Genomic DNA, 115,343 nt, shown 5'->3' with positions numbered 1-115,343 from the left:
TTTTAAATGGGTCTGCTTCCACAAAGGTAACGCCTTGGGAAGCCTAAAAAACGAAGGACGCCTCCTCACAGTTTCCTTTGAAGCTGAGTAGGATAAAAGAATCATGGTCACAATGAAGTCTTTACTAAGAGCCAAAACTATGGGCTTTTATTTTGTAATCCTTAATAATTTTGCTTTATCATTCAATTTGAGGCAACAGACTCTCCCATCTAGCTCCACTTTCCATACTTTAAGCTGCATAGTAAATTCAGGGTTATATACAATTAAAAAGCCCACTCTCTCCAGAGTGGGCTTCCCCTTAATTCTTTTGCGCTGAATGAAGGTTATTGTTGTTTAGTTATTATCGAACAACAAGGCAAATATAGATAAAAGTGTGACGCAAATCAACAAAATTATGCTTATTTTGATTAAATTTTAAAGATCAGCTACACAATAAGGCATTATAATGTATCACAACATCTTATCGACAAAAGCTTATTTCTTCTTGCTGAACTTGGCTATCAGCGCGAGAATATAAAATATAGCCAAAATGATAAAACAATGTTCATATAGAAATTTAAGCGATAAAACTGAAAAATCCCACCTTTCGATGAGTAGTTAATCGAACTGAACTCATTCTCCATCAGGAACAGACAATTTAAGCTGATTATTTTTTACTCTAAAGGCATATGAGTTTGCTGGGTAATTTTTTGTTGATAATCTCGATCTAAAATAACCCCTCGATTTCGGGTCTTCTGCAATGAATTTTACTGTTGTTCGTATTCGGATGCATTTAAAGCATATGTTTCATTGTTTTTTAGAAGAGATTGAGATCCTTCAAATGGGCTCATATTAGATGTATTTGACCGAGTTTCATACATATTCATTTATTATGTAATTGAACAAAATAAAACTCCTAACAGCATTTAAATTTCAATTTGTTAAAACTCATATGGCAGCAATGAATGGATAAATAAACCTTTAAAAAGAGAGAAATATCGTACAAACAAACCATATAATGCACAATAAAAATCATTATAATCAATTGTTTTATATGAAATTATAATAAAGTTCTTGATATATAAGGCTTTTCCATATTATAAGGATAAATTATGAAGTAAAATTACACTCGTACCATACAGTTTCATTGAAATTTCATTAATAAACCTTATATTGGTATATACGTAGCGATCAAGCGCCATATGAATCTACTTCATACAGCATTGATTTATACTTTTTTGATTAGAGGAACACCTCATGAATAAGTTAATGGTTGCGGTTTTTGCTGGCTTACTTACCCTAACAGGTTTTAGTGTACAAGCTGCAACACCAGAACAAGAATGTAAAAAGTTACAGGATGATTATAACCTGATCTATGCATCTAAAGGATTCTGTTTTAAAGACGCTGATGCTAAAGCGAAGTTTGGTAACGAAAATTGCCATACCACTAAGCCAAAGTTTTCTGATAAAGAACAACAACGTCTTGATGAAATCAAAGCTCGCCAAAAAGAGCTTAACTGCAAATAAGCAGCCATATATAGTGTTTCAAACACCCCACTTCACTCTCTCATCACAGAGAGTGACTTCTATTATTGAGATAGGCCTATCTAAAGGATGAATCATGGCATACGATGACCAAAATATTTTTGCACGAATCCTTCGTGGTGAATTACCTGCGATCAAAATCTATGAAGATGATCAGGTTCTCGCCTTTATGGATATCATGCCCCAAGCAGATGGTCATGCTTTAGTGATTCCAAAGACACCAGCAGTTACCTTGTTGGATCTCCCTGCTGATGCAGCTGCATATACGATCCAAATCGTACAGAAAATCGCAAAGGCAATGGAAACAGCATTGGATGCAAAAGGTATCGTCCTTATGCAGCTTTCAGGTGCAGCGGCGGGACAAACCGTCCCTCATGTGCATTTCCATCTGATCCCGAGTTCAGTGCATGAACTTGGTCGTCATGCGGCAAAAATGGGTGATCAAGAAAAAATTGCTGTGTTAGCTGAAAAAATCAAAGCTGCACTTTAAGTTCTGATTTTTATAAAAACGGAGTTATTACTCCGTTTTTTTATTTTCTAATTATATAAAAAATAAAAAGAAATATAATTATTACTAAATATGAATCGTCATCAAACTGTCATTTTTCTTTCACTTCTCTGTCACAAAGTTTACCGATACTGCATACAAGTCAGTGAGCTGTGTAACTTTATGTACACAAGCAAGCTTATAACAGTAACTAAGGCATCAGCCATTTACAAAAAGTGTTTTGGAGAAATCTCAATGAAAAAATTGCTTCTTGCTGCTACTGTAGCAACTTTAGCCATGAATGCAGCACAAGCAGCACCAACATTGTATGGTAAGCTCAATGTGACTTTAGATCAAATCGACAAAAATGGCTTTAAAGATGAAAGCGTAACAAAAGTAAACTCTAACGCTTCTCGTATTGGTGTGAAAGGCGAAGAAAAACTGACTGACAACCTTTCTGCAGTTTACTTGATTGAATGGCAAATTAGTGCAGATGGTGACGGTGATGTATTCAGTAACCGTAACCGTTACGTAGGTATTAAATCTGATGGTATCGGTACCTTAAAAGTTGGTCAATATGACTCTTACTTTAAAACTGCTGCGGGTAACAACCAAGATATTTTCAACGATCACAACGAACTGGATATGACCGCTGTTTTGGCTGGTGAAGATCGTTTAAAGAACGTGATCGGTTTTGAAACTGATAAAAAATTACTTGGTGGCCTAGCATTCAACATCATGTTCCAACAAGGTGAAGAATCATCTACTGTATCGAATAATGCAAAAGGTCAAAAAGGCAGCCGTGACAGTTTTGGTGACGGTGTTTCAACCTCTCTTACTTATGAAAATAAAGACTTCGGTTTAGCTGCTGCAGTTGCAGGTAACTTTGGTGTTGCATCTAAATATAATGCTTATAACAGCGAATTAGGTGGAAACATTTACTCTGATGCAATCCGCGTAACAGGTTCTTTAGACTTAACGCCTGCTGGTGTTGATGGCCTAGTATTTGGTGCATTATGGCAAACCACTCAACCAACAGATGATACTGTTGCAGTAACAAGTGGTACTCCTGCGGTTGTCACTTCTTATAAAGGCTTGCAAGAAGACGCGTATGGCGTAACAGCTGCATACGTAATCCCATCTACTCCAGTGAAGTTAAAAGCAGAATATATCTCTTCTACAACTGAAGTGAATGGTCGTGATGATCGTAAACAAGATCTTTATGGTGTAGGTGCTGATTATCAAATCAACAAACAAACACGTTTCTACGGTGTTGTAGGTCAACAAAAACGTGATTGGTTAGTGAAAGATGATAAGAAAACAACCATCGGTTTAGGTATGGAATATAACTTCTAATTTGAAGTTACCTCCCATCTTATAAGAAAAAGGGCGATCTTGATCTGCCCTTTTTCTTTTTGCATTGCACTCACAATACATCGATATTTCCTAACTCAGAAGCTCTCATCAAAAAAAGCCTTTAATAATCTTACGGAAACTCTGAATAACAGGATCTTTGGTTCTACCTCGCCTAAAAATAAGCGAAAATGGCGCGGCATAACCAAATGTTGCAGGAAGTAGTACTTTTAAGCGCTGTTGTTCTACCCAATATTGGGCAAAATGCTCAGGCAAATAACCAATGTATTGCCCAGATAAAATAAGTACCAATTGTGCTTCCATCGAATCGACCGTCGCAAAAGAATGTTTAAATCCCTGCTTTGCCAATTCTGTATGGCTCCAATAACCACGACTGACCATTCTTTCACGTCGAATGATTTCCGAGGTTAGACCTTGCTGCCCATATAAGGGATGCGTGTCACTACAAAATAACCACTGCTGTTTTTTGTGTAAAGCTTGATACATCACCCCATTCATTTTCAGAAAAAAAGATCCAATCGCAACATCAAAACGATTTTCCAAAATCCCCATCTGCAACTCATAGGGAGACTGTACCTGCAATTTAATATAAACATTTGGATTTTGTTCTGAAAACTGCTGAATGATTTGATCTAAAGGGATATTTCGATCTGTCACCATGGAATCCAACATCCCTATTTTAATGGTGCCCGTCAGTTCGCCTTTAATCTGAGCAGTATGTCTGGAAAAATTTTCTAACTCATTCAGTATGCGCTTGGCTTCCTGAAAAAACATTTCTCCTTTTTGAGTTAGAGAAAAACCACCACGTCCACGTTCACATAACTTAAAACCGACCATATGCTCTAATTGCGTCATATACGTACTGATGGCCGAAGTTGATAGATTGAGCTCTTGTTGAGCATTTGCAAAACCTTGATTCTTCACAATACTGACAAAAATTCGAACTAACTTGATATCCATATGTGTCATGGTTTTTATCTCAATCTTTCCTCTGACTCACTTCATCTTAAAACATTCTTGTAAATCTTAGTTTAGAAAAATCAAAACTAAGTTTTTTAAAAATAGGATTTAACCCTGTTCCAAGCTGATCAATAAATAAGAAAAAGGAGAAGCAAATGAACAAGCGTTTAAATCAACCACTTGGTGGCAATGAAATGCCTCGTTTTGGTGGTATTGCCTCAATGTTACGACTACCAGTTGTCGATAATGATGCAGGTTTGGCCGAATTGGATGCGGCTTTTATTGGGATTCCTTTAGACATTGGCACATCATTACGTTCAGGCACGCGTTTTGGCCCACGGCAAATTCGTGCCGAATCGGTCATGATTCGCCCATATAACATGGCAACTGGCGCGGCACCCTTTGATTCACTCAATGTGGCTGATATTGGTGATGTCCCGATCAACACCTTTAATTTGACAGAAGCAGTGCGCATTATCGAAGAACATTTTGATCGCGTACTGGCTCATCCGATTATTCCGCTCACGATTGGTGGTGATCACACGCTGACCCTTCCAATCCTGCGTGCGATCCATAAAAAACATGGGCCTGTTGGTTTGGTTCATATCGATGCACATGCAGACGTCAATGATGAAATGTTTGGTGAAAAAGTTGCACATGGCACTACCTTTCGACGTGCTGCTGAAGAAGGACTACTTGATTGTCAGCGCGTTGTACAAATTGGTTTACGGGCTCAAGGCTATAGTGCAGATGACTTCAATTGGAGTCGGCGACAAGGCTTTCGGGTCGTTCAAGCCGAAGAGTGCTGGCATAAATCACTCGCTCCCTTAATGGAGGAAGTAAGAGCACAAGTTGCTGGAGGGCCTGTGTATTTATCCTTTGATATCGATGGGATTGATCCTGCTTGGGCGCCAGGTACAGGAACACCAGAGATTGGCGGGTTGACCACTATTCAAGCCATGGAAATTGTGCGCGGTTGCCAAGGTCTAGATCTGATCGGCTGTGATTTGGTTGAAGTCTCACCGCCTTATGACACGACAGGCAATACCTCATTGCTTGGCGCGAATCTGCTATATGAAATGTTATGCGTCCTCCCTGGGGTAAAAATACGTAAATAACGTCCCACGATAAAACAAGAAAAACACATGGATAAAAATAGGTCGAGATGGAATGAAAAAAGATCAATCAAAACGGGCTGCTGCCGCAGCCTTTGTTGGAACAACAATCGAGTTTTATGACTTTTATGTTTATGCCACGGCTGCAGCTCTTGTTCTCGGCTTGGTATTTTTCCCTGAAACCGATCCTGTAACAGGGACATTAGCGGCATTTGCAACCTTCGCTGTCGGTTTTATTGCCAGACCGATTGCTGCCGTTATTTTCGGACATTTAGGCGATAAATTAGGTCGCAAAAAAATGCTGCTATTTACCATGCTGCTGATGGGACTGGCCACCACTGGAATTGGCTTGATTCCCAGCTATGCACATATCGGAATTTGGGCTCCTGTTCTACTGATTGTACTGCGCTTTTTGCAAGGCTTATCGGTCGGTGGTGAATGGGGTGGCGCAGTACTCATGGCCAGTGAACATGCTCCTGCCCATAAAAAAACTTTTTTCGCCTCTTTTGCCCAAATGGGCAGCCCAGCAGGTTTGATTCTGTGCCTTTTGGTATTTAAAGGTATTACGTCTTTGGATGAACAAGCCTTACTGAGTTGGGGCTGGCGTGTGCCCTTTTTACTTAGCTTTGTATTTATGCTCATTGGCCTAGCCATCCGTCTAGGAGTAGAAGAATCCCCTGAATTTAAACAGATGCAAGCCAAACAAGAAATAGCCAAATACCCTGTAAAAGAGTTGCTTAAAAACTATTGGCCCCAAGTGGTTTTTGCTGGACTGGCGATTACCATTGGAACAGCGGGTTTCTTTTTCACCAATACCTTCATGATTAGCTATGTCACTCAATATATGGGGATCAGCCGCCCCACGATTTTAGATGCTTTGTTTTGGGTCACCCTATTTGAATTTCTAGCCATGCCAATTGCAGCTTGGTATGCCAGTAAAGTGGGGACACATCGTTTTCTGTTCTGGGCTGCAATCCTCTGTATCGCCATTCCATATCCAATGTTTATGCTGGTGAGTACCCAAAATATCTATTACATCGTGTTGGGGATTACGCTTGCAGTCATTGCGCTGTCTTCTTTATATGCCGTTGTCGCTGGCTTTATGGCGGAAGCTTTTCCTGCACATGTCCGTTATTCAGGAATTTCCATTTCCTATCAAATGATTGCGGCAATCACCAGTGGAACCACACCCATCATTGGCACTTTGTTGGCTCAACATTATGCAGGCCAATGGCTACCTTTGGCGTTCTTATTTAGTTTTCTCTCGCTGCTGTCCCTCATTGGCATTTGTGGCATTACCCGATTAAGACAAAAGCAACTTTCTTAGGAACAGGCTGAACAAAAGCACGTCAGCCCCAAACAAGCCGCTTAATGGATAAGCAAACAAGCAAACCTGAATCTGATAAATGGATATTAAGAGTAGCGCATTATGCCTAGAGATCGTTCTAAACAGATTACAACAATCGAAAGTTATGGTATCGAAGAAATACCTGCACATGCCCGTACAGCAAGCCCTTTTGATCTATTTCGTTTAAGTTTTGGTGGCGCTAATACCTTTTCGACCTGTGTGTTAGGCAGCTTTCCGATCGTATTTGGCCTTTCTTTTCAAGCTGGATTCTGGGCAATCTTGTGTGGGGTTATCTTGGGGGCCTGTATCTTAGCGCCAATGGGAATTTTTGGTGCACGTACGGGAACCAACAACGCCGTGGCTTCTGGCGCACATTTTGGTGTGCATGGCAGAGTTGTCGGCTCATTTTTATCCTTACTTACCGCCATCGCATTTTTTTCGCTCTCCGTGTGGAGTTCTGGCGATGCACTGATTGGTGCAACCCAACGCCTATTTGACAGTTCTTATCAAAGTAACTGGCTATATGGATTGGTCTATAGTGGCTTTGCCTTATTGGTGCTTACAATTTGTATCTATGGCTTTCGCTTTATGCTACTGGTGAACCGAGTGGCAGTAATTGCATCAAGTCTATTATTCTTTTTAGGTCTGTTTGCTTTTTTCAAGCAATTTGATTCAACTTACGCAGGACAAATTCAACTCGGACAAGCTGGATTTTGGGCAGCTTTTACAGGTGCTGCCTTGATTGCATTCAGTAATCCAATTTCCTTTGGTACTTTCCTAGGTGGCTGGTCGCGCTATATTCCTAAAGAAACCGCCTCCCATAAAATCATGGCAGCCGTATTTGCTTCACAGCTTGCAACTTTAATTCCCTTTCTGTTTGGTCTAGTCACCGCCAGCATAGTTGCTCGTAGTGCTCCCGTGTTTATCGAACAAAATAATTACATCGCTGGACTGATTCAAATTGCGCCAGCTTGGTACTTTATTCCATTGTGTTTAATTGCACTGATTGGTGGTTTATCTACTGGAACTACAGCCTTGTACGGTACGGGTTTGGACATGTCGAGTCTTTTTCCAAAATCCCTCACACGTGTTAAAGCCACGATCTGGGTTGGCCTATTGTCCATCCTGTTTATTTTTCTAGGTCGTTTTGCAGCAAATCTAACTCAAAGCGTCATGACTTTTGCCACTCTCATAGTGGTGTGTACCAGTCCTTGGATCATCATTATGATTATCGGATTTATCACCCGCAAAGGTTACTATAAAAATGATGATTTACAGGTATTTGCAAATGGCCTAAAGGGTGGCGCTTACTGGTTTCATCATGGCTGGAATTGGCGTGGCATCATCGCATGGATACCCAGTGCAGTTATCGGTTTATGCTTTGTGCATTTACCAGATCAGTTTATTGGTATTTGGGGGCATTTATTCAATGGGCTTGATTTGAGTTTACCGATCAGTATCACACTCGCAGCACTGCTTTATATTTCACTGCTCAAATTGTTCCCTGAACCAAGTACTGTATACAAAGCAACATCTAGCGCGAAAAAGGCCAAGCAGCAATGTAATAGATCATTGCTATCAGAATAGCAATCATGCAGATATATAACTTAGAAAAAAGCCTGCTCAAGAGAACAGGCTTTTTCGCATCGGATTTTTTACTTTTTAAGGAAGCCACTCACCAAATTCAACACTTGCTGAATATCTTGGTTGGCTTCTTGTGGATTGGTACTACTGCCTTGCGGTGTTAAAGAATCAATCACTTGCGGTAAAACTGAAGCAATTGCACCATAAATGGCTTGTTTCGGTGCTTGAGTTTGTTGCGCAACTTGCTCTACATCTTGGTCATCAAATAAACTTTGAATATTTTGCTCTGGCACATCTTGTGCATTTTGTTGCTGTGGATCTACCCAGCTTTGCACTTGATTCGATAAACCCGCATTTTTTAGTTTATCCAATGCACCTTGTAAACCGCCTTGTTTTTGAATCCAAGCTAACACCAATGGTAAAACTGCAATCAATAAAGTTTGTGCGGTATTACCACCCGTTGCATTACTTTGGGTTGAAGTATTTCCACCACCCAATTGCCCTAAAACTGAACCCAAGATACCACCCAAGCCACCTTGCTGGCTTTGGGTATTTTGCTGTTGCCCACCAAGTTGACCTAAAACAGAACCTAAAATTCCACCCAAACCACCCGCTTGGCCTGATTGTTGCTGACCGCCTAAAGCTTGCTTTGCTAAAATTTCAACAATATTGGTTAAATCAGTCATGACTTAAACTTTCCTTTGGAATTATTTATGCAAAAAGCATACGCTGCTTTGAAAGCACAAAACAAAGTTAAATTGTTAAATTTTGCAAGAACTTGCAACTCTTTCCAGCCTGATTATTTTACCAGCGGAATTTATTCCAATTCTCCGGATTCGCCCAGAACTTAGAGTTAAACCAGTCAGGTACATGCTTATAAGTCAAAATATTAAATTGCCATAAAGCAAAATCACTGCCGTGTGAGGTTTTGTCAATCAATTGAGTAAAGCCAAGCGAACGCAATAATTTTTCATCGCCCAGTTTACTGATTACGACAATTCGTTTGGCCATCAGGTCACGTAACTTCACCAACAGCTGTGATTTTTGCGTTTCGGTGATATTTTGCATTTCTTCTGTATCAAATAATACAAAACCTAAATCATAACGCTGCGTAAATGGCAGACTTAAAAAGTCAGTTACGTTAAAATAATGCCATTGAATTGAAGCATTTTGGTCAATCTGCTGACCTATACAAAGTGCAGTATGAATGGGCTGTTCTTGAGATAAATCGTCTAGCATAGAAGTGATGACATTTTGTTCAGCCATAACTGCAACCCTTGATTGAAAAGATGAGAGTTTATTAATGGAACTACAAGGCATTTGTCATAAAATGCATGCAGCGCTTAAAACGCATAGTGTAACTGATCAATCAACAAGCAAGGCAAATGTTGAATATAAATTTATATTAGATCGTTCAGAAACTGACCTTCCCTTTGTTTTAGGTCAAGAAATTGAGATCGAATGGACTGGCAATATCTTTTGTACCTCTTGTGGCGCAAAAACACCGAAGTCTTATTCGCAGGGCCATTGTTTTAAATGTTTTAAAACTAAGGCCGAATGTGACCTGTGTATCATGAAACCTGAAACCTGCCATTATCACTTGGGAACCTGTCGTGAAGACCAGTTCGCACATGATGTTTGTTTCCAGCCACATATTGTGTATTTGGCCAATTCAAGTGCCTTAAAGATCGGGATTACCCGTATCGTCAATATGCCGACCCGTTGGTTAGATCAAGGGGCAACGCAAGCTTTACCCATTATGAAAGTCGGTTCACGTCGTTTGTCTGGGCATTTGGAAACGTTAATTGGTACACAAATCGCAGATAAAACCGACTGGCGCAAATTGCTGAAAGGTGAAGCTGAACCTTTAAATCTGCTTGAGCAACGTGATCAAATTCTTGAAGAATTCGCTCCGAAAATTCAAAGCATCCGTGAAGAATTCAATCAGAACCTTGAATTTAACGAAAGCTTGGAATTCTTGGAAGATGAAACGCCACGTGAATTTATCTATCCAGTTGAGCATTATCCTGAAAAGATTAAATCGCTGAATTTGGATAAAACACCAAAAATTCGTGGTGTGTTGCAAGGAATCAAAGGTCAATACTTATTATTTGATATTGGTGTGATCAATATCCGTAAATATACAGGTTATGAACTGATCCTTCGTGCCTGAAGCATATGCATAAAAAAGGTGGCTTAATCGCCACCTTTTTTATTTAGCCTGCATTTAAACAATTGAGAATCGCCTGAACTGGATCTTCGGTATTACCCGAAATCAACTGTTTATGCATGCTCAAATGTTGCATCATTTGGATATGCGCCGTTTCATGATCCATTAATTTTTCAATTTCAGTGGCTAAATGCTGAGGTGTTGCGTCGGCCTGAATCAGCTCCTCAATCACTTTTTTGCCGGCAATAATGTTGGGCAAAGAATAATAGGGAATCTTGACCAGGAATTTGGCAATGATATAGGTCAGCCAATTTAACTTATAAAAAGTCACCATTGGACGGTGCAATAGCATTGCTTCAAGTGTTGCCGTACCAGAAGCCAATGCCACGATATCACTGGCATTCATGACCATACGGCCAATCTTGGATTCTGCGTCGCTATTTTCCAGCACATGAATTTTAGCTTTCAGGCTCGCATCCAGATTTTGAATGCCCTGTTCAATCTGATGCTTGCGCGCATCATTAATTGCAGGAATTAAAAACTCGAGCTCAGGATGCTTCCGGTGCAGGATTTCCGCAGCACCCGTCAATAGCGGCAGTAATCGTTCAATCTCACCACGGCGGCTACCGGGTAATAATGCAATGTGGGTGCTATGTGCCGATAATCCCAGTTGATGTTTGGCTTCCGTAATTGGATTTTTTAACGGTAATTGTTTCGCCAAAGGATGCCCGACGAACGCAGCGGCAACCTCATAATTTTCATAAAAGGTTTTTTCAAATGGAAATAAACAAAGGACCAGATCAATACTGCGTTTAATGCCATGTACACGGCCTTGACGCCATGCCCATACCGATGGACTGACGTATTGCACGGTTTTTATCGGTAAATTCTTTTCTTTAATGGTTTTGGACAAACGTAAATTAAAATCTGGCGCATCAATACCAATAAATATATCAACCGGATGCTCGCTCCAGCGTTCGACCAGACCATCACGCACAGCAAATAATTTTTTCAGGTCTTTGAGAACTTCCACAATTCCCATGACCGACAGGATTTCCATGGGATAATAGCTATGGAAACCTTCCGCAATCATTTGTGGGCCGCCAATCCCTTCAAATTCAACATCAATGCCTTGTTCGCGAAAACTGCGCATGAGTTTCACGCCTAGAGTATCTCCAGAAACTTCCCCCACCACGATACCAATTTTTAGTTTTTGCTTTAACAAGACCCATGCCCCACAGAAATGTTTAAAAGATTCTAACAGAATGATTTTACATCGAATCACCCTAAACCATGCAAATTGTTCATGATTGGTGAAAATCAGTTCTGATCTAAGATGACATTTACTATTCAAAATACAATCTAGATTTACGATGAATGGAGAATTGATTGAAATTGAGTGAAGAATTAATATAAACAAGAATCATTTACATATGTGATTTATTTCTCTCTTTTGGCGTATCAAGACCCTTTATGGCTAAATCTGCATCTATTTCACTTAGTTATCGACTAAACATTTTCTATCGCTTTATGCTGAGCTTTGTTCTTGGCTACATGTGCATGATGTATTTAAGTCTCGATCTCGCTTTATGGTTTAATCATATATTAGACAAAGCAGAAGCAATCTATCTTGCAGCATTTATTTCAATTCTCTTTTATCTGACCTTCATCATTCTGTGTTTTTGCACAGATTCACTATGGAAACTTAGCTTAACCAGTCTGATTTTGACAGGCACATTGTTTGGCTTATCTGTGGGTTTAAATTAAAAATGCAAAATAAAGGCGTTCGCCAATCAATGGCATGGTTGCATGCGTGGACAGGTTTAATTTTTGGCTGGCTTTTATTTGCTATTTTCCTCATGGGAACAAGCTCTTACTATCGCCATCAAATTAATCTATGGATGCAACCTCAATTGGCTCAATATCAAGTCAATCAAGATACCGCTATTCGCACTGCAACAGGCTATTTAGCCAAGAATGCGGCTGATGCCAAATCTTGGTATCTCAAAATTGCCAATCATGAAGAACCCATTAATAAAATGTACTGGCAACAAGCCAGCGGTGGCTATGAAAGCCGTAGTTTAGATGCCAATACTGGTCAAGAGCTTAAACTCTCAGCGACCCAAGGTGGAGATTTCTTTTATAACTTTCATTTTCAGCTCTATGGTGTTCCCATCATGATCGGACGGCTGATTGCCTGTCTCGCTGCCTTTATTATGCTGATTGCTTTGGTCTCTGGGATTATTACGCATAAGAAGATCTTTACCGATTTTTTTACCCTCAGAACCTTTAAATCGCAACGCTCATGGCTGGACTTCCATAATATCTCCTCTGTACTGGCCTTGCCCTTTTTCCTGACCATTACTTTTACAGGATTGGCGATTTTCTTCTATCTGTACTTGCCTTGGGGCATGCAGAAACTCTATCCAGAGAATCCATTTCAATATTTTACTGAGATCAGAACCACTGAAAAAAGCATAACGCATCAAGCTGAACCTAAAAAAGCGGAAATGTTGCCGATTGGCAGCTTATTAGAAAAAGTAAAACAACAATGGGGAGATCAAGCCTTAGCATCGATTGAGGTTAAAAATCCCAATACAGACCAAGCTCTCATTACCTTTAAGCAATTAGAAGATCATTCGATTACCTTAAATCAGGCACAAATCTCCTTTGATGGACAAGGTCAGGTATTGGCTAATACCCGAAATGAAAGTGCTGTTGCGACTTTAAATGCGGGTGTTTACGGTCTACATATGGCGACTTTTGCACAGCCGATACTGCGCTTCGCTTTCTTTTGCTCAGGCATTCTGGGATGTTTGATGATTGCGTCTGGCCTCTTGCTCTGGAGCTTAAAACGTCAGATTCAAAATAAATCGAATCAATTTCATTTTGGCTATTATTTGGTAGATCGTTTAAATATTGCAGCCTTTGTCGGTCTCCCTATAGCTATGCTGGGCTATCTATTCGCTAATCGATTTGTATACATTACAGAAAATACCCCTAACTATGAAATTTATACCTTTTTCAGCGTATGGGGGCTGAGCTTTATTATCGCTTTATTGACAAAAAAACATTATTTATGGAAATCACAGGTCTGCATCTTCGGATTAATTGCTTTGGTTCTGCCTGTCTATAATTTGGTGTACTTGATTCAACATCAGTTAATCACTGATTTACACAGCTATTGGATATTCTTACGAATTGATTTGTTCCTGCTGGTCTGTGCTTTATTTGCGGTGTTTCTTTTTAAAAATATTCAGCCAATTCAAACAAAATCCGTTCAAAAAATCAAAACCAAGTTAGCGAAGCAACAAGAGGTCAATGCATGATTTTATTGAGCCTTATATTGACCTTAATCGGGATGCTACTACTATATAAATGTAGCGCCAAGCAAATCAGCAAAACTAAACAACAAGCTTTTATTCGCTATAAAACCCAACTGAGAGTCTTAGCTTATCTCTGCTTCTTAATTGCAGGTAGTTTGCTCTGCTTCACCTATGGCAGTTCAATAGGCTTTATCAGCTGGTGGATCTTCGCCACACCAGTGACCTTTTTATTGGTGTTATCTGTGAATGAGCTTAAACCGACTAAAAAACTAAAATGATGTTGATTCAACAGCTATCCTCGACTTCTGCCAAGGATAGCTTTATTACTTAGAAATTAATGCCCATGATGGCTATGGTCTTCCTGAGAAGCAGTTTTGTCTTTGTCATCACAACATTTCATCTTTTTTTCACAGCACTCTTTTTTATTGGTGGCCTCTTTTTCTTTACAGCAATCACTTGCAGCAAAAGCCGGTACAGTTGTAGCCAATAAAAGTGTTGAAAGCAAAATGGTTTTAATATTAAACATAATCATGTCCTTGAAATAAAAATAAGAAATTTGAATTTATAAAAACGGGACATGATTTGGAGGACGATAAGGTAACTGATAAATGCCTATAGTCAGTTGATCTATATAAGTTGAACTTGCTGTTTCAAGCGATTGTATACTTCGTTCAATCGAATGATGGCGATGTTCAAAAGTTGCTGCGACACAGCACAGACTTTTTTGACAATGCGATGTATCTATTTTGCCACTCTCCATACGGTCATGCTTAGTCATCATAGACATCCCACAATCAGATATAGAAGCATGATTTGTCATGACTTGCGCTACAGCAGGTTGACTCAATTCATTCATAGACACAGTCATTGCATAGCTATTGGTGATAAAACACATAGCAATCAGCAATGAAATAAGGCTTCGAATGAAAATAGACATAAGGCGAAATGATCAAACATACAATCCGTGTATAAATCTCAAAATAAACCAATCACAGTTCATAAAGCAAGCCAACCTGAATAAAAGTTGATCTAAAAAGCGGTAAATTCGCCTTTCTTTAGCTTTTTTTTGCATAAGCAAATCATTATTCATCACAACGAGTTATCTAAAAAAAGCATAAGATATGCTGATTTTTGCATAATTAGGCATATTGTCGATGTTTGGTCCTATAGAATTTATTATGGCTGGGGTATTGGTTGGCTTCTGTGTCGGTATTACAGGAGTGGGTGGCGGTTCATTAATGACTCCAATCCTGATTAGCCTTTTTAAGATCGAACCGCATATTGCTATTGGTACTGATCTACTTTATGCCTCAATCTCTAAATTCTGTGGTTCAGTCGTTCATGCAAAAAAACTGAATATTGTCTGGCCAATTGTACTCTGGCTCGCTTTAGGCAGTATTCCAGCTTCTTTTGCAACCTCTTGGGTACTTGAACATTATCTCAGTCAATCAACGCATTATAAAGCTGTTCTGACTATGGTCTTGGGCTTTATGTTGACGTTGACGGGTATTTCAATTGTTTTCCGAGCACAAATTGAAAAGTTCTTTGACCGTTTCCGTAACCGCGAACAAGCCAATATGGAAAGCGAGCAGCATGCATTGCAACACAAACGCCATTACATTGTGATTATGGGCATTGTACTCGGTATCTTTGTAACCTTGTCTTCTGTGGGTGCTGGTGCTTTCGGTATCATGGCCTTAGTGCTTATGTTCCCCAACCTTCCTATGATCCGTATCATTGGTTCAGATGTGGTACATGCAGTATTGCTTACAGCAGTTGCTGGTCTAAGCCATATGTCTTCAGGTAACGTCGACTTTACGCTGTTAATGTGGTTATTGATCGGTTCAATTCCTGCAATTATTGTCGGTACACTCATCAGCTCACGTATGCCAGAACGACTCATCCGTAAAATTCTAGGCATTACCCTTTTCGCTCTAGGTGTGAACTTTATGGTGAACCCAATTAAGGCGAAACCAAAGTCTGTTGAAACACATCAAGCGATTGTGGTTCAGCAAACAAAGCATGTAACAACAACTGTTTAAGCGTTGTAATGCCGATTATTTCTACATAAATTATGCTTTTAGCTAGTTAATCAATCGGCATTTCATGCTATATTCGTAGACAAAATAACCTTTTCTTTCGATTGAATTTGTGACAGCAATGAATACTCTACAGTCAAATCCAGTTTCTCAGCCAGATATCGACGACGTTAATATTAAAAGCATTCAAACTTTGATTACCCCAGCAGAACTGAAAGCTGACCTCCCTTTATCTGATGCTGCTTCTCAAACTGTGTTACAAGGGCGTGCAACTGTACGCAACATTTTAGATGGCAATGACAAACGCTTGTTTGTCGTGATTGGCCCTTGTTCGATTCACGATCCTAAAGCTGCACATGAATATGCTGACCGCCTCAAAGTTCTCAGCGAAAAAGTAAAAGACACCTTATATCTTGTGATGCGTGTTTATTTTGAAAAACCACGTACCACAGTTGGTTGGAAAGGTTTAATCAACGACCCTGACATGAACGACTCTTTCAATATTGAAAAAGGCTTACATATCGGTCGTGGATTATTAATTGATTTGAATGAAAAAGGTTTGCCATGTGCGACTGAAGCACTTGATCCAAACTCACCACAATACTATCAAGACTTGATTTCATGGTCTGCAATTGGTGCACGTACCACAGAAAGCCAAACTCACCGTGAAATGTCATCAGGCTTATCATCTCCTGTTGGCTTCAAAAACGGTACAGATGGTGGCTTAACCGTTGCAACCAATGCCATGCAATCTGTTAAACATGGTCACAGCTTCTTAGGCCTGAATGAAAATGGTCAAGTTGCGATTATCAATACCAAAGGTAACCCTTATGCACACGTGGTATTACGTGGTGGTAATGGCAAGCCTAACTATGATGCAACTTCAGTTGCAGAAGCTGAAGCAGCTTTGGCAAAAGCGAAAGTCAGCAACAAGATCATGATTGATACCAGCCATGCCAACTCAAACAAAGACCCGTACTTACAACCTTTGGTGTTGAAAAACATCACGGAACAAATCCTTGATGGTAACAAATCAATTGTTGGAATCATGGTGGAGAGTCACTTAAAAGGTGGTCGTCAGGATATTCCTGAAAACCTATGTGATCTTGAATACGGTAAATCAGTAACTGATGGCTGTATTGATTGGGAAACTACTGAAAAAGCATTACTCGAAATGCATGAAGCATTGAAAGACGTCTTACCAACACGTTAAATCGATCTTTTAACTGCGATGAAAACAGGCTCTTGTGAGCCTGTTTTTTTGTTCGTCAATTCAGCTAGCTTGCACAAACGTACAATACAGCCCATAGCACTTTGCCCTATTTTGATCATCCTTTGTTATTGATTCATTTAGGTTGGTCATGGAAATTTTTCTTTATACCTTAAGTGTGATGTACAGCCCTGGTCCTGTGAACTTTATGGGATTAAATGCTGGGCTAACAGGACAGCTCACTCGAACACTGGGCTTTTTTGCAGGTGTGGGCTGCTCCATGCTGATGCTATTTGTTGTATTTGGTTATGCAGGCGCAGCATTGATTCCTCATGAATATTTGCATTTTATTGCCTTGATTGGTGCGCTTTATACCTTTTATATCGCCTATAAAATGATGACAGCGTATACCGAATTAAAAACAGATCAAACCCAACACAAAAGTCTCAACTTTTGGAATGGTTTCTGGATTCAAAGCTTGAATCCGAAAGCGATTTTGGTGATTTTACCTGTGACCACAATTATGTATCCTGCTGCGCATATCACAGGTAGCTTGATTCTAATTGTTTCACTACTCATTTCTCTCGGTGCAGCAGGTGCTCCCTTGCTGTATTCATTTGCAGGATCAGTCATTGGTAAAAAATTAAGCAATCCAATTTGGCTCAATTATCTGAATAAAGTATTGGGAATCTTCTTGATTGTTTCTGGTCTATTTATGCTGAGTGATTTCTTAAAAGGTATGCATTTCATTTAAAGCATTTTTAGTCGCAAGCACAGCTTATTTCTGACGTGTATAAATCTCTTTCCATCTTGCTGGGGTAATCCCAAAAGCTTTTGTAAAATGCCGCGTCATATGGCTTTGGTCAAAAAAACCAGCAATGATGGCGGCCTGCGTCAGCGACTCTCCATACATCAAACACCTTTTCACGATATCTAGCCGACGCATGGTCATATAACGATGCGGACTGGTGCCAAATAGCAGTCTAAAATCACGAGAAAGACTCCAACGATCACGTTGTATATTCTGTTCTAAATCATCCAGACTGATGTTCTGATCCAGTGAAGCGTGAATAAACTCTCTGGCTCGCTCTGCCGCAATATAATCATAACGCTGTCGTGAGCGTGGCGGCTGACCTGCAACTTCATACAAGGTTGTCGCTAAGTCATACAAAGCATCTTCTTCTTCTAAAAGATCCAATGGGTCCTGCATATTTTGCAAAAGTGTATGGGTAACACGATAAAGCCGTGGATCATCACTCAGTCCATGTTTGAAAAAAGGCAGAGGCTTACCCTTCATGATCTTTTGAATCAATGCAGGTTCAACGTACATCATTCGGTAGTGAAAGCCGTCTTGAGTCCCTGCACTGCCATCATGTTTTTCATCAGGATGCAACACCATGGTCATGCCATGCTGACTATGTCGGACTTCACCACGATAATGAAAACTTTGTACACCAGACAAGGTGCGACCAATCGCGAAGGTATCATGTTGGTGTGGCTCATATGCATGATTAGAAAAGAAAGCTTCAATTCTTTCCAAGCGATCACTATCAGAAGCCCGCACAATCCAATCGGAATGATTTGCCATTTTTGACACGCTGATCTGCCTATAAATTATTGAATTCAGCAGTCTCAGAATACCTTAATTTTGCTTTGATCTATAAGTCATTTTTTGATTATACTGCTGCCACATTTCTCCTACGACGTATCGCTGATATGAAGTCCAGTTTTCGTCAACATTTGCTTAAGTGGCGTACCTATTTGGGTGCGATTACTTTGCTATGTTTACTCTGGCATATCTTCTTACCAACGATGGTCCATACAGGCGTCGTACCTGCACTTTATGCAATGCCAAGCCATTGCCAAGTCACAGAAATTCAAAATGTCTCGTTGATGTCACAGACACATTCAAGTCATCACCAACATAGCATGCACGACATGCATCACGGACCGCAGCTACAGCATGCCAAACATGCCCAGCTCAGTGAATATGCACAACACGTGTATGCTCTGGCCAGCCAAATCATGAAGCATTGTCCTTTATGTTCCCATGGCTTAGATGCCGCTGCGATCGTTCCGCTGATTGCATTCATTATTATATTTCTACTGGCTTGGTTCAGTCGCGTTCGCTGCCTGTGCCATACGTGGACAGAAGATCTGCACATCGCCCGCATCTTTTATATTTTCCCCACCAAACAAGCCCCACCATTGGCTTTATAAAACGCAAATTTTACTTCGTACCCCCTAAATAACGTTGGTACGTCCTTAGTTCTTGCTTTTTATAGAGTTCAACATGAATACTCAATTCCGTTTGTCTGTATTAACGGCTGCGTGCCTGTCTGTTGGCTATAGTTCCGCTACTTTGGCTGAAACTGCACCGTCTGATACCACCAAAACCTTAGCCACCATTGTGGTGACCGCAAGTCGTGAAGGTGAATCGATTAATAATACCCCTGCTGCGATTAGTAAAATTAACAGCAAGGACATCGAAGATAAACATGCAACCTTTATTGGACAGGTGCTGAATCAAACCCCAGGTGTGTTAATGAATGACTTGGGCAATGAACAGCATATGATGTCCATTCGCCAACCGATGACCACAGCAGCCGTTTATCAATATCTAGAAGATGGTGTCTCGATTCGCCCTGTGGGTGTATTTAACCACAATGCCTTATATGAAGTGAATCTGGCGGGCATTGATAGCATCGAAATTTTACGCGGCCCGGCCAGTAGCTTATATGGCAGCAATGCGATTGGCGGAACCATTAATTTCCTGACCAAAGCTCCAAGTGCTACTCCCACGGCCGATCTTGGTATCAGCGCCAGTTCTGAGGGATATCGCCGTGTCGATGTCGGTGCATCGAATAGCTTTGATAGCGAATGGGGTGAGCATGGTTTAAGATTTTCAGCCTATACCAGTGATCGTGGTGAGAGCTGGCAAGACCATGCTGAAAGCAATAAACAGAGTGTGACGCTCAGACATGACTGGCGCATCTCAGATGCCACCCAAATCAAAAATATCCTCAGCTATAACCATTTAAAAGCAGATATGACTGGTAGCTTAAATCTGGATGATTATCGCAAACGTCCCGGATACAGCTACCAAACCTTTACCTATCGTGAAGTCGATGCCACACGGCTTTCTTCTCAAATTAACCATCAATGGAATGATCGGCAACAAAGCCAAGTTACCTTGTATTATCGAGACAATACCACCGAGCAAAACCCAAGTTATAACATCCGTACCGATGTTAAAAATGGCACACCGACTGGCACTTATAGCGGACAAACCACCTATAACGCCTTTCAGTCCTATGGTTTAAATGCCCAGCACTCAGCAACATTTGATCAGGTCAAACTGATTGTTGGGGCGATGGTTGACTATTCTCCCAACCAAGCCAGAACCAATGATATCCAAGTATTTCGTGACCCGAATAGCTTGGTTTATACCGGTTATCAACAACGCCAGCGCTTACGTGATTTTAATGTAGACGTTAATAATCAGGCGGTCTATGCACAAGCCAATTGGCAAGTGTTACCGACTTTAAATCTTGTCGGTGGTGCACGCTATGACTGGATCAGTTATGACTATGAAAATAAGTTAATCCCATCAAAAACCACAGGCGCACCAAATGAAAAACGTGATTTTCATAAAGCCAGCCCGCAAGTCGGTTTTGTCTGGAACATCACGCCAGCGATTGATCTTTATAGCAATTGGTCTCAAGGTTTTGTACCACCCGAAGTCAGCAGTTTATATGGGGCGAATCTGGTAACACCGGACTTGAAAGAAGCCACATTTAATAATATCGATGCAGGTCTGCGCTTTAAATTACTGGATGATCGCTTAGACGGTGAAATCACCTTATATCGCTTAGAAGGCGAAGATGAAGTAATGAGCTATACCAAGCCAGATAATACACGCGAACCACGCAACACAGGTAAAACCTTACATCAGGGAATTGAAATTGGAGGAACCTGGAAGCTCAGTGATTTATATGATCAGCGCTTAAAACTCTCAGGCAGTGTGGCCAAACATGAATATCAGCAATTTCAGCCTTCGAGTGTTTTAGATTATAGCGGCAACACCATGCCAAGTGCGCCTAAAACATTTGGTACGCTTGAATATCAGATCAAGCCAATACCTGAGCTATTACTTTCTGCAGAAGCGGTTTATGTCGGCGCTTACTGGATCAATGATGCCAACACGGAAAAGTATGATGGCCATACTTTGCTAAATCTACGTGCTAACTACCGTAAAAATGCTTATGAAATCTATGGGCAAATCCTGAATGCCACAGATCAGCATTATGCAGAAAGTACGTCGTTTAGTAATAACCAAGTTAGTTATACCCCCGCTGCACCACGCACCTATTTATTAGGTTTACGTTACCATTTTGGGAAATAAGCAATGAATGCCAAACAACTGAAAAAACTATTGTCATTGCATCGTAGTTTTGGGATGGTGTTGGGCGTTCTCGTTTTACTTTGGTCTTTAACAGGTATGTTGCATCCGATGATGAGTGCAACACAACCTCAGCCTATGAAACGGATGCCTCCATCTCAACAATTAGATTTAACACATGCCTTAGCGGCAACAGATGTTCTCAAGCGACATCAAATCGCGCAATTTTCAGCCTTACAGGTGGTTGAATTAGCACCTCAGCATATTGCCTATCGCATATTATTGCCCAATCAAAAGATTGCTGAATACTATGATAGTCAGACTGGTCAATTGCTGATTAATGCTGAACAACAAGATGCCGAGCGTTTGGCACGTTGGTACACGGGTCTCTCTCAACGGGAAATCGTATCTAGTCAAATCATCACCGTATTCAGTGATGATTATCCGAGCGTCAATCGTTTACTGCCTGTTTGGCGTGTTGATTTTCAAAATGGTTTACGTGCCTATGTGGATCCTGCACAAGCACGACTGGCCACGCTCTCCAATGATCAAAAGATGTGGATGGCAAAAATCTTCCGCTTAGGCCATACCTGGACGTGGGGTGATCAAGCTTGGACAGGTCAAACTATTCTCATGCAAATCGCTTTGATTGGCATACTGTGCATGATTTTTATGGGGATAAGCTTATTCTTTAACATTCACAATCGGCACAATCATCGTTTAGGGCAAAAACCGATCCGATTTCTACATCGCTATTTAGGCATCAGTTTAAGCGTCTTTATTCTGCTTTGGGTGCTCAGTGGTTTCTATCATATTTGGCAAAAAAAGCCCGATATTAAAAATATTCAAGCTGTTTTCCATGTTACTGATTTAAGTACTGAAGCTTGGCAGCAGGTCACTGCAAAGCCTATTCAACGGCTGGATCTGGTTCCAACCACCTTTAGCCAGACACATACTCGTGCTGCATGGATGATTCAAGCTATCGGACAAAGCCCTTTACAAGGCAGCATGACGGCGGCAAGTAAAGCGCATGATCATCACGCGACCAAAACAGCAGCTCCCGCGATTCAGTTTGTAGATGCAAGTAATGGTAAAGCGCTTGATATTCTTAAACAAAGCAAACAATTAGCCGCAAGCTATTTAGCTTTACAACCAGAACAAGTTCAACAGGCCTCATGGGTGACAAGTTTTGGAGGAGAATATGGTTTTATCAACAAACGCTTGCCCGTGATCAAGGTTGAAACTCAGTTAGAGAATCAACTCAGATTGTATATTGAACCAAGCAGCGGTGTGATTGCAGCTCAGGTCACACAACAAGATGCCTTAGAAGGCTTTAGTTTTGCTTATTTGCACAAATGGACATGGCTGCCGATAGATAAAACGCTTCGAGATATCATTTTGGGGACGATTGCAGGACTGGTTGCCTTGCTCGCTGTGTTGGGTTTCTGGGTTCAATTGCGTAAACGCTAACACCACTCAAAGTGATCCTTCTGTTTGCAGGAGGATCACTACAATCCAAGCGATCAATTTTTTAAATAATATAAAATGAAGCAATCACAACACTGAGGAGCACGCCAGTTTCAGCCAACTCAATTGCTGCGCCTACAGTATCCCCAGTAATCCCGCCAATTCGTTTAATAAATAATGATCGCATATAAAAAAGCATCACTAAAAAAACCAGCAAGGTCATTAACCCAAGCCATTTAAACACACAAAGCAATGCCATTGTAATGACAAAAACCATCCAAATTTGTTTTTTTGGCATAAAATCTGTCATAGAACGGCCTAAGCCTTGAGCACGTACATAAGGCGTAGTAAGGAATAAAAACAGTGGCACACTGCGCCCAAGCATAGGCAAGACGATTAAAAAAACAGCCATTTGTTGTTCAAGCAAAACGTATAAAGCCACAAATTTCAGCAAGCAGACGACGACTAAACTCAGCACCCCGATTGGACCACAGGTAGGGTCTTTCATGATTTTCAGGGTTCGTTCAGGATCACCAAATCCACCGACCCATGCGTCTGCGGTATCCGCTAAACCATCCAGATGTAATCCACCAGTCAACCAAATCCATAACACTAAAATCAAGGCTGCACTCAAGATGATCGGAAGCTTTGCCAATAGCATGGTAGATGCAAACAAAACTAGCCCGATTAATAAACCCACCAAAGGATAAAACAGTAGTGCTTGACCATTCTGCTTTGCACTTGGCATTACTTTTAAATCAATCGGCAAAATGGTCAAAAACTGCAAGGCAATCCAAAAAGGTGTCATGCGACCTCTCAATCACATCAGGTTCATCATGCATGGATTATGAAGAAATAAAATTGGGAATAGCAAGCTATTCCCAAATGAAAAGGTCGAATATCTTAGATTATTGAATTTGATAACATTGTTTAAGCTTCAAATAATCATAATAAAAACTGTTGTTGCTATAACGTGCGTAGTTACAACTCGACTTAAACAAGGATTCTTTCTCGTTATAGAACATTTTCACCAAGGTTGTGCCTTGCTTGTCTTGATAAATATCCCACTGTAGATTCGCTGCCATGGGTGACACCACCTCACCTCGCCAAGTGCTGCTGTTGTAGCTATAGGTTTGACGTAAAGGCAAAGGTTGCATCATATTGTGCAACTCTAAACTGGTCGCCAATGGAATGATAATTTCGGCATGGGCAAAACGTAATACCGCACGATGTGCTTGCTGATGATCTACAATCGCATCGACTTGTTTAAATAAGTCCTGCTTTAGGCCTTGAGCAATTGCACTGGTGACGTTTTTCGATTCGGTAAAACTTGGCCCTTTACTATAAAAATCATTGGCATCGTTAAATTCAGCATAGAATTTTGCAGCATCTACAGGCATATACTGATCAAAATCAACACCTTTCAATTCAGTTTTCATACCGCCTGATATTGAATATAACTCATAGACATAGGCCGCAGCATCCACAGCACTGGCAATACTATTTTTACCCTTGCCTTTTTCAGTGATGATTTCACCTTTAGGTGAAGTGACACTATATGAACCGGTATTGCTAAATACATAGCCTGTGGTTCCCAATTTTTGAATAAATTCTGCTTTGAACAGTGGATTCAATACGCTTTTTGCCACTTGTTCAGCGCGACTATTTTTCACAAGTTCATTTAACTTATTGACCAGATCTGCATCCTCTTCTTCAAAATGCTGATAGGCTTGGCTGGCATCGTAAATCGTTTGTTGTTGTGCTGATAATGGCTGTAGTAAATCTTGCTCTTTGTTCAAACTATGAAAATAAAGCTTAAAACGATCTACGCCACCATCTTCAATCGATGGCACGCTGCTACTGGCTAAACTGGTGTATGAAATTGGGGTGATGTGTGTCTTTAATTGTGGTTGCTGTTGGATCAATTCAGCAGTGAAAAATTTGGCACTATCCACCGCACGGTCTACGCCTGAACTCTGTACTAAAATTGATGTCGGTTGTTGTGCTGCGGTTTGAAATAAATTGGGAAGTCGCTGCAATAAACGATCAGCAATTCCGCGATGCTCCTGAATCCCTTGCATGGTTTCATTACCATAGCCAAACTGACGGATGCCATCCACACCATAGCCCAAAAGAATATTGGCTTTCATCATGCTTTCTAAATCTGCTCCCAGCTTTTCGCCTAAAGGTGTGAGTGCATTTTCAGCTTTGGCTTGTTTCCAAAGGTTATACAGCGCTAAATCATATTTAATACTGGATAAACCTCGTGAGCCATGACGTGCAACCAGTTCTGTAAATACAGGCTGAAATCCTTGTGGAATAGCTTCATATTTTTTGAGATCTTGTTGCGGTTGGTATGGAGTTTTGGTCTGATAATATTTTGATGCAGTATTAGTTTCTGGTGGTGTTTTTGATTCTGAGTGATTGTCGTTATTACATGCCGCCAATACTAGGCTCACGCATAACACACTGCTTTTCAATAATATATTCATGATTGATTTGCTTATAGGTCAAGAAATGCCATGTATCATAGGTAGTGGCAATGACAATTCGATTACAAGACCCAAGCAAATACTGGAAATAGAATAAGATTTTATGACTACTAAGTTGCTGTCTTTTCAGAAAAATGAATTTGATTTTCAACTTGAGTTAGCTTTAAAGCATATAACTTTCCTAACTCTGCGGGCATGGTCAATAGGTCATCCAGCTTTTGCTGACGTGCCAAACAGGTCAGCAACTTAATCACCCCGCCATGCGTCACAATCAACGCCCTATTCCAGTTATGTTGCTGCATTTGAACATAAATTTCAGTAAAACCATGCATGACACGTTGTTGGAATTGATGCAACGACTCCCCATTCGGTGCATGATATTGTGTTGGAAATTGCCAGAAATTAGCTAATAATTCAGGTGCTGTTTCATAAATGGTTTGAGTCGCAATACCTTCCCAATCGCCAAAATACATTTCCTTGATTTCAGCATTAAGTAGTAATGGCAATTCGAGTTGTTCAGCTAATACTGCCGCAAACTTTTGGCAGCGTTGCAAGGGTGAACTGATGATCACATCCCACTGTAGCTGAGCATCGAGATGTTGCTGAATGGTGGATTGCATTTGCAACCAACCGTGTTCAGTCAACACATCATCAAGATGCCCACGCAAGGTGTGGCTGAGTGTCGTTTCACCATGCCGCAGCAAATCAAGGTGCAACTTTATCACCAGTTACTGCTGCTTCGGCAAAGGTCGCCATTTGGTTATGCAACACGCAAGCCAGTTGTAGCATCGACAGTGCAGCACCAGCACCGCTACCTTCGCCAAGACGCAAATTCATATTTAAAATAGGCTGAGCTTCTAAGGCTTTCAGCACACGCTGATGGCCATATTCAGCCGATTGATGTCCAAACAGCATCCATTCACGACTTTGTGGCTGAATGCGTACCGCGCATAAAGCGGCAACCGAGCTAATAAAACCATCCACCACGATTGGCAAACCAAGTTGTGCACAGCGGATATAAGCGCCCGTCATTGCAGCAATTTCCAGACCACCAACTGCAGCCAAGATTTTTAAAGCATCATCGGCAGTATTTACTTGATGCCGCTTTACCGCTTGATCAATGACCGAGATTTTATGTTGCAACTGTTGATTCGTAATGCCTGTACCCACACCCGTCAGTTGTACAGCATCCTCATTCAACAATAAACACGCCAGTGCTGAAGCTGAACAGGTATTACCAATCCCCATTTCACCAGCAATGAAAATATCGGCAGCTTGAGCTTTGGCGCGATCAACACTGTCTTTACCCAGTTGTAAAGCTGCTAAGCATTCCTGTTCTGTCATTGCAGCTTGTTGGGCAAAGTTGGCAGTCCCAGCACGAATGCAATGGCGCTCAACACCGACATAATCATAGGCCTCACCTACAGTTCCGCAATCAACAACCTGTAAATGTGCATGATGATGTTTGGCAATGACACTAATGGCTGCACCGCCTGAGGCGAAATTTTGCAGCATTTGACGGGTCACGGCTTGCGGATAAGCCGAAATATTTTCGGCAACCACCCCATGATCGCCTGCAAAAATCGTAATCCAAGGTTGTTGAACCTGTGGATGTACCGTGCCCTGTAAGCTCGCCAATTGAATGGCAAGCTGCTCAAGTTGACCCAAAGCCCCTGTAGGTTTGGTCAATTGCAGTTGACGCTGTTCAGCTTGTTGTTTGGCACCTAAATCTGGTTGTTGTAGTGCAGCTAAGAACCATTGTGTTTGTTCAGTCATATTATTTCTCATCTTTTAAAATCATTGGAAAGCCTGCTACACAAAACATGACTTTATTGGCGAGTTGCCCCAAGGTCTGATGCAAACGCCCTGCTTCATCCACAAAACGACGGCTGATTTCTCCCATCGGTACTACTCCAAGTCCAGTTTCATTACTGACCAGAATAATTTGAGACTGTAGTTGCGGTAAGACTTCGAATAGTTTTTGCATCTGTTGTTGCTGCAAGGCTGGGTCTTCATCCAATAACAGATTAGTCAGCCACAAGGTCAGGCAATCGACCAAAATCAGCTGATTGGCCTGATCACATTGCAAGAGTCGATCTGCCAGAAAAATCGGTTCTTCAAACACTTGCCAATCGGATGGACGTTGCTGTTGATGATGCGCAATACGCTGCTGCATTTCTGTATCTAAGGCCTGCGCCGTTGCAATATAAATGACGGATAAGCCAGTCTCTTTGGCGGTTTGTTCTGCCAAACGACTTTTACCTGAGCGCGCCCCACCTAAAATCAGTTGCAACATATCCAACCTAGTTCAATTTGCTGATAAGGATACAGTAATCCTTGTAAAATCTGTGCCTTATAATAGCCGAAAGTCAGTTTTTTGACCTGAATCTTTATGGTTTTTAGAGAAAGTTGTTGTATCCGCTGCAATACCCTATTACTCGACCAAGTTTCACCATACAAACCTAAAGTAATATGCGGACAATATTCAAGTGCTGCGATCTCTTCAGATACATGGGCAAATTGCTGCCGAATTTGGGTTAGTACACCCTGCTGATCTTTAATCTGTAGGAACAAAGCACTGCTAAAACTGTCAATTTGTACGATTTCCAGCTCAAAAGCTGTGAGCTGTAATGCTTCAATTAGCTTGATCTGCTGCTGTAATTGTTGAATCTGAAAATCATCGTCGTATTGCTTAACTTTAGGCTGCAAGAAACCGCTAACAAATAAAGTAATGTGATATTGGCGTTGCTGTGCAGGAAGCAATAGATCAGAAAATTGTGCTCGAATTTCATCTAAATATTGAATCAATTCAGGTTGATCAATCTCAATATACCAAAGCCCATAATCTGAACGACCCTTGTGCCATTCAGGATAATCGCGTATTTCTGTCGCAATCAACTGGGCGTCTGCTTGTAATAACACAACTTCAGCATTCTGTTTAAAGTTGTGTTATTCAAACATAAACCCAGATCGAAGTTAAGCTGCATTCACCGTGAACCCTGATGTTTATGCAGTTAGAGGTTTCAACTCCTCCAACTGTGACATGAATGCATTATCATTGAGTTCCGCCTGAATCCCGTGATAGAGCTGGTTTAATAAGGCTTTCTTCTGATTTTCAGTGATATCCATATGCTCAATATTGGTCTGGACATGTTTTACAATCTTAATCTCGTCCAGACCAAGCATTTTTAGTGCATAGGCATAGCCATAAATTGCACCTTGCATCAACTTCTGATAAGGAAGTTGTTGCTGTACATGAGACTCTAAACTACCTAAAACACGCTCATTCAGATTGAGTTTTCTAAGCGGATCACGGGCTACACGTTCACATGGATCTTTATAGGCAGCACGGCAAGAATGCAGGAAACTTTCCGCCATACGATCCAGTTCTTTAGCTTGGTTAGGAATCATATTGGCCAAACCTAATTTAACTTCGTTGACCACCTGCTCTGCATATTTCATGATTTTTGGATCGGCCATGGCAATACCAATCGTGTCATGACCAAGTGCACTGGCATACCACGCCAACATGGCATGACAGCCATTCCATAGGCGATTTTTAATGATTTGAATCTCAGAAATCTGATCGACTAAAATCATTTGGCGCATTTTGCTCAATAATGGACTGCGATTTTCCACATAAATTGGCATATCCGTTTCACTATGGAACAGGATCAGATCCATATTTTGTAGGAATTGCCCGGTTTGAAACTGCCCACGCATGTCTTCTAAACAATGCGTAATCTGCTGCTCCTGCTTTTCATTAAGAGCGGTCTCGTCTGAAAGTTCAATCGTTTCTGGATTGAGGTCATTTTGATATTGTTTAAATAAATTGTGCTTGATATTAAGCTGACGATATAAGGCTTGATCAGTCAATTTTGATACCATTCGATTGACCACGGTATCGCAAAAATAGTGTTCACTTAAAATATGTTCTGCAATATCTTCATCTGTCATTTGCAGTAAAGCTTCACGGATATGCTTCAATACCAAATATTTCGCACACACTTTATTCAGAATAATCAAAAAGGTAATAGGCTCATTGTTGTCTGCATCTGCGGACATAAAGCGAGCCAATAATCCCTTCGCAATCGTTTTCGCCTCGGACTCAATCGCTTGTTCCGGTAAACATAGTGCGATCAGGCTAGATTGCATATACATCTCTAACATCTGCTGTTCATTATCAGCATCAATCACTGTGAGATTATCAATACGCTCATCATAAGAAGACTGACCGTATCGAATACTATAGCTAGCAAAACTGTTCACTGATTCTAAATATAAGCGATTTCGGGTTGATGCCAGAATGCGTTTTGGGCGTGTATAACCATCCCAATATGACAGGATCTGAGCCACATAACCCCCACCAATGGCCCCAAAGCCATGAATTCCAACAGTCAATTGGTTGGAACTCTGCGGAAATAACTCTTGTAACTGCGGCATGCCCATTTCAGGAATATATTGGTCTAAAGCATTCAGACAGTCATACATGTCGGGATAATAGAAATTTGCTTTAGAGAGCATATGATCGTTAGGTTCTTTAATGTCTTTAAATAAAATCGTGATTCCGCCTGCATCATAGGCTGAACAAATACCATTCTCAGAGTCTTCAAACATTAAACATTGTTGTGGTTGTAGATTGAGTTTCTGTGCCGCTTTTAAAAAGATTTCTGGATGCGGTTTACCCTTTTCAACTTCATCCCCACAGACCAATAAATCAAAAAACTTATAAACATTGGCATTAATTAAATATTCTTCTGCAATTGCCCGACGACTAGAGGTCGCAACTGCCATTTTTAAACCTGATTTTCTTAAGCGTTCCAGAACTTGGATTAGCCCTTTTTTAATGGGTACGCCGTTTTTACGTACAGTCTCTAATTCCACCTCATCCGCACGCTTACGAATGGCAGTATAAGGAACATCTGTACCATAAAACTTTTGTGCCAACTGCTCTGATGCTTTCGCACTTAACCCTAGACACTGCATCAAATATTCATCTGAAAACTCCTGTCCAATCAGCTCTTTTGATGCCTGTTTCAATGTCTGGAAGCGCAAGCGCTCGGTATCAAACATTGTTCCATCCATGTCAAAAAGCGCTCCTTGAACAGGATAATCATGAAAAATAAGCATCTTTACTCCTTTATCTATCTTGTTATGACGTTTTATAGGGTACATAAAAAATCCTGTTAGAATCCAAAACGTCAATAAATGAAATAAATTTGGTTAAAAAGTAAACATAAAGACAACTCATCACAGCAATATATGACTGAAACAGTCGGAATACTTGCATTATGAGAAAAAAGATGAGTCTTATTTAGTCAAAATCTCTTTTACTCATCAATTAGCAATACGGTTTCACCTTCTTTTCGAATCAACATCCAACTAAAATAAAGACCAATCGACAGCGTTAAAAACAATAATAAATAGAACGGAAAATAGGTACTAAAACGGTATAGGAATGTACTGAGCAATGGCCCCACAATTAAGCCTAATGCCTGTGTCGCTGTACAAAAACTTGCCATTTTAACCTGTGATTGCTGAGATACGGCTTGAGCAGCGCCTGTGGTAAATGCAGGTAATAAACATGCCACAGAAATACCATAAAAAATATAACTTGCCTGAAACACAAAAATTGTAGGTGCGTAGAGTGAAAGTAATAGACCAAAACACATGGTGACTAAACCAATAATCACCAAACTGTTTAATTTGAGTTTAAACACTTTCACGATTAAAAGTTGGGTCAGCACCAGACAAACGCCAACGATCAACATGCATTGAGAAAAATAAACTGCACTCTGTTGGCTACTGAGATAAAACTTATCCTGAATATAAAAACCTGCCGTCATATTTAAAGTCACAATTGCAACGTAAGTGACAAAACCTAGAGTTAACCAGATCAGACTTTGCTTCAGAATTGGCTCATTCGCTAGTGTATTATCATTATCTTGTTGAAGATTGAATGACTCAGCCTGAACTTGAGGACTTTTACTAAACAGAATGCCGAGTGCAATACTGACTAAACCAAGTAAAGCCACGGCAATCCACATCGGGAAAAGTAAGCCACCAAACAATAAAACTGAGGTTGCAAACGGGCCGACAATCATTCCAAAACTATTCATCGCACCAAACATAGCCATCTGCTTGCTACGATCAGCGGCTTCACTCGCATGTGTCATTACATAGCTTTGCAGACCAATTTGCGGCAAAGCCATAAAAATACCTGTGGAAGCACGACTCAATACCAGTAAGATAAAAATGAACAACGTGGGTAAAATCGCTTGTGTTCCAAAATACAGAATCAAAGTGAAAATAGCCCAAGTAAAGGTCATTCCCCAAAAACCATAATTGACGAGTTGGTTGGGAGATAGCTGATTTTTCTTTTTCGCAATCCAGATTGATGCAATTGCCATACAGATTGCTCCTGCTGAAACAATCACACCACCTTGGAATTCAGATAAATGTAATTGTCGTGTCAATGGGGCAAGTAAAGGAAGAATCATGGAAAAACATGTTCCATTGATCAAAGCAGCCAGTGCTAAAAACTTTAAATTATTGTTCATCATGAAAATCATCAAAAGAAAAGGCATCTAAACAGATGCCTTTTTGATTAGATTAGTATTTGAGGGTATAACTCAAACCATAAGTACGACCTTGTGCAGCTAGACTAGAAATATCACCATATACTGTCGAAACTGCTTGGCTATATACAGACTTATAATCAGTATTCCAAACGTTATAAACACCAAATCCTAATGTACCCGGACCGGCTTTCGCATTGGCAATCACATCCATAACTGCAAAACCTTTAATTTCAGCAGGTGGACGACTGCCATTTTCAATGGCTTCTTTACGTGCTTTGTCTGTACCGCCAATTGCCAAAGTTTGAACGCGCAAACCTAAACCATCGTTAAATTGCCAATCTGAATAGACAGTTCCTTTTAACGGTGCAACACGGATGGCATCTAGCTCTTGCCATTTACCACTGGTATTTTTAAATTGACCACGTGTATAAGCTAAAGTACCACCGACATTCCATGCATCAGTCACCGCATACTTCACATTACCTTCTAAGCCATAAACACGCTCATCGGTATCAATCACTTCAATCGCAAAGTTTGGTGGACCAAATTTCAAAGATTTATCTGACTTGTTATAGAACGCCGTAAGTCCTGTAGTTAAAGCATTATCCTGTAAACGCCAACCTAACTCAAAGCTATTCACTTTAATTGGATCAATCGTTTGGTTGCTTACAACAAAGTTTGCAGGAACGTCTCTCAGCATACGTTGTACGTCAGGTAAGTTTGCCCCTTGAGAGAAATTGGCAAAGACTTGTTGAGCATCTGTTAAATGATAAACAGCACCTAAGTTAAATAAAGTCGCATCATGCTTGACCGACCCGCCTTTTAAAGTCTTAGGGTCATATCCTGAGACAAAATCTGCAACCATCGCTTCAGAATAAGGAACAGAATCTTGTACTTGGCTATCAATTCGTTCATGGCGCACGCCAGCTTGTAGATTTAAGCGATCACTGACTTCAAATTGGCTCTGTAAGAAGAAACCCAGCTTCTCAGTATCCACATCTGGACCGAAACCATAATTATTTAATGGTTTAAACTTCAAACCATTACTACCAATAAAAGTATTCAAATCATAAAGCTGTGCGGTTTGCTTGCCTTTTTCTTTGTCGTAATCGACACCATAAGTGAGATGTAATGCACGATCTAAAAGATTTAACTTACTTTGTAAAGCTAAACGCGCACCAAATACATCAATATCAGTCTCAGACTGGGTAACAATATAGTTTCCAGGTTTAAGCTCTGAGTGTGCTAAATAGTTTGCACTTGGATAAAACCGACCTTTTTCAGTACGATAATAAGCTTCTGCATTTAAAGTCTGACCAAAGAAATCTTGGTTCTCATATTGCGCATTGACAGCTGCACGTTTTGTTCTTGGCTGACTGTCTAGTTCCAAACCTTTAACTGCTTTCTGGCTTGGTTTTGCACCTCTAAGTAAAACAGCTAAGCCTGGTCCATAGTCTGCACCATAATCACTGTCTTGTTCATCATTATAATATTGTGCACCAATGCTAATACTTTGCTTATCAGCAAACTGCCATCCCAAGCGACCATTGACGTCGATAGTTTCCGTATCTTGACGGTCAGTCTGAGCAACTTCAGGCCCAATTCGATCGCCATGACTGTCTTGAATCTCACCGCGTTTGGTATAGCTTGCCCCCAGGAAACCATTCCAGTCGCCTTGTTTAAATGCAGCTGATTGATATGCTTCATAAGCCAAGGCATCATTTTTAAAGTTATCGCCTGAAGTTACACCGAGTTTTGATTCAAAATGAACGCCCTCGGTCGACCCTTTTTTAGTAATGATATTGATGATCCCGCCTGTTGCACCAGAACCATAAATACTACTTGCACCAGAGACCACTTCAACACGCTCAATCATATCTGGGCTAATACTATTTAATTGTCGGGAGCTATCACGCGAACCCGTTTGTGGCACACCATCAATCATATACTGGACTGTACGCCCACGCATGGTCATTCCATAGTTACTGGTTGTACCAGAACTTGGTGTTAGCGAGGGAACGAGTAAACCTAAAATATCTGCTGTGCTTTTACCCGCAGCAGCTTGTTTTGCAATATCTTCTTGTTCAATGCGGTACACCGTACCTGCAATTTCAGCAATACTTTGTGCTGAACGCGATGCTGTCACCACAATAGGTGCAAGTTGTGTTGGTTTCTGACTTGTTACAGCAGCAGTCGTTTGAACAGATGCATCTGTTTCAACTGTTTGAGCATATAGCTGAGTACTGATTGCTAAGCTTAACAGCGTTAATGATGTCGAAAGTGAACGTACTTTCATAAATTACCCCTAGGTGAGTTGTTCCGTTTGTTTTGCTTTGTGGATCAACACTTGGCTGAGCAAAACGCTCAACACAGATGCTGCTGCGAGAATGAGATAGAAATTTCCATAACCAAAGGCTTTGGCCAAGAAACCAGACATTGCACCGCCAATGAAATAAACTAGGAGTTCAAAACAGACCAAAATGGTGAAGTCTGTTCCAGCTTGTTCCTTAGAGCTGGTATGCATGAAATGAGCATATAAAGCGGTCATCGCGATATAACGAATCGCCAAAATAACCACAACAAATAGTCCCAATAACATCTGCCACTGATTAAACCAACTGAGTAAGACCGCGATACCCAGTAAGGCATACACCAAACTGCGTGCCCAGCCAGCCCAAATCAGTAATTGTGTTGCTGCAATTTTTTTTAACAGGAATGCGGCAGTTACTGCCGCCAATAAACCAATGCCCGCGCCAATCACAGACATCAGTACGCCAATCTCTGCCAATGACCATTTTTGATCAATCAACATTGGATTGAGCATCGCCATTGCTGGCGCTTCGACTACGCGATAACAGACAATCAAAGCCAACGCCCATAGCATCTCAGGGCGCTTAAAGGCTCGAATCAGGCTTGGTGGTTGTTTGGCAATTTTTTCTGTGTTCGATTTTTCTTTAATTTGGAAAATAGCCAACATGGTGAATGCTGTCATTGCAGCTAAACAAATTAGCGCGGTTTGCCAACCATACAATTGATACAGCCACAAAGTTGCAGCACCACCAATCATACTGCCCAGTGCCACACCAATACTTTGCGCCATGCTGCCTAATCGATATTCGGATTCAGAAAAGGTTTCAACGGTATAACCATCAATCGCAATATCTTGGGTTGCGGCAAAGGTTGAAATCCATAAACCGACAATGACAAATACACTTAGACCATAATCGAATTGAGTCAAAGCCAAGGCAACAACACCTAATACCAAGGCGATTTGGGTAAATAAAAGCCAAGTTTTGCGTTTACCAAGTGCTTTAAAATAAAAACGATCAATTAAGGGTGCCCAAAAAAACTTAAAGGCCCATGGGATATACAATAACGACAACATGCCAATCCAACGCAGATCGACCCCTTGATGGCGCAAAATCGTAGGTAAGGCAACATTGTAAAAATACAGCGGTAATGCATGTGCAAGGTACAACACCACCACCACAGATAAGCTCAGTGCAGAGACTGTTTTGCTTGGAAAATCTTGGTCAGATTTTATTTGTTGATTCATAAGTACCTCTGCATCGCCCATTGCACGGCATCGGTCTTTTCTAAACTGACAAAATAAGGAACATGCCAGGCTTTTTGTAAAGCTGGCGTGTCTAATCGAATACGATCTGCTTCATCTTGGGCAATTCGGGCAAGGCCTAAACAATATTGGTAAAAATCTTGTTTATATTGTTTGTACCATTGCCCCTGAATCACCCGATATTCTTCAGGAAATTCAGTGTTCGGCTCGGTTTGCATAATCAGCACAAAACTTCTTTTTTGTTCGAAATATTGTTGAATATGCATTAACCATTGCTCAAATTCTGCCACTGAGACATGCGCGGCAAAGCGCATGTCCAAGATGTGCATCTCATTGATAGATAGGCTCATGTAACACTCAGGATTTTGGCTGGCTGATTGGCTAGCTGTTGTTGTGACGTTCGGTAATATTCACCAAACTTGTTATAAAAAGTTTCTCTAAAACAGTAATACAACATTGCCGTTTTTTCTGGCATTGGAATTAAACGTTGAGTTTCATAGCAAAGTTCTGCAACCACAGCGGCATAGGGTTTAACGGTATGATCTGGTTCACCCACAATTTTTTTCGCTTGTGAATGTTCAAAAATATAGAAGCTGAGTAAGCGAATAGTTGGGCGCAAAAAGCCTTTACCAAACACAGATTTATCACCGAATAGCAAATGCCAACCTAGATCATTATCATCACCTTCATAATAGCGGCCTAAACGATCACGCTTACCTTCATAAATTTCGGTATAGCCCACATCTTTTCCATTCACCCCCACAATCAATAGACGTTGATGGTCATCTGCCAGCATCTTGTCGAAGTAAACCTGCAAATCCAGTTCCGACTTATTCAATTGCCACTGTGGAATGACATGTGGTTCATGCATCCATTGATGTAGCAAAGGAATATCTTGTGGGTATTGCACTTGGCGTAAGTAGTATTGTGTGCCATCTTCGTGGTATTCAAAATAATCTGGTAATTGCTGAGAAATAGTTTTCATATCGAACCTTTATAAATTTAGAAAAAGACTTAACCCGCTTTAGACTCAGCTTGTTGTGCTGACCATTCAGCCAATGTTTCAGGGCTAACTGGATTTGCAATTGGATCAAGGAAAACAGGCACAGGACGCTCTGCTTCATCGTTATAACTAGTGGTAAATAAACGAACACGGTTTAAACAAATTTTGGTGTACGTTGGGCGCAGCATGGCAAATTTTTCAGCTCGTTCAGCCAGTTCTGGATGCTGTTGGTTAAACGCAACAATGGTGTTGGAAATGGTCTGCCAGAAATCAAGTTCTGAATATTCAGGATAATCTTGTAAGAATACATTGCAGATATAACGGTAATGCACCATGAACAGTCCAGTGAAAATGAAATGACTTAAATCTGCCGCTTCATGACGTAATAACAAACCGCCTTCAGATGGCAATTGAGCCAACTCAGGGAAGTCTTCATCCACCAAATTGATGTCATCAATGAAGTCTTTTAAGACCAAGGCTTTTGGCACACCATTTTCATGTACCAACATGGTGTTTTCACCATGCGGTGAAAAAGCTAAGCCATAGCGATACAGGCAAAGCAGTAACGGACTGAGGCAAACTTGAGCAAATTGTGCTAACCATGCCAAAGGACTTAGACCAGAGGCTTGAATCAACACGCTTAGAATCGATTGACCTGAAATATCTCGGTGTAATAGCGCTGCTTGAGAAAGCACTTGCTGTGATGGATCAACATAGCGATCGACACTTTCACGCCACAAGCAACCAAACAACTCTTTAAACTGGTAAGGTGCACCTTCTATTCGGTCAAAACAGGGTTGATGAATGGTTAGGGTTGCCACTTCACCCAAGAAAATTACACCTGTTTGCTGTAAGTCTTGATCTTGCTGGTGGATTTGTTTTAACCACGCGGTTACGGCTGGCGCTGCCAGATTACGTTTTGATGGGAGTCCACGATAAACAGCGGTATTGAAAATACTGACAGGCAGTTTAATGTAATGACGTTGTAGGTTTGATGTATTGCACAATGTCCGAATAGATTGCATTGGCACATAGCTATCATGGCTAATGTTCAGCTCAATGATTTTTTGGTCGACAATTTCATTGGCATAAGTTGGAACCAGCCATTGATGCCATTGCCAAGCATGTACAGGAATCAAAAAGTAATTTTGCGGATCTAAATTCTTTTCTTTCAAAATTTGGATGAACTGTTGCAGCTCATTGGCATCAAATTCATGTTGATATAAACCACAAGCATCCCACTGCTTTGTACTACGGAACTCAGCCAAATCACGATGTACGGCCAACCATAATACTTTGACTTCTGGTGATAGCTCTGGTGCAGCACTTAAATAATCATCATAACCAAAGCCCATGCGGCCTTTGCTCATAATCAGCCAAGGGTGACCACGTAACATGCCTTCAACTTTATAGTGCGGTTCAGTCAGCACTGCTGTGCTTGGTAAACGCGCTTCATTAAATAGATGCGCTTCTGCCAACCACGTATTATTCATTTCCTTAATCAAATACGCTTTGGTGAATGGCTTTACATTTGCCTTGTCAGACATTGCGACGATAAACTCATGTAAATTCCAAGCAGGCTGATCAATGTGCTGACCATTGCTTACATCGCGTACTGAGCCTTCCTGAATATTCCAGTGTCCAAGTAAATATGGGTGGCCTTGGAATTCATAATGACGATTGCCTAAATCTAACTGATAACGTCCAGCTGACAAGGCTTTAACTTCAATAATTTCTTCATATAGAAACTCTGCAATCGCCATTTCAATGAGACGCTGTCCAGCGGCACGCCATTGCTGCTGATTAATTTTTAAAGTTGCAAAGTTCATATCAATTTCTCATAAGTTGAATGTACAGACACAGTTTGTGTACGTGTATTTGCACAACGACTACCTGCATGCGTGGTAATCGTGCTCTGTTCTGTTTTCTTTAAAATAGAGTGGTTTTGGCTCACCGCTTTTTCAGAAACACCCTCGACTGAAAGCGCCTGATCATCTGCCATTTGGATTTTAGGATTCTGAGCGAGCTCAAAATGCTGGAAGGTCTGCGCCTGCTGATCGAGTTCATAAAGCGGCTCGCCAAGCAATTGATTGATAATTGTCGCTGCACGATATGCACCAAGCCCTAAGTCTGGTGTACCAACCCCATGGCTATGCATTTCCTGATTCTGGACAAAAATATGCCCATTTAGACGATGTACAACACGATAGTCTTCAGTGATTTGCCAACGCTGTTTATGATCAAATTCAATATAAGGTTTCAGCCACTGCATAAAACCAAAATCAGGGGTAAAGTAACCTGTTGCAGCAACCAGGAAGTCACAATCTAAATGGAAAGCCTGTGTCGTGGCACGATGTTGAAAATACAGTCGAATTTTTTGCGTATCTAATACTTCGGCGTCTTTCAAATCACATTGGCTATGTAAATGTGTCTGCAAACTTTGACCCGCAATGCTACGGTGATAAAGTTTTTGATAGATTTCACGAATGGTCTTTGCACTAATACCCTTGTATAACAAGGACTGCTGCTGCAATTGTTGCTCTTTCTTTTCAGTTGGCAAAGCATAAAAATGCTGTGCATAGTCCGGGCTAAAATGTTCCAGTCCCAATGGTGCATATTCCATCGGGAAGAAGCCCTGAGAACGCGTAAACCAGTGTAAGTCAAACTGATGATTAGCTGTACCTTGCTGATCATCAAACAGATCAATAAAGACTTCGGCTGCGGATTGACCTGAACCAAGGACCACCACATCGCCGTGTAAATCTGTATCGGCATGCGTCATATATTGCGCAGAATGTAGACATTTTTGTGGTTGCTGTTGCTGTACTTTGGCCAAACATTCAGGCAAGTAAGGCACATTGCCGCTGCCGATGATCAGATGACGGCATAAATAACTGTGCTGAACACCCTCCGATTCCACCACGACTTTAAAGCCAATGGTTTGAGGTTCGATCTTCAAAACACGCGATTGGTATTCAATACAATCCAGTTGTTCTGCAACCCATTGGCAGTAATGGTTATACTCACAACGTGGAATATGCGGCTGCTCTAAAAAGTAAAACTTATATAAACGTTGCTGATGGCGCAGATAATTTAAAAAGCTAAATGGGCTAGTTGGATCAACCATGGACACCAGATCAGCCATAAACGGCACTTGTAATACCGTATTGGGTAACTGCATCCCTGCATGCCAATCAAACTGAGCTTTCTGTTCGAAAATTGCGTAGTTCAATGTGCTTTTATTATGCAGCAAGCTAGCCAGACTTAGATTAAATGGTCCTAGACCAATTCCAATAAAATCAAGCATAACTGACATCCTTCTGTGAAATACGCAGTGGATTTGGCAGTTCTACATAGACAGATTGGTTCTCGACAGGCGCAATCAGCTCATCTAATTCATGTAATCGTGTGAGTAAATTACCTTTATAAGGCAGCGTTGAATTAAACAATAATCCCTGTAATAAGCTACTGTCTGGATATTGCTGCAATTGCTCCTGCAAGAAACTTGTTAGATGCCCCAGTAATTCATCTTCAGTAATATAGCCTGTTGCGCCAATCGCATTGATAATGCCAAACAAGGTATTGCCAAAGAAATAATAGCTAAAACGTTCATCCACGAAATCTTTAGGCCCAACGGCAAATGCTTTTTCTTTCAGCTCAGGCAGCGCTTGCAAAATTTCAGTGGCAAACTCTTCGATATAATAAAAACCTTGGTTATCACGTAACCATAAGGTTTTAGGAAAATGATTTTCTAATTCCAAAAGCACATTTTGCTGATGTGATTCAAAGGCCATGCCATGGCGATGATATAGATACATCAACGGTTGCAAACTAACTTCAAGGAAACGATTAAACCAATCCAGAGCAATTTCTGAGAAATCGGTTTCGTGATGTGCTTTTGCAATTTTTGCAAATAAAGCATTAAAACGATTTAGAGGTTTATTTGGATGATCCTGACATAGGGATGCAATACAAGTGACTTGCTGTTGAGGATGGAATGGCTGATCGCGGAAAATACAGATACTTTCATTCACCACCTCATCATCAATTTTCAAAGCAATCCATGCTGGATCATTTACTGCTTTTAAGCTTGGGCACTGCTTTAAAATATTCTGACCAAATTCACTGTGCCATAGACGATGAGTGAGCTCACCACGGTGGCATTCTTTGGCTAAATTGACTCGAATAGAGTTGGTGATCATCACCGAAAGTGATGGTTTTACCATCCACGGCGCATTAAAACTCGCCAGTGTTCGGATCGAAGTGGTTGGAGAAAATTGCCAGCCTCGTAAGCCTACATCAATTAACTGCCCCGTTTGTTTTAAACGTTCAAACCAAGGCTTACTTTGCAAATAGCGGGCTTGCCAAGGATGTAATGGGAGTAATTTATATGCTGTGTGAGTCTTGAGCAGATTGAGATCATTTTCCGACAAATACCACTGTAACGCTGTTTTTAATTGAGCTGAAATACTTTCATCCGTAGCGCCGCCTTCTGAAATATAGTCCTGATGCACCAGCCAATAATGTAGTTGCGTCTTGCCTTTATGTTCAGGTGAAAACTTTAACCAGTCTTCATGTACAAAACCTGTTCTACTTTTCGGCGCTGGATGCATGCTATGCCCTAGAATCAGTGCCTGTTCGGTTTCAATAAAATTCTGGCCTGCTTTTACCAAGTCGTCGAAATCAGCTTCGCGCTGCGCTAAAAACTGTTGTAATGCATCACGGCTCTGAATCCACTTTTCCAACAAAGAAGCTGCATCTAATGGAATAGAGGACTCAAAAACCAATTCCTCAAGCAATAGACCGACGATTGCAACTGCACTGAATGGTTTGATTTGTCCATGGAGAATAATTTGTGGAAGATCTGCTAAACGATGTCGCCCGACTCGACTGACATAAGATAAAGGGAAATTACATTGGGCTTGAATAGAATGGATAGGGATTGATAACAGCGTCAAACCTTGGCTAAACGCTTGTTGTTGTGGACTTTGCTGACTGTTATCTAGCAAGTGACCTTTGCCAGTTTCTTGCGTATATGCATTGACGAAATGTTGCATCGCCAACCGATTGGCAAGTGATTGCATCTGACGGTATCCTCTTTCAAGAGAGTTAATTTGTTTTTCGAAATGTTTTAGGCCTGAAACACATCTTAAGCACAAGGGAGTTTACGATTAAGATGAAACTAATGATAATTATTATCATTTGCTATTTCAATTCCATAAGAGAACCTGAAAAATATGATCTAATCTATTGAATTAATTTGTTTTAGATATTAATTTAGCTTAATAAAGATACAAAAAGATAATAATAATTCTCATTAAATAAAATGATAAATTTTCAATTGCTGATTGCTTTTGTAGATTTAAAAATTTTAAATATAACAAATGTTTATAAAAACATTGCCTGTAAAGGTTATTTTTCTAGTCTAAAACATCAAAAAAATCAGCACCAAGCAATCTTGCTAGATCCTGTGGGTCAAGACCAATATCCAACCCTCTTTTCCCACCGCTGACATAAATTTTTTTGAATGTTATCGCCGTCGCATCAATAACCGTCTTCAGACGCTTCTTTTGTCCTAATGGACTAATTCCCCCTACCAGATAACCGGTCAAGCGCTCAGCATCTTTAGGATTGGCCATTTGTAGTTTTTTACACCCAACTGCTGATGCCACTTTTTTTAGATTGAGTTGATGGTGCACAGGTAGAATCGCAATGAAATAATTCTTTTCGTCGGTTACCATCAAGGTTTTAAAAACTTCTTCTACCTTTAAGTTAAGTTTTTCTGCAGCTTCTAGCCCAAAACTTTTTGCATTCACATCATGTTCATATTCATGAATAGAAAATTGTATTTTATTTTTTTCCAATAATTTACAAGCAGGTGTCATAACAGTTCAGTATTTTTGTTTAAGGTTAGTCATATGATAAGTGTAGCATTTTTAAATAAAGGTTTAAATTTGCTTAGGCTATTTTTGATATAAATCTATTCTTGATAAATGCCCTAGCAACCTCATATATTGGCTAACGGTGAAATAAACAGGCTCAATGATTTTATGAGTTATAAGCATAATAATTTGATGGCGATGCGTCAGAATTATTGGGATGATGAATCATCCAGCACGGTACAAGCTGAAAAACAATTTCTCAGAGAGATGCTTGTTAAAGAAGGTATTTTCAAAAATGCGACTTTAGACGACACCAAGTATTTTTTCTTTACACTTCCCAGTATTATTATTGTCAAAGCTTATGCGGTCGGCTTTCATCACAGTCAGGTTAAACGAATGTTAGTACAACATATCCATAGCAACCGAGCGGCGTTAATGCGAAAGTCTTCACTCAAAATTCAGTTTAAAATTTAGGACAGATGTATAGTAAAGATATCGTAAATGTAAAATATTTACTTAGGCTATTTAAGAGTAGCTGATCTTATTGCACAAATTTAGACTGATAATTCAAGAGATTGAACTATTTTAATACGTTCAAAAGCGGTAATATCCGTTACAATTCAAGTCTCGGCTTTCAACCCTCCGATTTCAGCATAGGACTTTTCTTTCATGTCAGATCAGAACGATAAGCTTAAGAATCTAAAAACCTCATCGGTGGATCGTCGCTTATCTATTGCAAAAGCTTCTCTACTTGCTGGAACACGCTGGGCGACTGCAAGTGCAACTTCCCTATTTTCTAGTGAAGAAGAAAAAGAGAAGAAACGTAAAAAAGCCATGGCTGAACAAGCACACTATTTAGTTTCTGAAATTGGGAAATTAAAAGGTTCAATCGTTAAGATTGGACAAATGATGGCGCTATATGGCGAGCATTTCTTACCAGAAGAAATCACACAGGCGTTAAATACCCTCAACAACCAAACCGTTGCCTTGGCTTGGCCTGCAATTAAAACACACTTACAAGATCAACTTGGCTCAAAACTCGATGAGCTGACGATTGATCATGAACCGATTGGAACAGCATCACTTGCTCAAGTACATCGTGCTACGCGTAAGTCGGATGGTTTAGAGTTAGTACTTAAAATCCAGTATCCTGGTGTTGCTGAAGCCATTGATTCGGACATGAATCTGTTTAAGAACATGCTGAAACTGACACGTATGGTGCCTCAAACCCGTGAGTTTGATCAGTGGTTCGATGAAGTTCGTGAGATGATGCATCGTGAAGTCGATTATGGCATTGAGGCGGCAACTACACGTCGTTTTGCTGAACGTTTGAAAGATGATCAGCGTTATGTGGTGCCAGAAATCATTGAGGAATTTTGCTCTGAAAAAGTGTTATGCATGACCTTCGAGCGTGGCGTACCTGTCAATAGTCCAGTGATGCTTTCCCTGCCTCAAGAGCGTCGCAACCAATTAGGCGAAGCTTCTCTAGAAATTGCTGTGCGTGAGCTATTTGAATGGGGTGAAATGCAGACCGACCCGAACTTTGGCAACTACTTGGTTCGCTTAGGTAATGGCGATGATGTTAAAGATAAAATTGTTTTACTCGACTTCGGTGCGATTCGACAATTCGACAATAACTTGCTCACAGTTGCCCGCAATCTGATCCATGCTGGTTATGACCACGATAAAGATGCCATGGTCAAAGCCATGACAGGTTATGAGTTCTTTGATGCCATGCCAGAAAGTGTTAAACCTGGTATGGCGGATGTCTTCCTGATCGCAACAGAAGCATTTAGCTGTCCAAGTAACAATCCTGATATGCCAGACGGTATTATGGATAATCAAAATCGCTATGACTGGAAAAAAAGTCAATTGCATAATCGTGTGATGCAACAGGCTGGTCAATCGATGGCTTCACGCTATTTCTCGGTTCCACCAAAAGAGTTTATGTTCATTAGCCGTAAATTTATTGGTGCGTATACCTTTATGACCGTGATTGATGCGAAGACCAATGTTCGTAAAATGATTCCGCAGTTTGCTGAATAAATTGCTCAATTGAGTATCTAAAAACAGCTGTTCAATTTTTTCGAACAGCTGTTTTTATTTACTTTACAGAACCGACTTAGACACGAACTTCTTCAATACTATTTTTTATTTCATAAGGCAAACCGACATAATTTTCTGCCAAGGTCGTCTTACCCGCCGTAGAGCCAAGAATATAGCTGAGTTCAGCTTGTTTAATCTTATGTTCAAACTCACTTTCTGTTTCAAAGCGATGCAATAAGTGGGTCATCCACCAAGAAAAACGCTCAGCCTTCCAGACCCGTTGTAAACATTTTTCTGAATATTCCTGAATACCCTGATCTGAACCTTCGACATAATATTGAATCAATGCATTTGAAAGATAAGCAATATCAGAGGCTGCCAGATTCAGCCCTTTTGCGCCCGTTGGTGGAACAATATGTGCCGCATCACCTGCTAAAAACAATTTTCCGAATCGCATAGGTTCGGTCACAAAACTACGTAGTGGCGCAATACTTTTTTCGATTGATGGTCCTATTACCAACTTTTCTCGGCTTTCAGCATCTAAGCGCAATTTGAGCTCTTCCCAAAATCTCTCATCTGACCAATCTTGAACTCGATCATTGAGCGGGACTTGCAAGTAATAACGGCTACGTGTTTCTGAACGCATACTACATAAAGCAAAACCACGTTCTGATTGGACGTAAATCAATTCATCCGCAACGGGAGGCACATCGGCTAATATGCCTAACCAGCCAAATGGATACACTTTTTCATAAGTCTTGATTTTATCCTGAGGCACACTGGCTCGGCATATTCCATGGTAGCCATCACAACCTGCAATGAAATCACATTCGATCTGGATCGTTTTACCTTGGTATTCAAATTGCACTTTAGGTGTTTGATAAAAATCGCTGACCTTTACATTGTGTGCTTCATAAAATGATTTAAGTTGTGCAGTTAGGCGAGCGGCCATTAAATCTTTGGTCACTTCTGTTTGACCATACACTGTGACTTGCTTTCCACCAGTCAGAGCAGATAAATCAACGCGGTGCTTCTGTCCATTGGTGAGTATCTCAATACCTGAATGCGGCAATCCTTTCTCTTTTAGATGTTGATCTACACCAGCCTGTTGGAGTAAATCAACCGATACTTGTTCCAAGATGCCAGCACGTATCCGCGAAGCCACGTACTCAGCGCTACGTTGTTCAATAATAATATGCTCAATACCTGCTTTATATAAAAGCTGGCCAAGTAGCAATCCAGCTGGACCCGCACCAATAATCGCAACCTGCGTTGTTAAAAGTTCCATGACATCTTCCTTGTGATCTCCTGTCTTTTAACTTACTGCTTTTAAGTTTTGTGCACGATATAGCCAAGTCGAAAAGAACCGTTTATCATTTCATTTGTCCGAATATCGGACAAAACATCTCAATAACAGGAATGGATACATGGTTAAGGTTGATGCTGTGTTAGAGCACCCCAGTTCACATGAACAGATTCGTCAGGAAGATTATATTGCAGGTTTAGCAAAGGGTTTGACTTTACTGGAGGCTTTTGGGGTTGATCGACAACGTTTAAATGTTACTCAAGTGGCTGAACGGACTGGAATTAGCCGAACAGCAGCACGGCGTTATCTTAAAACCTTAAAATACTTAGGCTATTTAGACACAGATGAACATTATTATTGGCTGACTCATCGTGTGTTACGTTTCTCAAGTTCTTATTTAAGTTCAGCACATCTACCTAAAATTGCCCAATCCTTCCTTAATCTTTTATCTGCACAAACCTCATTAACCTTTTCCTTGGTGGTCTTAGATGATAACGAGGTGGTACCGATAGCCCGTAGTTATCTGCCTCAACAAGATCATCTCAGGGTGAACCCTTATGGCATGCATTTAGGCAATCGCCTACCTGCACACGCAACTTCAACAGGTAAAGTCTTATTGGCTGCCCAATCAGAGACAGCTCAACACGACTGGGTGAAAAGGTTCGGTTTAAGACGTTTAACCCCTTTTACAATAACGGATAAAAGCAATTTTTTTGAGGTGCTGAAAGATATTTCACAAGCAGATTATTGTCTTTCTAAAGAAGAACATGAACTCGGTGTCATCGCAATTGCCGTACCTGTGATCAATGCCCAAGGAAAAGCGATTGCCGCTCTAAACTGCATGTCACAGACCAATCGCGTACAAGAGGATTATTTAGTGCAACAAATTTTACCGCTACTACGCAACACTGCCAATGAACTGCGTAATGTGATTTAAAAATATGGCACTTTAAATGCTAAAAGCACTGAATCATTTTTTATTATTTTCAAATTGCCCCTGAACCTTCAGAGGCAAATGTAATAATTAAAATCGAATAACATACTTTTTATCACGATGACAACACTTTAAATTATGCAATTTTGATAATTGGCTTCAGTGTTATACCCGCATGGCTATCACTTGCCGCTTGGTTCATCTCTTCAAAAGTATAGAACTTTACCAATTTATCAAAAGGAAATTTGCCCTGTAAGAATAACTCAACTAATTCAGGAATAAATTTCTTCGGTGCACCACTTCCTTCGACCACACCCAGAATTGTTTTTCCTCCCAGTAGCAAATCATTCACATCAAATTGAGCTAAGGTTCCCAATGGTGGTGCCCCAACAACCGCAATTTTGCCTAAAATCCCTAATGCATCAATCCCAAGTTTCAATATCTCAGGACGACCCGTAGATTCTAGCGCAAAATTTGCCCCGCCTTGGGTAATCTCTTGGATTACAGCAACTGGATCTTGAATTTTGCTATTAATTACATGGGTTGCGCCTAATTCTGAGGCCAAGCGTAAACGTGAGTCCACAACATCCACAGCAATAATAGTCGAAGCTCCACAGATTTTTGCAGCCAATAATGCACTTAGACCAACGGCGCCTGCACCCCATGTGATAAAGCAACTAGCTGGGCTTACCTTAAGCGCATTCATCACTGCACCCGCACCTGTCTGTATCCCACATCCTAAAGGACCCAATAACTCAATTGGCGCGTCTTTAGAGACTTTAATTGCATTATTTTCTCGGCTCAATGCATAGGTCGCGAAAGACGACTGCGAAAAAAAATGATCATGTACAATCTGATGATCATGTGTGCAAATTGCATTATTTCCTTGTATATCAGCACCACCAAAGTTTCGGCTGAAAAACTCAGCACAATAGGCTGGATTTCCAGTATTACATTGCGTGCATTTGCCACAATAACCATAACTGAGTACGACATGATCTCCTATTTGCAAATCTGTTACATTTGGACCAATCGCTTCAATAATCCCAGAACCTTCGTGCCCCAGTACTGCAGGTAATGGCACAGGATAATATTGATCACGTACTATTAAATCGGTATGACACATGCCTGTCGCAATGATTTTAACCAACACCTCATCATTCTTAGGCTGTCGGATTTGCAATGGCTGTAGTTCAAAATCTGCACCCTTAGACTCTGTCACTGCCGCAATAATTTCTTTATAAACCGTTGTATTTTCCATTATGACTTCCCGTCCCTAATCATTAATACAAATTAAAATGGATAATGTGGCGCTTGCGTTTGAATGGTCAGCCATTGCCATTGGGTAAACTCATCCGCATTTGCAGGTCCACCAATCCGTGTGCCATTGCCTGATGCACCAAAGCCACCAAAAGGATTCACCGTTTCATCATTCACGGTTTGATCATTGATATGCAATAAACCTACATTCAGTTGCTGACCAAGCTGCATGCCGCGCCCAACACTGGCGGTAATAATGCCCGCTGAAAGTCCATAGTCACCATCATTTGCAAGTTCAATGGCCTGTTCATCCGTGCTAAAAGGAATCAGTACGGCAACAGGACCAAAAATTTCCTCAGCAAAAATTGAATTGTCCTGTTTGACATCAGCTAAGACCGTTGGTTCAAAGAAAACACCATTGGCCTGTCCACCAATTTCCAGTTTAGCGCCATGCGCAATTGCATCATTGACCAACTGCTCAACCCGTTGCGATTGCTTGGCATTAATCAAGGGGCCAATCGTGACATCCGCATTCAAAGGATTTCCCACCACAAATTTTTTGACCTTTTCAATCACACGTTGTTTGACTTGCGGATAGATCTTTTCCTGAATCAAGATTTTTCCAGACGTCATACAGATTTGACCTGAATGCAAAAAAGCACCCCACGCGATATTCTCTGCCGCAAGCTCAATATCAGCATCGTCCAGAATAATCAGCGAGTTTTTACCGCCTAACTCAAGCGATACTTTTTTCAGTGTTTTAGCCGCATTTGCACCCACAATACGACCTACATGTGTTGAACCGGTAAATTGAATACTGGCAATATTTTTATCCAAGGTCAGTGCTTCACCCACTTCAGCACCACCAGGCAATACATGTAGCAGTCCTTGTGGTAAACCCGCCAATTCAAAAATACGGGCAATTGCATAACCGCTACAGACTGCCGTGCGTTCATCAGGCTTCAAGACCACCGCATTTCCAAGCGCTAAGGCTGGCGCAACCGCACGTAGCGCAAGATACAACGGAAAATTAAAGGGTGAAATCACACCGACCACACCTAAAGGCACTCGCTTAGCCAAACTCAATTTACCTGCGGCTGTTGGCAATAATATGCCCTGATCAGCTGCGGGTAATGCAGTACAATGTTTGAGCACTTGAATAGCAATGTTCACTTCAAAACCAGCTTTTAACGGTAGTGAACCACTTTCTTTGACCAGCCACTCGATAATTTCAGCCTGATGCTCCGTTAGGATCTGAACTGCGCGCTCAAAAACCACCTGACGTTCTTGATAACTGAGCACCCACCATTGCTTTTGTGCAATCTTGGCTTGCTGAGCTGCATCGACCACATCGGATGTATCTGCATATCCAATCTGCCCTAAGGACTCACCAGTCGCAACTTCAACCACTTGATAAACGTTTTCGGCGGATTGCCATGTACCACGAAATAATTTTTGATCCCAAATTTCTTTTGTTAAAATAGACATATGAACCTCGTTGTGTTTACTTAAATAAGTACATTTATTTTTGAGCTAATTGACAGCCTAAAATCACACCTACAATTTCTTACCATTATTTCTGATTAAAAAATGTAGAAAAGTCTTAGATTTAAGCCTAAATCTTTTTTAAACCCACTTTCTACTTGTGTATCAGAAATGACTTGAGCACTAATCTGCGTTTTCGGGTTAATCATCTGCTGATATTCCAGACGTAGCTGTTGCTTTTTCATATCTTGATGAAGATTAATACCATCTAAAGACTGATTTCCCCCATAGTTTGCAGCATAACCAAATGCCACTCTTTGCAGCTGATTAAGGTCATAGCGGAGATTAACCTGAGTTTGATAACTCGTATCTTGTTCCAGTGTCTGGTTACCATTACCCGCTTCGTCGTTGTCACCATACCAGATTGCATCCTGATAGAACTCAAATGCAAGCTTGTTATAGATAGGCTGTACCCAAGCCATTTGCAGATCAAATTTAAATCGGTTTTCTCCCAGATTAACAGCATCATATTTATTATATTTACCAATTGGTAAATAAATAAATGGTGTTAATGCAAGATAACGCCCAGATAAACCTTTTTCTGGTTGATTGATCAGCCAGAATGCTGAAGCAATAATTGGATCAGCAAAACCAGATGCATCATTTAAATCATGTCCAGCAATATGGGTATTTCTCACTGATCCAACTGGAATGATAATTTGTGGTGTTGCACGCATACCTGCAATATCGGTGTAATGAATAAATCGTGCAATCCCAATATCTGATCTTGACTTTGCTTTAGTCTTGTTTCCATCTTGATAATATCCATCCATTTCACCGTGTTGGTAATAAAAAACTCCGACATTACTACCCTTAGGCAAAGCGGTATAATCTCCAACATTGACATCTACTGCATAAGCATGATGAATTAAAAAACCGCTGAATAATAAAATGACTGTATTTTTTCTCATGTAATTCATAAAGTGATCCTTATCTTTTCATTGTCCTTTTAAGCCACGTCAACAATTCAAAATTGATGAATCTAGCTGTCCTATGCGAGTTGGTGAAATATGCAAGTCTCCAAACTAGCTACAACAGAATTGCAGCAAACATGCCAAAAAAATAAATCAATAGAATCATGAGATTGAGATTTATAGATGAGAAAAGATGTCCATAATCTGGACATATAAAAAAAGCGGCTGTCCAGATTATGGACAACCGCTTTTTTGACCAAAAGAATAGAAAAATTAACTATCCAGATATTTATAAACTGTAGTTCTTGATATTTTTAAGCGTTTAGCTGTTTTGGCAATATTACCTTTTTCTTCATTCAAAACCTGCATAATCAACTGTTTAGTTAGGATATTTAGATCAATGTTAGCAGAAAATGTACTTCGTTCACTTGCCTGAGATGTAAGCACATCGAGATCTGGTAATGGTAGCTTATCCAAGATTTCAGTTTCGTTGAATACTGCTGCAAGCTTTACGACATGCATCAATTCACGAATATTACCTGGCCATGCATACGTATTAAATTGTTGTTCAACCTGAGATGACCAGTTGAATATCCCAAACTGATGAAGTATCGAGTGAAATATGCTGTGTCGATCAGTCCTAGAACGTAACGGTTCCAGATGAACCTCAAAACCTCGAATACGGTAATACAGATCGCTACGAAACGCCTGCTGTTCTATCTTTCCAGTTAAATCTTGGTGAGTTGCACATAATAATTTAAACGCAGAACGAATTGGTCTACGTCCACCAACCCGATAAAATTGTTGATCTTGTAATACTCTGAGTATTTTGACTTGTAAATGTAAAGGGAGATCGCCAATTTCATCCAAGAATAAAATTCCTTGATCAGCCAATTCGATCAGTCCTTTTTCACCCTGTTTTTTAGCTCCAGTAAATGCCCCACCTTCATAACCAAATAATTCTGCTTCCAGTAAATGCTCTGGAATTGCACCACAGTTAATTGAAATAAAAGGTAGATTAGCATTTAATTTTTTATGTAATTGCTGAGCAAAATGATCTTTTCCAGTTCCAGTTTCACCTGTAATGAGAACAGGTATCTCGGCTTGTAAGGCTTTCAACGCTTGATCTAATTTTGTATTAACCTTTGGGATGTTGTTACACGAAGGAATAACAAAAGTTTTTAACTTGGCATAAAAAAATGCATGGTCGATACTTTGAATCAGAAAAAAATCTTTTGCATGATTTGAAGATAGATGACTACAGCTCAAAAATTCAGAAATATTCTTATACCGCAAAAATTCAATAGAACAATTCAGTAATTTCAGTGCCATCTGATTGGCTTTTATAATTTGGTCCTGCTCATCTAACACAATTAATCCTGTGTAGGCATTATCAAGTAAATCCTGAGAATGCTGAAAATGTAATAAGCGATGATTTGGTTGAAGTGTAGAGAATATGGTTTTATTTTCTAATATATAACTCTGATATAACAAATGTCTGAGCCAGTTACTTGCCAATAGTCCTTGTCTCGATGTGATGTCAAATGCCCCAATTACATCACCCATTCCATTAAATACGGGGACAGAAGCACAGGAAAAGCCAGAGAATTCATTCAAATAATGCTGATGACCCGTCATGATCATTGGTTGTTTCGACATTACACTACAGGTCGGCGCAATTGCTCCAAAAACGGACGGATCAATAACACGTCCTATTTGTAAAAAATGATATTGGTGATCTAAATTTGGGTTGTGCTTCTCTGCAATAATCTTGGAATTTGAATTGATCAGAAAGACGCTTACATCCTGCTGACCAAACAAACGCCATATGTCACTTAATACTGGTTCTGCAAGTCGAGCCAACCATTCATCTTCGAATGACAAACTTTCTAAAGGAAACTCTTTTAAGGCCGTTAATTTGAAATCAGGGCTCAAACCCGCTTGCCGAGATTGTTCCCATGCTTGCACAATGGGAGTATGTTCTTCCAGAATGTGGGGAAACTCTCCAGTATTATAAAAATGATGCTTGATATTTTCCCAAGAAAATTTAGATAAACCATCCATGAGCATATCCAAAATAAAAGAGTCATTCACCATAATACATGGGTTGCTTTAGAGATGAAATAACAACACGATAATGTAGTCGATAAGCAAAATCGTTTTGAAAATTACTAGATACGGATCTTATGATACGCTTGTTGGTTTAATCTGATGATCTGACTGAAAATCTTGATAGGTCTTACGTTCAGGTGAATTTTCCACTAAAGGCAGGACTTCTGTCATGCTGTTTAAACAACGCTGTGCTAATTGGATATATTCTTGGGTCCCATTAATTTTCCAAGCGCGTTCTTGTTCTGTTAAATCTCGCACAACTTTTGCAGGGCTTCCGATTGCCAGTACATTGGCAGGAATCACATCTTTGGTTTTGACTAAACTATTTGCACCAATCATGCTATTTTCGCCAATCTCAGCATAATCCAGAATCACACTATTCATACCAATCAAGACATTTTTACCAATACGGCAACCATGCAAAATCGCAGCATGACCAATATGTCCCATTTCTTCAATCAAGGTGATACTTTGCGGAAAGCCATGAATGGTACAACTGTCCTGTACATTGGCATTTGCTTGGATATGAATACGACCAAAGTCCGCGCGCAATGAAGCAAAAGGACCAATATAAACCCCAGCTTCAATAATCACATCACCAATTAAAACTGCCGTAGGATGGACAAATGCACTGGGGTGAACCACAGGAATCACCCCATCAATGCTATAGCAAGGCATGACTCAATCTCTCATTACTTTGGGTTAAGCCGCCAAAACGACGCCAGAAAGGTGCTGTTGCATTCGGCATTGGCCCTTCGGATGTTGCCGCAACCGATAAGAAATAGTCATCAGCCGCTTCAAAGACTTTTTTGTAAATGTTCATGGATAATGTACGGGCATTGACTGCAGGCCAGTCCGCCGATAATAGCTCCAATGGCAAAGCAGGATCTTTGAGTAAAATACGGCGATAGTAATGAATCAATAAGGTCCGAATCTGAAAAGCTTGAAGCGGTTCAATACTTTCGTCCTCCTGCATCAAAATTACGCCAATTTCTCTAAACATCTCTAAGAATTGTAGATAGCGTTGACGTAACTCATCAATCGGCCAATTGGTTTCTAACATACGACCAATGGTGTCCGTTGAGTTATTAAACAGCTGTAAGGTCTCTGCCTTAAACACCACCACCTGTTCACTCATATTTACATCAATCAACAGCTTTTGTAGCTGCAAGCGGTTTGAACCTGGATAAGCCATCAGATTGGTAGAAATATTAGCAAAGCCCAACCATTCCAGTTCTTTCTTTAAAAAAGCCTTATTGTCTGTATCCAGACTCGACATTAAAATAAGATCCCAAGAATGATCCCACTCTTTCATCTGATCATTATAAATCCGTTGCTCAGCCTGCAAATATTTGGAACGACTGGCATCGGTAATGCGGTAGAAACTGGTTCTGCCAATTTTATCTGAACCAAGCCAATCACTTTTAACCAAACGAAAAACAGAAGTTCGTACAGCACGATCATTAAAATCAAACAGTTCCATTAACTGGATCAAACTGGCAAGACTGATATTTCCGCCTCGATGTAACACTGAATCACCAAAAATGGTCGAAATCAATGAGGTCCCACTTAAGGGTTCATTCTGAATAATTGAATCAATAATTTGCTGTAACTTTGCACTCATACTTTTATCTTGGCATTTAGATTCAGGGTATAGAGGATACTATACCCTGAATGATCATAATGTTAAGCAATCTGACGCATATCAATGACGCGTTTTGCTTTACCTTCACTCCGCGGTAAGGTCAATTCATTGACCACTTCCACCGTGACTGAAATCCCAATCATGGTTTTAATCCGCTGCATCAACTGCTGAGCCAGTTGCTGCGCCTGCTTGTCACAGTTATGGCACATTTCGGTACGGATATGCAAAGTATCCATATGACCTTTCTTTGCCACAAGAATTTCATAATTCGGCACCAGACTTGGTACTTGTAAAATCTGTTCTTCGATCTGGGTCGGGAATACATTGACGCCACGAATAATCAGCATATCGTCACTACGCCCTACGATCTTATCCATACGGCGCATGGCTAGGTTCTGTCCAGCCAATAAACGGGTTAAATCGCGGGTACGATAGCGGATAATCGGCAAACCTTCTTTAGTAATGGTGGTGAATACCAGTTCACCCAATTCACCATCTTTACACACTTCTCCGGTTTCAGGATGAATGATCTCAGGATAAAAATGATCTTCCCAAATGGTCAGTCCTTCGCCTTCACCCAGACACTGCATCGCAACCCCTGGCCCCATAATCTCCGACAAGCCATAAATATCCAGTGCTTTAATATTTAAACGTTCTTCGATTTCACGACGTAACTCATTAGTCCAAGGCTCAGCACCAAAAATACCGACTTTTAAAGAGGTATTACGGGCACTGCCTAATTGCTGCTCAAGTTTTTCAATAATGCTGACACAATATGATGGCGTGACCATAATTGCCGTGGGTTTAAAGTCCTGAATCAGTTGCACCTGTTTTTCGGTTTGACCACCTGACATTGGAATCACGGTTGCACCTAAGCGTTCAGCGCCATAATGTGCGCCTAAACCACCTGTAAACAGACCATAACCATAGGCGACCTGAATCATATCTTTGGCACTTAGACCTGCCATACGCAAGCAACGCGCTACGATATCCGACCATGTATGGATATCTTTTTGGGTATAGCCAACGACGGTTGGTTTCCCTGTGGTGCCTGAAGAAGCATGTAAACGAACAATCTGCTCCTGTGGCACTGCAAACATACCAAAGGGATAGTTCTCTCTTAAATCCTGTTTGGTGGTAAATGGAAACTTGGCGAGATCATCCAAGTTAACGAAATCATCAGGATGCACACCAGCATCGTCAAACTTTTTCTTATAGACAGGGCTATTGGCATAAACATATGTCAATGTGTCTTTTAAGCGTTTGGTTTGCAGCGCTCGTAACTCCGCAAGCGTCATTTTTTCTACATCTTGTGTTATCAGGCTATCCACTGCCATCTCTCCTATGTCGTTATATTATTCGAACCGTTTCAATTGCTTTAAGCTAAATTTTCTAAGATCAGGGCAACACCTTGCCCGACACCGACACACATGGTACACAGTGCATATTTTCCTTGGCGTCTTTTCAATTCTCGGGTCGCAGTCATCACCAAACGCGTCCCACTCATCCCCAATGGATGGCCCAATGCAATTGCACCACCATTCGGGTTGACACGAGCATCATCATCCTTGAGACCTAACTCACGCATACAGGCCAATGACTGTGCTGCAAAAGCTTCATTCAGCTCAATCACATCCATTTGATCTAAACTAAGACCCGTTTGTTTTAATAGTTTTTGTACCGCAGGCACTGGGCCAATGCCCATATATTTCGGTTCAACCCCAGCACTGGCAATCGCGACCACACGGGCCAATGGGGTTAAACCGTGGGTATCGGCAAACTGACGATTGGTCAGCAACACACAAGCCGAACCATCATTCACTCCCGAAGCATTACCTGCCGTCACCGAGCCACCTTCTTTACGGAACGGTGCTTTCAATTTTGCAAGGCTATCTAAACTAGTATCCGCACGTGGATGCTCATCCTGTTAAAAAGACAGTAACATTCTTTTTACGATCGACCAGCTCAACGGGCAAGATTTCATCTGTAAAAAAACCATTTCGTTGCGCCACTGCCACTTTTTGTTGACTACGAATCGCAAACTCATCCTGATCCTGTCGGCTAATCTGGTATTTCTCAGCCACATTTTCAGCGGTTTCAGGCATGCTGTCCGTCCCATAGTCGGCTTTCATTTTTTTATTGATGAAACGCCAGCCAATGGTGGTATCAAAAATTTCAGGGCTACGACCAAAAGCCTCGGTTGGCTTGGCTTGAACAAAAGGTGCCCGACTCATCGACTCGACCCCTCCTGCCAATACAAATTGTGATTCACCCGATTTAATCGAACGTGCCGCCAATCCGACAGCATCTAAACCAGATGCACATAAACGGTTCACCGTCATTGCAGGAACTGCCTCAGGTAAACCCGCCAATAAGGTTGCCATACGTGCCACATTACGGTTATCTTCGCCCGCTTGATTGGCACAGCCCAAATAGACTTCATCTAAATCTTGCCAAGGTAGATGCGCATGTTTTTCTTTTAAATGTTTGATTGGCAATGCCGCAAGATCATCAGTACGCACCGAACTCAATGACCCTGCATAACGTCCAATTGGGGTACGAATAAAATCACAAATTAAAACGTCTTCCATGATCGCTCCTGCTTATGCACATTCTGTTAAAGTTTTTGAATGGTCGGTAGTTACACTTTGCTGCTTTGCCACGTATTGCTTGAGATAAAGACTTGCACGATATTTTTCTTCGCCATAGATGGCATATAAATTGTTAAGCGTTGCCAAGACGTATTCAGCGCCCAATTGCATCATCCATTGATACGGTCCTTTAGGATAATTGACACCATATCTCATGGCATTATCAATATCTTCCATAGTGGCAATCCCATGCAGACTGGCCTCACAGGCTTCATTGACCAACAAGACAATGGTACGTAAAGTTAACAGTGCGGGATGATCGCTGATCCAAACAACCTTGATCTGTTGTTGAGCAAAAAACGCTTCGATTTTTGCTAGATCTTCAGCTTGGCAAAGATGATTATGGCTCAGTACTACGGCTTGCGCTTGCGCGAAATCATGGTGCCAATCCATCAAGATGGTTTTTCGACTTAAATACTGTAAATTGGCAGATTCACCCTGACTTAAACGTAGATCAATATCATCAATTTGAATGATATTTTCATTGCTTGTTAAAGCACGACTTAAGCCTAGACGTTCTAATAAATTCGGACATTGAGCCCATGTACCTTTGACTTGAACATCAGCATAAAAAGACGGCTTAGTAATGAGCTGAGGCTGAAAAGTCGCATACTGATTTTTTTCATCATAGCGATAAAAACCTTGTCTAGACTTGCGCCCCCAAGCACCCGCATCCACCAGTTCCTTTTGTATCAGACTCGGGCGATAGCGCGGCTCATAAAAGAAAGCCTCATAAACACTTTGAGTGACTGAAAAATTCACATCCTGTCCAATTAAATCGGTCAGTTCACACGGTCCCATCGCAAAACCACCACACTGCTTTAAGGCATAGTCCAGTTGCTCATAGGTTGTGACCTGTTCTTGCAACGCCCGAAACGCTTCTGCATAAAATGGACGGGCAATTCGATTCACGATAAAGCCTGGTGTTGATTTGGTCAGAACTGGGATTTTTTTCCAAGCCAGCATCAAGGCTTTTAAAGCCCGACATAATCCTGCTGGTGTTTTTAGGCCTTGCACAATCTCGACCAGTTTCATCACTGGTGCAGGATTAAAGAAATGCAGTCCAACCACACGTTCAGGATATGGAACAGCAGACGCAATTGCTGTCACTGAAATAGATGAGGTATTGCTGGCAAAAATAGTTTGGTCATTACAAATCGCCGCTAGCTGCTTAAACAAAGCCTGCTTCACTTCCAACTTTTCAACTACAGCTTCTATGACTAAATCAACATTTGCCAATGCCTCGATTTGATCAGCAATGGTCAAACGTGAAAGTGCTTGCTGTGCCTGCTCAGAGGTCAGCTTGCCTTTTTCTGTTAACTTCGCGAAGGTCTGATGTAATCCATCAACTGCCTGCTTGGTCTTTTCACGATCGAGATCGTAGAGAACAGTCGAATGACCATTCATAATCGCCAATTGGGCAATCCCAATTCCCATGGTGCCTGAGCCAATCACGGCGATTTTGGCATGGGATAAATCGAAACTGATCATGCTTAACGCCCCTGAAAATTTGGCTCGCGTTTATTCATAAAGGCTTGAACCCCTTCACGATAATCTTCCGAACGCCCAGCAATACGTTGAAAATCTCGTTCTAAATGCATCTGTTCATCAAAACTATGATTACTGGATTGATGAAGGGCTTTTTTAATCAGTGACAGACCAAAAGTCGGTTGCTTGGCTAAACGTTCAGCCAGTTCTGTAACCTTGGATTTCAATTCGCTATCTTCAGCCACATCCCAAATCATGCCCCATTCTTTGGCAGTTTCAGCAGGCAATTTATCACCCAGCAACACCAGCCCCATAGCACGCGCATGGCCTACAGCACGTGGCAAGAACCAAGTTCCACCTGAGTCAGGTACTAAACCTAAACGACAGAAAGCCTGTACAAAGTTGGCAGATTTGGCTGCAATCACCAGATCACAGGCCAAGGCAATATTGGCACCTGCCCCTGCAGCTACTCCGTTCACCGCACAAATCACGGGCTTCGGCATATTCACAAGGGTTCTAATCAATGGGTTATAGTAGGTTTCAATCGAGTAACCTAAATCAGGCGCCGCAGCGTTTGGATCAACCACACGATCCCCCAAATCCTGTCCTGCACAGAAACCACGACCTTCGCCACTGATCACGATGCAGCGAACCTCTTGTTTCTTGCTCCAAAGATTCAGAATCTCGGCGACCTCACGGTGCATCTCCACATTAAAGCTATTCAATGCTTGAGGGCGGTTAAAGGTTAAATAGCCCACTGCATTTTTTTCTTCCACGATAATATTTTTATAGTCCATCACTCACCTCTAAAGATTGGTTTTCTTTTTTCAAAGAATGCATGAATGCCTTCGTTTCGATCTTTGGTTGCTGCCAACCAGACAAAATTTTGTCGTTCTAATTTCAGTCCCTGACTCAATGTGGTTTCATGAATACTTTTGATTGATTGTTTGATCACTCGAATTGCCAAAGGCGCTTGTTTGGCAATTTTGCTTGCCAACTGGACTGCATATTCCACTGTCAGTGCTGTTGGCACCACTTCACTACAAATCCCATATTGCTGCGCTTGCTTGGCTGAAATCATTTCCCCTGTCATTGCCCAGCGCATGGTCAGTTGCTGGCCCACCAGACGTGCCAGACGTTGGGTACCACCCGCACCAGGTAACATACCTAGACCAATCTCAGGCAAAGCAAATTTGGCATTGTCACCACAAATCACCATGTCTGAATGCAACACCAGCTCAAAGCCCGCGCCCAAGGCATAACCATTCACAGCAGCGATGATGGGTTTAGTAAAACTGTCGATCTGCTGCCATAGCTTTGGACGGATATCGAGCTGTAAAGCTACGGCATCCATTTCTGCCAATTCGCTCAGGTCTGCACCCGCAGCAAAGCAATTGCGATTGCCTGTCAGCACAACCGCTTTCACGGCAGGATTCTGTTCTGCTTGTTCCAGCAGATCAGATAGACACTGTAAAGTGGCATTATTTAAAGCATTACGTTTCTCTAGACGGTTTAAGCTGAGTAGCATGACCCCATCTATTGGCGTTTCAACCTGAATCAAGGTTTGCATGGCTATCTCACCTCTACTCATCAAAACTCAAACGCACATTCGCGCCTTTCGGTAAAGTCTGGCAGCTCAGCACATAACCTTTTTCCACCTCATCATCTTCAAGGCTATAGTTCAGGAACATATCCACCTCACCTGAAAGCACCTTGCAGCGACAAGTGGCACAGACGCCACCTTTACAGGCATAAGGCAAATCTGCGCCTGCACGTAAAGCAGCATCCAGAATACTTTCGTCCTCTTGCCCCACAGCAACGATCAACTCTCGTCCATCCAACACAATATTGACTTTTTCTTCTTTACGGTTGACATCGCTTTCCGCAGAACGTTTGCGCACATGCCCCGTGTTAAAGCGTTCCGTGTGAATCTTATCTTTAGTCACACCATACACAGGAAAAAGGCGTTCGACCGTGTCCATCATTTCATCTGGACCACAGGCAAATACATGGTCAAAGTTGGGTTCTAATACCTCATGTTCAAATAATTGCTTCAGCTTGTTTTCATCGATACGGCCATTCAGTAACTCACTGTCATTGAACTCGCGTGAGAAAATATTGATGAGCTGAAAACGTTCTTTAAACTGGTCTTTCAGGTCCATAATCTGCTCGGAAAACATGGTCTGTTTCCACGAACGATTGCCATACAACAAAGTAAAATTTGCCGATGCTTGCTCAAACAACACCTGTTTGATGATGGAAAGAATCGGGGTAATGCCACTTCCAGCAGCAATACCTAAATAAGCTTGCCCACCTGTTCTAGCTGCTTTCTGAAAAAACACGCCCTGTGGTGGCATCACGTCCAGTACATCACCGACTTTTAAATGTTCATTGGCCCAATGGGAAAATTGGCCCTGATCAATCTTTTTCACCGCAATACTGATATCTTCTTTTGGCGCATAGCTACAGATCGAATAGCAACGGCGAATTTCACCCGCTTCGGTTAAATGGCGAATCGTCAGATGTTGGCCCGGCTGAAATTGGAACTGTTGCTGTTGTTCAGGGACCAGATCAAAAGCAATACAAATTGCCTGATCGGTCTGAGGTGTAATTGTTTTTACTTTTAATGGAATAAATTGGCTCATGGCTGATTTCCTTATCCAAGGCTTTAAATACATTTAAAATAATCAAAGGGTTCAAGGCAGTCCCGACATTTGTACAGCGCTTTGCAGGCAGTCGAACTAAACTCGGTCAGCAATCGAGTGTCACGGCTTTTACAGTGCGGACAGACCACACCATCACTCAGATGCACATGCGTTCCGCATAGCTGTGCAGTCCCTTCTGGTGGCGCAATCCCATAGGCTTGCAATTTCTGCTTACCTGCATCCGACATCCAGTCCGTGGTCCATGCTTCAGATAAATCAATCATGACTTTTGCCGGAATTAGATCTTCCGCTGCCAATGCTTCGACAATCTGTGTTTTTAATAAGTCAGTCGCTGGACAACCGCTATAGGTCGGGGTCAATCGAACAATAATTTCTTGTTGTTCATTCAACTCAACACCGCGAATCATGCCCAGATCAACAACGGACAATACAGGAATTTCTGGATCACTGACTTTCTGTAGAACATCCCAGCATTGGTCAATACAATGGCGAATCATTTGCATGGCTACACTCCTTGTGTTACCAAGTCATCTCAGGATAACTACGCTGAATGGATTGCATTTCAGCCAACAGATATCCTAAATGTTCGGTATGCAAGCCTTGTTTTGCCCCACGGCGGTAAGCACCATTCACAGGAATCGTTAATTCAAAACGCTTCAATTCCGCTACAACGATTTGCTCCCATTGCGCTTTTTCAGTGGAAAAATCAGCAATGATGCCTAGCTCAACCAGTGTCTGTTCTTCCGCAGTCAATTCGAACAGTTCAGCACTAAAACGCCATAAACTATCTAATGCGTGCTGCACACGTTGATGTGCTTCGGTTGTACTGAGGCTTAAACGCTCCATCCAGCTGGTGGAGAAACGAATATGGTACTTGGCTTCTTTTAAAGATTTCACCGCCAATGCAGCGACTTCTGGCATTGAGGATTGAGTTAAAGCGGTTAATAACAACACATGGTAATGATCCATCAACCACTGACGCACGATGGTCTGTGCAAAATCACCATTCGGTTGTTCACATAGCAATAAATTGAAAAACTCACGTTCATTACGGAAATAAGCCAGTTGATCTTCATCACGTTTTTCAGCTTCATATTGTCCCGCTAAAGTCAGGAAATTTCGGGATTGCCCCAGTAAATCCAGACCAATATTGGCCAAAGCAATATCAATTTCCAGCTCTGGCGCATGACCACACCATTCAGCCAAACGTTGCGCCAATACCAGTTGGCTATCACCGATATGTAATAAGAATTTAGACAAAGCGATATTCTTCATTTGCATACTCCCTTACATGTGCTCAATGCCATCAGGAATATGATAGAAGGTCGGATGACGATAGACTTTGTCCAATGCAGGTTCAAAAAACTCTGCTTTTTCGTCTGGCTGTGATGATTTGATTAGTTCTGAACGCACCACCCAAATGCTGATGCCTTCATTGCGACGGGTATAGACATCACGTGCATGTTGCAGTGCAATTTCGTCATCTGGTGCTCTTAAACTGCCAACATGGCGGTGACTTAAACCTTGTTTACTGCGCACAAACACTTCATAAAGCGACCAGTTGTTATTATTTTTCATTACGTTATCCTCAAATTTTTCCCTAAATTTTGCTTAAGCAACTTTACCGACTTGGGCTTGCTGCTTTTTGGCATACACCACAGCGGCATCACGTACCCACTTGCCATTTTCCCAAGCCTTACGACGTGCTTCGATCCGTTCATGATTACAAGGCCCGCGACCCGCAATCACCTCATTAAATTCTTGCCAGTCAATTTCGCCATAGCTGTAATGACCTGTTGCCTCATTCCACTGCAAATCAGCATCTGGCACAGTTAAACCAAGCTGCAACACCTGTGGCACAGTGTTATCGATGAACTTTTGACGCAATTCATCATTACTAAAGCGTTTGATTCCCCATGCCATGCTTTGCGCACTATTAGGAGAATGATCATCACTTGGGCCAAACATCATCAATGCAGGCCACCAGAAACGATTCACCGCATCTTGCGCCATTTGTTTTTGTTCGGGTGAACCAGCCGCCAATGCCATCATGGCTTCAAAACCTTGACGTTGATGGAAACTTTCTTCTTTGCAAATCCGTACCATGGCACGTGCATAAGGACCATAAGAGGTACGGCATAAAGCCACTTGATTCACAATCGCAGCACCATCAACCAGCCAGCCAATCGCCGCGACATCAGCCCAACTCATGGTTGGATAATTGAAGATGGATGAATATTTCATTTTTCCATCAATCAATTTTTCCATCATCTCATCACGGTCCGCACCCAAGGTTTCTGCGGCACTGTAGAGGTAAAGTCCATGCCCTGCCTCATCCTGAACTTTTGCCAATAGCACGGCTTTACGTTTCAAGGTCGGTGCACGGGTAATCCAGTTACCTTCTGGCAGCATACCGACAATTTCTGAATGACCATGTTGCCCAATCTGACGAATCAAGGTTTTGCGATATGCTTCTGGCATTTCATCTTTGGCTTCAATGGTGATGTCATTGGCGATATTGTGCTCAAATTTCTGATACTTATTTTCCATTTGTAGATTCCCTTGAGAATTCCATCCATGAATCTATTTTTCGATACACAAAAAATAAAGTCAATAAATATTTTTGTATCAAATTAAAATAAACCAGTAAACTCAACTCAAGCAATTGTTTTAATTACATTTAATAAAATTAATAGAAATTAATTTGAATATTTTAAACAAATTTAGATTGACTTTGCGCTTAATCAGGATGAAATTATGAATCATATTTTAAATATTTTTATAATTGATGTATCACATAAAAATGGAGTTTGATCATGCTTGAACAAGCACAGCCAGAAGAAATCGCCAAGGACAATGAAGACCAAGGTTCGGGTCAGCAACTGCTACAGCTAGCGTCCTATGTCTATGCAACGTGGCACTCAAGCCATCACGATCGACGTACGGTTGTACATGCCATTACTGGCGAGCCAATCTATAGTGTCAGCAGTCACGGCATCGACATGCAGCAAGTGGTCAAATATGCCAAGCAGAATGGTACCGAGCTGGCAAACTGGACTTTTCATCAACGAGCCAATGCTTTAAAACAAATTGCACAACACCTACTTGAGCATAAAGAAGATTTTTATCAGCTTGCCTATGCAACAGGTGCAACACGAAAAGATGCCTGGATTGATATTGAAGGTGGTATTCAAACCTTATTTGCCTACTCAAGTCTGGTACGTCGTGAACTCAATGATGAAAAAATCATCACTGAGGATAGCTGGATTCAACTCTCTAAACATGGCACATTTGGAGCAAAGCATATTCTCAGTCCGAAAGCAGGTGTGGCTGTACACATCAATGCCTTTAACTTCCCGATTTGGGGCATGCTGGAAAAAATTGCACCGACGTTATTGGCGGGTGTACCTTGTATCGTCAAGCCAGCCACTGATGGTGCTCAACTGACTCAAGCCGTGGTTGAAGCCATTATTTCGACTGGAATCCTACCCAAAGGTTCTCTACAACTGATTTGCGGACAAATTGACGATTTGTTTGATTACTTGGGCCCTCAAGACTGCGTGACCTTTACTGGCTCAGCCTATACTGGACAAAAGCTTCGCAATCATCCCCATCTGAACAAATATTCCATTCCATTTAGTATGGAAGCTGATTCAGTGAATAGTGCGATCCTCAGCCCTGAAGCAGATGAAGCCACGGTTGATCTATTAGTACGCGAAGTGTTTCGTGAAATGACCACAAAAGCAGGACAAAAATGTACTGCGATTCGTCGAGCCTTTGTACCACAAGCACTTCTTGAACAAGTTCAGCAAAAACTAAGTGCTAAGCTGGCAAAAGTCGTGGTTGGTGATCCACAAAAACAAGACACCACCATGGGTGCACTCGCCAGTCCAAAACAAAAACTGGATGTAGCGGCTAAAGTTGCTGAACTGGCGAAAGAAGCCAAAATTGTATTTGGTGATGAGACAACTTTCAAAATCAATGCTGGGCATCCTGATAAAGGTGCATTCTTCCCACCGACCTTGTTACTCTGTGAGCAACCACTACAGGCAAGCTTGGTACATACCACTGAAGCTTTTGGCCCTGTGTGTACTTTGATGCCGTATCAATCAATCGACGAACTTGCCGATCTTGTGGCTCGTGGTGAAGGTAGTCTGGTTGCCTCTGTGGTAAAGAACAGGGATGAGAATATCGAACTGATTATTCAAAAAATTGCGCCATGGCATGGTCGTGTTCATATTCTGGATGAAGAATCAGCCAAAGAAAGTACAGGTCATGGTTCACCACTGCCGCATCTCGTTCACGGCGGCCCAGGCCGTGCTGGTGGCGGTGAAGAACTGGGGGGCATTCGCGCAGTCAAACACTATATGCAACGTACTGCTATTCAAGGTTCGCCGAACAGCCTCACTCAAGTGACGCATTCATGGACCGCGGGTGCCAACATCAAGCAAGACCGCGTCCATCCTTTTAAAAAGGATTTTGATGAACTGGTAATTGGTGAGCGTTTATTGACTGCACGTCGTACCGTGACCGAAGCCGATATTGTCAATTTTGCCTGCTTAAGTGGCGACTATTTCTATGCGCATACCGATAAAATCGCGGCAGCAGACTCTTTCTTCGGTGAACGGGTTGCGCATGGTTATTTCATTGTTTCTGCCGCAGCAGGTTTATTTGTCGATGCTGCTCAAGGCCCTGTGATTGCCAACTATGGCATGGATAATTTGCGTTTTGTTGAGCCTGTAAAAATTGGTGATTCGATTCGTGTTGAACTCACTTGCAAGCAGAAAACGCCTAAACCGCAAAAAGATCCATCTCAACCTGAACATGGTGTCGTAGTTTGGGATATCAAAGTCAAAAATCAGCGTGATGAACTGGTCGCAACCTATGATATTTTAACTTTGGTTGCCCGCGCAGCTTAAAGTAAGTGCATTGATGGGTACCCATCAATGCCTTGAAAATTTGGTCAGTTAAAAATAAATTCAATTCAGGAAAAGCCATGAGTGCCTATATCATTCTGATTCGTACGCAATTGAAAAACCAAGATGAAATGAAAACCTACACCACTTTAGCACGCCAAGCGAGTCAAGTTTTTGCCGCTGAACCGATTGTGTTTTATGGTCAGTCGATTGCATTAGAAAATATCGAAAGCGACGGCGTTGCCATCATTAAATTCAGCAATATGCAGGAAGCACAGAATTGGTATCACAGCGATGCCTATCAACAAGCCAAAAAGCATCGTGATTTGGCAGGTGAATATATGGTCATTCTGACAGAGGGGTTAGACTAATCCTGTTGGTAAATAAATCACAGATTCAGCAGACTAAATGACAAAGCGATTCTAACGAAACTAATTCTCTGTCATTTTGGTCAATTTTTTTTAAAATTATTGTTTTGATATTTTTTTAAAATCATAAAAAACAATACAATACAAAATAAAAACCTGCTTATTTACCCTTTATCTTTCTCTAGTCGGCATGTCAAACAAGACATAGTCTTTTGATCAGGAGCATGTCAGCATAAATTTACAACCATCCTCCAGGATAAAATCATGTCGAATATGATGAATAAGGCTCAAGGTCTTGGGCTATCTTTGATCACTAAACTCGCAGGAAGCGAAATGCTTGATCAACTCAAATTAAGAAAATTTGTAGAGAAATCATTATATCAAGGTTCAAAAACAGGCTTTAAAGTACTCAATAAAACACAAAAAGCATTTAAGCCACAACCGCTCGATAAACAACGCCTCCCAAATCAAACCAATAAAAATCTGTTTGATCTCAGTCTGACTGAAGAACAGCAAATGACCGTTGATGCCATGTCACAATTTGCTGAAGAAGTCCTCTACACATTGGCACATGATGCAGACCATCATGCACAATTCCCGGAAGAACTGTGGCAACATTTGGTTGATTTGGGGCTCAACTATTATGCTTTGCCAGAGGCATTGGGTGGTGTGGCAGCAGAACAAAATATTGTGAGTAATATTCTGATTGCAGAAAGCTTGGCTAAGGGTGATTTCAGTCTGACCGCAGGTTTACTCAGCACCTTCAGTGTTATCAATGCAATAACCCGTTGGGGCTCAACCCAAGTCCAATCGATGTATTTACCTGTATTTGCAGAAGATACGGATGTTACGGCGACTTTCGCATTTCAGGAAGCAACAGCTGCTTTTAACCCATACCAGTTAAAAACTACCGCAACTGAGGCCAATGGGCAGTTCTATATCACGGGTGAAAAAAGCTTAGTGCTTTTAGGTGATATTGCCGATGTGTTTTTAGTCAGTGCAGAGTTCAACGGTCAACCTGATATTTTCGTGGTGCAATCCAATGAAACAATTGCCATCAAAGCCAACCCTGCAATGGGCCTAAAAGCTGCTGAAACGGCGACCCTTCAATTTAATCAAACGCCAGCCTTACGCTTAGGGGATGCTGATTTTGATTACACTGCTTTTGTCGATCTTGGCAATTTGATGTGGTGTGCTATGGCAATTGGGACTTGTGAAGCGATCAAAGCCTACTGTATCAAATATGCCAATGAACGTACTGCTTTTGGTGAGCCAATCTCGCATCGTCAAAGCGTCGCTTTTATGATTGCAGATATGGCCATCGAAATTGATGCCATGCGTATGCTGGTTTTGAATGCTGCGAGTTTGGCAGAAGCTGGTAAACCATTCCATCGTGAAGCCTATCTTGCTCGCCTGCTCTGTGCTGAAAAATCAATGAAAATGGGGACCGATGGCGTTCAGATTCTCGGTGGTCATGGCTTTACCAAAGAGCATCCTGTTGAGCGTTGGTATCGTGATCTTCGTGCGACTGCAATCTTGCATTCTGGCTTACATGCTTAATTTTGGAGAACAATAATGAATTTACAAAATCCGAAAAAATTCAAAATGCTGGTTGATCAAGCACACGAAACGGCGCTCAATGTGCTACGTCCAATTTCACGTAAATACGATAAAGCTGAACATGCCTACCCGAAAGAACTGGATATGCTGGCGGCATTACTGGATGGTATGAATGAAAGTGGTGAAGGTGTTGGTGCAGCCAATGCCAGTAAACGTGGCACTGCCAATCTTGATGCCATTGTAAATGGTGGTAATATGTCAGCAGCACTCGGTATCATTGAAATGTGTTATGGCGATACAGGCTTGTTACTCAGTATGCCACGTCAAGGATTGGGCAACTCTGCAATTGCAGCGGTTGCCAATGACGAACAGCTAGAACGTTTCAAAGGGACTTGGGCTGCGATGGCGATTACCGAGCCAGGTTGTGGTTCGGATTCGGCTGCGATTCGCACCACGGCGACCAAAGATGGTGATGATTATATTCTGAATGGCGAAAAGATCTTCGTCACTTCAGGTGAACGTGCTGATTCGGTTGTGGTCTGGGCAACTTTGGATAAAAAATTAGGTCGTGCTGCGATCAAGTCTTTTGTGGTGCCCAAAGGTACAGCAGGCATGAAAGTTGAACGTCTTGAGCACAAACTGGGTATTAAAGCCTCAGATACTGCCGTAATCAGCTTTATCGACTGTCGTGTACCTGCTGCCAATTTATTGGGTAACCCTGAAATTGATGTGGCTAAAGGCTTCGCTGGTGTAATGGAAACCTTTGACAACACCCGTCCACTGGTCGCAGCAATGGCAATTGGTTGTGCCAAAGCATCGCTAGAACGTATCAAAGAAATTTTTAAAGATCAGCTTGATCCTGACTACGCAACACCCTACTTACAGACCTCAAACCTAGCTGCACAAATCTATCGTATGGAAGCTGAGTGGGAAGCTGCACGATTATTGATGATTAAGGCAACCTGGATGGCAGACAATAAAAAGCCGAACTCAAAAGAAGCATCGATTGCCAAAGCTAAAGCGGGTCGTGTGGGTAATGAGATCACACTCAAATGTGTCGAGCTAGCAGCAAGTGTCGGCTATGGAGAAGATGAATTATTGGAAAAATGGGCGCGTGATTCAAAAATTCTGGATATTTTTGAAGGTACGCAACAAATTCAGCAATTGATCATTGCCCGCCGTGAATTGGGTAAATCATCAAGTGAGCTGAAATAATTTTGAATCGGCAATAACCCCAAAAGGACGTTTTCATAACGTCCTTTTTGTTTGATTCATCCCGATATGAATCCATATTTCCATTCACAAGTTTCTATTCAAAAACACTTTTTAGATCCTTAGGTAGACCCTGTGCCGTTTCTAATCCGCCTTGAGCATTCTTCCAGACTAAAGCCGGCGTCGCAAAAAAGCCATATTTATTCATCATCTCTTCATTAGCTTCCAGTTTTTCTGCTAAATGTGACGGAATCGGTTTTAATTCTTTCAATTTTTGCTTCCCTTTCGCGGCATTAAATGCTTCAAAAACCTGTGGTGGATTTGAAGCAGCCAGCAGTGTTGCGGCCTGTCCTCGACTTTCAGAACGAATCACACCGACTTGAATATGACGTAATTGCACTTTACCTGCTTTCACATAAGGACGAGCCTTTTCCCAAAAAGCATGGCAATACGGACAATTTGGATCAGAGAAAACATAAATAATCCGGGGTGCTTTGATATTGCCATCCTGAATCCAAGCCGATTTTTCCAGACTTTTCCAAACATCATCCAAAACAGATTGCTTCACATGTTTATTCAGCGCATCAACAGTTAAATTATCACCTTTGGCATTATGCAAATCCCCAACAATATAATATTTATTGTCATTTGAAATGAAAACTGTCATTGGATTTTGCTGCATGTGTCCAGCCCAACCTGTCATTTGCGCAGGTGCCTCAATCTGCTTTACAAAGCTAAAACCGTCTTTTTCCAGTTTTTGCTTAATGCTTGGAACTGCGGCAATAAGCGATGTTGAAGACATTGCAAATGCTGTCACAGCGAACAGTTTAAGATATGGATTCATTGAGAGACTTCCTCATTAAGTTGAGTGATTTTTTGTAGATATTGTTTCAGCATTGCTGGCGTAAGTTCACCTAAATGACGTTCCACCAACTGGCCTTGTGCATTGAAAAACAAAGTGCTTGGCAGTCCAAACATATTCATCTGCTCCGCCATTTCTCCATGTGGATCAGATAACACATGCTGAAACTGGAATTGATGCTGCCGCAAATAATTGTGAATCACATCGGGCGTTTCGCCCTGATTCAGCATGACAAACTGAACATGGGGATGATCTTGTTGGGCCTGATACAACACAGGCATTTCACGGTGACATGGTGGACACCAACTGGCCCATAGATTAATGACTGTCGGTTGGCCTACAAATTGAGTTAAAGATTGTGCTTGCTGATTAAGATCAGAAAAAGTTAGCTCTGGATATTGTTGTTCAGATTGAAATCGCTTGTGTATGCCTAGGCCACCCAATTGCACAGCAAAGAAGATGACCAAGCTCCCCGCAATGACGGTATAGTTTAAAAAACGATTTTTCCAAATAAACCACACACTCGCAGCAACCAAGCCACTATAGAGATGAAAGCCTTTATCCTGAACCTTTAAAATATCAATCGGATGAGCGAAGTAAACATCTGCATGTATCACGACAAATCCGAATCGTGCAGCAAGCAGTCCGATCAAAATTGAGGTCCAGAGCGAATCCTTATAAACCTGCCAAATCGCTGTTGACCATAGAAAGCGACGACTTAAATACAGGCCAAATAGCTGTACGCTGCATAATCCCGCCAGAATAATCAATAATGACCACGGCAAGATAAAGATCCAGAGATGTATGGCTTCTGATGAAATAAACATCATTTCTCCCCAGACATCGACTGAATATTTTGAACCAATTGCTTCGCGCTATACGTCCCCGTCAAACGTAAATCTCGAATTTCCTGATGACTTGGATCGAGAAATAAAACTGTTGGAGGTCCTAAAATTTGCCAGTTCTTCAAAATGATGTCCTGAGAAGCCTCATAATGGGTTAAATCAAGTTTAATTCTCACCACATTTTCAATCGCCGCCTGTACAGCAGCAGAAGGTAAAACATCTCGTTCAATCGGTTGGCAAGCCACACACCAGTCTGCATAAACATCAATCAATACCGCTTGATTCGGATGTTGTGCCAGTGCCTGTTCCAGTTCATGTTGAGTTCTAACCACAGTCCATGCATGCAAGGAGGATAATCGTTGCTGATGAAAAGAAGAGGTTGCCAAGTGTATTTGCCATATACTGCTTGCGGTGAGCAACCCAACAAGACCAAGCAGCATCAGTCGATAAGAAAGCTTTTGCACATATCGCAACACCACGATCAGATAAGCTGCCATCGCAATCAAAACCAGTGCAAGAACAGAATAATACAAAGCACTTGCTAATAAAGGCCGAGCAAAATATACCGCTAAGGCTAACATAACAAAACCAAAGCAGAACTTGAGACGCTCCATCCATAGTCCTGGTTTAGGCAGATACTTCGCCCCAAAAACACTGGCAATAAAAATTGGAATGCCGATGCCCAAGCCCATCAGGAATAAGTAAAGCCCGCCTAACATGCCATGTTCAAGCTGGGAAACATAGAGTAAAGCACCTGCAAGTGGTGCACTCATACAAGGGCCTACAATTAAAGCGGATAATGCTCCCATGATCGCAGCACTGAATAGCGTACCGCCCTTTTGACCTTGTTGGATTCGATCTAAACGTTGCAATACGGACTGCGGTAGAGAGAGCTGATATAAGCCAAATAAATTGAGTGCAAATGCAATAAACATCAGTACAAATAAGCCGATCACCATTGGGTTTTGAAACCAACGCTGAACATTAAAGCCAATTTGTGACACCACAAATCCCATCACAGCATAGACCAAAGCCATACTGGTGACAAAAGTCAGCGCGATCAATGCTGCCTTACGCCTCTTGTTCTGTTGTACCAAAATACTGGACAAAATTGGAATCAAGGGTAATGAACAGGGTAAAAATGCCAATAAAACGCCAAAGCCCAAGAACACGATAAGATTAAGCCAAACCGTCTGACTGGAGAGAAGGCCAAGGAAAAACTGATCATTGTTCCAAGCTTGCTTGAATGTTTTGCTAGCGACTTGCTGCTGGTTGCTTAATTCAGCAGCTGCAGTTGTACTCTGCGTTACTGAACCTTGCTGAATATTCGCTGTGTCCGTAGAATCATTGGTCTGTTGAGTATCTTTACTGGGTTTAATTGCTTCAGCCTGTGTAGACTCACTCGGAGCCGTATTTAAGTCTTGGTGATTCAACGCCTCCGAAGTATCGGTCGTTTTTTCTGGCTCTTGAACTAAAAGTGCTAATTTAGTTTGTGCTGATCCTAACTTTTGTTGAGGCAATAAACCTGTTGCATCGGTTTGAATCGTTGTTCTTTGTACGGGATAACAGAGCCCATCATCCGCACAACCTTGCCATTGCACACTGTATAACTGATTCGGCTGAACCTCGAGTTGAGCTGTGACTTGATTATAATGCACATCGGTCTTACCAAAGGTTGGATCATCCTTTTCCTGCCCTTTCGGTAATTTTAAGTCAATATTTTTACCATTGACGCTCAGCTTAAACTGGTCGTGATATAAATAATAATTGGGAACAATATCCCAATTGAGTTCAGCTTTTTCTTTGGAAATTGAACTGGCTTGGAACTTAAAAGCTTGGTCAGGATGTAAAAAATCATTCCCAGCCCACGCTGCGGTATTTAATCCAAGGACCATACCGATTAAAAGTTGAAATCGCATACCATCTGATCTAAAGCATTAACATGATGGCATTATCAAACAAGCAAAATTAAGAGAACATTAAGGCGCTTTTTTATTTGTAGAATAGGGACTCTATTGAGGAAAAGCCATGTTTGTCGTACTCGTTGAAGATGATCCCTATATTGCTGAAAGTATTATCGCTGCTCTGGATTATCTCAGTATTTCAGTTGAGCATGTAAATACAGCCAAAGCTGCCGATTATTTTATCCGTAACAGCGCAGTGGATTTATGTTTGCTTGATCTCGGATTGCCTGATCAAGATGGGTTAGAGTTGTTACAAACATGGCGCAACGATGCACTGCATGTGCCCGTATTGGTACTGACCGCACGTAATCAAACCCAGCAATGTGTCGAAGCGTTAAATGTGGGGGCCGACGATTACCTGACCAAGCCCTTTGATTTAAGTATATTGATTGCCCGAATTCATGCCTTAACAAGACGAAATAGAGGTTATTCCTCTAATACGATTCAAATTGGTGAGCTACAAATCCACCCAGATACGCAGCAAGCCTATTATCAAGGACAACTCTTAACGCTTTCACGTCGTGAATATAGCTTGCTTGAATCGTTTATGCTTTATCCGAATCAAATCCTCAAAAACGAAGACTTAATTGATAAAGTGTATGGTTTTCAGGAAAGTATCGAGAGTAATGCGATTAATGTGCATATCTATCATCTTCGACAAAAAATCCACCCAGATATTATTCAAACAATTCGTGGTGTGGGCTATATGCTAAAAGTAGCCGAGTAAAAGGGATGAAAAGTTATAGTTTAAAATGGCGCTTGGTGACCACAATTTCCATTGTGTTTATCTTACTTTGGTCATTGGTCTTTTACTGGCTCTATGTCGATTTAGAAAAACGCTTGCAATCTACCTTAGATCAACGTCTTTCCGCATCCGCTCAAATGGTTGCTCATTTGATTCAGCAACTTCCTGTGAATGAAATTATCGACACATTAAACTCGGCACAACAAAAGCATGACAGTCAAAATCTACTGGTTTGTGAAGTTTCTTTTTTGAATTCTGGTTCTGGAACTGACCCACAAGTGATTGTCAGAACCCAAGGCTCACCCAAACTTTCAACACGACATGTTGGTTTTAGTACATGGCAAGAAAATAATATGGAGTGGCGCAGTTATGTATTGCAAAAAGGACATATACAAGTTGTTACTGCCGAGAAATTACAGCTTCGCTATTCCTTACTTAAACAGATTTTACAGTCAGTACTGATTCCTTTAATTCTGACCTTAATTTTATGTATCTTATTAATTCTATGGATAGTTCGTGTTGAATTTCAACCCCTTGATCAAATTGCACAGCGAGTCAAACAAAGGAAACAACATTTTTCCACTGCGGCAACAGAGCTGCTTGAGCTCAAAGCTCAAAATATTCCTCAAGAAATCCAGCCATTTGTTGATAGCCTAGTTGAACTGGTGCAGAACCTGCACCAGAGTTTAGAAAATGAAAAGAGCTTTAGTGCGTTTGCTGCACATGAGCTGCGCAGCCCACTAACCGCAATTAAAACCCATGTGCAATTAAGCAAACTGATGTTAGCACAAGCTCAAATAGAGCCTGAGAAGTTACTCAATAATCTAGAAAAAGCAGAAATAAGTATCCAGCGTTACCAGCAATTACTTGAACAGCTTTTATTACTCAGTAAAACCGAAACTCAATTACCACCACTATCAGACCAAACAGATGTCGGTCTTTGTTTAAGACAGGTCATCACCGAGCTTGAAAAAAAATATACTGATCTATCACAACAATTAGACGTTGATTGGACTAGTCTATCCGCTATGGCACTCCCCCATGCTACGCTCAGTATTGTTTTGAAAAACTTGATTGAGAATGCTTATATACATGCACAACCCCCTATTCAAATTTACATGGAACACCACGCTTTGATTGTGAGCGATCATGGCAAGGGATTAAGCAATGCTGAGTTAAATCTCCTAACACAAAGATTTTGGCGTAAATCCGCACAGAATGATGGACACGGACTCGGTTTAGCCTTGGTCAGTCAATTACTTGAGAAATATGGCTATCGCATTCGCTTTAGCCATCATCTCCCAAGTGGTCTTAAAGTGATTATTTCATCTGTTCAAAATTCTGAGTGAACAGAATACAATGGATAAGCCTAAAGCTTAGCGCATGGTGACAAACTCTTCTGCCGAGGTAGGATGGATCGCAACCGTATTATCAAAGTCTTTCTTGGTTGCTCCCATTTTCAAGGCAACAGCAAAACCTTGCAGAATTTCATCCATACCAAAACCAATCCCGTGAATACCGACAATTTTTTCATTATCACCCACACAGACCAGTTTCATTTTGGTAGGTTGGCGATGTTGAGTAATGGCACTATACATCGCAGTAAATGATGAATTGTAGACTTTCACTGCTTGTTGTCCATATTTTTCAATGGCTTCCTGCTCAGTAATTCCCACCGTTCCAATTGGAGGATGGCTAAAGACTACAGTTGGAATATTGTCGTAATCTAAATGCTCATCAGATTTATGGTTAAAGAGTCGTTCGGACAATCTGCGCCCAGCGGCTACAGCCACAGGTGTCAGCTCCATTTTCCCAATAATATCGCCAACGGCATAGATCCCCTGTTGTGAGGTATTCTGGTATTTATCGACCTGAATATAACCTCTTTCATCCAGTTGGACATTGGCTTTCTCTAGATTCAAACACGCAGTATTTGGCTCTCGACCGGTGGCCCAAATCAGACAATCAACCGTATGCTGTTCACCATTCTCTAAATGAAGTACCACGGAACCATCCGCATTTTTTGTGACTTTTTGAGGTACGGCTTGGGTATGTACAGTAATATTATCGCTTTGCATGACCTCAACCAAAGTTTCACTTAAAAATGAATCAAAGCGACGCACAGGCAAATCCTTGCGAATAAATAATCCAACCTGAGAACCTAAAGCATTCAGTACACCCGCCAATTCAACCGCAATATAACCTGAACCAATCACTGCGGTGGTTTTTGGTAAAGCACTTAGTTCAAAGAAGCCATTTGAATCTATGCCATATTCCACTCCATCTATTTTAGGTAATGAAGGCTGTGTCCCTGTTGCAATCAGGATATGATCCGCTGTAAATCGTTCACCGTTGACTTCAATGGTATGTTGATCAATAAAATAAGCCGCACCCTGAATAAGATCAACATTATTCTTACTTAGGCTATTTTGATAAGATTGATGAATGCGATCAATATAAGCCTGCCGATTCTTGATTAAAATCTGCCAATCAAATGTTTCGACTTTAGTATTGAAACCATAATCAGGACCATATTTTTGAATCGACTCAGCAATATGCGCGGCATACCACATCACTTTTTTAGGTACACAGCCGACATTAACGCAAGTCCCGCCTATTTCAGATTTTTCAATCAAGGCACATCTTTTTCCATACATCGCAGCACGATTGACTGATGCAATCCCACCACTACCGCCACCAATCGCAATATAATCATAATGTTTTGTCATCATCGCCTCATAAAATCAATTGCAAGATTCTTGTTTGTTCTAACCTATAGATATACAGCAACAAAGTATAAAAGCCGTTGTTTTTTAATTTTTTTATACAAGAAAATAAAAAGGCACTGATGATGACTCATCAGTGCCCTGCTTTGGGAAAGCTTTGATTATTCAGCAGTCACAGCTTCAATCTGAACCTGTTCTAAAGACTGATCAACCACACCAAACTTTTTAAAGATTTTTGCACGACGTTTCGGGAAAATATTGGCTTTATTCAAATCACCTTTATAGTGGTCAAATACGCGCTTATCCATCATTTTTGACCATAAAGGTGGAATTAACGCAGGTAGTAACATACTTGCATAACCACTTGGTAATTCAGGCGCTTCATCAAAATGACGTAGAGCCTGAAACGGACGCGTCGGATAAGCATGATGATCTGAGTGACGTTGTAACTGATACAAGAATAAGTTGGTCACAATATTATTATTGTTCCAGCTATGTTCTGGCATGGTACGCTCATACTTACCATTCTTGTCTTTTTGACGTTTTAAACCATAGTGTTCGATATAGTTAATAATTTCAAACAAACTAATGCCATAAAAAGCCTGTGTTGCCAAATAAGGAATAACCCCCTTACCAAATAAACCCACCATCGAACCATGGAAAGCCGCACTCATGCCCCAGCCTTGTAGTAGTTCATTTTCAGTTGACCAAAATTCTTTACCTTTACGTTTTAAACGATTGGTTTCAATCTCAATTGCGGATTTGAATGAACCAATCACGGTACGTGGCCAAAACTCATAAAAGGTTTCACCCATTTGTGAAGATGCTGGATCTTCAGGTGTTGCAGCACGTTTATGGTGGCCATAAGGATGTTCAATTCGGAAATGGTTATAACCTGTTGGCACGAGGGCTAAATGCGACAGAATGTGGTCAATACGATCATGTTTATGACTCAACTCATGTGCGGTATTAATCGCAATCCCGTTGACTGCTCCCATTGAGATACCCAATAAGATTTTGTCTAAAAATGATGTTTCTTTACGACTGGTTAAATAACAGGCATAGACATTCGCAGCATATTGTAAAGGGATAAAACTTTTTACCAACCGAGAATAATAAGGGTCTTTTTCCAACAGCCGAATATCTTCATCCGTTGGATTATTAGCATCTTTACCAATAATGGTGTCAATCGTAGGAATGATAATATGTAAAACGATTGGTCCACCTAAAGCAAAGATTTTTTTCAATGGACGAGGTGCAAATTGATAACCTGCTAAAATACCAATCCCGATTGCAGGTAAAGCTGGGCTAATTGCCCATAAATAACGTTTACGATCCAACTCAGTTTTTGACTTTGGAATGCTTACTGGCGTAAGTTCTTGCTCAACATTTACTGGCGCATTCATCATCGAATCCATGTCTTTGTATATATAAGTATATTTTGAGGAATTATGAAATTCATGACAGTTGCAAGCGTCCAAAAAACCTATGTCAAAGTCTTTGGCATAATCCACCCTGTTTTTGTCCTATAAACACATATTGAGTTATTGGCATAGCTCACTATAATTTAGATGAATGCCTCATTTAAAAATCATATGGATGCTTTAAGTAAAATATTTGCGGATATACATTTAAATCACACTGAATATATCTACTTGAAAACTCAAGGAGAATGGAGTTTTGTCTGCCAAGATCAAACCGCCTTAATTGTTCATATTGTTTTAGTTGGTTCTGTTTTTATTCAAATTGATTCGCACAATAGTTTAACTGCACATGCAGGTGAAATTGTGGTAATTCCCTCTGGTAAAGCACATACAGGGGCAGATAATGCCATTACCAAGCTGGTTGATGCGGTTGATATTTCAAATTTCTTTGATGGCCATAAAGAGGATGCCATTGAATTCGGTGCAGACTCTCCTGATAAAAACTTAATCCTAACCGTGCGTTGTCAGATCGATACCATTATGGCAAAGCCATTTATTCAGGCCTTACCTTCTCTTATTCACCTACAACACGGTGATACCAATACGCCAGAATGGTTGCAAATTGGCTTACACTTTTTGGCCTTAGAAACACAGAATATTCAAGCAGGTCGAGATATTATTATCGATCATCTGGTGAATATCTTATTGATCAAATGTATTCGAGATCATATTCAACAAATCTCAAGTCAACATGGTTGGCTCAGTGCGCTGAATCATCCCGAACTGAGCAATAGTCTTGCTGCAATTCATAACCATCCTGAGGATGCTTGGACAGTTGAGACCTTGGCAGAACAATGCTGCATGTCACGTTCAAAGTTTGCTAGCCTATTCCATGAAGTGATTGGTGAATCACCTCTTGCTTATTTACAGCAACATCGCATGCGTTTAGCAAGCCAATATCTGCGTAAAAGTAATTATTCAGTTCAACAAATTGCCAATAAAGTGGGTTACTCATCAGAAACCGCGTTTAGTCAGGCATTTAAGCGAACCTTTGAACACTCGCCAAAACAATATCGGCAGCAGTTTGTAGAACAGGAAAATTAAGCATAAAAAAAGACACCGCGGTGTCTTTTTTCTGTTCTGGTCAGTAATTAACGCACAATACCGCGTGTTGATTGTTCCAACGAATCAATAAACAATTGCGCTTCAGGCGTTTTCACTAAAATTTCATTACGAATCTGTTCAATCGCTTGTTCAGTGGTTAAACCAGACTTATAGATTAATTTATAGGCTTCTCTTAACCCTTGAATGGTATCTCTAGACCAGCCCTTACGACGCATTCCTTCGATATTCATACCAAAAGCACGTGCAGGATTACCTGATGCCATGATGTAAGCTGGAACATCTTTAAGAATTAAAGCTGCACCGCCAATCATACTGTATGAATCAATGCGACAGAACTGATGAATGCCTGCATTACCACCAACAATCACGTGATCGCCAACATGAACATGCCCAGCGACACCCACATTATTGGCAAAAATATTATGGTTCCCAATGACACAGTCATGTGCAATATGTGTATTGACCATTAATAGATTATGGCTACCAATCTTGGTCAAACTATGATCCTGAGCTGTACCGCGATGTAAGGTACAGTGCTCACGAATCGAATTGTGATCACCGATTTCCAGCCAAGTCTCTTCGCCTTGATATTTCAAATCTTGGCAAATTTCCCCAATACTCGAAAATTGGAAAATATCATTACTTTTACCAATTCTCGTAAAACCACCAATAACAACATGTGAATGTAATTTTGTACCTGAGTCAATACTTACATTTGGACCTACAATACAATATGGACCAATTTGTACATCAGAAGCGATTTCTGCAGACGGGTCAATAATTGCGGTAGGATGTATTAAATTTTGACTACTCATGTCTGCTCTATTTTCTGGTGGGAAATAATAATCTCTGCCGTCGCAGCAACCTTGCCATCGACACTAGCGGTACAATTGTACTTGTAAATGCCACGTTTTTGCATCACAAGCTCAGATTTTAAGATGAGTTGATCACCCGCAACAACTTGTTTTTTAAATCTGATTTTTTCAGCACCTGCAAATAGGAATAAAGAACCTGCTTTTGGCTTTTGATTTGTAAGTACAAAACCTAATATACCAGAAACTTGTGCCAAAGCCTCGATAATCAAGACACCAGGCATAATCGGATAAGTTGGGAAATGCCCTTGTAAAAACTCTTCATTGATCGAGACGTTTTTATAACCGACAATACTATTTTCAGTTACTTCAGTAACACGATCGACTAATAAAAATGGATAACGATGCGGTAAATATTCACGAATCGTAAGAATATCCATGGGTAATTCAGGCATTGTAAATGCTGGAGATGTAGACTCAGTCATAATAAATTATTTACGTAACTTAAAGGTTGATTCAAGGGACTCTAATCGAGCTTGCATATGATCAAGCCTTTTAGTGATTTGGGTCAATGGCACATCTGCTAATTGTCTTAGGCGAACAATTGTCTTTTTCCAATGACTATTTTCGAACAATCCCATGCCAGAAGAATACGTTCCAGGCTCAGAAATATTTTTTGTGACCATTGACATTGCTGTAAGTGTCACGTTGTCGGTAATTTCAAGGTGTCCAACGACCCCTGATGCACCGCCCATAATACAGTTTTTGCCAATTTTCGCACTTCCTGCTATTCCACAATTTGCGGCAATGGCGGTGTTCTCTCCAATTTGAACATTGTGAGCAATTTGCACAAGGTTATCAATAATGACACCATCTGCCAAAATCGTATCATCGAGTGCGCCACGGTCAATACTACAATTTGAACCGATACGGACATCATTACCAATTCGAACCGAACCCAATTGAGCAATACGATGCCACTTGCCCTGATAAGGTGCAAAACCAAAACCTTCTGTCCCAATCACTGTATTAGCGTGAATACGAACCCGATCTTTTAGTTTAGCAGCTCCAGTAAGCGTCACATGCGCATCAATAAAGCAATCCTTACCCACCTCAACATTATCATCGAGGAACGCATGCGCTTGAATGATCGTATTATTCCCCACCACGCAATTTTCACCGATAACAACATAGTGCCCAACATAGGCATCATCGGCAATGATTGCTGAAGGATGAATCTGGGCTGTACGCTCAATGCCGCGTTGAGTTATCTTTGTTTCAAATACATGCGTTAAGGTGGCAAAAGCCAGATAAGGATTATCAACAACAATAAAATTTTGTTTGCTTTTGAGCTGTTGTTTGAGAGCTGCAGTGACGATATACGCACCAGCATGACTTGCTTCTGCTTGTGTTAGATATTTTTCACCATTCACAAAACAGATATGTTGTTTTTGTGCATGTTCTAAACTTGCCAAATTCAAAATTGGGTAATCTTTTTCACCAAATTGCTCACCTTGGACAAGATGAGCAATTTCTTCTAAACGATAAGTACGTCTATTCATTGATTATTTAATAGCATTGACCTTTTGGATCATTTTATCAGTTAAATCATACTGAGCGTCAGAGGCAATCGCAGAATTTTTATTCAAAATAAAGTCTAAGTTGTTCTCTTTACGCAATTGTTCAGCAGCTTGCTTCACACGAGACTCAAAAGTCGTATTCATTGCCTGTAAGCTTGACTGAACTTTAGTCTGTAAACCTTGTTGAGTCGAATTAAATTCACTCAGCTTTGATTGATATTGAGCAGTCAGCTTTTGAATATCAGCTTGATTCATCTTTTGACCATCAGTCTGAGCTTTTTGCTGTAAAGACTCAAGCTCTTTACCCAATTGCTCAAGACGCGTTGAAGTTGGTTTAACTGACTGAGTGAGACTTGCATTTTGCTGTTTCAGATAAGTACTACTCTCAACAACTTTAGCTAAATCAACTACAGCCAGCCCTGCTGCATTTATTGATGCAGAAAACGTGAAGCCTAAACCTAACATCAACATTGTTAATTTTTTCATTATTACATCCTTTATATTTTACAGCGCTAAACAAGGTCGTCCTTAGAAGGTACGACCGATTTCGAATTGGATAGATTTAGTATCATCGCCTTTTTTATCATTCAGCGGGAATGCATAGCTTAATGATAATGGACCAATCATGGTAATCCATGTGAAGCCAACACCAACACTATAGCGCATATTACCAAAATCTAACTTATTGTTATCTTTACAATATTGTTTAATATCAACATCCTGACCATCAATACGAACACTGCCTTTTGGCACATCACACTGAGTATCAAACACCTGAGCACCTTCGGCAAAAAGCACTGGACGTACTTGACGTGTCCAATCACCTTTAAATGGTAATGGTAGCGCAAGTTCTGTACCAAATTGAACTAAAGCATTACCACCAACTTCTTCAGGATCAAGGTCATTTTGCTTTTGCTCTTGGAAGATAACGCTTGGGTACTTAGGACCTAAAGAGCTGTTATCATAACCTCGAACAGAACCATAACCACCCGCATAGAAATTTTTATAGAATGGTAGGTCATTACCATACCCTAACTTACCATAACCACGAAGTACAAACCCACCCCAAAGTGATTTAAATGCTTGAGCATCGTAAGTTAATTTTTGATAATCAACATCACTACCAGGTAAACCGATTTCTAATCCAACTCGTTGTGACATACCTGAAGTTGGGAAAATAGGACGATTCAAAGTATTATATGACCAACCCAAGTTTAAATTATAGGTTAAGAATGTACCTTCGAAAGCACTGTCATAAGTCGCAAAACCACCTTCACACGTGCCAATAATATCTTTTTGGTCAGCATCTTTTTCATTGACACCGCTTGGACACCATGTACTTTGCGCAGTTGATTTACCACCATTTGCTAACAAATAATCACGGATATAAGTCGAAACACTTGGGCCTGTTCGCACTTTAGTTTGATCAATACCTAAAGATGCACTTAGACTTTGATTCTCATCAATTGGATAACCAAAGCTTACACTACCACCAATACTATCCGTTACATAATTATTAACGTTGTAGTCTTTATTAAGTTTAGTTTTACGATAATAAACGTTATAACCACGGCTCACACCATCAATGGTAAAGTATGGATCAGTAACACTTAGGTTATAGTAATCTTGTGTTTCAGAACGAGACAAATCAATCGCAACACGGTTACCTGTACCCATAAAGTTGGTTTGACTTAAACCTGCTTGGAAGGTCACACCACCATTTTGAGAATAACCGACAGCCAAGGTAGTTGTACCAGAATGTTGCTCTTCAACATTAACATTCAAATCAACTTCATCAGGTGAGTTTGGAACACGCACAGGTTTCACATCAACCGTCTTGAAGAAACCAGTACGCTCTAAACGAACTTTAGAAAGATCAATTTTCTCATTACTCGCCAATGCACCTTCCATTTGACGCATTTCACGACGCAGCACTTCATCCGCAGTTTTACTGTTACCTGTGAAGTTAATACGACGTACGGTAACTTGTTGACCTGGATTAATATAATAATTTAAGCCAACAATACCAGTTTGATTATTAATATCAGGTACTACATTCACTTCAGCGTAGTAATAGCCAGCATTACCATATTTACGGAGCAACAATTGCTTAACAGCATTTACTTTTTCTTGAGAATAAGTTTCGCCATCTTTATACAGCTTAAGTGCTGTTAGTTCTTCAGGCTTATACAGTGCATCACCCAAGAACTTCGTTTCACCAAACTTAAATTGACTACCTTCATCCACAGAAACCTCAATAAAGATATGTTTTTTATCTTCACTGATGTTCAACTGAGAATTGATAATATTAAAGTTGATATAACCTTTGTTTAAATAGAGAGCACGCAAAGCTTCTAAACTTGCAGCCATTTTTTCACGTGCATAGCGGTCATTACGGGTCACAATAGAAGCCCAACCGCTTTCTTTCACCGCAAAGGCTTGTTTGATATCGCTATCACTGAAAACAGTATTACCAATAATATTGATATCAAATACTTTAGCCGCTGTACCTTCATTAAAGTTCAGCTTGAGTTCAACACGGTTGTTTGGGCGTGCAACGGTTTCAACCGTCACATCAGCATCATATCGACCTTGCTGGGTATATTGTTGTTCAAGCTCAGTTTCAATCGTCTGTAATGCAGACTTCTTAAACACTTCACCCTCAGCAATACCCATCTTCTTCAAACCTTGTTCCAAGGCTTCTTTTGGAATGAGCTTATTGCCTTTGAATTCCAACTTTGAAATGACTGGACGTTCAACAACTTTAAACACTAAAACATCATTTTCTTTATAAGTTTTAATGTCATCAAATAGACCTGAAGCATATAGCGTACGGATTGCCTCAGCAATCATTGGATCACTGACTCTATCGCCACTATTTATTGGTAACATAGAATAGATACTTGCAGGTGTTAAACGCACTAAGCCATCAATTCGTATATCTCGTGCAAGAAACTCATCTGCTGCGTATGCTTGTTGTACCACTGCCATCGCACTAACCAGTGCCAAAGGCATTAATAAATGTGTGTGACGCATGCCCATATATTTTCCAGTAAGTTAAATTCCATTTGCGTTTTTATAAACGCATGAAGTCGTTAAATAAAGCCAAAAGCATCATGCTACCGAGCAGTACCATACCAACTTTTAGACCAAACATCTGTATTTGTTCAGAAACAGGTTTACCACGAATTGCTTCGATAAAGTAATAGACTAAATGTCCACCATCCAACATCGGAATTGGCAATAAATTTAGAATCCCCAAACTCACACTCATCAAAGCCATAAATGAAATAAAGGTTTGCCATCCCATTTCTGCACTTTGGCCCGCAACTTTAGCAATCGTAATTGGACCCGATAAATTGTCCAAACCGATTAAACCACGCACCATTTTAATGATGGAGTTAAAAATCATGCCTGAAAGCTGAGTTGTCTTTTCAAATGCAACACCCAGTGCTTCCACAGGGGTATATTGAATAGTTTGTTTATAGTCATTCGGGATCGTGATTTTACCAGCATCACTTTTCACGCCGAGCATTCCAGTCGTATTGCCCATATTATCGCGTTGCCCTTGAGGCATCACTTGTAGATGGACCAATTGACCTTGACGCATTACATCAATATTTAAAAGCTTTTCTGGTGACTTTTGAACCACATCCACCACATCAAACCAATCTTTCATTGCAACACTATTAATTGCAACGATTTGGTCACCCACCTTCATTCCTTGACGGATTGCTGCACCATCTGCACTGAGTTCTTTCACTATAGCAGGGATTACAGGACGATAAGGTAAAAAGCCCAATGCATCTAAAGGTGATTGACTTTGATCTTTTAAGAATTCTTTAATTGGTAAACTGAATTGTTTTTCAATGCCCGCACGATCAACGATAATAGAAACCTGTCCCGTCTCTCCAACACGGTTGACCAAAGCATAATTCAGCTTTTCCCATGTTGGTGTTGTTTGTCCATCGACTATCAACACTTTATCACCAACGTGTAAATCAACTTGCGCAGCAGGTGTATTTGGGATGACTTTACCAATTCGAGTATTCAGTTGATCTTGCGCTGGCAGGAACAGAATCCAAAATAGAAACACTGCAAAAATAAGATTAATCAACGGACCAGCAGCAACGATGGCAATACGTTTCCACGGAGATTGACGGTTAAACGCATATGGCAAATCTTGCTCAGCTACATTCCCTTCACGTTCATCCAGCATCTTGACATAACCACCAAGTGGCAATGCCGAAAGTTGGTATTGGATACCAGACTTTTTAGATTGCCATTTTAGTAGCGTTGGACCAAAACCAATAGAGTAAACTAAGACTTTGACCCCAAGTTTACGCGCGACCCAATAATGACCAAATTCGTGAATTGCGATCAGAGGACCAAGCAATAAAATCGCTGCAACAATCATAAAAAGTGCATTCATACGATTTAGCCTCCTATATCCACAATATACTTATCTGCAATTTGTCTTGCGATCATATCAGTCTGTAAAATGATGTCTATGTTTTCTGCTTTGGCATTTTGTACAGTTTGCAAAGTATTTTCGACCACTTGGGTGATCTGGGTAAAACGAATTCTCTGCTGCAAAAAAGCTGCAACTGCAATTTCATTTGCTGCGTTTAAAATCGTCGGTGCCAAACCACCCGCACGCATTGCCTGACGCGCTAAATCCAAAGCTGGAAACTTAACAAGATCAGGTGATTGAAAATTCAATTGAGCTGTCTCAAACAAATTCAATGCAGGAACATGGGTCGCTAAACGTTTAGGCCATGCTAATGCATGTGCAATCGGCGTACACATATCAGGATTACCCATTTGTGCCAAAGTTGATCCATCCACATATTGCACCATGGAATGAATAATACTTTGTGGGTGAACAACAACTGTAACAAAATGTTCTGATATTGAAAACAAATGACAAGCTTCGATCAATTCCAAGCCTTTATTCATTAAAGTTGCAGAGTCGACCGAAATCTTTTGCCCCATTGACCAGTTTGGATGTTTACATGCTTGCTGTGGCGTCACATCATGTAACTGTTCCAAGGAATGATTCAGGAACGGACCACCAGATGCGGTTAGCAAAATCTGCGACACCCCCAATTGAGGCTGTCCTGTTCTTTCTGCATTTAAATAATCATGGGGTAAAGACTGAAAAATAGCATTGTGCTCTGAGTCCACTGGTAATAACAATGCCTGATGCTCTTTTGCTGCCTGCATCATAATGTCACCCGACATCACCAGCGCTTCTTTATTGGCAAGCAAAACTCGCTTACCCGCTTTTACCGCTGCCAATGTAGGGAGCAAACCTGCAGCTCCAACAATTGCCGCCATAACAATATCAACATCAGCATGTGCAGCGATTGAGATTAAACCAGCCTCATCAGTTAAGATTTCAATCTGTTTTAAATTTTCTTGATTGAAGCGTTGTTGTAACTCAAATGCTTTATCATTCGGCACAACCACAATTTTTGGATGATATTTTTTACAAATTTCTAAAAGTTTATCTAAACGACTATATGCAGAAACTGCAAATACAGTGTATTGGTCTGGGTGTTGTTCCAATACTTTTAAAGTACTTTGTCCAATTGAACCCGTAACACCCAATATACAAACAGCTTGAGTCATTTAAAGATCTACACCAATAAGTTTTAATATATACATACCTGTTGCAAAAATCGGTGCAGCAGCAAGTAAAGAATCAATACGATCTAATACACCACCATGCCCAGGTAGAACACGACCAGAATCTTTGATTCCTGCACGGCGTTTAATCATTGACTCAAACAAGTCGCCTAATACCGAAGCAAACACAGTAATAATCGAAAGAATTAAGAACAGAATAAGCTGTATTGCAGTTAAATTTAAATAGGTATATTGCACAACCAGCATAATAATCACGGTTGTCGCGATACCACCATATAAACCTTCAACAGATTTATTTGGGCTCACAAAGGGTGCAAGTTTTTTCTTACCAAATTTACGTCCAACAAAATATGCACCACTATCCGCGCCCCAAACCAGCAGGAACAGGTACATCAGCCACCAAGGTGAGCTATGCCAAACAGCATAAAGCGCGGTGACTGCGGCAGAAATAAGAATAAACCCGACGATATGTAAGGATGCATTATACCAACTATCAGATTCAGGAAAGTTCTTTACCCAATAGATACTGCCCAACCAAGTGAGAATCGATGCAGCCCAGAGTAAAAGTGCTACATCATCAAAAAATAATGCCAGTGTTGCTACTGCTGCAACCGCGCCACCATAAATCCAAGCTTTAGGTTTTGACACAGGTGATGTTGCACGAGGCATAAGCTTAAACCACTCATAACCTGCAACCCCCGCGGCTAAAATCATAAGCATAAACATTGGATAATGTGATTGCGTTGCAAACATGCAACTTAAAACAACAGCAACTAACACCAATGCGGTAATAATCCGCTCTAACATTATTAATTCTCTATTTTCGCTTGTTGAATCTGTTCTGAAGTTTTACCAAAGCGTCTTTCACGACCTGAAAAAACACGAAATGCGTAATCTAACTCTTCTACAGTGAATTCTGGCCATAAAGTATCAGTAAAATACAATTCAGCATACGCCGCTTGCCATAACAGGAAGTTAGACAAACGATAATCCCCACCTGTACGAATTAATAAATCAACAGCTGGAAGATCATTTAGACTGACATATTTATCAAATAAATCAACATTTATCTGATCTGCTTGAAGTTTTCCAGCAAGCACATCTTGAGCAATGACTTTTGCAGCCTGCGCCATATCCCACATCCCACCATAACTAATGGCGATTGTTAGCGTCATGGAGTCAAAAGCTGCCGTTTTTTGCTCTGCATATTGCATCAGGTCACGCAGTTCATTCGACAACCGAGAACGGTCTCCAATAAAGCGCAATGCGATATTGAACATTTCCATACGCGGCAATTGTTCATGAATTGTTTCTTCCAACAATTTCATCAACAAATCGACTTCGTATTGTGGTCGATTCCAGTTTTCACTTGAAAAAGCAAAAACCGTTAACGCACGAACACCTTCTTTTTTACAATGCTCAACAATTGGATCCAAGACATTCTTGCCCTCTCGATGCCCATCGCCTTTTTGCATTTGCTTTTTTTTGGCAAAACGATTGTTGCCATCCATAATGATGGCAACATGTTGAGGAAGAAGCAGTTCTTCTTGCAAGGTCATAATAAAATCAGACCTTCATCAATTCTGCTTCTTTCGCTGCAAGACGCTTATCTACTTCTGCAACATATTTATCAGTAATTTTCTGAATATCATCTGATGCACGACGATCATCATCTTCAGAAATTTCTTTTTCTTTCAATAATGCTTTGAGATCACCTAATACATCGCGACGAATATTACGAATCGCAACTTTGGCATTTTCAGCTTCGGCACGCGCAACTTTTTGCATATCACGGCGAGTTTCTTCTGTTAACGCAGCCATTGGTACACGGATTGCATCAGCAGTAATAGGATTCAGCCCCAAGCCTGCTTCACGAATCGCTTTATCAATCGCGGCAACCATCGAACGTTCAAATGGTTGAACTAACAGCGTGCGCGAATCTTCAAGCCCGATATTTGCGACTTGATTCAATGGAACATCAGAGCCGTAGTAAGAAACCATTACACCATTTAAAATAGATGGGTGCGCACGACCTGTACGAACTTTGGCAAAGCCCAACTCTAAAGAGTCAAGCGATTTCTGCATACGCTGTTCGCTATCTTGTTTGAGATCGTTAATCATATGATCTTCCTTACTTATTCATTAGGTATTACAAAATATTTAGACATTAGTATAAAGAGCTTTATGACTCACGTACATTAGTTCGTTACGTGAGTACCTTCTTTTTCACCCATTACAACCGAAAGCAATGCACCCGATTTGTTCATATCAAAAACTTGCAATGGCACATTGTGATCACGACATAAACAAATTGCGGTAAGATCCATTACACCAAGTTTTTCATCAAGTACTTGGTCAAAAGTTAGATGATCATACTTAACCGCATCATCATATTTGCTTGGATCTTTGTTATAAACGCCATCAACCTTGGTTGCTTTCAAGATCAAGTTCGCTTCAATCTCGATTCCACGTAAGCATGCTGCGGTATCTGTGGTAAAAAATGGATTACCCGTACCCGCAACGAATACACAAACTTCACCTTGGCTTAAGTGACGAATCGCATCGCGGCTTGAATATGACTCAACCACGGTACCAATCGATAAAGCAGACATTAAACGAGTTTTGATATTACGGCGCACCAACGCATCACGCAATGCCAAGCCATTCATCACAGTCGCCAACATCCCCATTTGGTCACCTGTTACGCGACCAACCAGACCATCTTTCTGTAATTGGCTACCACGGTATAAGTTCCCACCACCGACTACGATACCCACTTGCACACCTAAACCAACCATGTGTGCAATTGAAAGTGACATCTGATCTAACACTTGGGCATCAATACCCATATCTTTATTGCCTGCTAAAGCTTCACCAGAAAGCTTTAGCAAAATTCGTGCATAACGTGGATTTTTAGAAGCTGACATACCTTTACTCCAAACCGACCAATCTCAAATTTCTTAAATTTAATTCAATATCAAGCAGATTTAATCTGAATTAACTTTGCAAACAAATCGTATTCATCTGCATCGGTAATTTCGACTTCAAGCAGATCACCCGCTTTAATCACACTTTTATCAATATCTTCTACAAAAACATTGCCATCAATTTCTGGCGCATCTGCATATGAACGTGCAACTGCAACGGGGAATTCATCTTCCAAGCTATCCACAAGCACTGTCATTTTCTGGCCGATACGTTTTTGTAGTTTTTCCGCTGAAATTGCTTGCTGAACTTCCATAAAACGTTCATATCGATCTTGCTTGATTTCTTCTGGCACATGATCAGGTAGATCATTCGCAGTTGCACCCTCGACAGGTGAATATGTAAAACAACCAACTCGATCTAGCTGAGCTTCTTTCAACCATTCCAACAACATTTGGAAGTCTTCTTCTGTTTCTCCAGGGAAACCAACAACAAAAGTCGAGCGAATCACCAATTCAGGACATTTTTCACGCCATAATTTAAGGCGTTCTAATGTGTTTTCACTATGAGCTGGTCGCTTCATCAATTTTAAGATGCGCGGACTGGCGTGCTGAAAAGGAATATCTAAATAAGGGAGAATTTTGCCTTGTGCCATAAGATCAATGGCAGCATCTACATGCGGGTAAGGATAAACATAATGCAAACGGACCCAGATACCGAGTTGCCCTAGTGCTTCACACATGTCATAGAATTTGGTTTTAACTGGCTGACCGTTCCAAAAATCTAACTTGTACTTGGTATCCACGCCATATGCTGAAGTATCCTGAGAAATCACCAAGATTTCTTTTACCCCAGCACGCTTAAGCGCTGCTGCTTCATCCAACACCTTCCCGACAGGACGAGACACAAGATCTCCGCGCATACTTGGGATAATGCAGAACGTACAGCGGTGATTACAGCCTTCTGAAATTTTCAAATAGGCATAATGCTTCGGCGTTAAACGAACGCCTTGCTCTGGAACTAAATCAATAAATGGGTTATGTTTTGGTGGCGCAGGTACATATTCGTGCACTGCTTCCATCACATCTTGATAGGCCGCTGCCCCCGTTACTTTAAGTACATTCGGGTGCATTTGGCGAATTTTGTCTTCGTCTTTACCTAAGCAACCGGTAACGATCACTCGTCCGTTTTCGCTCATGGCTTCGCCAATGGCATCTAAAGACTCTTGCACTGCAGATTCAATAAAACCACAGGTGTTAACAACAACCAAATCTGCACCGTCATAATCTGATGCAACCTGATAACCTTCAGTCTTTAACTGAGTTAAAATTCGTTCAGAATCTACCAATGCCTTAGGACAACCTAAAGATACAAAACCGACTTTGGGGGTCTTCATGAATCTGCGCTCCACTTGAATCGGCGTATTGTATGACTTTTCTTTGTCTTCGCATAGCAGCAAAGCCATCTCTTTGTGTAATGCACCAAAATACGACCAAAATTTTAAACAAAATCCAACAACGCACCAATTTGAAGCATAATAAAATATTGAAATAAGCAGATGTATGTGAAAAATACCGTATAAATCGATTCTTTCAGATTTAAGTGATTGAAATTTAGTTAATACAAAGTTGGCTTGTATTTTGCATAAAGTACATTTTAGAAGTTAATGGCTCTTCATTAAAATTTATATTTATTGCGCCATTTTAAAACAGGACGATTCACAAATGGATCAACAGAACACTATCGACTATCGACTCTTAGTAGATAATCTGACAACTGCCATTTTATTGGTCGATAGTAAGCTTAATATTTTTTATTTAAATTCTGCTTGTGAAGCATTATTTGATATCAGCTTGTTACGCGCATCAGGTCAGCCGGTATTAAATTTGCTGCATGCACATGATGATACCTTCAATACGCAAGAAGCTTTATTAAATACCTTAGAAAGTGGTCAACACTACACGCGACGTGAAGCAGTGATCAATGTGAATTTTAAACCCATTCATGTCGACTACACCGCTTCACAGCTCAATGCTGGTAAAAGTTATCACCCTTTATTATTAATCGAACTTAATCCAATTGATCGGATGTTAAAAATTTCAAAGGAAGAAAACCTCGTTCAGCAACACCAAGTGGCCAGACAATTGGTCCGTGGCGTGGCACATGAAATTAAAAATCCTTTGGCTGGTATTCGTGGTGCAACTCAACTACTGGCACGTAGTTTAGGTGATGATAGCTATCGTGAGTTTACCGATATTATTATTAGCGAAGTTGATCGACTCACTAATTTGGCAGATACCATGCTTGGTTCTCGTCAATTACCAAGTTATGAACTCAGCAATGTACATGAACCCTTAGAACGTGTTCGCTCACTCATCGCAAACCAAACCAAGAAGAAAATCAAGATTACCCGTGATTATGACTTGTCTTTACCCGATGTCATGGCTGATCGTGACCAACTGATTCAAGTCATGCTCAACATTAGTGTCAATGCAGTACAAGCCATGACCGAGAATAAAGAGTTCTTTACAGATTCTGAGCCTGAACTGCTTTTAAGAACTCGAATACAACGCCTCGTTACTATTAATGGTGTATTAAATCGCTCAGCTGTTCGTATCGATATTGAAGACAATGGTCCTGGCGTTCCAGAAAGCATTCTTGAGTCTGTTTTTTATCCACTAGTTACAGGTCGTGCCAAAGGTACTGGGCTTGGCCTCAGTATTGCTCAAAATATTATGCATCAACATAACGGAATGATTGAGTGTCAGTCAGTTCCAGGAAAAACCATATTTAGCCTATATCTACCTTGGGAGTTAAACCATGTCACGAAATAAAATTTGGGTAATAGATGACGATCGTGCCATGCGTTGGGTACTTGAGAAAACCTTCAAAGAAGAAGGTTTTGATGTCACCAACTTTGAAGAAGCACAAACTGCACTGGAACGCTTACATGACGATGCGCCTGATGTGATTTTGACAGACATCCGCATGCCAGGGATTGATGGTCTAACCTTCTTATCCAAGGTGAAAAACACACATCCAGACCTGCCTGTAATTATCATGACAGCACACTCTGATTTAGAATCTGCCGTATCGAGCTATCAAACTGGTGCTTTTGAATATTTACCCAAGCCCTTTGATATTGATGAAGCCTTGGCATTGGTCAATCGTGCCATTTTGCATATCAATAAATTGCAACAACAAGAAGCCACCAAAACAGCATCGCCTTTACAATCAACCGAAATTATCGGCGAATCCCCTGCAATGCAGGAAGTTTTCCGTGCAATCGGTCGTTTATCACAATCACACATTACCGTATTAATTAATGGTGAATCCGGCACAGGTAAAGAGCTAGTTGCGCATGCCTTACACAAACACTCACCGCGTCGTGCCAAACCATTTATTGCACTGAATATGGCAGCCATTCCAAAGGATTTAATCGAAACTGAGTTATTTGGACATGAAAAAGGCGCATTTACAGGGGCAAACACCCAACATCAAGGTCGTTTTGAACAGGCCAATGGTGGTACTTTGTTCCTCGATGAAATTGGTGATATGCCATTTGAAACACAAACACGCTTACTCCGTGTTTTAGCGGATGGTGAATTCTATCGTGTCGGTGGACATATCCCTGTCAAGGTCGATGTTCGTATTGTGGCTGCAACCCACCAAGATTTGGAAAAACTGGTTAATGAAGGACGTTTCCGTGAGGACTTGTATCATCGTCTAAACGTGATTCGTATTCATATTCCAAAGCTGTCACATCGCAGCGAAGATATTCCGATGCTGGCGCAGCACTTCTTGGCACGTGCAGGTAAAGAACTCGGCGTCAGTCCTAAAATCTTGCGTACTGAAACTACAGATTATATGCAACAACTGCCTTGGCCAGGTAATGTTCGCCAACTGGAAAATACCTGTCGCTGGTTAACGGTCATGATCACAGGTCGTGAGGTTTATCCAGAAGATTTACCAGCCGAACTTAAGCAAGCGTCTGTACATAAAAGTGCTGATGCACAAGTGGCATCAAATACCAGTCCAGCTTTGGTGGAACGGATTGCTGTGCACCATTGGGATGAGTTATTGGGTCAATGGGCAATTCAAAAGCTTAAAAATGGCGAAATGAAAATATTAGATATCGCAACGCCAATGTTTGAACGCACGTTGATTAATGCGGCGTTACAACAAACCCGTGGTCGTAAACGTCATGCAGCAGAACTATTAGGTTGGGGACGTAACACGCTCACCCGAAAACTGAAAGAGCTCGGCATGGACTCTACTGATGACGAAGAAGATGAAGAAGTTCGTTCTGCTTAATGAATAGTGATTAAAAAGCGAATCCATGTGATTCGCTTTTTTACTTAAATTGAGATGTTTTGAAACACTCATTAATTTCATTGCCATACAAGAGATATGGTTTTTGTTATACTAAAGAGAGCCCCATTACTTCAAAGTAGATAATGACTGATATTTGCTATCCAAGCTGTGCCAAACCTCAAACTCGTCGTGGAGAAGAACGTCGTCTTGCCCTATTACTGTGCGCAACCGACCTGTTTTTAGAGAAAGGTTATGAAGCAGTGTCTCTGGATGACATCGTCAATCATGCAGGTGGTTCAAAAACCTCAATTTATAAATACTTCGGCAATAAAGAAGGTTTGTTTACTGCTATTTGCGACTATCGTAGAGAAGTGTTCTTTAAAGGTGTGTGTTTTCCTTATATATCGGAAACTGGGAATTTAAGAAACTACTTAACCCAAACTTTACATCGTTTTTATCAACACATTATTCAACCAGAAAACATTGCTTTTATGCGTATGTTTACTGAACAGACTCAGAAAGACGCACAACTCGCTCATTATTTTTATAACCAATGCGCCTTGAATATTCAAAACACGATTTCTTTTGCTTTAGAACATGCCCATGCAAACGGCGAGATTTTCTGTGCCAAACCCCAATTTTCTGCAACCATGTATTTTGGTATTTTACGCGATGTCGAATGGCGTAATTTAATGGGTTTAAATGTTCCTGCAGATGACGCAGAAATTATTGATTATATTAACTATTCTGTAGATTTATTTTTAAAAGCTCACCAAAAGGTCTAATTCTTTTGCATTTTCCCGAGCGTATAGTATAGTAGTCAATTCTTTTTTATTCACCACTCATCAAACAGCAATTAATTATTGTTTTTATTCAATAATTATTGTGGGAGTAGCTATGGCGCTTCGGCATTTCCTAACTTTACGTGACCTATCCTCATTAGAACTGCAACGTATTTTAGATCGTGCACAAGAACTTAAACGCATGCAACATAGCAATACGCTATACCAACCTTTTGCGGGTAAAGTTTTGGGAATGATTTTTGAGAAGTCGAGTACACGTACACGCATTTCTTTTGAAGCAGGTATTTGCCAGTTTGGTGGTAGTGCAATTTTTCTTTCGCCACGCGATACGCAACTGGGTCGTGGTGAACCGATTGAAGACTCTGCACGTGTGATTTCAAGTATGCTCGATATCGTCATGATCCGTACCTTTGGTCATGATATCGTAGAACGCTTTGCATCCTATTCTACTGTTCCAGTGATTAATGGTTTGACTGATGACCATCATCCTTGCCAATTGCTCGCAGATTTGCAAACCTTCCAAGAACACCGTGGTAGCATCGAAGGCAAAACTGTGGCTTGGATCGGAGATGGCAACAATATGTGTAATTCATATATTGAAGCAGCACACATGATGGGCTTTAAGCTGAAAATCGCCTCTCCTGAAGGCTATGAACCACAAGCAAAATTCTTAGCTGAATTTGCTGACTGCGTAGAAGTTTTTAACAAAGCTGAAGATGCAGCAGTGAATGCCGATCTGATTGTCACTGATGTCTGGGCGAGCATGGGACAAGAAGAAGAACAGAAACTCCGTGAAAAAGCTTTTTCCGATTTCCAAGTCAATGAAAAACTCATGGACTTGGCTCATCCAGATTGCTTATTTATGCACTGCTTACCTGCTCACCGTGGTGAGGAGATTTCAGAACATATGCTAGATCACAAAAATGCAGTGGTTTGGGATGAAGCAGAAAATCGCTTGCATGCTCAGAAAGCATTGATGGAATTCTTACTAAACGAGAATCTTAAAAAAGATTGAGTTGAATCAAAACAGCATCATTTGATGCTGTTTTTATTTGTGCGCTTTAAATTGAACACTGAAATAAAAACACTTATAGTAAGACAAGCCCTTTAGAATAAGTTTCTCACCATGTGAGAACTTCACTGAATACACAGCGGACGTTATGACTTCACTTGAACAAGCCTTATCTCAAATACCAAATTTTTCTTTGGTGCATGAGCATCTGTTTAGCTCTGCTCAACCGACTGCTGAGCAATTACAACAAATTAAAGAATATGGTTGCAGCACAGTGATTAATCTTGCAACCAGCAAATCTAATCATCATTTGGCCAAGCAAGACCAGATCTGTTTGGATTTGGGACTAAACTATATGCACATTCCAATTGGTTGGGATGTGCCTTGTTCTGAGCAATGCCTGTTTGTTTTAGATCTGATTGATCATTTAGTACAAAACGAGATCATTTGGCTACACTGCGACGACAATATGCGTGTCAGTAGTTTGATGTACCTCTATCGCCAATTCTATATGAATATTGATCTACCGACGGCCCAAGAGCTATTGCACCAAACTTGGGAGCCCAATGAAACATGGACGGGTTTAATTCATAGTATTACTTTACAACTGCAAGGTCGTAAAGCAACACAAGAACTCGAACAATCATTGATCAATAGTAATCATTTTGCTTGATGGGAAACCAACACGGTTGCGGTCGCCAAAATACCTTCTTGGCGACCAGTAAAACCTAGCTTTTCAGTGGTTGTGGCTTTAATACTGATTTGAGTCACATCAACATCCAAGACATCGGCAATACTTTGGCGCATTTCCAGATTATGTTTTGCCAACTTAGGGCGCTCGCAAGCGACGGTGATATCAGCATTGTTGAGTTGATAACCGCGATCTAGAATCAATTGGTAGACATGTTTGAGTAACAAACGACTGTCTGCGCCTTTATATTCTGGATCTGTATCAGGAAAATGCTGTCCAATATCACCCAGTGCTAAAGCACCCAATAACGCATCACTTAAGGCATGTAACACCACATCGCCATCTGAATGCGCCTTTAAACCGTGTGTATGTGGGATTCGAGTACCAGCTAAGGTAACAAACTCACCTTCTTCAAATGCATGTACATCAATCCCTTGTCCAATCCGAATTTGAGCAACCATATGATTTTCCTTTTACAATATACCGAACAAATCTTGTATTCAGGCTTTCTATTTCGCTATAGTACGTTGAGCAAATTAGACTGAAAGTATAAGTGATTATGCTGTTTAACACTGTAAGAAATCAATTAAAGAAAGCTGGTTACATCATCACATTGAGTTGTTTTTGCTCAACATTTGCCTATGCAGAAGCAATTGACTGCACCAGCAATGATTTAAACGCTAAAAAAATCTGTACTAAGCAATATCAAGAGCAGCGTTTAAGGCTGAATGCCAAGTTTCTGACTGCTTATTTAGTGACAGATGCCCCACTACAGCTATTACATGACACTCAAAGCGTGTGGCTAAATCAGGTACAACAGTGCAAAACCAAAAACTGCTATCAGCAGCAATTTGATGCACGTTTAGACGATTTGAATTTTTATACTTCGATGAACCAAACCCTGACCCAACATTATTTAAAATATGAACAAGGTAAGCTAGCCTCACAACCTGTGCATCTGCAAATTCACCAACTGGATAAAGACAAACTTAAAATTGAAGGGACTGCTTATCGCAATCCGAATAACCGCCTAGAAACCCAAACGCTTTCATTACTGGCCTATAGTACGCCAGAACAAAGAAATCAAATTATTGATAATGAAAAAAAATGCCAGTATCAGTTTGACTTCCAAAAAGCACTGTTAATTGTTAAATCCGAGCAGAAAGACTGTGGCAGATTTACAGGAATTTATCGTTTATACGATTGATCAAAACAAGAAAAAGCCGATGTGAAAACATCGGCTTTTTTATTTAATTTGGATATTTCTGTGCAATTTCTTGGCTAATCAATACCGCTGTTGCTGCGGACAAAGTCCAACCTAAATGGCCATGCCCCGTATTGTAAAACACCCGTGCATGTTTACCCTGTCTAACAACAGGCAACATATTCGGCATCATTGGACGTAAACCCGCCCAAGGAACAACATGCTCGGTGGAGATATCAAAGTTCTGATTGACCCAGTTAATCAACGGCTGAATACGATCTGCACGAATATCACGGTTATATCCATTAAATTCAGCCGTTCCTGCAATGCGTAACCGATCTGCACCCAAACGAGAGGTTACAATTTTTGCACTCTCATCTAGTAGGCTCACCCAAGGTGCATTCTTTACGCTACGCTCATCTTTAAGCTGTACGGTAATCGAATAGCCTTTCACTGGATATACATTAACACTATCCCCCAGCATATCTGCCAATTGATAGCTTCCGACTCCACCACAAACCAAGACCAGATCGGCTACAATTTCAGTGATTCCATCTGCACTTGGATTGACATTCTCCGAGCTGTTTTTACAGTGAACGACCGCTTTGTCTTGACTAAATTTAATATCAACTACATCCAAACCAAAACAATATTTCACACCATATTGCTGTGTTCTTTCTGCCAATCCAACAGAATATTTATGAATATCACCCGTTGCATCACCCGCAGTGTAATAGCCACCATAATAGTCACCCGTTAATGTAGGCTCAATCGCTCTCATTTCTTCAGGAGTAATCGCATTTCGCTCTAATTTACCTTCAAGCAAAACATCATTCACTTGCTTGGCAATTTGATAATCTTCTTTGGTGTGGTACATATGTAAAATGCCACGTTTTTCCAAATCAAAAGAAATATTTTCCTTTTCTGCCACCTCAAATAGGCGCTGTCTTGCTAAAAGTGCTAAACGTACGGTCTCAATCGTATTGGCTTTATAGTTTTTGATATGGGTCAAAAACTCAACTAACCAACGATATTTATGTACACTAAAAGAGGGATTGAGCAATAATGGTGCATCTTTTTTACTCATCCATTTGATACCTTTCAGCACCGTTGCTTTTTGGTTCCAGACCTCAGCATTACAAGCTGACAATTGTCCACCATTAGCAAAAGAGGTCTCCATAGCTGGAAAGAGATGACGATCAATCACGGTCACTTCATAGCCAAGTTTAATCAATTCATATGCAGACGTTACACCCGTAATCCCCGCACCAATCACAACAACATGTGGCATAGCAAACTCCTAGAAATGCATGGCATTCCTTAATGCATAGCCCCATCTGTCATGGTACCTGAGAGTTTCGGCAGATGATTACCAATTAATCATGAAGCCTTCCCCTTCGGTGAGTGTTAATCGTAGAAGAAAAATTATCGTATGTTTCTACAAGTTGAGCACTGCTCTCCAGATTGTATTTCTATTATTACAGTCCTTCTGCCTGAGAGTTTCCGGGGTCGTTGCTCCTTCGGCGAGTTCATTGAAGAACTTCTCTCCCGCAATAATATTTATATCCATATAAGCAATATATATGCCGTTCAAAAATACAGACACTAAATTCTTGTAATTGTTTGTAGATGAAGATTTGCTCAACCTGATTAATATCAAAATAATAAAATGCAGACCGAAGTCTGCATTTAAAATTAGAACTTACACTGCAAAATTTGATCGGAGAATTGATTTTTCCAAAGCTCACGCAATGTCGGCAAATAGAATTTTTCTCCGATCATCACCAGTTCTGCATCAATCAAAGCATGGATCTCATGCATCAAAACATAATCCAGCGCAATCAACGACAATTGTGGTTGCGTTTGCCCAATTTGCTTACGCTTAACTTGTGCTTTTTTTACCAATTCATTCGCAAAGTTTTTGTCTTTATACGTCGTAATAGCACTTAAACGGAGCTCAATAATGCCCCAACCTTCCAATAATTTTTTGAAAACTTCAAAGTCTTTTGAGGTTGCTTCCCATGTCACATTTTCCAAATTATTGTCTTCTGGTAAAACAGGCAATAATAAATCAGCAGTACTTGGAAAAATTTTCTTTAAATTCAACAGAAACTTAACTGGATTGTCGTTTGGAAGATCTGCAAACTGGATGTTAGTTTTGGTATCTGTTAAATAGATATTCAGCATAATGAAGCAACAGTCAGGTAAATCAAAAGGATATTGTACGCAGTTCACTTTATAAAAACTACCCATAAAAAATCCCTCTATTAAAGAAGGATTTTTTCATTCAGCTATCAGGCTTATTTGCTGTTTGGAGAAACCATATTTTCAGGCTTCACCACCTCATCAAATTGTTGCTCGGTGACCAAACCAAGTTCAACCGCAACTTGTTTTAAGGTTTTATTTTCCTTATAGGCTGTTTTCGCAACTTTAGCTGAGTTTTCATAGCCAATGACTGGATTAAGCGCAGTCACCAGCATTAATGAGTTATGCAAGAAGTAGTCAATTTTTTCACGATTAGGTTCAATTCCAACAGCACAATGATCATTGAAGCTATTACATGCATCGCCCAACAACTGAATCGACTGCAATAAGTTGTATGCAATCACAGGCATAAAGACATTGAGTTCAAAATTACCCGATGCACCCGCCACATTAATGGTGGTGTCATTCCCTAAAACTTGAGCAACAACCATGGTCATCGCTTCACTTTGGGTTGGATTGACTTTACCCGGCATGATGCTTGAACCAGGTTCATTTTCTGGAATACGAATTTCACCAAAACCACATCGCGGGCCACTTGCCAACCAACGAATATCATTGGCAATTTTATTTAAGCTTGCTGCTAATGTTTTTAATGCCCCTGATGCAAAGACAGCCGCATCACGCCCTGCCAAGGCTTCAAATTTATTGGGAGCTGTGACGAATGGCAAACCAGTAAGTTCAGCTAACTGTTCAGCAGCTTTCACGGCATAATCTGGATGTGCATTCAAACCCGTACCTACTGCGGTACCACCCAAAGGCAGCTCATATAAACCTGAAAGTGCTTGCTGCAAACGTTTCAAGCCATGTTCTAACTGGGACACATAACCGCTAAATTCTTGACCTAAAGTCAAAGGCGTCGCATCTTGCAAATGGGTACGGCCAATTTTAACGATATCATCAAACTCTTCCGACTTACGCTGTAAAGTTGCTTTGAGCTGTTCTACGGCAGGAATGAGTAACTCATTGATTTGAATGCTTGCAGCCACATGGATTGCGGTTGGGAACGAGTCATTGGTTGATTGTGCACGATTGACATGATCATTCGGATGAACTGGTTTTTGTGCACCCAATACTTGGCCTAATTTCTGATTGGCAATGTTGGCAATGACTTCATTACAGTTCATGTTACTTTGTGTACCGGAACCCGTTTGCCAAACCACCAATGGAAATTGTGAATCCCATTGTCCGGCAATCACTTCTTCGGCAGCCCCGACAATATACTGACTCAAATCTTCAGGCAGTTGTTTTAACTCAGCATTGGTGATTGCAGCAGCTTTCTTCACAAGCCCCATCGCGCGAATCATCGCACGTGGTAATCGTTCCTGACCAATTTTAAAGTTCTGTAAACTCCGCTGCGTTTGCGCACCCCACAAGGCGTCATTCGGTACTTCAATTTCGCCCATGGTGTCGTGTTCAATTCGCATTTGCATAAACAACCTCTACTCTATTTGGTTAAAGTTCTCACGGGCTGAAGCAAAGTGATGCTCTGGCTAGTTGCCGTTATCCTAATCAAAGCAGAAACTATTGTAAATAATAATCATTATCTTAATTACCCTTTAGGGTATTTAAATAAAATCGCCATTCATCTTCAATCATCTGCGATAAAGTACGTTTTGGCGACCAATTCAGAGTCGTTGTCGCTTTGTCTATATTTGCCCCTAATTGGGCAATTTCCTGATGCTGAAATACTGCAGGCTGAATGTTGACTTGGGTTTGCGTCACTTTAGCAATTTCATTTAATAAAGTTTGAATCGATGTCAGTTGCGAATGTGCAATATTGAATGACTCTAAACAGTTGTTCTGCGACTTCAACCAATTCAATGTCATCAATATGGCATCACATGCATCTAATACATGTAGAAAACTTCGCTCAACCGTCCCATCTGCTGTGCTAGCTTGATTTTGCAACTCAATATATTCGCGTTGCATCGCAGCTACTTGCAAAGCCAAAGGTACAATATTTTTAGGCAGTTGCGTCACATACTCACCCAACACGCCATGTTCAAATGCACCCGCAATATTCGATAATCGCAAGTTTACAATGCGCCATTCGGGATCAACTTTATAGGTATCGGCAATAATATCCTCAACCATTTGCTGTGAACGAACATAAGGATTGGGATAACTGTAATTGAATTCAGTCTGTTCAGATAATTTTTCATCTGATTGACCATATACAGCCAAACTGGAGAGATTAATTAATTGTCTCACCCCCATCCGCTGCATGGCTCTTAATAAACTCATAATGCTACTAACATTATCATTATAATATTCAAGCGGTTTTAAAGTAGATTCTTCCAAAGACTTAAAACTGGCCGTATGAATCACCGTGTCGATAGAATATTGTTCAAAAACTTTATTGAGTGCTGGGGTATTGCGTACATCCAACTTTGCAAATGGAATATACATCCCTGAAATGTATTCTAGACGTTCTAAGGTTTGCAAGGTTGAATTGGCTAAGTTATCGACAATAACGATCTCTTGCCCATGTGCCAACAGACTCAAAGCAATATGTGAACCGATAAAGCCTAAACCACCTGTCACCAAAATCATTGTATACTTACCTTCCTTTAAATCTTGTCCATCATCATTTTGCCAACTATGACCATAGTGAATATTCAATGAGTACACTACTGCTAATTACTTCTGCGCCTACATCAATTATGGCTTGGCATGCTTTTGGTTTAGCTCAAGCGTTTCAAAATAAGCATGAAGAATTGCTTGTCTTCTTTTACCAAGATGGTGTTCAGGTTGCGAATGACTTACAGTGGTTTCCTGATGATCAACGCAATCTAAAACATGAATGGCAAAAGCTTGGCATTCGACTCCCTGTCTGTGTCAGTGCCGCCCTTGCTCGGGGAATCACTGATGCGGACAATGCAAAACGTCATTCACTCCAACATCACAACTTAGCCAAAGGCTTTGAACTGGTTGGGCTCGGAGAGCTTGCTGACGCAGTACAAAGCTGTTCTCGTTTAATTCAATTTTAATTAAAGTTCTTTACTAGAGTGTTGCTTTGAAAAGGTAAATTGTGTGAAATCTGTACTCGTCATCCTAACGCAACCTAACTTAACAAGTTTGCAAATCAATGAAAGCTTGTCCGCAACTATGGTTTTAGCAACCTTTGGTATTTCTGTCAAAGTATTATTAAAGTGTGCAGCAATTAGCTTATTAGACAATAAATTAGAATTCGATCAACTTAAACATGAGTTCAAAATTGCAGCCAACATGGTCGAAAGTTTTGAGTTTTATGATTTATCCCCAATTCTGATTGAATCTAAAAATCAAGAACTTAACATCGTTAAAAATACAGATCAGGAGATCGAATTTATTGATCTCAATCCTGAATTTATCCAGTCTTTTGATCATATATTGTACTGGTAAGGTGTCTCATTATGGAACAAACAACGCTCTTTTTAGTCCAATCTGCGGCAGATCAAGCATGGTCTGACTTAGTAAAAATGGCACAATCTGATGACTGTATCGTACTAATGGGTGATGCGGCAATTAAAGTGACTAGATCAATAACAGCGGCTTATTCAAATATTTATTGTTTAAATAATGAGCATAGTCTAATTATTGAAGAACTAAGAGCAGAAATTCTGGCGATTGACTATGCTCAATTGGCAGACCTGAGCTTAAAATTCAAACGTTGTATTTCTTTAAAATAAGTTATCTTCCACTCTTTTTTAATTTTTCAGGCTATTTTATGCAGTTAGAATTAGACCAAGACGGCCATTTAGTAGATTACAGCATCTGGAATCAAGAGGTTGCTCAGGAATTGGCTAAATCTTTAGATTTACAATTAACCGATTGGCACTTTGAGATTCTTTATGCAGTACGGCAGTTTTATCAGCAATTTGATCATTCACCGGCAACACGTCCATTGATCAAATTTTTAATGAAAACGGTCAGTCCTGAAATTGATAATGCCCTATTGCAGCAAAAGTTTAATACAGGTTTGGTTGCTCGCCATTTAAGTCGCTTAGCGGGCATCCCTAAACCTGCAAATTGCTTATAGTCTTTTCCAGCTATGCAAATTTCTTGGCACAAGCTACGCAAGCAATCACTGCAACCGTTACGGCGAACATCGCTGCACTGACTTGCTCATGCAATAAAACCGCAGCGATGACCAAACCAAAGATCGGTTGCAACAGCTGCAACTGCCCCACTGTCGCAATCCCCCCTTGTGCCAAGCCCTTATACCAAAAGAAAAAACCAATCAACATACTGAACAATGAGACATATGCTAAGCCCAGTTTTGCCGATGTTGAAATTTGTGCAAAGCTCACAGGCATATACAGATATGAAATGAGCAGCATGATCGGCAATGTAATAATCAATGCCCAGCAAATCACCTGCCAACCACCCAGATGCTTCGATAGCTTACCTCCCTCGGCATAACCAAAGCCACACAGTATGATTGCCAAAAGCATGAAAATATCACCATAGTTAAAGGCCCAGCTTCCTGTTTGAATCAGCATATAACCAAAAACCAGCAAAGCCCCTAAAATTGCGAATAACCAAAATACCAAATTCGGTCTTTCCCCGCCTCTTAACACGCCAAAAATGGCGGTTGCCAAAGGTAATAAGCCCACAAAAACAATGGTATGTGCAGCACTGACATATTGCAGTGCTAATGCCGTAAAGAGTGGAAAGCCAACCACCACCCCAATCGCAACATAAAACAATGGCAGCCAGTCTTTACGCTCTGGCAATTGTTGACGAGATAATAAAATCAATGCCAAACCAAGAAGCCCTGCAATTGCAGCACGGGCAGCAGTTAAAAATGTAGGACTGAAATCCATAACTGCAAGACGAGTTGCGGGTAATGAACCTGCAAAAATAATCACCCCGATCAGCCCATTCATCCAACCACGACTTAAAGTTTTCATTTATTTTCTCCAAAACTATATGGAGAATTTAAACTGTGATATGGTTTAAGCACCATACACAGTACAGTACAATTCCAAATAACTGTATTGGTTTGTTTACCCATACAGTTATGAATATATTGTTATGAAAAGTACTAAAATCGAATTTGTGATCCAGCATATTCATGAACAAATTAAAGCCCGCTCTTTACTGCCTGGCTCGCGTCTACCTTCAGTCCGCGCTTTAGCTGGCTTGTTGCATTTATCTGTTTCAACGATTGTTGAGGCCTATGAACGTCTTGCTTCTCAAGGCATTATTGAAGCAAAAACCGGTTCAGGCTTTTTTGTAGCAGGCCCACTTGCACCTTTGTCAATCTCGGAAATTCATCCAAAAATTGATCGTAGTATTGACCCACTCTGGATTTCAAGACAAGCCCTTGAAGCCAAACAAGGTGTCTTAAAGCCTGGCTGTGGCTGGCTACCAGATGACTGGATGCCCCATGAAAATATCCGCAAAGCCATTCGTAAGGTATCTAAAGCTCCTGCCAGTATTCTGACAGATTATTCCACTCCTCTCGGTCTGGCACCTTTACGTGAATTGCTCTCACGCAGAATCTTGAGCAAAGGCATCGAAGCGCGTCCCAACCAAATTCTACTAACTGATTCTGGCACCCAAGCAATTGACTTAATTTGTCGTTATTTCCTTAAACCGAATGATGTGGTGCTGGTTGATGATCCTTGTTATTTCAACTTTCATGCGCTACTTAAAGTTCACCAGATCCAAATTATTGGTGTGCCTTATACGCCGACTGGACCAGATCTGGAAGCTTTCTCCCAAGCCATTAAAAAGCACAATCCACGCCTCTACATTACTAATTCTGGCATTCATAACCCGACTGGTGCTGTTCTCACTGCACCAACGGCTTATCAAGTTTTAAAACTGGTTGAACAGTCCAATTTAATTGTGGTTGAAGATGATATTTTTGCAGACCTCGAACTGCATAGTGCCCCGCGTCTTGCAGCTTTGGATGGCTTATCGCGTGTGATTCATATTGGCAGTTTTTCTAAAACGCTGTCTGGTTCTGTTCGCACGGGTTATATCGCAACCCAATCAGAATGGATTGAGGACCTCGCCGATATCAAAATCGCCACCTGTTTTGGGGGGAATAATCTATCCTCAGAAATTTTATATGCTGCATTGACTGATGGTAATTACCGTAAATATCTAGAGGAATTAAAAGTTCGCTTAGCCAAAGCGATGGATACGACAGTAAAACAACTTGAGAAACTCGGCATCAAGACATGGGTTAAACCATCAGCCGGTATTTTTTTATGGTGTGAATTACCTGAGTATTTCGATAGTGCACGTATTGCGCAAAATTGCTTAGAACATGGTGTGATTCTGGCCCCGGGAAATGCGTTTAGCCAAAGTCAAAATTTTAAAAATTTTATTCGTTTTAATGTAGCACAATCCATCGAACCGAAAATCTTTGAGGTTCTATCCCATGCCATTCAGCATGAAATAGAACAACAAAGGCTATAAGCAAATCATGCTGTTTTTTGCTTTTGCTCAATAAAGGCAAAGTAACCTGGGCCAGCCGCAACACGGACATCTCTGGCATGAATCGGTTCATCACATTCAGAACACACCACTTTGGGGTTGATTTTCCGACCGCAGCTTTTATGCGTAAATTCAACAGGTTTACCTAATCCCATATCCATCCATTTATCTGCCCACTGCACCATTGAGAGAATGATTGGATAGAGATCTAAGCCCTTATCTGTCAGTTGATATTCAAACCGTTCCTGACGATCAACATACGGCACTTTGGTTAAAATTTCATGCTCAACCAAACGCTTTAAACGTTCAGACAAAACATGTCGTGTAAGTCCCAGACTACGCTGAAAATCATCAAAGCGACGTATACCCATAAATGCATTACGTAAGATGAGCATTGTCCAACGATCACCCAACACCGAGAGCGTCCTCGCCACTGAACATGGCTGGTCGCCAATTTCGTCCCATTTCATTATTATCACCTAATCATTTTTTTAAAGTTTTATTAAAAAGACATCTATGTCTTGAACCGTCATGTTTAGAAACTAAACAATATAAAATATACACTAAACCACCTTATCCATCAGATGCAATATTGGCACTTGGCTAAAAGTACCAATATTCAGTCATTTTACATAAATTCATCAAAACAATTTAGTTGTGAATGAATAGCCCAGTAAGGAGCTGCCCGCCTTCTAGTTTGGTATTGGCGGGGATACGCACCAGACTGTTTGCTTGCATTAAATTGCTCAGCATATGCGATTGCTGTTTCGCCAAGCTTTGGAACTTGAGTTGCCCTTGATCAAAATAAGCCTGCATTCTTAAAAAACGTTCACGTGCATCCGATTTTAAATCATGAGTGAGCACACCGCTCAACCATTGCAAGGGTTGGCGTTGGTTTTGCAAGGCATCCAATAAGGCTTTGCCATAGACTTGCATACAAACATAGACCGCAGCAGGATTGCCGGGCAAACCTAACAAATAGCAGCTCTGCGCTTGCTGTGTGTACTCGGCAAAGAATAAGGGCTTGCCTGGTTTTTGTTTTACCTTCCAAAAGACTTGTTCAAAACCTGTTTCAAATGCACATGGGCGAACAAAATCATAATCCCCAACAGAAACACCGCCTGTGGTAATGATCAGATCATATTGTTGTTTTAGGCGCTCAAAACATTGCGTCACCTCTGCGGCTGCATCTGCAATGTGCAGAATTTCCGCATCTATGCCATAATCTTTCAACCAAGCTTTCAATAGTGGCCCATTAGCATCAAAAACTTTGCCTGCCTGCAAATCTTCTGCCGTCTCCGCAACTTCATCCCCTGTAATGACCACAACCACTTTAGGTGCTTGAAAAACGTCGATGCTGTGTACACCTGCCATACTCAGTGCTGCCAGTGCACCAATATTAATTCGCTGCCCAACATCCGCCAATTGCTGACCACGTTGCACTTCTTCACCAACAAAACGAATATCCGCTTGGCGCTGAATGTGTTCAGTCAAGCGAATCGTTTGATTGGCTTCTACGGCGACGATTTCTTGTCGTGCAACATGCGTTGTCCCCTCAGGGGTTTTCCCACCAGTGAAAATACGAATCGCTTGCCCATCTTTGAGCTGATGCTCAGATTCACTGCCTGCCTTAATTTCACCAATCACGTCATATACCGTGTCTTTAAGATTCTCAGCAGAACTATTCAGGGCATAACCATCCACTGCACTTTGCGAAAAACTTGGCAGATCGACATTGGAATTGATCGCTTTGGCTAAATAACGATTCAGTCCATCAGCTAAAGGCAATGTCTCAACTTTTAAAGCTTTCGGTTGGGTTTGCACCAATGCTAACGCTTCATCAATACTGATCAGACCCTTTTCAGCACCACATCCTGACATTATTCATAGCCTCCCGGATGGGGTAGATCACGACAGACATCAAAAATATGCACCAGTGCAGGCAAAATGGCCGCCATCGATTCACTTGCGCCGCCACGGCTTCCCGGTAAAGTCACCACCAATGAACGGTCAATAAACCCGGCAACACCACGAGACATTGCCGCATAAGGTGTGCGTCTTTGCCCAAATGAACGCGCCGCTTCCATTAAACCATCGAGTTTGCGCTCCAATAGTGGCTCAAGGGTATCCACAGTAATATCGCGCTTGCCAATACCTGTTCCACCCACTGTCATAATGCATGCATAAGATTTGGTCAGTTCTAGAACTAAATCTTTGAGCTGATCAGCTTCATCTGGCAAAATCTGATAATGAATCGGATCAAAACCTGCTTCAGTCAAAGTTTCTACAACCGATTTACCTGCAGTGTCGGGTTTACGACCTGCTGCAACCGTATCCGAAAGCACCAGTACAGCGGCTGAAACGGGTTGACGTAAAGTACGTTTAAAGTGTGATTTCCCACCTTTTTTCTTCAATAATTTACACTGATCTAAACACAGTTCTTCTGGCTCACAATGCGGTTTTAACATGTCATACAAGGTTAAACCCGCCAGACTTGCAGCTGTTAGGGCTTCCATTTCCACACCTGTTGGCCCAATGGTCTCCACTGTGGTCAGAATCACCACATGGTCATCATGCAGGTCATAATCGACATCGGCGCGGTAGATCGGTAATGGATGGCAGAGTGGAATCAGTTCGTCCGTACGTTTAGCTGCTAAAATCCCTGCAATGCGTGCAGTTTTTAAAGCATCACCTTTTTCGGTATTACCGTCTCGCAATAACTGAATGCAATGTGCGGGGGCATGTAAAATCGCTTGCGCTTCTGCAACACGATAACTCTCGGGTTTCATCCCAACATTTTTCATTTTAACTTCCTGACGCTTTATTCGTGTGTATGCTCATGGCTACAATTTTCATGGTGATGCTCGAGTAAATCCCTCTTTAATAAAGGGGGACTTAGGGGGATTTTCGCTTGAACATTATCGGTCTGATCTTTACGAATACAACAGCCTTCTACATATTGACTGGTACCATCTATAAAAAATTCTTCTTTCCAGATCGGCACTTCATGTTTGACCCGCTCCACCGCCTCTTCACAGGCTTGAAATGCTTCACGGCGATGTGCTGCATAGGCAATGGCAATAATCGCAGTTTCACTGACATCCAAATAGCCAATCCGATGCACGACACGCACATAAGAGACTTGATATTTATCTTTAATCTCCTGTTCGATTGCGCGAATCATTTTCTCAGCAACAGGTGTATAGGAGGTATATTTTAAGGCTTTGACTGCTTTTCCTTCATGATGATTACGAACCGTACCAATGAAAATATCAACTCCGCCACACTCAGGAAAGGACTGGATTGGATCAAAACTATCGAGGCTTAAAGCCTGATCTTGAACTCTAGCAAATTCACGCATATTTAACCTCCCGCTACCGGCGACAGCAACACCAAGGTACAGGAATTTTCTAAGGGGGTTTGGCGGGTAATGATATCTTCGCCAATCGCACATGCACATTTTTCCATGGCATGATCCACCTCTGGATAAAGGGTCACAATATGCGCCAATACATCGTTGACCATTCGGTCTGCTGCAAACTCAAATGCCAGCGGTTTCGGCAATAACCTTTCGATTGCCCCAAACGCTTCTATTTTTATCTCAATGGTTTGCATATTTTCTCCAGACCACTTTTAGTTAACCACCCAGCATATGCATGCTGATTTTACGTGCTTGTTGATGCTGTATCGCATGATAGCCTTTGGCCTTATGCCAAATATAAGGTTTAATTTTTTGATCAAGCTGTTGCAATGCGTGCTGTCTGGTATCCAGACTGGACTGCATAGTGGCTGCTAAATCAGCTTTGATATCGAGCCCCTGCTGGGCGAACAAACAATTGTAAAGTTCACCTTGAGCCGTTAAGCGGATACGATCACAGTCGCCACAAAATGAATGGGTAATGGTTGAAATGATACCAAGCTGATATTGTCCATCCAGTTGATAGATTCGCGCTGGTTCATGCTGTTGTTGCAAGACTTGAATGTCATAATAAGGTTTGAGTTGCGCTAGAATTTCAGCCTCGCTCACCACCGCTTGATCGGTCCAGTGTTGATCGCCATCCAGCGGCATAAATTCAATAAAGCGCAAGGGAATATCATGCTGTTTTGCCCAGCGTACCATCGGCAAAATCTGGTCATGGTTTTGACCCTGCATCAAAACACAATTGATTTTGAATGGGAGACCAGCATTTTTTGCTGCTTCAATACCATTCAGCACAGGCACAATATCTTTTTTAGTCAGTTGTTTAAATTGAATCGGATCTAGGCTATCCAGACTGATATTCAGATCATCCAAGCCCGCTTGCTTCAATTGCTCCGCATACTTCGCTAAATAATGACCATTGGTGGTCATTGAAATACGTTTCAGTCCCAACACCCTAAAGGCCTGTAAATCACGAATAAAATGCACTACACCTTGACGCATAAGGGGCTCCCCCCCTGTGATGCGAATATTTTCAATCCCTTGTTGAACCATATATTTGCAAAAAATCAATAAGGCTTCAAAACTGAGCAAATCGTGCTTTTTCATCCATTGTGGATGCTCAGGCATACAATAAACGCATTTGAAATTACAGCGATCCGTCACCGAAATCCGTAACTTACGCTTAATCCGACCATACTGATCTTGCAAGATCGATAAGCTCGTTTCAGGTCTCTCATGCTTCATCATACGCACTCATTTTGTGAATCTTGTTACTGGGTTTAGCACAGCTTCTGTGCATCCTTGTTGTACTCATCACAGTGAATTATTTTTTATAGCAATAATTATTCCAATCGCACAGCAACTTTATGATGATGTTGCTTATTTAATTGAATAAGTCATACTTTCAATCTACAAATAAAAATTGCGCCTGTCAGCATATTTTTGTTCAGTTTATATTGCACCAATTTCAAACATGATTTAACTAACATGAAAGAATTTGGTGCATTTAAACAAAAATATGAATAGGCTGATCGTCTAAGCGGTGAGTCGCTCTAAACGCACAGGCACATATTTATGATATGGAGTCTTGGATAATGGATCACAATGCTGAGCAGATGTAAGACGATTCAATTGTGGCCCAATCGGTTCTCCACCTCGATAGCGTAATCCATATCCATGCGGTAACGACACCACGCCTTTGCGCATTCCCTCATCAAGTTCGACCGTGACCTGAATCTTGCCATGCTCAGAAATACAGTGCAGCATCTGTCCTGTTTCAACGCCTAAAGTCTGCGCATCTTCTGGATTCATCCTTAAACGCCCCTCTGCATCGACTTTACGCCAAGTAGGATCACGATAAATTTGATTGGCGTTATAACTGCGACGTTCGCCTGCCAATAAAATAAAAGGATAATCTGTGGTTAAAGTCATTGAACCTTGTTTCAGTTGGGCCAGTTCAATGAACATTTCAGGAATTGCCAAACGAATTTTCTTGTCTTTATAGGCGATCAATTCCCAAACATCAGCATAGTCATGTTGTGATAACACCACGCCTGAGCGTTGCTGCAAAATTGTTTGGAATAATTTCACCCCCAGATTGAATCGATTGCCTTTGTAACCTGCTTGCTTAACCGCCTTATAGTGCTGAGCCGTATATTGCATACACAATGGAAGTAATAAGGCTGTAGAGGCTGCATCATTTGGCAAAGTCTTACCCAAGGTACGGTATACAATCGATGCCGCATAAGGAATTAACTTTTTATTTTTCGCAAAACTGACACCTAGCGCGCCGAAATAGGCAAGATAAGCGGTATTGGCGGAATCTTTTTCTGCAATTTTACTCAATATCGGAAACTGTGGAGGAATCACCTGCATGGCTTCGAGCAGACGAGTATAGATTTCTGCTTCAGGTAGGCTATTACCTTGTGCCTTAAATAAAGGATGGCGTAAATGAAAGCCATTATTCGGAAATTCCAGATTGAATCCTGTGAATTCCCACTTTTCAAATTGACTATGCGCAGGCAAGACATAATGCGCCATCCGCGCTGTTTCAGTCATGGCCACATCGACCACAACCAAAAGCTCTAAGGACTGAAAAGCCTGTTCATAGGCAGCCGTATCTGGATAGGTCAATAAAGGATTACAGCTATCTACAAATACCGCACGAACTCGCTTTTCCCCTGCTTTTAGAATCTCATCAGGCAAAATATTCGGAGGAAAGAAGCCTGAAATCGGGAACATTTTATGATGTACGGTACGGCGATATTTAGGATTACGCTCATCGGTATTGCTTAGAATTGGAATGAACATGGTATGTAGATTATTAGCACCTTGTTTACCAAAATTTCCTGTGAGTAAATATAAAAGCTTTTCCAAATAACCATTTAAAGTGGTATTTAAAGTGTGTTGAATGCCAAGATCAATCCGGACACACGCACGTTGCGCCTTGGCAAAATCACGCACAATCTGATAAATCAGTTCCACGGAAACATCGGCTTTTTGGATATATTCTTCAATTGGAACCGCCAAGAAGGCTTGTTTGATCTGATTAAAGCCATGCGTATGCTGCTGAATAAATTGCAGATCATACAGTCCTTCTTGCAGCATGATTGCGATCATGGCCGACATCAGATAAGCATCCGTTCCTGGTTTTAATTGCACATGAATATCGGCTTGTTTGGCCGTTTCAGTCACACGTGGATCAAACACCACCATGGTCCGATTCGGATCTTTTTTGATGTGCTTTAAGGTATCACGTGCATTTGGAATACCGTGCGCCTGAAAAGGATTGGTACCAATAAACAGCACATAATCTGCATGCTCTACATCTTCAGTGGTATGACACGCTTGGCTGCCAAATAAACGGCCATTGACCCAGAAATCGCCCGTTTTTTCCTGCGCCAAAGAATTATAGGAATAGAAACTTTTCATGGCATAGAGCAACTGACGACCATAAGCAGCGCCTAAATGATTGCCCTGACCACCCCCACCTACGGATGCAAAGGCTGTTCCGCCATGGCTATTCCGAATCTGTACCAGCTGCTCAGCAATTTCCTGAATGGCTTGTTCCCAACTGATCTCTTCAAATGAACCATCTACCTGACGTTTTAACGGTGAAGTTAAACGATCAGCATGTTGTTGATAATACTGCAAACGTGCTGCCTTTTGGCAGATATAGCCTTGCGAAAAAGGATGCTGATCATCACCTTTAATCTTCTTAAACCGATTATCTTCAATCTCTACACTGAGTCCACAATTACGTGAACATAGAATACAAGCGGTTACATCCTGTTTGATTGCTGTGGCAGTCGTCATTTTTATCACCTTATTATTTTATGAATATTGACCCATTAAACAGATTTGTCCTGCCGAACCGACAACACGGACATACTTTTGCATCTGCTCGGTACTGGTTTCCACGCGGTTATGTTCTGAAGGAAGTTTGACAGGTTTTAGGAAGCGGACATCAATTTGCTGAATCGGTTGAGGCAGGAATTCAAAACTACGTGCGAACACTCCAAAGCCATGCAGCACTTTTTGACCAAAGTTTGACAGTTTGGCTAATGGTGTAATCCAATGAATCGGATTAAAGTCACCTGTGAGTAAGGCAAATTTCAAACCATCATCTGAACGAGTCGACCATTCGCCTAATGTGTGCCAAAGCTTCGTGTCACTCGTTTCCGAGCGTTTGATTTTTTCAAAATGAGGCAGAATAAAAGCCATATGTAGCAGTGCTTCTACCAGTTCAGGTTCGGCAATCGTACCTGTGGTAATTTGAACTGAAACACGTGCTAAACCATTACGTTCATCCATCTGTGCGATCTTGGCTTGAATCATGAGTTTTTCAGTTCGTGGAAGCTTGCCATGAATTTTCAGACTGACGCCCTGATTGATCACTTTGCTTAATGGGTAGTGAGTTTGGAGCAATAATCGTGTTGCAAAGGACAATCCCCATTGTGACACCATATGGGGTGGGATTGAGTCTTGATATTTATTGAGCTCAGCGCCACTCCATTGGATGTAATGTTCGATTAAATCATGACTCGGTGCATCAATCACCTCATTGATCGGTGCAAGTGTCTGCCAGTCGACTTGAGCAACCTTGCTTTTTTTTAGACTGCGTAAACCTATTTTCCCAAGTCCTGCCAAAGTTGCCTGATGCTCGAATAAGAATTGCAAGGGAATCTGTTGGTAACGAATCGCAAACATATGAAACTCCTGTTCCTTTTATTTTTTCTCACTTTTCGATCACACTTATCGTTATATCATCCCGATCACAATCAGAATCGGATGTTGAGAACTTATTTAAGTTCCAAAATAGAACTCATTTAATTAAAGGTCAAGTATAAACATCATAATTTTATCAAAACGCATCTTTGTTACAGTGATGTTTAAGTAGGAGGCTATATCAACTGAATATTAGTAAAACTCTTAACTTAATGAGAATAAATGGTTAATCAAAAAAAATTGGGTAAAAAATATTTACCCAATTCAGTCTATTAAACAGTAGATTTATTAGCGAGTAAAACGACCGTATTCATCGCGTTTCTGATTAGAGTTACCCCGACTACCACGATCATCATAATCATCGTCGTCACGGCTGCGACCACGGCCGCCTGAACGATTGCCACCGCGATCGTCATAATCATCATCGTTACGACTGCGACCACGACCACCTGAACGGTTGCCACCACGATCGTCATAATCATCGTAATCACGGCTGCGACCACGACCACCTGAACGGTTGCCACCACGATCATCATACTCATCGTCATCATGGCTGCGACCACGGCCGCCTGAACGATTGCCTCCGCGGTCGTCATAATCATCGTCGCTACGGCTGCGACCACGGCCGCCTGAACGATTGCCTCCACGA

General features: G+C 41.0%; 107 protein-coding genes, 2 pseudogenes and 1 riboswitch. Of the genes and pseudogenes, 37 read left to right on the top strand and 72 right to left on the bottom strand.

Going from position 1 to position 115,343, the window contains the following annotated elements; genetic code table 11:
- Positions 1-1,236 precede the first annotated feature (1,236 nt).
- The 3 genes from F993_RS13220 (at position 1,237) to F993_RS13230 (ending at position 3,367) form a co-directional block, all read left to right on the top strand.
- Complete coding sequence (locus F993_RS13220) at positions 1,237-1,506, top strand: YARHG domain-containing protein (protein ID WP_004653398.1); 270 nt, start codon at positions 1,237-1,239, stop codon at positions 1,504-1,506.
- A 94-nt stretch (positions 1,507-1,600) separates the two neighbouring features.
- The gene (locus tag F993_RS13225; RefSeq protein WP_004653397.1) at positions 1,601-2,014 is read left to right on the top strand and encodes an HIT family protein; all 414 of its coding nucleotides are present in this window, start codon (positions 1,601-1,603) and stop codon (positions 2,012-2,014) included.
- 252 nt (positions 2,015-2,266) lie between these two features.
- The gene (locus F993_RS13230) at positions 2,267-3,367 is read left to right on the top strand and encodes a porin (protein ID WP_004653396.1); all 1,101 of its coding nucleotides are present in this window, start codon (positions 2,267-2,269) and stop codon (positions 3,365-3,367) included.
- Between the two features lie 108 nt (positions 3,368-3,475).
- Here the strand turns inward: F993_RS13230 and F993_RS13235 are convergent, their stop codons facing one another.
- Positions 3,476-4,354, bottom strand: coding sequence for a LysR family transcriptional regulator (locus F993_RS13235; protein ID WP_004653395.1), 879 nt, complete (start codon positions 4,352-4,354; stop codon positions 3,476-3,478).
- A gap of 146 nt (positions 4,355-4,500) precedes the next feature.
- On the opposite strand from F993_RS13235, the gene speB reads away from it, so the two are divergent.
- From speB to F993_RS13250, 3 genes are all read left to right on the top strand, one after another.
- A complete protein-coding gene (gene speB / locus F993_RS13240) occupies positions 4,501-5,463 on the top strand; it encodes an agmatinase (protein ID WP_004653394.1) in 963 nt (320 codons plus the stop codon).
- Positions 5,464-5,515: 52 nt separating this feature from the next.
- Positions 5,516-6,787 (top strand): MFS transporter, encoded by a 1,272-nt coding sequence (locus F993_RS13245; protein ID WP_004653393.1) that lies wholly within the window; start codon positions 5,516-5,518, stop codon positions 6,785-6,787.
- A 102-nt stretch (positions 6,788-6,889) separates the two neighbouring features.
- Positions 6,890-8,395: a purine-cytosine permease family protein gene (locus F993_RS13250; protein WP_004653392.1), complete on the top strand. Its 1,506-nt coding sequence runs from the start codon at positions 6,890-6,892 to the stop codon at positions 8,393-8,395.
- A gap of 68 nt (positions 8,396-8,463) precedes the next feature.
- Here the strand turns inward: F993_RS13250 and F993_RS13255 are convergent, their stop codons facing one another.
- Both F993_RS13255 and F993_RS13260 read right to left on the bottom strand, forming a co-directional pair.
- Positions 8,464-9,078, bottom strand: a complete 615-nt coding sequence (locus F993_RS13255) for a YidB family protein (protein WP_004653391.1) — start codon at positions 9,076-9,078, stop codon at positions 8,464-8,466.
- A gap of 118 nt (positions 9,079-9,196) precedes the next feature.
- Positions 9,197-9,658: a DUF6231 family protein gene (locus tag F993_RS13260; protein WP_004653390.1), complete on the bottom strand. Its 462-nt coding sequence runs from the start codon at positions 9,656-9,658 to the stop codon at positions 9,197-9,199.
- 37 nt (positions 9,659-9,695) lie between these two features.
- Here F993_RS13260 and F993_RS13265 point away from each other — a divergent pair, with 37 nt between their 5' ends.
- On the top strand, positions 9,696-10,565 hold the full coding sequence (locus F993_RS13265) for a DUF2797 domain-containing protein (RefSeq protein ID WP_004653389.1): 870 nt from the start codon (positions 9,696-9,698) through the stop codon (positions 10,563-10,565).
- Between the two features lie 43 nt (positions 10,566-10,608).
- Here the strand turns inward: F993_RS13265 and lpxB are convergent, their stop codons facing one another.
- A complete protein-coding gene (gene lpxB / locus F993_RS13270; protein ID WP_171066001.1) occupies positions 10,609-11,787 on the bottom strand; it encodes a lipid-A-disaccharide synthase in 1,179 nt (392 codons plus the stop codon).
- Between the two features lie 248 nt (positions 11,788-12,035).
- On the opposite strand from lpxB, the gene F993_RS13275 reads away from it, so the two are divergent.
- From F993_RS13275 to F993_RS13285, 3 genes are read left to right on the top strand one after another with little or no spacing between them, the layout of a single operon-like run.
- Entirely contained in the window at positions 12,036-12,329 is a 294-nt protein-coding gene (locus F993_RS13275; protein ID WP_004653387.1) for a hypothetical protein, read from the top strand.
- Positions 12,330-12,331: 2 nt separating this feature from the next.
- On the top strand, positions 12,332-13,891 hold the full coding sequence (locus F993_RS13280; protein WP_032812438.1) for a PepSY-associated TM helix domain-containing protein: 1,560 nt from the start codon (positions 12,332-12,334) through the stop codon (positions 13,889-13,891).
- Entirely contained in the window at positions 13,888-14,166 is a 279-nt protein-coding gene (locus F993_RS13285; protein WP_004653385.1) for a hypothetical protein, read from the top strand. Before F993_RS13280 ends, F993_RS13285 begins: the two co-directional genes overlap by 4 nt.
- A gap of 56 nt (positions 14,167-14,222) precedes the next feature.
- On the opposite strand, the gene F993_RS13290 is transcribed toward F993_RS13285, so the two are convergent.
- Positions 14,223-14,414, bottom strand: a complete 192-nt coding sequence (locus F993_RS13290) for a hypothetical protein (protein WP_004653384.1) — start codon at positions 14,412-14,414, stop codon at positions 14,223-14,225.
- A 36-nt stretch (positions 14,415-14,450) separates the two neighbouring features.
- Complete coding sequence (locus F993_RS20850; protein WP_004653383.1) at positions 14,451-14,825, bottom strand: hypothetical protein; 375 nt, start codon at positions 14,823-14,825, stop codon at positions 14,451-14,453.
- Between the two features lie 217 nt (positions 14,826-15,042).
- Between F993_RS20850 and F993_RS13300 the strand changes: the two genes are divergently transcribed.
- The 3 genes from F993_RS13300 (at position 15,043) to F993_RS13310 (ending at position 17,891) form a co-directional block, all read left to right on the top strand.
- Positions 15,043-15,930 (top strand): sulfite exporter TauE/SafE family protein, encoded by an 888-nt coding sequence (locus F993_RS13300; protein WP_004653381.1) that lies wholly within the window; start codon positions 15,043-15,045, stop codon positions 15,928-15,930.
- Positions 15,931-16,048: 118 nt separating this feature from the next.
- Complete coding sequence (locus F993_RS13305; protein ID WP_004653380.1) at positions 16,049-17,140, top strand: 3-deoxy-7-phosphoheptulonate synthase; 1,092 nt, start codon at positions 16,049-16,051, stop codon at positions 17,138-17,140.
- A gap of 148 nt (positions 17,141-17,288) precedes the next feature.
- Positions 17,289-17,891, top strand: a complete 603-nt coding sequence (locus tag F993_RS13310; protein WP_004653379.1) for a LysE family translocator — start codon at positions 17,289-17,291, stop codon at positions 17,889-17,891.
- A gap of 24 nt (positions 17,892-17,915) precedes the next feature.
- Here F993_RS13310 and F993_RS13315 read toward each other — a convergent pair whose 3' ends face one another.
- Positions 17,916-18,725 (bottom strand): AraC family transcriptional regulator, encoded by an 810-nt coding sequence (locus F993_RS13315; protein ID WP_004653378.1) that lies wholly within the window; start codon positions 18,723-18,725, stop codon positions 17,916-17,918.
- A 128-nt stretch (positions 18,726-18,853) separates the two neighbouring features.
- Between F993_RS13315 and F993_RS13320 the strand changes: the two genes are divergently transcribed.
- The 3 genes from F993_RS13320 (at position 18,854) to F993_RS13330 (ending at position 23,009) form a co-directional block, all read left to right on the top strand.
- On the top strand, positions 18,854-19,357 hold the full coding sequence (locus F993_RS13320) for a hypothetical protein (RefSeq protein WP_004653377.1): 504 nt from the start codon (positions 18,854-18,856) through the stop codon (positions 19,355-19,357).
- A gap of 73 nt (positions 19,358-19,430) precedes the next feature.
- On the top strand, positions 19,431-21,542 hold the full coding sequence (locus F993_RS13325; RefSeq protein ID WP_004653376.1) for a TonB-dependent receptor: 2,112 nt from the start codon (positions 19,431-19,433) through the stop codon (positions 21,540-21,542).
- Positions 21,543-21,545: 3 nt separating this feature from the next.
- A complete protein-coding gene (locus F993_RS13330; RefSeq protein ID WP_004653375.1) occupies positions 21,546-23,009 on the top strand; it encodes a PepSY domain-containing protein in 1,464 nt (487 codons plus the stop codon).
- A gap of 61 nt (positions 23,010-23,070) precedes the next feature.
- On the opposite strand, the gene F993_RS13335 is transcribed toward F993_RS13330, so the two are convergent.
- From F993_RS13335 to ybaK, 16 genes are all read right to left on the bottom strand, one after another.
- On the bottom strand, positions 23,071-23,814 hold the full coding sequence (locus F993_RS13335; RefSeq protein ID WP_004653373.1) for an adenosylcobinamide-GDP ribazoletransferase: 744 nt from the start codon (positions 23,812-23,814) through the stop codon (positions 23,071-23,073).
- Positions 23,815-23,914: 100 nt separating this feature from the next.
- Complete coding sequence (locus F993_RS13340; RefSeq protein WP_004653372.1) at positions 23,915-25,498, bottom strand: histidine-type phosphatase; 1,584 nt, start codon at positions 25,496-25,498, stop codon at positions 23,915-23,917.
- Positions 25,499-25,608: 110 nt separating this feature from the next.
- Positions 25,609-26,214, bottom strand: a complete 606-nt coding sequence (locus tag F993_RS13345) for a histidine phosphatase family protein (RefSeq protein ID WP_032812435.1) — start codon at positions 26,212-26,214, stop codon at positions 25,609-25,611.
- A complete protein-coding gene (gene cobT / locus F993_RS13350; protein WP_004653370.1) occupies positions 26,204-27,274 on the bottom strand; it encodes a nicotinate-nucleotide--dimethylbenzimidazole phosphoribosyltransferase in 1,071 nt (356 codons plus the stop codon). Before cobT ends, F993_RS13345 begins: the two co-directional genes overlap by 11 nt.
- Before the next feature lies 1 nt (position 27,275).
- The gene (gene cobU / locus F993_RS13355) at positions 27,276-27,794 is read right to left on the bottom strand and encodes a bifunctional adenosylcobinamide kinase/adenosylcobinamide-phosphate guanylyltransferase (protein ID WP_004653369.1); all 519 of its coding nucleotides are present in this window, start codon (positions 27,792-27,794) and stop codon (positions 27,276-27,278) included.
- A complete protein-coding gene (locus F993_RS13360) occupies positions 27,782-28,420 on the bottom strand; it encodes a 2'-5' RNA ligase family protein (protein ID WP_004653368.1) in 639 nt (212 codons plus the stop codon). Before F993_RS13360 ends, cobU begins: the two co-directional genes overlap by 13 nt.
- Positions 28,421-28,504: 84 nt before the next feature.
- Positions 28,505-30,628, bottom strand: coding sequence for a bifunctional mannitol-1-phosphate dehydrogenase/phosphatase (gene mtlD, locus F993_RS13365; RefSeq protein WP_004653367.1), 2,124 nt, complete (start codon positions 30,626-30,628; stop codon positions 28,505-28,507).
- Positions 30,629-30,828: 200 nt separating this feature from the next.
- Entirely contained in the window at positions 30,829-32,085 is a 1,257-nt protein-coding gene (locus F993_RS13370) for an MFS transporter (protein WP_004653366.1), read from the bottom strand.
- A 25-nt stretch (positions 32,086-32,110) separates the two neighbouring features.
- Positions 32,111-34,375, bottom strand: a complete 2,265-nt coding sequence (locus tag F993_RS13375) for a TonB-dependent receptor (RefSeq protein ID WP_004653364.1) — start codon at positions 34,373-34,375, stop codon at positions 32,111-32,113.
- 9 nt (positions 34,376-34,384) lie between these two features.
- Positions 34,385-35,635: an MFS transporter gene (locus F993_RS13380; protein ID WP_004653363.1), complete on the bottom strand. Its 1,251-nt coding sequence runs from the start codon at positions 35,633-35,635 to the stop codon at positions 34,385-34,387.
- Positions 35,632-36,003, bottom strand: coding sequence for a hypothetical protein (locus F993_RS13385; RefSeq protein WP_004653362.1), 372 nt, complete (start codon positions 36,001-36,003; stop codon positions 35,632-35,634). Before F993_RS13385 ends, F993_RS13380 begins: the two co-directional genes overlap by 4 nt.
- Positions 36,000-36,638 (bottom strand): GNAT family N-acetyltransferase, encoded by a 639-nt coding sequence (locus F993_RS13390; RefSeq protein WP_004653361.1) that lies wholly within the window; start codon positions 36,636-36,638, stop codon positions 36,000-36,002. The genes F993_RS13385 and F993_RS13390 overlap by 4 nt, the downstream gene beginning before the upstream one ends.
- 29 nt (positions 36,639-36,667) lie before the next feature.
- Positions 36,668-38,485 carry an IucA/IucC family protein gene (locus F993_RS13395; protein ID WP_004653360.1) on the bottom strand — a complete coding sequence of 606 codons (1,818 nt, stop codon included), beginning with the start codon at positions 38,483-38,485 and terminating at the stop codon, positions 36,668-36,670.
- Positions 38,482-39,963, bottom strand: coding sequence for a lysine N(6)-hydroxylase/L-ornithine N(5)-oxygenase family protein (locus tag F993_RS13400; RefSeq protein WP_004653359.1), 1,482 nt, complete (start codon positions 39,961-39,963; stop codon positions 38,482-38,484). Before F993_RS13400 ends, F993_RS13395 begins: the two co-directional genes overlap by 4 nt.
- A complete protein-coding gene (locus F993_RS13405; protein WP_004653358.1) occupies positions 39,956-41,740 on the bottom strand; it encodes an IucA/IucC family protein in 1,785 nt (594 codons plus the stop codon). Before F993_RS13405 ends, F993_RS13400 begins: the two co-directional genes overlap by 8 nt.
- Positions 41,741-42,076: 336 nt before the next feature.
- Entirely contained in the window at positions 42,077-42,541 is a 465-nt protein-coding gene (gene ybaK / locus F993_RS13410; RefSeq protein WP_004653356.1) for a Cys-tRNA(Pro) deacylase, read from the bottom strand.
- 165 nt (positions 42,542-42,706) lie between these two features.
- Here ybaK and F993_RS13415 point away from each other — a divergent pair, with 165 nt between their 5' ends.
- Both F993_RS13415 and F993_RS13420 read left to right on the top strand, forming a co-directional pair.
- Positions 42,707-43,012, top strand: coding sequence for a hypothetical protein (locus tag F993_RS13415; RefSeq protein ID WP_004653355.1), 306 nt, complete (start codon positions 42,707-42,709; stop codon positions 43,010-43,012).
- Positions 43,013-43,207: 195 nt separating this feature from the next.
- On the top strand, positions 43,208-44,584 hold the full coding sequence (locus tag F993_RS13420) for an ABC1 kinase family protein (RefSeq protein ID WP_004653353.1): 1,377 nt from the start codon (positions 43,208-43,210) through the stop codon (positions 44,582-44,584).
- 76 nt (positions 44,585-44,660) lie between these two features.
- On the opposite strand, the gene pobA is transcribed toward F993_RS13420, so the two are convergent.
- Positions 44,661-45,872 (bottom strand): 4-hydroxybenzoate 3-monooxygenase, encoded by a 1,212-nt coding sequence (gene pobA / locus F993_RS13425; RefSeq protein ID WP_004653352.1) that lies wholly within the window; start codon positions 45,870-45,872, stop codon positions 44,661-44,663.
- A 139-nt stretch (positions 45,873-46,011) separates the two neighbouring features.
- Between pobA and pobR the strand changes: the two genes are divergently transcribed.
- Positions 46,012-46,827 (top strand): IclR family transcriptional regulator PobR, encoded by an 816-nt coding sequence (gene pobR / locus F993_RS13430; RefSeq protein ID WP_004653351.1) that lies wholly within the window; start codon positions 46,012-46,014, stop codon positions 46,825-46,827.
- Between the two features lie 133 nt (positions 46,828-46,960).
- Here pobR and F993_RS13435 read toward each other — a convergent pair whose 3' ends face one another.
- From F993_RS13435 to paaA, 16 genes and pseudogenes are all read right to left on the bottom strand, one after another.
- A complete protein-coding gene (locus F993_RS13435) occupies positions 46,961-48,085 on the bottom strand; it encodes an NAD(P)-dependent alcohol dehydrogenase (RefSeq protein ID WP_004653350.1) in 1,125 nt (374 codons plus the stop codon).
- A gap of 32 nt (positions 48,086-48,117) precedes the next feature.
- Positions 48,118-49,572 (bottom strand): benzaldehyde dehydrogenase, encoded by a 1,455-nt coding sequence (locus F993_RS13440; RefSeq protein WP_004653348.1) that lies wholly within the window; start codon positions 49,570-49,572, stop codon positions 48,118-48,120.
- 95 nt (positions 49,573-49,667) lie between these two features.
- Positions 49,668-50,540, bottom strand: coding sequence for a transporter (locus tag F993_RS13445; RefSeq protein WP_407637367.1), 873 nt, complete (start codon positions 50,538-50,540; stop codon positions 49,668-49,670).
- A gap of 276 nt (positions 50,541-50,816) precedes the next feature.
- Positions 50,817-52,607, bottom strand: coding sequence for a sigma-54-dependent Fis family transcriptional regulator (locus F993_RS13450; RefSeq protein ID WP_004653346.1), 1,791 nt, complete (start codon positions 52,605-52,607; stop codon positions 50,817-50,819).
- A 120-nt stretch (positions 52,608-52,727) separates the two neighbouring features.
- The gene (locus F993_RS13455) at positions 52,728-53,333 is read right to left on the bottom strand and encodes a DapH/DapD/GlmU-related protein (protein WP_004653345.1); all 606 of its coding nucleotides are present in this window, start codon (positions 53,331-53,333) and stop codon (positions 52,728-52,730) included.
- Positions 53,320-54,279: a PaaX family transcriptional regulator gene (locus tag F993_RS13460; protein WP_004653343.1), complete on the bottom strand. Its 960-nt coding sequence runs from the start codon at positions 54,277-54,279 to the stop codon at positions 53,320-53,322. The genes F993_RS13455 and F993_RS13460 overlap by 14 nt, the downstream gene beginning before the upstream one ends.
- A gap of 62 nt (positions 54,280-54,341) precedes the next feature.
- Positions 54,342-55,631, bottom strand: coding sequence for a phenylacetate--CoA ligase PaaK (gene paaK / locus F993_RS13465; RefSeq protein ID WP_004653342.1), 1,290 nt, complete (start codon positions 55,629-55,631; stop codon positions 54,342-54,344).
- 47 nt (positions 55,632-55,678) lie between these two features.
- Positions 55,679-56,891 (bottom strand): annotated as a pseudogene (gene pcaF / locus F993_RS0119610) (3-oxoadipyl-CoA thiolase).
- A 12-nt stretch (positions 56,892-56,903) separates the two neighbouring features.
- The gene (locus F993_RS13470) at positions 56,904-58,442 is read right to left on the bottom strand and encodes a 3-hydroxyacyl-CoA dehydrogenase (RefSeq protein ID WP_004653339.1); all 1,539 of its coding nucleotides are present in this window, start codon (positions 58,440-58,442) and stop codon (positions 56,904-56,906) included.
- Between the two features lie 2 nt (positions 58,443-58,444).
- A complete protein-coding gene (gene paaG, locus F993_RS13475; protein WP_004653338.1) occupies positions 58,445-59,236 on the bottom strand; it encodes a 2-(1,2-epoxy-1,2-dihydrophenyl)acetyl-CoA isomerase PaaG in 792 nt (263 codons plus the stop codon).
- Positions 59,236-60,009, bottom strand: a complete 774-nt coding sequence (locus tag F993_RS13480; protein WP_004653337.1) for an enoyl-CoA hydratase-related protein — start codon at positions 60,007-60,009, stop codon at positions 59,236-59,238. The genes paaG and F993_RS13480 overlap by 1 nt, the downstream gene beginning before the upstream one ends.
- Before the next feature lie 13 nt (positions 60,010-60,022).
- Positions 60,023-61,084, bottom strand: coding sequence for a 2Fe-2S iron-sulfur cluster-binding protein (locus F993_RS13485; protein WP_004653336.1), 1,062 nt, complete (start codon positions 61,082-61,084; stop codon positions 60,023-60,025).
- 23 nt (positions 61,085-61,107) lie between these two features.
- Positions 61,108-61,608: a 1,2-phenylacetyl-CoA epoxidase subunit PaaD gene (gene paaD, locus F993_RS13490; RefSeq protein WP_004653335.1), complete on the bottom strand. Its 501-nt coding sequence runs from the start codon at positions 61,606-61,608 to the stop codon at positions 61,108-61,110.
- Between the two features lie 16 nt (positions 61,609-61,624).
- A complete protein-coding gene (gene paaC / locus F993_RS13495) occupies positions 61,625-62,380 on the bottom strand; it encodes a 1,2-phenylacetyl-CoA epoxidase subunit PaaC (protein ID WP_004653334.1) in 756 nt (251 codons plus the stop codon).
- A 12-nt stretch (positions 62,381-62,392) separates the two neighbouring features.
- Complete coding sequence (gene paaB, locus F993_RS13500) at positions 62,393-62,683, bottom strand: 1,2-phenylacetyl-CoA epoxidase subunit PaaB (RefSeq protein ID WP_004653333.1); 291 nt, start codon at positions 62,681-62,683, stop codon at positions 62,393-62,395.
- 33 nt (positions 62,684-62,716) lie between these two features.
- Positions 62,717-63,655: a 1,2-phenylacetyl-CoA epoxidase subunit PaaA gene (gene paaA, locus F993_RS13505; protein WP_004653332.1), complete on the bottom strand. Its 939-nt coding sequence runs from the start codon at positions 63,653-63,655 to the stop codon at positions 62,717-62,719.
- A 266-nt stretch (positions 63,656-63,921) separates the two neighbouring features.
- Here paaA and paaZ point away from each other — a divergent pair, with 266 nt between their 5' ends.
- The 4 genes from paaZ to F993_RS13525 all read left to right on the top strand — a co-directional run bounded on the left by paaZ (position 63,922) and on the right by F993_RS13525 (position 69,164).
- A complete protein-coding gene (paaZ, locus tag F993_RS13510; protein WP_004653331.1) occupies positions 63,922-66,024 on the top strand; it encodes a phenylacetic acid degradation bifunctional protein PaaZ in 2,103 nt (700 codons plus the stop codon).
- Between the two features lie 77 nt (positions 66,025-66,101).
- Positions 66,102-66,392 carry a DUF1330 domain-containing protein gene (locus F993_RS13515; protein WP_004653329.1) on the top strand — a complete coding sequence of 97 codons (291 nt, stop codon included), beginning with the start codon at positions 66,102-66,104 and terminating at the stop codon, positions 66,390-66,392.
- Positions 66,393-66,662: 270 nt separating this feature from the next.
- The gene (locus F993_RS13520; protein ID WP_171066033.1) at positions 66,663-67,949 is read left to right on the top strand and encodes an acyl-CoA dehydrogenase family protein; all 1,287 of its coding nucleotides are present in this window, start codon (positions 66,663-66,665) and stop codon (positions 67,947-67,949) included.
- A gap of 15 nt (positions 67,950-67,964) precedes the next feature.
- Positions 67,965-69,164, top strand: coding sequence for an acyl-CoA dehydrogenase family protein (locus F993_RS13525; RefSeq protein WP_004653327.1), 1,200 nt, complete (start codon positions 67,965-67,967; stop codon positions 69,162-69,164).
- A 94-nt stretch (positions 69,165-69,258) separates the two neighbouring features.
- On the opposite strand, the gene dsbG is transcribed toward F993_RS13525, so the two are convergent.
- From dsbG to dsbD, 3 genes are read right to left on the bottom strand one after another with little or no spacing between them, the layout of a single operon-like run.
- The gene (gene dsbG, locus F993_RS13530; protein ID WP_004653326.1) at positions 69,259-70,005 is read right to left on the bottom strand and encodes a thiol:disulfide interchange protein DsbG; all 747 of its coding nucleotides are present in this window, start codon (positions 70,003-70,005) and stop codon (positions 69,259-69,261) included.
- Positions 70,002-70,850: a TlpA disulfide reductase family protein gene (locus F993_RS13535; protein WP_004653325.1), complete on the bottom strand. Its 849-nt coding sequence runs from the start codon at positions 70,848-70,850 to the stop codon at positions 70,002-70,004. Before F993_RS13535 ends, dsbG begins: the two co-directional genes overlap by 4 nt.
- The gene (gene dsbD, locus F993_RS13540; RefSeq protein ID WP_004653323.1) at positions 70,850-72,787 is read right to left on the bottom strand and encodes a protein-disulfide reductase DsbD; all 1,938 of its coding nucleotides are present in this window, start codon (positions 72,785-72,787) and stop codon (positions 70,850-70,852) included. The genes F993_RS13535 and dsbD overlap by 1 nt, the downstream gene beginning before the upstream one ends.
- Positions 72,788-72,896: 109 nt before the next feature.
- On the opposite strand from dsbD, the gene F993_RS13545 reads away from it, so the two are divergent.
- Entirely contained in the window at positions 72,897-73,559 is a 663-nt protein-coding gene (locus F993_RS13545) for a response regulator transcription factor (RefSeq protein WP_004653322.1), read from the top strand.
- A 5-nt stretch (positions 73,560-73,564) separates the two neighbouring features.
- Positions 73,565-74,926, top strand: a complete 1,362-nt coding sequence (locus F993_RS13550; protein ID WP_004653321.1) for an ATP-binding protein — start codon at positions 73,565-73,567, stop codon at positions 74,924-74,926.
- A gap of 27 nt (positions 74,927-74,953) precedes the next feature.
- Here F993_RS13550 and gorA read toward each other — a convergent pair whose 3' ends face one another.
- The gene (gene gorA, locus F993_RS13555; RefSeq protein WP_004653320.1) at positions 74,954-76,306 is read right to left on the bottom strand and encodes a glutathione-disulfide reductase; all 1,353 of its coding nucleotides are present in this window, start codon (positions 76,304-76,306) and stop codon (positions 74,954-74,956) included.
- A gap of 158 nt (positions 76,307-76,464) precedes the next feature.
- The gene (locus tag F993_RS13560) at positions 76,465-77,709 is read right to left on the bottom strand and encodes an alkane 1-monooxygenase (protein WP_004653319.1); all 1,245 of its coding nucleotides are present in this window, start codon (positions 77,707-77,709) and stop codon (positions 76,465-76,467) included.
- A gap of 189 nt (positions 77,710-77,898) precedes the next feature.
- Here F993_RS13560 and F993_RS13565 point away from each other — a divergent pair, with 189 nt between their 5' ends.
- Entirely contained in the window at positions 77,899-78,831 is a 933-nt protein-coding gene (locus F993_RS13565) for an AraC family transcriptional regulator (RefSeq protein WP_032812675.1), read from the top strand.
- 47 nt (positions 78,832-78,878) lie between these two features.
- Here the strand turns inward: F993_RS13565 and lpxA are convergent, their stop codons facing one another.
- From lpxA to rimO, 12 genes are all read right to left on the bottom strand, one after another.
- Complete coding sequence (gene lpxA, locus F993_RS13570) at positions 78,879-79,667, bottom strand: acyl-ACP--UDP-N-acetylglucosamine O-acyltransferase (RefSeq protein WP_004653317.1); 789 nt, start codon at positions 79,665-79,667, stop codon at positions 78,879-78,881.
- Entirely contained in the window at positions 79,664-80,149 is a 486-nt protein-coding gene (gene fabZ, locus F993_RS13575) for a 3-hydroxyacyl-ACP dehydratase FabZ (protein ID WP_004653316.1), read from the bottom strand. Before fabZ ends, lpxA begins: the two co-directional genes overlap by 4 nt.
- Before the next feature lie 6 nt (positions 80,150-80,155).
- Positions 80,156-81,226: a UDP-3-O-(3-hydroxymyristoyl)glucosamine N-acyltransferase gene (gene lpxD, locus F993_RS13580; protein ID WP_004653315.1), complete on the bottom strand. Its 1,071-nt coding sequence runs from the start codon at positions 81,224-81,226 to the stop codon at positions 80,156-80,158.
- 3 nt (positions 81,227-81,229) lie between these two features.
- Positions 81,230-81,730: an OmpH/Skp family outer membrane protein gene (locus F993_RS13585; protein WP_004653314.1), complete on the bottom strand. Its 501-nt coding sequence runs from the start codon at positions 81,728-81,730 to the stop codon at positions 81,230-81,232.
- Positions 81,731-81,772: 42 nt separating this feature from the next.
- Positions 81,773-84,286 (bottom strand): outer membrane protein assembly factor BamA, encoded by a 2,514-nt coding sequence (gene bamA, locus F993_RS13590; RefSeq protein WP_004653313.1) that lies wholly within the window; start codon positions 84,284-84,286, stop codon positions 81,773-81,775.
- 34 nt (positions 84,287-84,320) lie between these two features.
- Positions 84,321-85,676: an RIP metalloprotease RseP gene (gene rseP / locus F993_RS13595; RefSeq protein ID WP_004653311.1), complete on the bottom strand. Its 1,356-nt coding sequence runs from the start codon at positions 85,674-85,676 to the stop codon at positions 84,321-84,323.
- 5 nt (positions 85,677-85,681) lie between these two features.
- Positions 85,682-86,878, bottom strand: coding sequence for a 1-deoxy-D-xylulose-5-phosphate reductoisomerase (gene ispC, locus F993_RS13600; protein ID WP_004653310.1), 1,197 nt, complete (start codon positions 86,876-86,878; stop codon positions 85,682-85,684).
- The gene (locus F993_RS13605) at positions 86,879-87,703 is read right to left on the bottom strand and encodes a phosphatidate cytidylyltransferase (RefSeq protein ID WP_004653309.1); all 825 of its coding nucleotides are present in this window, start codon (positions 87,701-87,703) and stop codon (positions 86,879-86,881) included. It lies immediately after the preceding gene.
- A gap of 2 nt (positions 87,704-87,705) precedes the next feature.
- The gene (gene uppS, locus F993_RS13610) at positions 87,706-88,455 is read right to left on the bottom strand and encodes a polyprenyl diphosphate synthase (RefSeq protein ID WP_004653308.1); all 750 of its coding nucleotides are present in this window, start codon (positions 88,453-88,455) and stop codon (positions 87,706-87,708) included.
- A 7-nt stretch (positions 88,456-88,462) separates the two neighbouring features.
- Complete coding sequence (gene frr / locus F993_RS13615) at positions 88,463-89,017, bottom strand: ribosome recycling factor (RefSeq protein ID WP_004653307.1); 555 nt, start codon at positions 89,015-89,017, stop codon at positions 88,463-88,465.
- Between the two features lie 77 nt (positions 89,018-89,094).
- Entirely contained in the window at positions 89,095-89,823 is a 729-nt protein-coding gene (gene pyrH / locus F993_RS13620; protein WP_004653306.1) for a UMP kinase, read from the bottom strand.
- Between the two features lie 50 nt (positions 89,824-89,873).
- On the bottom strand, positions 89,874-91,217 hold the full coding sequence (rimO, locus tag F993_RS13625) for a 30S ribosomal protein S12 methylthiotransferase RimO (RefSeq protein WP_004653305.1): 1,344 nt from the start codon (positions 91,215-91,217) through the stop codon (positions 89,874-89,876).
- Positions 91,218-91,545: 328 nt separating this feature from the next.
- On the opposite strand from rimO, the gene glnL reads away from it, so the two are divergent.
- The 5 genes from glnL to F993_RS13650 all read left to right on the top strand — a co-directional run bounded on the left by glnL (position 91,546) and on the right by F993_RS13650 (position 96,623).
- The gene (gene glnL, locus F993_RS13630) at positions 91,546-92,655 is read left to right on the top strand and encodes a nitrogen regulation protein NR(II) (protein WP_004653304.1); all 1,110 of its coding nucleotides are present in this window, start codon (positions 91,546-91,548) and stop codon (positions 92,653-92,655) included.
- Positions 92,642-94,135, top strand: coding sequence for a nitrogen regulation protein NR(I) (gene glnG / locus F993_RS13635; RefSeq protein ID WP_004653303.1), 1,494 nt, complete (start codon positions 92,642-92,644; stop codon positions 94,133-94,135). The genes glnL and glnG overlap by 14 nt, the downstream gene beginning before the upstream one ends.
- Positions 94,136-94,278: 143 nt before the next feature.
- The gene (locus F993_RS13640; protein ID WP_004653301.1) at positions 94,279-94,920 is read left to right on the top strand and encodes a TetR/AcrR family transcriptional regulator; all 642 of its coding nucleotides are present in this window, start codon (positions 94,279-94,281) and stop codon (positions 94,918-94,920) included.
- Positions 94,921-95,032: 112 nt separating this feature from the next.
- Complete coding sequence (gene argF / locus F993_RS13645) at positions 95,033-95,953, top strand: ornithine carbamoyltransferase (RefSeq protein WP_004653300.1); 921 nt, start codon at positions 95,033-95,035, stop codon at positions 95,951-95,953.
- A gap of 145 nt (positions 95,954-96,098) precedes the next feature.
- Entirely contained in the window at positions 96,099-96,623 is a 525-nt protein-coding gene (locus F993_RS13650) for a protein tyrosine phosphatase family protein (RefSeq protein WP_004653299.1), read from the top strand.
- Here F993_RS13650 and ispF read toward each other — a convergent pair.
- On the bottom strand, positions 96,611-97,102 hold the full coding sequence (gene ispF / locus F993_RS13655; protein WP_004653298.1) for a 2-C-methyl-D-erythritol 2,4-cyclodiphosphate synthase: 492 nt from the start codon (positions 97,100-97,102) through the stop codon (positions 96,611-96,613). The genes F993_RS13650 and ispF overlap by 13 nt on opposite strands.
- A 98-nt stretch (positions 97,103-97,200) precedes the next feature.
- Here ispF and F993_RS13660 point away from each other — a divergent pair, with 98 nt between their 5' ends.
- Positions 97,201-97,848, top strand: coding sequence for an A1S_1983 family putative colistin resistance protein (locus tag F993_RS13660; RefSeq protein ID WP_004653297.1), 648 nt, complete (start codon positions 97,201-97,203; stop codon positions 97,846-97,848).
- Positions 97,849-97,891: 43 nt separating this feature from the next.
- On the opposite strand, the gene F993_RS13665 is transcribed toward F993_RS13660, so the two are convergent.
- The 4 genes from F993_RS13665 to F993_RS13680 form a co-directional block, all read right to left on the bottom strand.
- Positions 97,892-99,136, bottom strand: coding sequence for a D-amino acid dehydrogenase (locus F993_RS13665; RefSeq protein WP_004653296.1), 1,245 nt, complete (start codon positions 99,134-99,136; stop codon positions 97,892-97,894).
- A gap of 180 nt (positions 99,137-99,316) precedes the next feature.
- Positions 99,317-99,406: riboswitch (glycine riboswitch) on the bottom strand.
- A 134-nt stretch (positions 99,407-99,540) separates the two neighbouring features.
- Positions 99,541-100,032 carry a hypothetical protein gene (locus F993_RS13670; RefSeq protein WP_032812671.1) on the bottom strand — a complete coding sequence of 164 codons (492 nt, stop codon included), beginning with the start codon at positions 100,030-100,032 and terminating at the stop codon, positions 99,541-99,543.
- Between the two features lie 113 nt (positions 100,033-100,145).
- A complete protein-coding gene (gene fumC, locus F993_RS13675; protein WP_004653294.1) occupies positions 100,146-101,540 on the bottom strand; it encodes a class II fumarate hydratase in 1,395 nt (464 codons plus the stop codon).
- Between the two features lie 115 nt (positions 101,541-101,655).
- Positions 101,656-102,663 (bottom strand): SDR family NAD(P)-dependent oxidoreductase, encoded by a 1,008-nt coding sequence (locus F993_RS13680; protein ID WP_004653293.1) that lies wholly within the window; start codon positions 102,661-102,663, stop codon positions 101,656-101,658.
- A gap of 68 nt (positions 102,664-102,731) precedes the next feature.
- Between F993_RS13680 and tusD the strand changes: the two genes are divergently transcribed.
- The 4 genes from tusD to F993_RS13700 are packed head-to-tail and all read left to right on the top strand — an operon-like array spanning position 102,732 to position 104,131.
- Positions 102,732-103,100 carry a sulfurtransferase complex subunit TusD gene (tusD, locus tag F993_RS13685; protein WP_004653292.1) on the top strand — a complete coding sequence of 123 codons (369 nt, stop codon included), beginning with the start codon at positions 102,732-102,734 and terminating at the stop codon, positions 103,098-103,100.
- Between the two features lie 43 nt (positions 103,101-103,143).
- Positions 103,144-103,494: a hypothetical protein gene (locus tag F993_RS13690; RefSeq protein ID WP_004653291.1), complete on the top strand. Its 351-nt coding sequence runs from the start codon at positions 103,144-103,146 to the stop codon at positions 103,492-103,494.
- A gap of 11 nt (positions 103,495-103,505) precedes the next feature.
- Positions 103,506-103,781, top strand: a complete 276-nt coding sequence (locus tag F993_RS13695; protein WP_004653290.1) for a hypothetical protein — start codon at positions 103,506-103,508, stop codon at positions 103,779-103,781.
- A 38-nt stretch (positions 103,782-103,819) separates the two neighbouring features.
- The gene (locus F993_RS13700; protein WP_004653289.1) at positions 103,820-104,131 is read left to right on the top strand and encodes a TusE/DsrC/DsvC family sulfur relay protein; all 312 of its coding nucleotides are present in this window, start codon (positions 103,820-103,822) and stop codon (positions 104,129-104,131) included.
- A 10-nt stretch (positions 104,132-104,141) separates the two neighbouring features.
- Here F993_RS13700 and F993_RS13705 read toward each other — a convergent pair whose 3' ends face one another.
- Complete coding sequence (locus F993_RS13705) at positions 104,142-105,005, bottom strand: DMT family transporter (RefSeq protein ID WP_004653287.1); 864 nt, start codon at positions 105,003-105,005, stop codon at positions 104,142-104,144.
- 124 nt (positions 105,006-105,129) lie between these two features.
- On the opposite strand from F993_RS13705, the gene F993_RS13710 reads away from it, so the two are divergent.
- Positions 105,130-106,527, top strand: a complete 1,398-nt coding sequence (locus tag F993_RS13710; protein ID WP_004653286.1) for an aminotransferase-like domain-containing protein — start codon at positions 105,130-105,132, stop codon at positions 106,525-106,527.
- A gap of 5 nt (positions 106,528-106,532) precedes the next feature.
- On the opposite strand, the gene F993_RS13715 is transcribed toward F993_RS13710, so the two are convergent.
- The 9 genes and pseudogenes from F993_RS13715 to F993_RS20685 form a co-directional block, all read right to left on the bottom strand.
- On the bottom strand, positions 106,533-107,015 hold the full coding sequence (locus tag F993_RS13715) for a winged helix-turn-helix transcriptional regulator (protein WP_004653285.1): 483 nt from the start codon (positions 107,013-107,015) through the stop codon (positions 106,533-106,535).
- A 181-nt stretch (positions 107,016-107,196) separates the two neighbouring features.
- Complete coding sequence (locus F993_RS13720) at positions 107,197-108,426, bottom strand: molybdopterin molybdotransferase MoeA (protein WP_004653284.1); 1,230 nt, start codon at positions 108,424-108,426, stop codon at positions 107,197-107,199.
- Positions 108,426-109,349, bottom strand: a complete 924-nt coding sequence (gene moaCB, locus F993_RS13725) for a bifunctional molybdenum cofactor biosynthesis protein MoaC/MoaB (RefSeq protein WP_004653283.1) — start codon at positions 109,347-109,349, stop codon at positions 108,426-108,428. The genes F993_RS13720 and moaCB overlap by 1 nt, the downstream gene beginning before the upstream one ends.
- 17 nt (positions 109,350-109,366) lie before the next feature.
- Positions 109,367-109,906, bottom strand: coding sequence for a molybdenum cofactor biosynthesis protein MoaE (locus tag F993_RS13730; RefSeq protein WP_004653282.1), 540 nt, complete (start codon positions 109,904-109,906; stop codon positions 109,367-109,369).
- Between the two features lie 2 nt (positions 109,907-109,908).
- A complete protein-coding gene (locus F993_RS13735; RefSeq protein WP_004653281.1) occupies positions 109,909-110,160 on the bottom strand; it encodes a MoaD/ThiS family protein in 252 nt (83 codons plus the stop codon).
- 22 nt (positions 110,161-110,182) lie between these two features.
- Positions 110,183-111,220 (bottom strand): GTP 3',8-cyclase MoaA, encoded by a 1,038-nt coding sequence (gene moaA, locus F993_RS13740; protein ID WP_407637341.1) that lies wholly within the window; start codon positions 111,218-111,220, stop codon positions 110,183-110,185.
- A 282-nt stretch (positions 111,221-111,502) separates the two neighbouring features.
- Entirely contained in the window at positions 111,503-113,782 is a 2,280-nt protein-coding gene (locus F993_RS13745) for a molybdopterin-dependent oxidoreductase (RefSeq protein WP_004653278.1), read from the bottom strand.
- 18 nt (positions 113,783-113,800) lie between these two features.
- Positions 113,801-114,676, bottom strand: a complete 876-nt coding sequence (locus F993_RS13750) for a MaoC family dehydratase (RefSeq protein WP_004653277.1) — start codon at positions 114,674-114,676, stop codon at positions 113,801-113,803.
- A gap of 306 nt (positions 114,677-114,982) precedes the next feature.
- A pseudogene (locus F993_RS20685) lies at positions 114,983-115,343 on the bottom strand (KGG domain-containing protein); the annotation flags it as partial.

It is taken from the genome of Acinetobacter proteolyticus (assembly GCF_000367945.1).
GTDB lineage: Bacteria > Pseudomonadota > Gammaproteobacteria > Pseudomonadales > Moraxellaceae > Acinetobacter > Acinetobacter proteolyticus.
Note: the sequence above shows the minus strand (reverse complement) of the source record. Positions and strands in the feature narration are given on the sequence as shown.

Bases quoted from the DNA above. Each gene is read 5' to 3' on its own strand.
- F993_RS13730 (WP_004653282.1), bottom strand. From the start codon at position 109,906: ATGCGTGAATTTGCTAGAGTTCAAGATCAGGCTTTAAGCCTCGATAGT.
- F993_RS13340 (WP_004653372.1), bottom strand. From the start codon at position 25,498: ATGAATATATTATTGAAAAGCAGTGTGTTATGCGTGAGCCTAGTATTG.
- argF (WP_004653300.1), top strand. From the start codon at position 95,033: ATGGCGCTTCGGCATTTCCTAACTTTACGTGACCTATCCTCATTAGAA.
- F993_RS13480 (WP_004653337.1), bottom strand. From the start codon at position 60,009: ATGCAAACCTTGATTCAGGTTGAAACGCCAATAGATGGGGTCATGCTA.
- F993_RS20850 (WP_004653383.1), bottom strand. From the start codon at position 14,825: ATGTCTATTTTCATTCGAAGCCTTATTTCATTGCTGATTGCTATGTGT.
- F993_RS13415 (WP_004653355.1), top strand. From the start codon at position 42,707: ATGAGTTATAAGCATAATAATTTGATGGCGATGCGTCAGAATTATTGG.
- F993_RS13335 (WP_004653373.1), bottom strand. From the start codon at position 23,814: ATGACACCTTTTTGGATTGCCTTGCAGTTTTTGACCATTTTGCCGATT.
- cobT (WP_004653370.1), bottom strand. From the start codon at position 27,274: ATGACTGAACAAACACAATGGTTCTTAGCTGCACTACAACAACCAGAT.
- F993_RS13230 (WP_004653396.1), top strand. From the start codon at position 2,267: ATGAAAAAATTGCTTCTTGCTGCTACTGTAGCAACTTTAGCCATGAAT.
- F993_RS13705 (WP_004653287.1), bottom strand. From the start codon at position 105,005: ATGAAAACTTTAAGTCGTGGTTGGATGAATGGGCTGATCGGGGTGATT.
- F993_RS13380 (WP_004653363.1), bottom strand. From the start codon at position 35,635: ATGAATCAACAAATAAAATCTGACCAAGATTTTCCAAGCAAAACAGTC.
- F993_RS13310 (WP_004653379.1), top strand. From the start codon at position 17,289: ATGGAAATTTTTCTTTATACCTTAAGTGTGATGTACAGCCCTGGTCCT.
- mtlD (WP_004653367.1), bottom strand. From the start codon at position 30,628: ATGCTTATTTTTCATGATTATCCTGTTCAAGGAGCGCTTTTTGACATG.
- F993_RS13545 (WP_004653322.1), top strand. From the start codon at position 72,897: ATGTTTGTCGTACTCGTTGAAGATGATCCCTATATTGCTGAAAGTATT.
- F993_RS13265 (WP_004653389.1), top strand. From the start codon at position 9,696: ATGGAACTACAAGGCATTTGTCATAAAATGCATGCAGCGCTTAAAACG.
- F993_RS13585 (WP_004653314.1), bottom strand. From the start codon at position 81,730: ATGAAAAAATTAACAATGTTGATGTTAGGTTTAGGCTTCACGTTTTCT.
- lpxA (WP_004653317.1), bottom strand. From the start codon at position 79,667: ATGAGTAGTCAAAATTTAATACATCCTACCGCAATTATTGACCCGTCT.
- paaD (WP_004653335.1), bottom strand. From the start codon at position 61,608: ATGCAAATGATTCGCCATTGTATTGACCAATGCTGGGATGTTCTACAG.
- F993_RS13560 (WP_004653319.1), bottom strand. From the start codon at position 77,709: ATGAATGCGCCAGTAAATGTTGAGCAAGAACTTACGCCAGTAAGCATT.
- fabZ (WP_004653316.1), bottom strand. From the start codon at position 80,149: ATGACTGAGTCTACATCTCCAGCATTTACAATGCCTGAATTACCCATG.
- F993_RS13735 (WP_004653281.1), bottom strand. From the start codon at position 110,160: ATGCAAACCATTGAGATAAAAATAGAAGCGTTTGGGGCAATCGAAAGG.
- F993_RS13395 (WP_004653360.1), bottom strand. From the start codon at position 38,485: ATGAACTTTGCAACTTTAAAAATTAATCAGCAGCAATGGCGTGCCGCT.
- F993_RS13255 (WP_004653391.1), bottom strand. From the start codon at position 9,078: ATGACTGATTTAACCAATATTGTTGAAATTTTAGCAAAGCAAGCTTTA.
- F993_RS13440 (WP_004653348.1), bottom strand. From the start codon at position 49,572: ATGTCTATTTTAACAAAAGAAATTTGGGATCAAAAATTATTTCGTGGT.
- bamA (WP_004653313.1), bottom strand. From the start codon at position 84,286: ATGGGCATGCGTCACACACATTTATTAATGCCTTTGGCACTGGTTAGT.
- F993_RS13330 (WP_004653375.1), top strand. From the start codon at position 21,546: ATGAATGCCAAACAACTGAAAAAACTATTGTCATTGCATCGTAGTTTT.
- F993_RS13470 (WP_004653339.1), bottom strand. From the start codon at position 58,442: ATGATCAGTTTCGATTTATCCCATGCCAAAATCGCCGTGATTGGCTCA.
- paaB (WP_004653333.1), bottom strand. From the start codon at position 62,683: ATGAAAAATAATAACAACTGGTCGCTTTATGAAGTGTTTGTGCGCAGT.
- frr (WP_004653307.1), bottom strand. From the start codon at position 89,017: ATGATTAACGATCTCAAACAAGATAGCGAACAGCGTATGCAGAAATCG.
- F993_RS13640 (WP_004653301.1), top strand. From the start codon at position 94,279: ATGACTGATATTTGCTATCCAAGCTGTGCCAAACCTCAAACTCGTCGT.
- F993_RS13280 (WP_032812438.1), top strand. From the start codon at position 12,332: ATGCAAAATAAAGGCGTTCGCCAATCAATGGCATGGTTGCATGCGTGG.
- F993_RS13285 (WP_004653385.1), top strand. From the start codon at position 13,888: ATGATTTTATTGAGCCTTATATTGACCTTAATCGGGATGCTACTACTA.
- dsbG (WP_004653326.1), bottom strand. From the start codon at position 70,005: ATGAATCCATATCTTAAACTGTTCGCTGTGACAGCATTTGCAATGTCT.
- F993_RS13260 (WP_004653390.1), bottom strand. From the start codon at position 9,658: ATGGCTGAACAAAATGTCATCACTTCTATGCTAGACGATTTATCTCAA.
- ybaK (WP_004653356.1), bottom strand. From the start codon at position 42,541: ATGACACCTGCTTGTAAATTATTGGAAAAAAATAAAATACAATTTTCT.
- glnL (WP_004653304.1), top strand. From the start codon at position 91,546: ATGGATCAACAGAACACTATCGACTATCGACTCTTAGTAGATAATCTG.
- F993_RS13315 (WP_004653378.1), bottom strand. From the start codon at position 18,725: ATGGCAAATCATTCCGATTGGATTGTGCGGGCTTCTGATAGTGATCGC.
- speB (WP_004653394.1), top strand. From the start codon at position 4,501: ATGAACAAGCGTTTAAATCAACCACTTGGTGGCAATGAAATGCCTCGT.
- rseP (WP_004653311.1), bottom strand. From the start codon at position 85,676: ATGAATGCACTTTTTATGATTGTTGCAGCGATTTTATTGCTTGGTCCT.
- rimO (WP_004653305.1), bottom strand. From the start codon at position 91,217: ATGAAGACCCCCAAAGTCGGTTTTGTATCTTTAGGTTGTCCTAAGGCA.
- F993_RS13665 (WP_004653296.1), bottom strand. From the start codon at position 99,136: ATGCCACATGTTGTTGTGATTGGTGCGGGGATTACGGGTGTAACGTCT.
- F993_RS13405 (WP_004653358.1), bottom strand. From the start codon at position 41,740: ATGCAATCACTTGCCAATCGGTTGGCGATGCAACATTTCGTCAATGCA.
- F993_RS13525 (WP_004653327.1), top strand. From the start codon at position 67,965: ATGAATTTACAAAATCCGAAAAAATTCAAAATGCTGGTTGATCAAGCA.
- ispC (WP_004653310.1), bottom strand. From the start codon at position 86,878: ATGACTCAAGCTGTTTGTATATTGGGTGTTACGGGTTCAATTGGACAA.
- F993_RS13520 (WP_171066033.1), top strand. From the start codon at position 66,663: ATGATGAATAAGGCTCAAGGTCTTGGGCTATCTTTGATCACTAAACTC.
- F993_RS13370 (WP_004653366.1), bottom strand. From the start codon at position 32,085: ATGCCTTTTCTTTTGATGATTTTCATGATGAACAATAATTTAAAGTTT.
- F993_RS13670 (WP_032812671.1), bottom strand. From the start codon at position 100,032: ATGCTGAATATCTATTTAACAGATACCAAAACTAACATCCAGTTTGCA.
- F993_RS13650 (WP_004653299.1), top strand. From the start codon at position 96,099: ATGACTTCACTTGAACAAGCCTTATCTCAAATACCAAATTTTTCTTTG.
- ispF (WP_004653298.1), bottom strand. From the start codon at position 97,102: ATGGTTGCTCAAATTCGGATTGGACAAGGGATTGATGTACATGCATTT.
- F993_RS13535 (WP_004653325.1), bottom strand. From the start codon at position 70,850: ATGTTTATTTCATCAGAAGCCATACATCTCTGGATCTTTATCTTGCCG.
- F993_RS13695 (WP_004653290.1), top strand. From the start codon at position 103,506: ATGGAACAAACAACGCTCTTTTTAGTCCAATCTGCGGCAGATCAAGCA.
- fumC (WP_004653294.1), bottom strand. From the start codon at position 101,540: ATGCAAATGCGAATTGAACACGACACCATGGGCGAAATTGAAGTACCG.
- F993_RS13235 (WP_004653395.1), bottom strand. From the start codon at position 4,354: ATGACACATATGGATATCAAGTTAGTTCGAATTTTTGTCAGTATTGTG.
- F993_RS13460 (WP_004653343.1), bottom strand. From the start codon at position 54,279: ATGAGTGCAAAGTTACAGCAAATTATTGATTCAATTATTCAGAATGAA.
- paaC (WP_004653334.1), bottom strand. From the start codon at position 62,380: ATGAAGAATATCGCTTTGTCTAAATTCTTATTACATATCGGTGATAGC.
- F993_RS13680 (WP_004653293.1), bottom strand. From the start codon at position 102,663: ATGATTTTGGTGACAGGTGGTTTAGGCTTTATCGGTTCACATATTGCT.
- F993_RS13400 (WP_004653359.1), bottom strand. From the start codon at position 39,963: ATGCTTGATTTTATTGGAATTGGTCTAGGACCATTTAATCTAAGTCTG.
- uppS (WP_004653308.1), bottom strand. From the start codon at position 88,455: ATGACCTTGCAAGAAGAACTGCTTCTTCCTCAACATGTTGCCATCATT.
- F993_RS13485 (WP_004653336.1), bottom strand. From the start codon at position 61,084: ATGAGCCAATTTATTCCATTAAAAGTAAAAACAATTACACCTCAGACC.
- F993_RS13750 (WP_004653277.1), bottom strand. From the start codon at position 114,676: ATGTTTGCGATTCGTTACCAACAGATTCCCTTGCAATTCTTATTCGAG.
- pyrH (WP_004653306.1), bottom strand. From the start codon at position 89,823: ATGTCAGCTTCTAAAAATCCACGTTATGCACGAATTTTGCTAAAGCTT.
- glnG (WP_004653303.1), top strand. From the start codon at position 92,642: ATGTCACGAAATAAAATTTGGGTAATAGATGACGATCGTGCCATGCGT.
- F993_RS13435 (WP_004653350.1), bottom strand. From the start codon at position 48,085: ATGGAAAATACAACGGTTTATAAAGAAATTATTGCGGCAGTGACAGAG.
- F993_RS13450 (WP_004653346.1), bottom strand. From the start codon at position 52,607: ATGGATGGTTTATCTAAATTTTCTTGGGAAAATATCAAGCATCATTTT.
- paaG (WP_004653338.1), bottom strand. From the start codon at position 59,236: ATGGACTATAAAAATATTATCGTGGAAGAAAAAAATGCAGTGGGCTAT.
- F993_RS13250 (WP_004653392.1), top strand. From the start codon at position 6,890: ATGCCTAGAGATCGTTCTAAACAGATTACAACAATCGAAAGTTATGGT.
- F993_RS13220 (WP_004653398.1), top strand. From the start codon at position 1,237: ATGAATAAGTTAATGGTTGCGGTTTTTGCTGGCTTACTTACCCTAACA.
- F993_RS13745 (WP_004653278.1), bottom strand. From the start codon at position 113,782: ATGACGACTGCCACAGCAATCAAACAGGATGTAACCGCTTGTATTCTA.
- F993_RS13375 (WP_004653364.1), bottom strand. From the start codon at position 34,375: ATGAAAGTACGTTCACTTTCGACATCATTAACGCTGTTAAGCTTAGCA.
- F993_RS13720 (WP_004653284.1), bottom strand. From the start codon at position 108,426: ATGTCAGGATGTGGTGCTGAAAAGGGTCTGATCAGTATTGATGAAGCG.
- paaZ (WP_004653331.1), top strand. From the start codon at position 63,922: ATGCTTGAACAAGCACAGCCAGAAGAAATCGCCAAGGACAATGAAGAC.
- F993_RS13245 (WP_004653393.1), top strand. From the start codon at position 5,516: ATGAAAAAAGATCAATCAAAACGGGCTGCTGCCGCAGCCTTTGTTGGA.
- F993_RS13390 (WP_004653361.1), bottom strand. From the start codon at position 36,638: ATGAAAACTATTTCTCAGCAATTACCAGATTATTTTGAATACCACGAA.
- F993_RS13275 (WP_004653387.1), top strand. From the start codon at position 12,036: ATGGCTAAATCTGCATCTATTTCACTTAGTTATCGACTAAACATTTTC.
- lpxD (WP_004653315.1), bottom strand. From the start codon at position 81,226: ATGAATAGACGTACTTATCGTTTAGAAGAAATTGCTCATCTTGTCCAA.
- F993_RS13420 (WP_004653353.1), top strand. From the start codon at position 43,208: ATGTCAGATCAGAACGATAAGCTTAAGAATCTAAAAACCTCATCGGTG.
- F993_RS13385 (WP_004653362.1), bottom strand. From the start codon at position 36,003: ATGAGCCTATCTATCAATGAGATGCACATCTTGGACATGCGCTTTGCC.
- F993_RS13515 (WP_004653329.1), top strand. From the start codon at position 66,102: ATGAGTGCCTATATCATTCTGATTCGTACGCAATTGAAAAACCAAGAT.
- F993_RS13325 (WP_004653376.1), top strand. From the start codon at position 19,431: ATGAATACTCAATTCCGTTTGTCTGTATTAACGGCTGCGTGCCTGTCT.
- pobA (WP_004653352.1), bottom strand. From the start codon at position 45,872: ATGGAACTTTTAACAACGCAGGTTGCGATTATTGGTGCGGGTCCAGCT.
- F993_RS13445 (WP_407637367.1), bottom strand. From the start codon at position 50,540: ATGAGAAAAAATACAGTCATTTTATTATTCAGCGGTTTTTTAATTCAT.
- F993_RS13305 (WP_004653380.1), top strand. From the start codon at position 16,049: ATGAATACTCTACAGTCAAATCCAGTTTCTCAGCCAGATATCGACGAC.
- dsbD (WP_004653323.1), bottom strand. From the start codon at position 72,787: ATGCGATTTCAACTTTTAATCGGTATGGTCCTTGGATTAAATACCGCA.
- F993_RS13660 (WP_004653297.1), top strand. From the start codon at position 97,201: ATGCTGTTTAACACTGTAAGAAATCAATTAAAGAAAGCTGGTTACATC.
- pobR (WP_004653351.1), top strand. From the start codon at position 46,012: ATGGTTAAGGTTGATGCTGTGTTAGAGCACCCCAGTTCACATGAACAG.
- cobU (WP_004653369.1), bottom strand. From the start codon at position 27,794: ATGTTGCAACTGATTTTAGGTGGGGCGCGCTCAGGTAAAAGTCGTTTG.
- paaA (WP_004653332.1), bottom strand. From the start codon at position 63,655: ATGGAAAATAAGTATCAGAAATTTGAGCACAATATCGCCAATGACATC.
- F993_RS13710 (WP_004653286.1), top strand. From the start codon at position 105,130: ATGAAAAGTACTAAAATCGAATTTGTGATCCAGCATATTCATGAACAA.
- F993_RS13225 (WP_004653397.1), top strand. From the start codon at position 1,601: ATGGCATACGATGACCAAAATATTTTTGCACGAATCCTTCGTGGTGAA.
- F993_RS13565 (WP_032812675.1), top strand. From the start codon at position 77,899: ATGGATGCTTTAAGTAAAATATTTGCGGATATACATTTAAATCACACT.
- F993_RS13455 (WP_004653345.1), bottom strand. From the start codon at position 53,333: ATGCCTTGCTATAGCATTGATGGGGTGATTCCTGTGGTTCACCCCAGT.
- F993_RS13290 (WP_004653384.1), bottom strand. From the start codon at position 14,414: ATGTTTAATATTAAAACCATTTTGCTTTCAACACTTTTATTGGCTACA.
- F993_RS13300 (WP_004653381.1), top strand. From the start codon at position 15,043: ATGTTTGGTCCTATAGAATTTATTATGGCTGGGGTATTGGTTGGCTTC.
- moaCB (WP_004653283.1), bottom strand. From the start codon at position 109,349: ATGAAAAATGTTGGGATGAAACCCGAGAGTTATCGTGTTGCAGAAGCG.
- tusD (WP_004653292.1), top strand. From the start codon at position 102,732: ATGAGTACACTACTGCTAATTACTTCTGCGCCTACATCAATTATGGCT.
- F993_RS13715 (WP_004653285.1), bottom strand. From the start codon at position 107,015: ATGAAATGGGACGAAATTGGCGACCAGCCATGTTCAGTGGCGAGGACG.
- gorA (WP_004653320.1), bottom strand. From the start codon at position 76,306: ATGACAAAACATTATGATTATATTGCGATTGGTGGCGGTAGTGGTGGG.
- F993_RS13700 (WP_004653289.1), top strand. From the start codon at position 103,820: ATGCAGTTAGAATTAGACCAAGACGGCCATTTAGTAGATTACAGCATC.
- F993_RS13550 (WP_004653321.1), top strand. From the start codon at position 73,565: ATGAAAAGTTATAGTTTAAAATGGCGCTTGGTGACCACAATTTCCATT.
- F993_RS13605 (WP_004653309.1), bottom strand. From the start codon at position 87,703: ATGTTAGAGCGGATTATTACCGCATTGGTGTTAGTTGCTGTTGTTTTA.
- F993_RS13320 (WP_004653377.1), top strand. From the start codon at position 18,854: ATGAAGTCCAGTTTTCGTCAACATTTGCTTAAGTGGCGTACCTATTTG.